This is a genomic window from Citrobacter sp. Cpo061 (genome assembly GCF_030332845.1).
GTDB classification, from domain to species: domain Bacteria; phylum Pseudomonadota; class Gammaproteobacteria; order Enterobacterales; family Enterobacteriaceae; genus Citrobacter; species Citrobacter portucalensis.
Window position 1 is genome coordinate 57,672 of the sequence record NZ_JAOWHB010000013.1, and the last position, 87,924, is coordinate 145,595.

79 protein-coding genes (1 of these 79 cut by a window edge) are annotated in these 87,924 nt (G+C 53.2%); 36 read left to right on the top strand and 43 right to left on the bottom strand.

What is annotated here, in order from left to right; all coding sequences use genetic code 11:
- The 5 genes in view from nrfF to nrfA are tightly spaced (at most 44 nt apart) and all read right to left on the bottom strand, a layout consistent with a single transcriptional unit that may run on beyond the window.
- On the bottom strand, positions 1–822 hold the 5' end (the start) of the coding sequence (nrfF, locus tag OGX97_RS00860) for a heme lyase NrfEFG subunit NrfF (RefSeq protein WP_279851028.1). Its footprint begins 1,392 nt before the window's first position; 822 of the gene's 2,214 nt are visible here — the first part of the coding sequence; the start codon lies at positions 820–822; its stop codon lies beyond the left edge, outside the window.
- A gap of 8 nt (positions 823–830) precedes the next feature.
- Positions 831–1,787, bottom strand: coding sequence for a cytochrome c nitrite reductase subunit NrfD (nrfD, locus tag OGX97_RS00865; protein WP_032942109.1), 957 nt, complete (start codon positions 1,785–1,787; stop codon positions 831–833).
- The gene (nrfC, locus tag OGX97_RS00870; protein ID WP_003031761.1) at positions 1,784–2,455 is read right to left on the bottom strand and encodes a cytochrome c nitrite reductase Fe-S protein; all 672 of its coding nucleotides are present in this window, start codon (positions 2,453–2,455) and stop codon (positions 1,784–1,786) included. The genes nrfD and nrfC overlap by 4 nt, the downstream gene beginning before the upstream one ends.
- Entirely contained in the window at positions 2,452–3,018 is a 567-nt protein-coding gene (gene nrfB / locus OGX97_RS00875; RefSeq protein WP_003826649.1) for a cytochrome c nitrite reductase pentaheme subunit, read from the bottom strand. The genes nrfC and nrfB overlap by 4 nt, the downstream gene beginning before the upstream one ends.
- Positions 3,019–3,062: 44 nt before the next feature.
- The gene (gene nrfA / locus OGX97_RS00880) at positions 3,063–4,499 is read right to left on the bottom strand and encodes an ammonia-forming nitrite reductase cytochrome c552 subunit (RefSeq protein WP_235125814.1); all 1,437 of its coding nucleotides are present in this window, start codon (positions 4,497–4,499) and stop codon (positions 3,063–3,065) included.
- 434 nt (positions 4,500–4,933) lie between these two features.
- On the opposite strand from nrfA, the gene acs reads away from it, so the two are divergent.
- The 3 genes from acs to actP all read left to right on the top strand — a co-directional run bounded on the left by acs (position 4,934) and on the right by actP (position 9,095).
- Positions 4,934–6,892 (top strand): acetate--CoA ligase, encoded by a 1,959-nt coding sequence (acs, locus tag OGX97_RS00885; RefSeq protein WP_003826645.1) that lies wholly within the window; start codon positions 4,934–4,936, stop codon positions 6,890–6,892.
- A 242-nt stretch (positions 6,893–7,134) separates the two neighbouring features.
- The gene (locus OGX97_RS00890; protein ID WP_003031750.1) at positions 7,135–7,449 is read left to right on the top strand and encodes a DUF485 domain-containing protein; all 315 of its coding nucleotides are present in this window, start codon (positions 7,135–7,137) and stop codon (positions 7,447–7,449) included.
- The gene (gene actP, locus OGX97_RS00895) at positions 7,446–9,095 is read left to right on the top strand and encodes a cation/acetate symporter ActP (RefSeq protein ID WP_008786931.1); all 1,650 of its coding nucleotides are present in this window, start codon (positions 7,446–7,448) and stop codon (positions 9,093–9,095) included. The genes OGX97_RS00890 and actP overlap by 4 nt, the downstream gene beginning before the upstream one ends.
- Before the next feature lie 45 nt (positions 9,096–9,140).
- Here actP and OGX97_RS00900 read toward each other — a convergent pair whose 3' ends face one another.
- Together OGX97_RS00900 and OGX97_RS00905 are read right to left on the bottom strand one after the other, a co-directional pair.
- Positions 9,141–9,830 carry an LrgB family protein gene (locus OGX97_RS00900; protein ID WP_235125817.1) on the bottom strand — a complete coding sequence of 230 codons (690 nt, stop codon included), beginning with the start codon at positions 9,828–9,830 and terminating at the stop codon, positions 9,141–9,143.
- On the bottom strand, positions 9,823–10,233 hold the full coding sequence (locus OGX97_RS00905; RefSeq protein WP_003826638.1) for a CidA/LrgA family protein: 411 nt from the start codon (positions 10,231–10,233) through the stop codon (positions 9,823–9,825). The genes OGX97_RS00900 and OGX97_RS00905 overlap by 8 nt, the downstream gene beginning before the upstream one ends.
- A gap of 101 nt (positions 10,234–10,334) precedes the next feature.
- Between OGX97_RS00905 and OGX97_RS00910 the strand changes: the two genes are divergently transcribed.
- The gene (locus tag OGX97_RS00910) at positions 10,335–11,225 is read left to right on the top strand and encodes a LysR family transcriptional regulator (protein WP_032942105.1); all 891 of its coding nucleotides are present in this window, start codon (positions 10,335–10,337) and stop codon (positions 11,223–11,225) included.
- Positions 11,226–11,300: 75 nt separating this feature from the next.
- On the opposite strand, the gene OGX97_RS00915 is transcribed toward OGX97_RS00910, so the two are convergent.
- The 4 genes from OGX97_RS00915 to soxR form a co-directional block, all read right to left on the bottom strand.
- Positions 11,301–11,792, bottom strand: a complete 492-nt coding sequence (locus OGX97_RS00915; RefSeq protein ID WP_235125819.1) for an REP-associated tyrosine transposase — start codon at positions 11,790–11,792, stop codon at positions 11,301–11,303.
- A gap of 383 nt (positions 11,793–12,175) precedes the next feature.
- Positions 12,176–13,822: a Na+/H+ antiporter gene (locus OGX97_RS00920; protein WP_003826634.1), complete on the bottom strand. Its 1,647-nt coding sequence runs from the start codon at positions 13,820–13,822 to the stop codon at positions 12,176–12,178.
- 157 nt (positions 13,823–13,979) lie between these two features.
- Positions 13,980–15,329: a guanine/hypoxanthine transporter GhxP gene (gene ghxP, locus OGX97_RS00925; RefSeq protein WP_003826632.1), complete on the bottom strand. Its 1,350-nt coding sequence runs from the start codon at positions 15,327–15,329 to the stop codon at positions 13,980–13,982.
- A gap of 608 nt (positions 15,330–15,937) precedes the next feature.
- Positions 15,938–16,396, bottom strand: coding sequence for a redox-sensitive transcriptional activator SoxR (soxR, locus tag OGX97_RS00930; protein WP_003826630.1), 459 nt, complete (start codon positions 16,394–16,396; stop codon positions 15,938–15,940).
- An 86-nt stretch (positions 16,397–16,482) separates the two neighbouring features.
- On the opposite strand from soxR, the gene soxS reads away from it, so the two are divergent.
- On the top strand, positions 16,483–16,806 hold the full coding sequence (gene soxS / locus OGX97_RS00935; protein ID WP_003031731.1) for a superoxide response transcriptional regulator SoxS: 324 nt from the start codon (positions 16,483–16,485) through the stop codon (positions 16,804–16,806).
- Between the two features lie 2 nt (positions 16,807–16,808).
- On the opposite strand, the gene OGX97_RS00940 is transcribed toward soxS, so the two are convergent.
- Positions 16,809–18,395, bottom strand: coding sequence for an EAL domain-containing protein (locus OGX97_RS00940; protein WP_008786928.1), 1,587 nt, complete (start codon positions 18,393–18,395; stop codon positions 16,809–16,811).
- A gap of 552 nt (positions 18,396–18,947) precedes the next feature.
- Between OGX97_RS00940 and OGX97_RS00945 the strand changes: the two genes are divergently transcribed.
- The gene (locus OGX97_RS00945; protein ID WP_003826625.1) at positions 18,948–19,229 is read left to right on the top strand and encodes a YjcB family protein; all 282 of its coding nucleotides are present in this window, start codon (positions 18,948–18,950) and stop codon (positions 19,227–19,229) included.
- Positions 19,230–19,295: 66 nt separating this feature from the next.
- Here OGX97_RS00945 and ssb1 read toward each other — a convergent pair whose 3' ends face one another.
- Positions 19,296–19,811: a single-stranded DNA-binding protein SSB1 gene (ssb1, locus tag OGX97_RS00950; protein ID WP_235125821.1), complete on the bottom strand. Its 516-nt coding sequence runs from the start codon at positions 19,809–19,811 to the stop codon at positions 19,296–19,298.
- Between the two features lie 251 nt (positions 19,812–20,062).
- Here ssb1 and uvrA point away from each other — a divergent pair, with 251 nt between their 5' ends.
- Positions 20,063–22,885 (top strand): excinuclease ABC subunit UvrA, encoded by a 2,823-nt coding sequence (gene uvrA, locus OGX97_RS00955; RefSeq protein ID WP_003826619.1) that lies wholly within the window; start codon positions 20,063–20,065, stop codon positions 22,883–22,885.
- 472 nt (positions 22,886–23,357) lie between these two features.
- Here the strand turns inward: uvrA and OGX97_RS00960 are convergent, their stop codons facing one another.
- The 5 genes from OGX97_RS00960 to dnaB form a co-directional block, all read right to left on the bottom strand.
- On the bottom strand, positions 23,358–23,714 hold the full coding sequence (locus tag OGX97_RS00960; protein ID WP_008786927.1) for an MmcQ/YjbR family DNA-binding protein: 357 nt from the start codon (positions 23,712–23,714) through the stop codon (positions 23,358–23,360).
- Positions 23,715–23,841: 127 nt separating this feature from the next.
- On the bottom strand, positions 23,842–24,555 hold the full coding sequence (aphA, locus tag OGX97_RS00965) for an acid phosphatase AphA (protein WP_286591771.1): 714 nt from the start codon (positions 24,553–24,555) through the stop codon (positions 23,842–23,844).
- A gap of 184 nt (positions 24,556–24,739) precedes the next feature.
- On the bottom strand, positions 24,740–25,933 hold the full coding sequence (tyrB, locus tag OGX97_RS00970) for an aromatic amino acid transaminase (protein WP_279851018.1): 1,194 nt from the start codon (positions 25,931–25,933) through the stop codon (positions 24,740–24,742).
- 128 nt (positions 25,934–26,061) lie between these two features.
- Entirely contained in the window at positions 26,062–27,141 is a 1,080-nt protein-coding gene (gene alr / locus OGX97_RS00975) for an alanine racemase (protein ID WP_008786925.1), read from the bottom strand.
- A 214-nt stretch (positions 27,142–27,355) separates the two neighbouring features.
- Complete coding sequence (gene dnaB / locus OGX97_RS00980; protein ID WP_003826610.1) at positions 27,356–28,771, bottom strand: replicative DNA helicase; 1,416 nt, start codon at positions 28,769–28,771, stop codon at positions 27,356–27,358.
- Positions 28,772–28,835: 64 nt separating this feature from the next.
- Here dnaB and OGX97_RS00985 point away from each other — a divergent pair, with 64 nt between their 5' ends.
- Entirely contained in the window at positions 28,836–29,819 is a 984-nt protein-coding gene (locus tag OGX97_RS00985; protein ID WP_008786924.1) for a quinone oxidoreductase, read from the top strand.
- A 179-nt stretch (positions 29,820–29,998) separates the two neighbouring features.
- On the opposite strand, the gene pspG is transcribed toward OGX97_RS00985, so the two are convergent.
- The 3 genes from pspG to OGX97_RS01000 form a co-directional block, all read right to left on the bottom strand.
- Positions 29,999–30,241 (bottom strand): envelope stress response protein PspG, encoded by a 243-nt coding sequence (pspG, locus tag OGX97_RS00990; protein WP_003031713.1) that lies wholly within the window; start codon positions 30,239–30,241, stop codon positions 29,999–30,001.
- A gap of 133 nt (positions 30,242–30,374) precedes the next feature.
- Positions 30,375–31,373, bottom strand: coding sequence for a tRNA dihydrouridine(20/20a) synthase DusA (gene dusA, locus OGX97_RS00995; protein ID WP_235125834.1), 999 nt, complete (start codon positions 31,371–31,373; stop codon positions 30,375–30,377).
- Between the two features lie 107 nt (positions 31,374–31,480).
- Positions 31,481–31,969, bottom strand: coding sequence for a cupin domain-containing protein (locus OGX97_RS01000; protein WP_003031710.1), 489 nt, complete (start codon positions 31,967–31,969; stop codon positions 31,481–31,483).
- A gap of 115 nt (positions 31,970–32,084) precedes the next feature.
- Between OGX97_RS01000 and zur the strand changes: the two genes are divergently transcribed.
- Complete coding sequence (zur, locus tag OGX97_RS01005) at positions 32,085–32,603, top strand: zinc uptake transcriptional repressor Zur (RefSeq protein ID WP_003031709.1); 519 nt, start codon at positions 32,085–32,087, stop codon at positions 32,601–32,603.
- A gap of 48 nt (positions 32,604–32,651) precedes the next feature.
- On the opposite strand, the gene OGX97_RS01010 is transcribed toward zur, so the two are convergent.
- The 4 genes from OGX97_RS01010 to OGX97_RS01025 all read right to left on the bottom strand — a co-directional run bounded on the left by OGX97_RS01010 (position 32,652) and on the right by OGX97_RS01025 (position 35,535).
- The gene (locus OGX97_RS01010; protein ID WP_003031706.1) at positions 32,652–32,861 is read right to left on the bottom strand and encodes a CsbD family protein; all 210 of its coding nucleotides are present in this window, start codon (positions 32,859–32,861) and stop codon (positions 32,652–32,654) included.
- Between the two features lie 136 nt (positions 32,862–32,997).
- Complete coding sequence (dinF, locus tag OGX97_RS01015; protein ID WP_008786920.1) at positions 32,998–34,317, bottom strand: MATE family efflux transporter DinF; 1,320 nt, start codon at positions 34,315–34,317, stop codon at positions 32,998–33,000.
- A gap of 131 nt (positions 34,318–34,448) precedes the next feature.
- Positions 34,449–35,057, bottom strand: coding sequence for a transcriptional repressor LexA (gene lexA, locus OGX97_RS01020; RefSeq protein WP_003826596.1), 609 nt, complete (start codon positions 35,055–35,057; stop codon positions 34,449–34,451).
- 109 nt (positions 35,058–35,166) lie between these two features.
- Positions 35,167–35,535, bottom strand: a complete 369-nt coding sequence (locus OGX97_RS01025; RefSeq protein WP_003826594.1) for a diacylglycerol kinase — start codon at positions 35,533–35,535, stop codon at positions 35,167–35,169.
- Positions 35,536–35,705: 170 nt separating this feature from the next.
- Here OGX97_RS01025 and plsB point away from each other — a divergent pair, with 170 nt between their 5' ends.
- Positions 35,706–38,126, top strand: a complete 2,421-nt coding sequence (plsB, locus tag OGX97_RS01030) for a glycerol-3-phosphate 1-O-acyltransferase PlsB (RefSeq protein WP_008786919.1) — start codon at positions 35,706–35,708, stop codon at positions 38,124–38,126.
- Between the two features lie 56 nt (positions 38,127–38,182).
- Here plsB and ubiA read toward each other — a convergent pair whose 3' ends face one another.
- The 5 genes from ubiA to malK all read right to left on the bottom strand — a co-directional run bounded on the left by ubiA (position 38,183) and on the right by malK (position 43,335).
- Positions 38,183–39,055, bottom strand: coding sequence for a 4-hydroxybenzoate octaprenyltransferase (ubiA, locus tag OGX97_RS01035; RefSeq protein ID WP_003826589.1), 873 nt, complete (start codon positions 39,053–39,055; stop codon positions 38,183–38,185).
- A gap of 13 nt (positions 39,056–39,068) precedes the next feature.
- Positions 39,069–39,566, bottom strand: a complete 498-nt coding sequence (gene ubiC / locus OGX97_RS01040; RefSeq protein WP_003826587.1) for a chorismate lyase — start codon at positions 39,564–39,566, stop codon at positions 39,069–39,071.
- 180 nt (positions 39,567–39,746) lie between these two features.
- Positions 39,747–40,694, bottom strand: a complete 948-nt coding sequence (malM, locus tag OGX97_RS01045; protein ID WP_279851012.1) for a maltose operon protein MalM — start codon at positions 40,692–40,694, stop codon at positions 39,747–39,749.
- Between the two features lie 113 nt (positions 40,695–40,807).
- Positions 40,808–42,148 (bottom strand): maltoporin, encoded by a 1,341-nt coding sequence (locus OGX97_RS01050; protein ID WP_279851011.1) that lies wholly within the window; start codon positions 42,146–42,148, stop codon positions 40,808–40,810.
- Positions 42,149–42,225: 77 nt separating this feature from the next.
- Positions 42,226–43,335, bottom strand: coding sequence for a maltose/maltodextrin ABC transporter ATP-binding protein MalK (malK, locus tag OGX97_RS01055; protein WP_008786916.1), 1,110 nt, complete (start codon positions 43,333–43,335; stop codon positions 42,226–42,228).
- Positions 43,336–43,695: 360 nt separating this feature from the next.
- On the opposite strand from malK, the gene malE reads away from it, so the two are divergent.
- The 4 genes from malE (at position 43,696) to xylE (ending at position 49,266) form a co-directional block, all read left to right on the top strand.
- Positions 43,696–44,886, top strand: coding sequence for a maltose/maltodextrin ABC transporter substrate-binding protein MalE (gene malE / locus OGX97_RS01060; RefSeq protein WP_003031680.1), 1,191 nt, complete (start codon positions 43,696–43,698; stop codon positions 44,884–44,886).
- A gap of 130 nt (positions 44,887–45,016) precedes the next feature.
- Positions 45,017–46,561: a maltose ABC transporter permease MalF gene (malF, locus tag OGX97_RS01065; RefSeq protein WP_003826577.1), complete on the top strand. Its 1,545-nt coding sequence runs from the start codon at positions 45,017–45,019 to the stop codon at positions 46,559–46,561.
- Between the two features lie 14 nt (positions 46,562–46,575).
- Positions 46,576–47,466: a maltose ABC transporter permease MalG gene (gene malG, locus OGX97_RS01070; protein ID WP_003826575.1), complete on the top strand. Its 891-nt coding sequence runs from the start codon at positions 46,576–46,578 to the stop codon at positions 47,464–47,466.
- A gap of 324 nt (positions 47,467–47,790) precedes the next feature.
- Complete coding sequence (gene xylE / locus OGX97_RS01075) at positions 47,791–49,266, top strand: D-xylose transporter XylE (protein WP_032942091.1); 1,476 nt, start codon at positions 47,791–47,793, stop codon at positions 49,264–49,266.
- 45 nt (positions 49,267–49,311) lie between these two features.
- Here xylE and psiE read toward each other — a convergent pair whose 3' ends face one another.
- A complete protein-coding gene (gene psiE / locus OGX97_RS01080; protein ID WP_003031674.1) occupies positions 49,312–49,722 on the bottom strand; it encodes a phosphate-starvation-inducible protein PsiE in 411 nt (136 codons plus the stop codon).
- 138 nt (positions 49,723–49,860) lie between these two features.
- On the opposite strand from psiE, the gene OGX97_RS01085 reads away from it, so the two are divergent.
- Positions 49,861–50,313, top strand: a complete 453-nt coding sequence (locus OGX97_RS01085) for an acyltransferase (RefSeq protein WP_235125838.1) — start codon at positions 49,861–49,863, stop codon at positions 50,311–50,313.
- A gap of 97 nt (positions 50,314–50,410) precedes the next feature.
- On the opposite strand, the gene OGX97_RS01090 is transcribed toward OGX97_RS01085, so the two are convergent.
- The 5 genes from OGX97_RS01090 to pgi all read right to left on the bottom strand — a co-directional run bounded on the left by OGX97_RS01090 (position 50,411) and on the right by pgi (position 56,281).
- Positions 50,411–52,507, bottom strand: coding sequence for a YjbH domain-containing protein (locus tag OGX97_RS01090; protein ID WP_057068682.1), 2,097 nt, complete (start codon positions 52,505–52,507; stop codon positions 50,411–50,413).
- Positions 52,507–53,244 (bottom strand): capsule biosynthesis GfcC family protein, encoded by a 738-nt coding sequence (locus tag OGX97_RS01095; protein WP_235125840.1) that lies wholly within the window; start codon positions 53,242–53,244, stop codon positions 52,507–52,509. Before OGX97_RS01095 ends, OGX97_RS01090 begins: the two co-directional genes overlap by 1 nt.
- Positions 53,241–53,879 (bottom strand): YjbF family lipoprotein, encoded by a 639-nt coding sequence (locus OGX97_RS01100; protein WP_235125842.1) that lies wholly within the window; start codon positions 53,877–53,879, stop codon positions 53,241–53,243. The genes OGX97_RS01095 and OGX97_RS01100 overlap by 4 nt, the downstream gene beginning before the upstream one ends.
- Positions 53,880–53,997: 118 nt before the next feature.
- Positions 53,998–54,240 (bottom strand): exopolysaccharide production protein YjbE, encoded by a 243-nt coding sequence (gene yjbE / locus OGX97_RS01105; protein WP_003826562.1) that lies wholly within the window; start codon positions 54,238–54,240, stop codon positions 53,998–54,000.
- Between the two features lie 391 nt (positions 54,241–54,631).
- Positions 54,632–56,281, bottom strand: coding sequence for a glucose-6-phosphate isomerase (pgi, locus tag OGX97_RS01110; protein ID WP_003826559.1), 1,650 nt, complete (start codon positions 56,279–56,281; stop codon positions 54,632–54,634).
- 314 nt (positions 56,282–56,595) lie between these two features.
- On the opposite strand from pgi, the gene lysC reads away from it, so the two are divergent.
- The 7 genes from lysC (at position 56,596) to OGX97_RS01145 (ending at position 63,641) form a co-directional block, all read left to right on the top strand.
- Positions 56,596–57,945, top strand: coding sequence for a lysine-sensitive aspartokinase 3 (gene lysC / locus OGX97_RS01115; RefSeq protein ID WP_235125845.1), 1,350 nt, complete (start codon positions 56,596–56,598; stop codon positions 57,943–57,945).
- An 87-nt stretch (positions 57,946–58,032) separates the two neighbouring features.
- Positions 58,033–58,971, top strand: coding sequence for a ketopantoate/pantoate/pantothenate transporter PanS (gene panS / locus OGX97_RS01120; protein ID WP_032942083.1), 939 nt, complete (start codon positions 58,033–58,035; stop codon positions 58,969–58,971).
- Between the two features lie 243 nt (positions 58,972–59,214).
- On the top strand, positions 59,215–60,801 hold the full coding sequence (locus tag OGX97_RS01125; protein ID WP_057068619.1) for a hypothetical protein: 1,587 nt from the start codon (positions 59,215–59,217) through the stop codon (positions 60,799–60,801).
- A 27-nt stretch (positions 60,802–60,828) separates the two neighbouring features.
- Complete coding sequence (locus OGX97_RS01130) at positions 60,829–61,668, top strand: histidine biosynthesis protein (RefSeq protein ID WP_032942081.1); 840 nt, start codon at positions 60,829–60,831, stop codon at positions 61,666–61,668.
- Positions 61,669–61,686: 18 nt separating this feature from the next.
- A complete protein-coding gene (locus tag OGX97_RS01135) occupies positions 61,687–62,550 on the top strand; it encodes a Cof-type HAD-IIB family hydrolase (protein WP_071445339.1) in 864 nt (287 codons plus the stop codon).
- Complete coding sequence (locus tag OGX97_RS01140) at positions 62,537–63,295, top strand: DeoR/GlpR family DNA-binding transcription regulator (protein ID WP_153753896.1); 759 nt, start codon at positions 62,537–62,539, stop codon at positions 63,293–63,295. Before OGX97_RS01135 ends, OGX97_RS01140 begins: the two co-directional genes overlap by 14 nt.
- Positions 63,296–63,368: 73 nt before the next feature.
- Complete coding sequence (locus OGX97_RS01145; RefSeq protein WP_003826541.1) at positions 63,369–63,641, top strand: DUF3811 domain-containing protein; 273 nt, start codon at positions 63,369–63,371, stop codon at positions 63,639–63,641.
- On the opposite strand, the gene rluF is transcribed toward OGX97_RS01145, so the two are convergent.
- Positions 63,638–64,513, bottom strand: coding sequence for a 23S rRNA pseudouridine(2604) synthase RluF (rluF, locus tag OGX97_RS01150; protein WP_008786901.1), 876 nt, complete (start codon positions 64,511–64,513; stop codon positions 63,638–63,640). The two genes, OGX97_RS01145 and rluF, sit on opposite strands and share 4 nt — an antisense overlap.
- Positions 64,514–64,982: 469 nt before the next feature.
- Here rluF and OGX97_RS01155 point away from each other — a divergent pair, with 469 nt between their 5' ends.
- From OGX97_RS01155 to pepE, 12 genes are all read left to right on the top strand, one after another.
- Positions 64,983–65,936 carry a sugar-binding transcriptional regulator gene (locus tag OGX97_RS01155; RefSeq protein ID WP_235125861.1) on the top strand — a complete coding sequence of 318 codons (954 nt, stop codon included), beginning with the start codon at positions 64,983–64,985 and terminating at the stop codon, positions 65,934–65,936.
- A gap of 69 nt (positions 65,937–66,005) precedes the next feature.
- A complete protein-coding gene (locus OGX97_RS01160) occupies positions 66,006–66,812 on the top strand; it encodes an SDR family oxidoreductase (protein ID WP_235125869.1) in 807 nt (268 codons plus the stop codon).
- A 9-nt stretch (positions 66,813–66,821) separates the two neighbouring features.
- Complete coding sequence (locus OGX97_RS01165; RefSeq protein WP_118263003.1) at positions 66,822–67,229, top strand: mannose/fructose/sorbose PTS transporter subunit IIA; 408 nt, start codon at positions 66,822–66,824, stop codon at positions 67,227–67,229.
- On the top strand, positions 67,229–67,723 hold the full coding sequence (locus OGX97_RS01170) for a mannose/fructose/sorbose PTS transporter subunit IIB (RefSeq protein ID WP_048236368.1): 495 nt from the start codon (positions 67,229–67,231) through the stop codon (positions 67,721–67,723). The genes OGX97_RS01165 and OGX97_RS01170 overlap by 1 nt, the downstream gene beginning before the upstream one ends.
- A 65-nt stretch (positions 67,724–67,788) precedes the next feature.
- A complete protein-coding gene (locus OGX97_RS01175; protein ID WP_008786896.1) occupies positions 67,789–68,586 on the top strand; it encodes a PTS mannose/fructose/sorbose transporter subunit IIC in 798 nt (265 codons plus the stop codon).
- An 11-nt stretch (positions 68,587–68,597) separates the two neighbouring features.
- The gene (locus tag OGX97_RS01180) at positions 68,598–69,422 is read left to right on the top strand and encodes a PTS system mannose/fructose/sorbose family transporter subunit IID (protein ID WP_003031641.1); all 825 of its coding nucleotides are present in this window, start codon (positions 68,598–68,600) and stop codon (positions 69,420–69,422) included.
- Between the two features lie 68 nt (positions 69,423–69,490).
- Positions 69,491–70,714, top strand: coding sequence for an L-sorbose 1-phosphate reductase (gene sorE / locus OGX97_RS01185; protein ID WP_048236371.1), 1,224 nt, complete (start codon positions 69,491–69,493; stop codon positions 70,712–70,714).
- Position 70,715: 1 nt separating this feature from the next.
- Positions 70,716–71,528: a shikimate 5-dehydrogenase gene (locus tag OGX97_RS01190; protein WP_153753899.1), complete on the top strand. Its 813-nt coding sequence runs from the start codon at positions 70,716–70,718 to the stop codon at positions 71,526–71,528.
- 484 nt (positions 71,529–72,012) lie between these two features.
- Positions 72,013–72,564 carry an AAA family ATPase gene (locus OGX97_RS01195; protein WP_008786891.1) on the top strand — a complete coding sequence of 184 codons (552 nt, stop codon included), beginning with the start codon at positions 72,013–72,015 and terminating at the stop codon, positions 72,562–72,564.
- 263 nt (positions 72,565–72,827) lie between these two features.
- Positions 72,828–73,145: a type II toxin-antitoxin system RelE/ParE family toxin gene (locus tag OGX97_RS01200; protein ID WP_032942059.1), complete on the top strand. Its 318-nt coding sequence runs from the start codon at positions 72,828–72,830 to the stop codon at positions 73,143–73,145.
- A complete protein-coding gene (locus OGX97_RS01205; RefSeq protein WP_032942057.1) occupies positions 73,138–73,416 on the top strand; it encodes an addiction module antidote protein in 279 nt (92 codons plus the stop codon). The genes OGX97_RS01200 and OGX97_RS01205 overlap by 8 nt, the downstream gene beginning before the upstream one ends.
- 110 nt (positions 73,417–73,526) lie before the next feature.
- A complete protein-coding gene (pepE, locus tag OGX97_RS01210; protein ID WP_032942056.1) occupies positions 73,527–74,216 on the top strand; it encodes a dipeptidase PepE in 690 nt (229 codons plus the stop codon).
- Positions 74,217–74,382: 166 nt separating this feature from the next.
- Here pepE and OGX97_RS01215 read toward each other — a convergent pair whose 3' ends face one another.
- Positions 74,383–76,014: a Na/Pi cotransporter family protein gene (locus OGX97_RS01215; RefSeq protein WP_048213962.1), complete on the bottom strand. Its 1,632-nt coding sequence runs from the start codon at positions 76,012–76,014 to the stop codon at positions 74,383–74,385.
- A 220-nt stretch (positions 76,015–76,234) separates the two neighbouring features.
- Positions 76,235–79,918: a methionine synthase gene (gene metH / locus OGX97_RS01220; protein ID WP_100271657.1), complete on the bottom strand. Its 3,684-nt coding sequence runs from the start codon at positions 79,916–79,918 to the stop codon at positions 76,235–76,237.
- Positions 79,919–80,113: 195 nt separating this feature from the next.
- On the opposite strand from metH, the gene iclR reads away from it, so the two are divergent.
- Complete coding sequence (iclR, locus tag OGX97_RS01225; protein ID WP_003826510.1) at positions 80,114–80,938, top strand: glyoxylate bypass operon transcriptional repressor IclR; 825 nt, start codon at positions 80,114–80,116, stop codon at positions 80,936–80,938.
- A gap of 86 nt (positions 80,939–81,024) precedes the next feature.
- Here iclR and aceK read toward each other — a convergent pair whose 3' ends face one another.
- The 4 genes from aceK to metA all read right to left on the bottom strand — a co-directional run bounded on the left by aceK (position 81,025) and on the right by metA (position 87,044).
- Positions 81,025–82,806, bottom strand: coding sequence for a bifunctional isocitrate dehydrogenase kinase/phosphatase (gene aceK / locus OGX97_RS01230; protein WP_279851006.1), 1,782 nt, complete (start codon positions 82,804–82,806; stop codon positions 81,025–81,027).
- A 102-nt stretch (positions 82,807–82,908) separates the two neighbouring features.
- Positions 82,909–84,213: an isocitrate lyase gene (gene aceA, locus OGX97_RS01235; RefSeq protein ID WP_279851004.1), complete on the bottom strand. Its 1,305-nt coding sequence runs from the start codon at positions 84,211–84,213 to the stop codon at positions 82,909–82,911.
- Between the two features lie 31 nt (positions 84,214–84,244).
- On the bottom strand, positions 84,245–85,846 hold the full coding sequence (gene aceB / locus OGX97_RS01240) for a malate synthase A (protein ID WP_279851003.1): 1,602 nt from the start codon (positions 85,844–85,846) through the stop codon (positions 84,245–84,247).
- Between the two features lie 268 nt (positions 85,847–86,114).
- Positions 86,115–87,044: a homoserine O-acetyltransferase MetA gene (gene metA, locus OGX97_RS01245; RefSeq protein WP_003826503.1), complete on the bottom strand. Its 930-nt coding sequence runs from the start codon at positions 87,042–87,044 to the stop codon at positions 86,115–86,117.
- Between the two features lie 158 nt (positions 87,045–87,202).
- Between metA and OGX97_RS01250 the strand changes: the two genes are divergently transcribed.
- A complete protein-coding gene (locus OGX97_RS01250; protein ID WP_003826501.1) occupies positions 87,203–87,640 on the top strand; it encodes an acetyltransferase in 438 nt (145 codons plus the stop codon).
- Positions 87,641–87,924: the final 284 nt, after the last annotated feature.

Below are 87,924 nucleotides of genomic sequence, written 5' to 3' on the forward strand. Positions count from 1 at the left end.
GAAGATTCCGCGCTGGCGCGTGATATACAGGCTATGCAGCAGCGCGCTGGCGGAAAGCCAGGGTAATAAGGAGGCATTTTCAACCGGGTCCCAGAACCACCAGCCGCCCCAGCCCAGCTCGCAGTAGGCCCACCAGGAGCCGAGGATAATCCCCAGCGTCAGCGCGCACCAGCCGGGCAGCGCCCAGCGCCAGCACACCCAGGCGCTCTGCGTATTAAAGTCACCACGTAGCAGCGAGGCCAGCGCCACGCCTGCCGCCACCATCAAACCACCGTAACCCAGATACAGCAGAGGTGGATGGAGGATTAACCCGAGATGTTGCAGCATCGGGTTAAGGTCGCGCCCTTCAATGGCTGGCGGGAAGATACGCACAAACGGATCGGACCATACCACCACAAACAGTAGCAGCAGGGCTGTAATCATTGAGAGGACGCTGAGCGTCATCGGAAACAGCGCGTCGGTATCACGCCGATAGCGTAAAGCGAACAGCGCGCTCCAGCCGGAAAGAAACAGCACCCACAGCAGCAGCGATCCTTCATGACCGCCCCACACCGCCGCCAGTTTTAATCCCCACGGCAGCAGGCTGTAGCTGTGCTGAGCAACGTAGACCACCGAAAAGTCGCTGGTCAAAAAGCAGAATACCAGAATGGCAAAAGCCAGCAGTAGCAGGGTAAATTGCGCCCACACGCCCACCGTTGCAAGCCGCATCACCCCTTGCCAGCGCTGGCGGACACCCACCAGCACGGCAAGCGGGGTCAACACGTTGACCCCAAGGCTTAATAACAGCGCCAGAAAACCGGCTTCAGGAAGGAGAACGTCCAGATATCACCTTACGCAACGGTTAGCTGACCCGCATAGAGTATAAAAAAACGCAGCAGCAGTACGCCGGTCAGGCTGGCGCCGCAGACTGCCAGCACGCCATGAAACGTCGAACTGCGGTTGGCCCAGGGTTTTAGCAGCATCGGCAGTATCAGCCCAAGCCCAGCCACGCCAAGCCAGAACCACCAGGTCCAGAATCCACCGCCCAGTGCCGCCGCCAGCGCGCGCATTTTGCCGTCATCGCCCAGCGCCAGACCGACGAAGAACGCCGCCAGCAGGAAGATCTCCAGCCATACCACCGGGACTTCCATACGATGCACAAAGTGCGCTTCGGTACTGTGCGGATTGCTACGATGGCGTAACGCCATGGCGATCAGCGCCACCGCGGCGCCGGAGGAGATCCCAGAGAACAGGAACAGCACCGGCAGGATCGGGTTATTCAGGAACGGGTAAGATTTCAGCGCCGACAGCAGAAAACCGGTGTACGCCCCGAGCAGGACCGCCAGCACCAGCATTAACGTCTCAAGCGCACGATGGAAAGGCGCGATCAGCGTCAATACTTTCTGCACGATACCTAACCGCGGCAGCCAGCGCTGTTGCAGAGCAATTACCTCTTTTTCAAAGATTTTTGCCAGCCACAGCACTAACACCACCATGTACAACTGGAACAGCATGACCCCCATCGACATCACCGAAGTGAAGCTGTAGTGGAACATCAGTTTCCAGAAGGTCCATGGACGCGTCAGGTGGAACACCAGAATCAACAGACCGAGGATAATCGCCCCCGGCCCTAACACCAGCGTAGTGCGCAGCAGCGTGCTGTCCGAACCGCCCGCCTCCGGATGGAAGCGACGCAGCAGAATCGCCAGCGTGACCAGTCCGGCAGAGATACCTATCAGGAACAGATAGATGGCAATGGGCCAGTCCCACACCAGTGATTCAAAATGAAATGCAGAAGCGGATGTCATTGGCTCACCTCCCCAAATTTAAAGGGAACGCGGTAGACCTTCGGTTTTGTACCCAACGCCAGCTTGTAACGGTAGGTCGTTTTCTGCTGCAACAAACGGGAGATATCACTGTTGGGATCGTCCAGATTACCAAACGTCAGCGCCTTCGTCGGACATGACTCAACGCAGGCGGGCTGTTTGCCCGCTTTCAGGTTGGTTTTCCGGCAGAAATCGCATTTATCCGCCGTTTTGCTCACCGGATGGATAAAGCGCACGCGATAAGGACACGCGGCAATGCAGTACTGGCAGCCAACGCAAAGGTCCGGGTTCACATCCACAATGCCGCTGGCGGCATCACGATACGATGCCCCCGTCGGGCAGACGTCAACGCAGGGAGCGTGGTCGCAGTGCTGGCACGAGTGACGGAAGAAGCGATACTTCACATCAGGAAACGTCCCCTGCGGCTCACTGCGAATAATCGTCAGACGCGATACGCCTTCCGGCACGTTGTTGACTTCGCGACAAGCATCCATACAGGCCGTACAGCCGATGCATAATGACTCATCATGTACCATACCGTAACGCACGCCGTTGATGTTCAGTGTCTTCGCCACAACGCGCCCCGCCGTCCCGCTCACTGCCACCAGCGCGCCGACGCCGGTGATAAACTGGCGACGAGAGCAACTCATGGATGCTCCTTAAGCAACGGAATCGACGCCGGGTTAAAGTTCGGATTGTTACGCTGATCGCTGTGGCAATCGACGCAAATCTTGATCCGTCCTTTATCGCTCAGCGTTTGCATCGTGTCTTGCTTCGGATGCAGTGAGTGACAGCTGGCACACGCCACTTTGGTTACGTGGACATCGTGCGGCCAGAACGCTTTTTGCAGTTGCTCAGGCAGGTGACAGGACATACAGACGCTGTTCTGCTGCTCCACGTTGTACATCGGCTCATTAAAGCGCATCACATCTTTCACCCCTTCACGGTGGTTCGGTGACGGCTGGCCGTGACAGTTGGTGCAGGTGACCGGCAGTTTGTTATTCGGGTTGATGACTTCCGCATGCTTACCATGCATGCCTTCGGTATCCGGCTTGTGACAGTCCAGACAGGCGGCATCCGGATTACGCTGTTGGGTAACCGTCCAGCGTTGATCCGACTCCTGCGGCGTTGGCGTGGCAGTGATTCCACTCAGGCTCCATAACAAGCCTGACGCCAGCACCCCAGCAGTTAATAACGAACGTAATACGCTCATATTCACTCCGTTGAGTTATCCGCCCCTTGCGGGGCGGAATGGGGTTATTGGCTTAACAGACCGTTTTTACGTGCCTGATCTTCCCACTGTGGAATCACCGTTTTGATGAAGTCCTGCTTCTCAGCATTGATTTGCTGCATGTTGAGACCAATCGCCGCCTGGGCTTTCTCTTTGGTCGAGATATCCGGCAACGGAATTTCATGCGTGATGCCTTTGGTCGCCAGCAGACGGACCAGTTTGGTACGCGCGTCGGCGGCTTTATCCATTGCGCTACCCAGCATCCGCAGGCCTTCTTCCGGGGCGTGCATATGAATGCCGTGTGAGGCGATAGACAGGTCCCAACGCCATTGTGCGTGACGGATATCTTCCAGAATCGGCTTCATTTCCGCTTCAGTCGCGCCCGCATCCCATGCGGCTTTCGCTTCGAAGTGCGCACGAACCAGCTGATCTTCAACTTTGATTTTCAGGTCATGAATAGCCTGTTTACGCTCGGCGACCACTTTTTGCAGGGACGCTTTGTCCTGGGTGTGGCAGTTCGCGCAGGTCTGAGGGAAGTTGTCGAACGGGTTACCAATCTTATGGTCGGTATAGATCTTGCCTTCCGCGTTTTGCACTTTCGGCATGTGACAGTCGATACAGGTCACGTTGTTCTTGCCGTGAATGCCCGCGCTCCAGGTTTCATACTCCGGGTGCTGCGCTTTCAGCATCGGCGTTTTAGACAGAGAGTTGGTCCAGTCAGAGAAAGCAATGTTGTCGTAGTATTTCTCCATGTTCTCGACTTTCATGCCGTCGTCCCACGGGAACTTAACGGCTTTGTTTTTACCGTCGAAGTAGTATTCCACGTGGCACTGGCCGCAGACCATGGATTGCTGGTCAAAGCGACCGGCTTTCTCAAACGGTTTACCGATGGCTTCCATCGCGCGTTCTGCATAAGGACGCGACAGGGTCAGTTCTGGCTTGCCTTTGGCGAAGTCTGGTTGTGCGGTATTATGGCAATCCGCACAACCGAGGTTGTTAACAATTTCCGGACCGCCGCGCGCCCATTTACCGTGGAAGTAGCCATCTTCACCGTCTTTCTGGATAAGACGCGCTACGTCCGGGCTTTTACAGCTCCAGCAGGCCATCGGCAACGGACCATCTTCTGCCGTTTTTGGTGCGCCGGTACGTAAGGTTTCACGGACATCGGTCACGGCATACGCGTGTCCCCGCGGTTTGTTGTAATCGCGCGAGAATGGGTATCCCGCCCACAGGATCACCAGACGCGGATCTTCTGCCAGTGCATCTTCACGGGCTGATTGCTCAGACGTGGCTTTCCAGGAGAGATATTGATCGGGATGCTGAGGTGCGAAGGTTTCATTCTTCGCTTCAACGGTGACGGTTTTTGCAGGTACAGAAGTTTGTTCAGCGTGAACAGCAGAAATAAATAATAAAGGTAATAACAGGCTGAAGAAACGGCGTACGCGTGATTTTATCCTTGCCATAGGGGTCTCATCCAGATGACGCCATTATCTGCAATGGCGGTTCTTTTATTGTTTTCCACAACAGCAACCACACGAATACTGTCATGACATTGCTCCACCCTATTTGTAACAAGAAACCACACTGAAAATGTTGTTTTTAATCAATTGTAAGTGTATGTAAAATACCACTTTAGAGTTATAACACCCCTCTAATCTCTCACTCTTTTGTCTAATTCAGAGACAGATCACCTTTTCAACAATCCTTTAGATAACTGCATGTTATCGCGAGATTTAATCAATTTTTGCTAGTTCCCTTCAAAATTCAGTTTGTCGCTAATTTGCACAATTCGTTTATTGCGTGATCTGCCGCGCAAATACTAAACAAAACTCTCAAAGCCCCTACATTTAACGTTTATGAGACATATTATTAACATCCTACAAGGAGAACAAAAGCCATGAGCCAAATACATAAACACGCTATTCCCGCAAACATTGCGGATCGTTGCCTGATAAATCCGGAGCAGTACGCAGAGAAATACCAGCAATCCGTTAACGAACCCGACACATTTTGGGGCGAGCAGGGAAAGATTCTTGATTGGATCAAGCCGTACAGCCAGGTGAAGAACACCTCCTTCGCACCAGGCAACGTGTCTATTAAATGGTACGAAGACGGCACCCTGAACCTGGCCGCAAACTGCCTTGACCGCCATCTGCAGGCAAACGGCGATCGTACCGCCATTATCTGGGAAGGCGATGACGCTACCCAAAGCAAAAACATTACCTATCGCGAGTTGCATCGCGATGTCTGCCGTTTCGCCAATACGCTACTGGATTTAGGCATTAAAAAAGGTGACGTGGTGGCCATTTATATGCCGATGGTGCCAGAAGCTGCGGTTGCCATGCTGGCCTGTGCCCGCATTGGGGCCGTGCATTCTGTCATCTTCGGTGGTTTCTCACCGGAAGCCGTCGCCGGACGTATTATCGACTCCAATTCACGCCTGGTGATCACCGCCGACGAAGGCGTTCGCGCCGGACGCGCTATCCCACTGAAAAAGAACGTGGATGATGCGCTGAAAAATCCAAATGTGAAAACCGTTGAACATGTGGTCGTCCTCAAACGTACCGGTGGCAAAACGGAGTGGCAGGAAGGCCGTGACCTGTGGTGGTCCGATCTTATCGAGAAAGCCAGCTCAGAACACCAACCGGAAGAGATGAACGCGGAAGATCCGCTGTTTATCCTGTATACCTCCGGTTCAACCGGCAAGCCGAAAGGCGTGCTGCACACCACCGGCGGGTATCTGGTCTACGCTGCAACCACCTTTAAGTACGTGTTTGATTACCATCAGGGCGATATCTATTGGTGTACCGCTGACGTGGGTTGGGTAACCGGACACAGCTACCTGCTGTACGGCCCGCTGGCCTGCGGCGCAACCACGCTGATGTTCGAAGGCGTACCAAACTGGCCAACGCCTGCGCGTATGTCGCAGGTTGTGGACAAGCACCAGGTCAATATTCTGTATACCGCACCGACCGCCATTCGCGCACTGATGGCAGAAGGCGACAAAGCGATTGAAGGTACTGACCGTTCGTCGCTGCGTATCCTGGGTTCCGTTGGCGAGCCGATCAACCCGGAAGCGTGGGAGTGGTACTGGAAGAAGATCGGCAACGAAAAATGCCCGGTCGTCGATACCTGGTGGCAGACCGAAACCGGGGGATTCATGATCACCCCACTGCCGGGCGCTACCGAGCTGAAAGCTGGTTCTGCAACCCGTCCATTCTTTGGCGTACAGCCTGCGATTGTCGATAACGAAGGTAATCCACTGGAAGGCGCGACGGAAGGTAACCTGGTGATTACCGACTCGTGGCCAGGCCAGGCGAGAACGCTGTTTGGCGATCACGAACGCTTTGAGCAAACCTACTTCTCTACCTTCAAGAATATGTACTTCAGCGGCGACGGCGCGCGCCGTGACGAAGATGGCTATTACTGGATCACCGGACGTGTGGACGATGTGCTGAACGTCTCTGGCCACCGTCTGGGAACGGCTGAAATCGAATCGGCGCTGGTGTCGCATCCGAAGATTGCCGAAGCCGCGGTGGTGGGAATTCCGCATAATATTAAAGGCCAGGCGATCTACGCCTACGTCACGCTGAATCACGGTGAAGAGCCGTCACCTGAGTTGTACGCCGAAGTTCGCAACTGGGTGCGTAAAGAAATTGGCCCGCTGGCAACGCCAGACGTGCTGCACTGGACCGACTCACTGCCGAAAACCCGCTCCGGCAAAATCATGCGCCGCATCCTGCGCAAAATCGCGGCGGGCGATACCAGCAATCTGGGCGATACCTCGACCCTCGCCGATCCTGGCGTCGTGGAGAAACTGCTCGAAGAGAAGCAGGCCATCGCGATGCCATCATAACAAAGTCCTGAAAATGCCGGATGGCGACGCGAAAGCGTCTTATCCGGCCTACAAATCTGACCCTACCCTCTCTTCACCGGGAGGGAAATATAAAAAACCTCCCCCAAAGGATTTCGTGTTACAGGAAGGCGGCAAGCGAGCACATCCCCAAGAGCATAGTTCACTATGTGACTGGGGTGGGCGAGTGCGGCCAACGAACCTGTAGCACGAAAGACGCAGGGGGACCTCTGGAGAGCTCTGTGATGAATGACCAAATTTATCAGCGGATAGAAGACAGTGCGCGTTTCAGGGAGTTAGTAGAAAAACGGCAACGGTTTGCCACCATTCTGTCCATCATCATGCTGGCAGTTTATATCAGCTTTATATTATTGATTGCCTTTGCGCCGGGCTGGCTGGGTACTCCGCTACACGCGGGAACCAGCGTCACCCGCGGTATTCCGATTGGGGTCGGTGTGATCCTTATCTCCTTCATCCTGACCGGGATCTACATCTGGCGGGCAAACGGTGAATTCGATCGCCTGAACAATGCGGTTTTGCACGAGGTTAAAGCATCATGAAGAGAGTCCTGACGGCGCTTGCCGCCACGCTGCCCTTCGCCGCAAACGCGGCGGATGCTATTAGCGGTGCAGTCCAACGCCAGCCAACCAACTGGCAGGCGATTATCATGTTCCTGATTTTCGTCATCTTTACGCTCGGCATTACCTACTGGGCGTCAAAGCGCGTACGTTCGCGTAATGACTACTACACCGCTGGCGGTAACATCACCGGTTTCCAGAACGGGCTGGCGATTGCGGGCGACTATATGTCGGCGGCATCGTTCCTCGGGATTTCCGCGCTGGTCTTTACCTCCGGTTATGACGGGCTGATCTATTCACTCGGCTTCCTGGTCGGCTGGCCAATTATTCTGTTCCTGATTGCTGAGCGTTTGCGTAACCTGGGTCGTTACACCTTTGCAGACGTTGCGTCTTATCGTCTGAAGCAAGGGCCAATCCGTATTCTGTCCGCCTGTGGTTCCCTGGTGGTGGTTGCGCTGTATCTGATCGCGCAGATGGTTGGTGCAGGTAAGCTGATTGAGCTGCTGTTTGGTCTGAACTATCACATCGCTGTCGTACTGGTTGGCGTGCTGATGATGATGTACGTTTTGTTTGGCGGCATGTTGGCGACCACCTGGGTACAGATCATCAAAGCCGTACTGTTGCTGTTCGGTGCCAGCTTTATGGCCTTTATGGTGATGAAGCACGTCGGCTTTAGCTTCAATAATCTGTTCACCGAAGCGATGGCGGTACACCCGAAAGGTTCAGCCATTATGAGCCCGGGCGGGTTGGTAAAAGACCCAATCTCCGCACTGTCGTTAGGTCTCGGCCTGATGTTTGGTACGGCGGGCTTGCCGCACATCCTGATGCGCTTCTTCACGGTAAGCGATGCCCGTGAAGCACGTAAGAGCGTGTTCTACGCCACCGGTTTTATGGGTTATTTCTATATCCTGACCTTTATCATCGGCTTTGGCGCAATCATGCTGGTAGGTGCTAATCCGGCGTACAAAGATGCTGCGGGCGCGCTGATTGGCGGTAATAACATGGCGGCGGTTCACCTGGCGAATGCGGTGGGCGGTAACCTGTTCCTCGGCTTCATCTCAGCCGTGGCGTTTGCCACCATTCTGGCGGTGGTTGCCGGTCTGACGCTGGCGGGCGCATCGGCAGTGTCTCACGACCTGTACGCCAACGTGTTCCGCAAAGGCGCCACCGAACGTGAAGAGCTGCGGGTTTCGAAAATCACCGTGCTGGTGCTGGGCGTGATTGCCATCGTGCTCGGCGTGCTGTTCGAAAACCAGAACATCGCCTTCATGGTCGGCCTGGCGTTCGCCATCGCGGCCAGCTGTAACTTCCCCATCATTCTGCTCTCTATGTACTGGTCGAAACTGACCACGCGTGGCGCAATGTTGGGTGGCTGGTTAGGCCTGCTGACGGCAGTCGTGCTGATGATTCTTGGTCCAACGATTTGGGTCCAGATCCTCGGTCACGAAAAAGCCATTTTCCCGTATGAGTATCCGGCGCTGTTCTCCATCAGCGTAGCATTCCTCGGGATCTGGTTCTTCTCTGCCACCGACAACTCAGAAGAAGGCAACCGCGAACGCGAGCAGTTCCGTGCTCAGTTCATCCGTTCCCAGACCGGGTACGGCGTAGAACAAGGTCGCGCGCACTAACTTCCCTTCTCCTCCGGCTTTCGGGCCGGAGGATTACATCCTTTCTCAGAACATCAGCCTCGCCACCAGCGGTGCCACCAGCACCATTACCACGCCGGAAAGCATCATCACCAGGCTGGCAACGACCCCTTCCTGCTGACCGAGTTCATAAGAGCGTGCCGTGCCTGCGCCGTGCGATGCTGCGCCAAATCCTGCGCCTTTCGCCATCCCTTCACGAATGGAAAGCCGTAAAAACAGCACATCGCCGACCGCCATACCAAATACGCCGGTCACCACCACGAACAATGCCACCAGGTCCGGCTGCCCGCCCAACGGTTCTGCCGCCGCCAGCGCAAACGGTGTGGTGACGGAGCGCACCGCCAGACTGCGTTGGATCTCATCAGGCAACATAAACAGGCGCGCCAGCCATACAGAACTGGTGACGGCCACCAGCGTTGCCGTTACCACGCCCGCCGTCAGCGACATCCAGTGACACCTAATCACGGCAAGGTTGTCATACACCGGAACGGCAAACGCGATGGTCGCTGGGCCTAACAACCACAGCAACCAGTGCGATTCACCGATATAGTTTTGCCAGGAGATATGGCCGAAAACCAGCATCAGCACCAGCAGGGCCGGGGTGAGAACTAATGGCATTAGGGGTAATTTACGAAAACGGCGATACAGGCGCTTATTGGCAAAGTAGATACCCAGCGTAATCACCAGACACAACACGCTTAACTGGAAATTACTCACGGTTTAGCCTGCGCATTTCATAGCGATACACTTTATCCACCACCCACGCCGTTGCGCCGAGCACCATCAGCGTACTGATCGCAATCACGGCAAATATACGCCAGCCATCAACCAGCAACAGCTGCGTGTAGTTCACAACGGCGACCACCGCCGGAACAAAAAACAGCAGCATTTCAGCCAGTAACCAGCGAGCACCTGCGCGAATCCAGTTCAGCGGGATAACCCGACAGACAATTAACGCCAGCATCAGCACCATCCCAACCAGGTTGGCAGGAAGCGGCAGATGCAGCCAGGAGACAAGATATTGAGCAAATACAAAGAGACCTGCATACAACAGAACCTGAACGGGAATCTGGAGTCGATGAATAACAGCAGGCGTCACGCGGCTTATCGCCACAGCCATGAGGGTATGTCCTTAAAAAATAGAGAGCGCCAGTATAGAGAGCCCCCGTCCAGGACTGAAATGAATTAAACTCATTGCAGGCATAGTCTTAAGGAATAATCATGGATATCAGAACGCTGCGATATTTTGTTGAGGTGGTTCGTCAGCAGAGCTTTACCCGCGCAGCGGAGAAGCTTTTTGTCACCCAGCCCACCATCAGCAAGATGTTGAAGAACCTTGAAGACGAGCTTAACTGCACGCTGTTAATCCGCGACGGTCGGCGACTGCTGTTAACCGACACCGGGCAGGTCGTTTTCGAACGCGGCCTGGCGATCCTTGCCGAGTTTCGCCAGCTTGAAGCGGAACTCAGTGACATAAATCACCTCAACAAGGGCGTGCTGCGCCTCGGTATCCCGCCCATGGTGGGGATGTTAATGGCTGGGCCGATCGGCCTGTTTCGCCAGCGCTATCCCGGCGTTGAGCTGAAGGTCTCTGAATTTGGCGGCTTAACCGTTCAGCAGGCGGTAATGAACGGTGACCTGGATGTCGCGATGACCGCGCTGCCAGTTGAAGAAGAGAGCGGTCTGGCAACCTTACCGCTTTTTAGCCATCCACTCTGCGTGTTGGTTCCTCGCTCCGGTCAGTGGACAACGTGCGAATCCATTTCCCCCGAGGCGCTGGCGGAACATCCGCTGCTTATCTACAACGAAGATTTCGCGTTGAGCCGCCAATTGCTTGAGCTGTTTAGCCAACACAACGTCAAACCCCGCATCGCGGTGCGCAGCGGGCAGTGGGATTTTCTGGCGGCAATGGTACAAGCCGGGGTCGGGATTGCCATTTTACCGGAGCCGATTTGCCAGCGGCTGGATAAGCAAACGTTGCGCTGGATCCCTCTGGAGAGTGACTTACGCTGGCAGTTGGGCATGATTTGGCGCGAAGGCGTGTATCTGTCGCACAGCGCCCAGGCGTGGCTCAAATGCTGTGAAGGGTTTTGGCTACCGCAAGCGTCGTAAAATGCCGGATGCGGCTAACGCCTTATCCGGCCTACATCGGTATGCCGGTGTTGTAGGCCTGATAAGCGTAGCGCATCAGGCACGTTCACCCGCATTAAAATCCATGATTTCACCTGCCCAATCTTGCGGGTACAAACCGTGCCTCACATCACGATGAAATGTTGAAAAAGGCCAGTCCTGTACCTGTTTTACCCAGCCGTGCTTCACAGGGTTAATGTAAATATAATCAACATGCTGGCGATAATCATGTTCATCACGGATGGTGTGCTCCCAAAAGCGAGATTGCCAGATATGTCGGGAAGACAATGAGTGGGTGAAATGCTTCTTAATTTCCCGCCAGCGAGAGGAATAATCCGCATCATTGCCAGGTAACGTCCACATGCAATGCATATGCTCGGGTAAAACGACCCACGCATTGATGCGAAAAGGCCTAACCTTTTTGACCGCAGCGATTGCACACCGAAGCGCGTGAATGTTGTCTGTCAGAAGGTGGCTTCGACGGTCCTGCAGATTTACCGTAAAAAACCAGGTTCCCCCATTGATGTAATTTCGTCGATAGTTGGACATGTTTCCCCCTTTCCTCAACCGTATGGAGAAAAGAGGGAATCGACAAGAGGGATGGATTCGTTCAGGAATGTCGCTCGCAAATTACACGATGAATAATTTCTTGCAGCCAGTTGCGCGGCATTTGGCCCACCCTTCGCCGGATGCGGCTAACGCCTTATCCGGCCTACATCGGTATGCCGGTCTTGTAGGCCTGATAAGCGTAGCGCATCAGGCACACCCTTCGCCGGATGCAGCTGACGCCCTATCCGGCCTACATCACTATTCCCGATCTTGTAGGCCTGATAAGCGTAGCGCATCAGGCACACCCTTCGCCGGATGCGGCTAACGCCTTATCCGGCCTGCATCGGTATGCCGGTCTTGTAGACCGCATCAGGCACTACCGTTTACTGATTCTCAATCAACAGCGCTTCCAGCAAATCCAGGTCGTGCAGTAGTTTTTGCAGCGTTTCATTGCTGATTTCACGCGTGGCGCGCAGGTGATAAAGCTCCGCGCGTTCTGAACGCAGCGCTGCCAGGCGGAAACGTCGTTCGAGGTTTTCTTCCTGCATCGAGCTTTCCACATCGTTGCGCCCGTCGGCGCGTCGGCGCAGGTTACCAATCACGCGTGAACTCACCTCGGTGAGCAACTGGTTATCGATGTTCTCTTCGGTGTCCGCGGCCAGTCGCTCCTCCATTTTCTGGATAGCGACAATCGCCACTTCTGCCGTGGCGGCGCGGGCGATACGTTCCTCTTTCTGCTGCTGCGAGTGGTCTGCCACTTCCAGATGTTGTAGCAGAATCGGCAGCATCACCACGCCGACAAACAGCGAGAACAGGATCACGCCTGCGGCAAGGAAGATCAGCTCATATCGCGCGGGGAAGCCGCTACCGTCCGGTAACAACAGTGGAATGGAGAGCACACCGGCGAGGGTAATGGCCCCGCGTACACCGGCAAAAGAGGCGATCATGATTTCACGCGTCGTCCAGGATCCAAACTCCATCGGTTTTTTCTTCAGGAAGCGCAGACTGAACTTTTTCATGGTCCACAGCCAGCCAAAACGCACCAGCATTAGCGCCACGTAAATCAGCACGACATCGGTAAACAGCATCCAGATTTCAACATTCGGATCGGCCTCGGCCGCCGCCAAAGAAGACTCCAGAATTCCCGGTAACTGTAGCCCTAACAGCAAGAAGACCATGCCGTTAAACACAAACTCCAGCATCGCCCAGGTACTGTTAGCACGTAAACGCATCGCCAGCGGCGCGCGGCGCATCACCCCGGAACGGGTGATCGTCATCCCGGCAGCGACCGCTGCGAGGATACCGGAAACGCCGATATGTTCCGCAATCAGGTAAGACGCAAACGGCAGCAGGAACAGCAGGACGATTTGCGTTGCCGGCTCGTCACCGCCCCAGCGGCTGAGGAAGCGCAGGGAGCGGCCGTACAGCCAACTGACGACAAAACCAGCCAGGATGCCGCCAATCGCCACTTTGAAGAACTCAAGCGTTGCGCCACCAACGGTGAATACCATTGTGCCCATCGCCACGGCGACGGCAAACTTCAGAGAGACCAGACCGGAGGCGTCGTTCATCAACGCTTCGCCCTGCAGGATACCCATGATTTTCTTCGGTATACGTCCCTCTCCCACAATGCCGGAAAGTGCGACGGCATCGGTTGGCGATAGCACAGCAGCCAGCGCAAAGGCTGGGATGAGAGGGATCCCCGGCACCAGCCAGTAAATCATAAATCCAATGCCGACCACCGTGACCAGCACCAGCGCCAACGCCAGGCCGAAAATCTCTCGCCCGTGCTCGAGAAACTCACGCGTTGGCGTCTTCCAGCCATCGGCAAAGAGCAGCGGCGGGATGAACAGAACCAGGAACAGCTCAGGATCGAATTCCACATGCAAACCAAACGTCGGCCACGCCAGCAAGGCGCCGATGGCGATCTGCATAAGGGGTAAAGGAAGTTGGAAGGGCAATACGCGAGTAAATACCCCCGACAGCGAGACCACAAGGGTCATGATGAGTATGGTGAAAAAGATTTCCATGCGTTCCCTGTTTGCGATGTTTCTTATGATTGCTAATGAGAGGCGTCGTGCCCCAATTCTATCTAATTGAGAGTAACGCAAAAGACAACGAGTGTGTTCTGAAAATGAAAACGGGCGGCCAAAGCCACCCGTTTTTAGGATCGTCAGGAAATCAGAATCAGATAGCCCAACCGCCGGCGTAGAAGGCCACCAGCGCGATGGCGATCACCACGGTGCCGATATTCAGTTTGCGCCATTCACCAGAAACGATGCGGCCAATTACCAGGGTAGCAAAGCCAATCATGATGCCGGTAACGATGTTACAGGTCAGCACGATAAATACGGCCGTAACCAGTCCAGCCATTGCGTCGACAAAGTCAGCGAAATCGATTTTCGCGACGTTGCTCAGCATCAACAGACCCACATACATCAGCGCAGGTGCCGTTGCGTACACAGGAACAAGATAAGAGAGCGGAGAGAGGAACAGGATCAGCAGGAACAGTACGCCAACGGTGATCGCTGTCAGGCCAGTTTTACCGCCTGCCGCCGTACCCGCTGCAGATTCAATGTAAACCGCCGCCGGAGCTGCACCCACCAGACCAGAGAACACGCTGCTCAGGGAGTCAGTGGTCAGCGCTTTGCCACCGTCGATAATCTGTCCGTCTTTATCCAGCAGATTCGCCTGTCCGGCTACCGCGCGGATGGTTCCGGTTGCATCGAAGACAGCGGTCATGACCAGCGCCAGCACGCTCGGCAGGACAATCGGGTTCAGTGCACCCATGATATCCAGGCTGCCGATCAGCGAGTTGCCGTTTTCATCACTCAGAGACGGCATGGCAAAAATGCCGGAGAAATGCACGGCCGGGTCGAAAATCAGACCAACCACGGAAATACCGATAATGGTCAGCAGAATGCCACCCGGTACTTTCAGTTTTTCGAGGCCAATAATCACCGCCAGACCAATTAACGACATAATGACCGGGAAGGTATCGAAGTCACCCAGCGCAACCGGCAGGCCGTCCAGCGGGTTCTTAATTACCAGACCGACACCGTTTGCCGCAATCAGCAGCAGGAACAGGCCGATACCAATCCCCGTACCATGCGCAACGCCCTGCGGCAGATTGCGCAGGATCCAGCTACGGATACCGGTCGCGGAAATGATGGTAAACAGGACACCCATCAGGAACACCGCACCCAGCGCAACGGGCACGCTAATATGTTGGCCCAGCACCAGGCTGAATGCGGTAAATGCGGTCAGAGAAATGGCGCAACCAATTGCCAGCGGCAGGTTTGCCCACAGGCCCATCACAATAGAACCGACGCCCGCGACCAGACAGGTCGCCACAAATACAGCAGCAGGTGGGAACCCGGCTTTACCCAGCATCCCCGGAACCACGATAACGGAGTAGACCATGGCCAGGAAGGTCGTTAATCCGGCAACGACTTCCTGACGAACGGTACTGCCGCGGAGCGAAATTTTAAACCAGGCGTCGAGTGAACCGCCGGTACGCGCTGAAGGCGTAGACATAGAAAACATCCCCTGAGAGTTTATTTTTTCGTCATTATGCGTGCTGGACAATCCACTGCCTGCTAAACGTTTTCTCCATGTGCCAGGTTTGCGTCAATAGGGGTGTCGCAAAAAAGCAAACGTTTAGCTCCGCGCATAAAAAACGGGTGGTAAAAAAAAGCAAACGATTATCCAGCGATCATACGCTGGTTTTCAACTGAACTTTGCCGCTTTTTACTCATTTCTTCTTATAACGCGCAAGAAATAACCAGTCGATGCGCAAACGTTATCGTCAATGCGCAATTTGGCAACAAATTTCGCGGAGTTATTACAACATCGGCGTGTTTATTTCGCGCAACTCGCGCAAGAAAACAGGTGAAGATGCGTAAAATTTTTTGGCTAAAAAATCACCATTTCACTGGCAAATGGAGGGAGGTGGCTTACACTTACATTATCAACACAGGCCGGAACCTCCCCTAATGTGCTCGACTGAGGGGTGTTGATGTCGGGGGAAACCCTCCCGTGAACCAGCGGGATAGAGTGAAAGACAAAGACCGGAACCAAACTAAAGCGCCCTCTGTGGCGCTTTAGTTTTATACCCTTCATACCCGTCACATATTTTAAACCAATTAATCATCTTCCAGCAGGCGCGCTCCGGTCCCCTGCTCGCCAAGCTGATCGCCTGGGTTACGCAACGGGCAATCGCTGCGTGACAAGCATCCGCAACCAATACACCCATCCAGCTCATCGCGTAGCGCCACCAAAGTATGGATGCGTCGGTCCAGTTCTTCACGCCATTGCGAAGAGAGCTGCTTCCACTCTTTGGCACTAAGCGAATGCCCCTCAGGTAATACACCTAACGCGTCACCGATCGTGGCCAGCGGGATCCCGATGCGTTGAGCAATCTTAATTATCGCGACGTAACGCAACACATCACGTTTGTATCGCCGCTGATTGCCGCTGTTGCGCATGCTACTGATTAACCCTTTGCTTTCATAGAAATGCAGGGTCGATACCGCCACGCCGCTACGTTTGGCGACTTCACCTGGTGTGAGCAGCGCTTTTATCCGGGGTAATTTCTTTTCCATAAATCGCTTTACCTCAAGTTAACTTGAGGAATTATACTCGCCCACAGACAAAACGACGAATCGAATACTGAGAAAGAGGCAGCCCTATGTCCCATCAGCAGATTATTCAGACCCTTATTGAATGGATTGATGAACATATCGATCAACCGCTGAACATTGAGGCGGTGGCGAAAAAATCAGGTTACTCGAAGTGGTATTTACAAAGAATGTTCCGCACGGTGACGCGCCAGACCTTGGGTGACTACATCCGCCAGCGTCGACTTTTGCTGGCCGCCGTTGAACTACGGACAACTGAGCGACCTATTTTTGATATCGCGATGGATCTTGGTTATGTGTCGCAACAAACCTTCTCGCGTGTGTTTCGCCGCGAATTTGATCGTACTCCCAGCGACTACCGCCATCGTCTGTAATATTATTGCCCGCTCTGCGTCAGTATGGCGGGCGACCGTTGTATCCAGTGCATGAACTCCTGCGGCGGCAGCGCCTTCGCAAAATACCAGCCCTGACAATACTGTACGCCGCGTTCAAGCAGCCATTCGATTTGCTCCTTCGTTTCCACACCTTCCGCAATCGTCTTCAGGTGTAAGCTTTGTGCCATCTCAATAATATGTTCGGCAATCAAGTGACTGGTGCTGTTAGTGGATAACGTGCTAATAAACGATTTGTCGATCTTCAGGATATCGACATTCAGCGCTGACAAATTATGCAGATTGGAATATCCCGTGCCAAAATCATCAAATGCCACTTCATAACCCGCCTTGCGGAACGCCTGGATTACGGGGGTCATTTTATGTACATCTATGAACCCACGCTCGGTCACTTCGACTTTAATTTGCTGGGCCGCCACGGAGTACTCACGATTTTTGTCGTTAATCAGAGCAATCAATCGGGATGAATGAAAGTCAGAAGCGGAAAGGTTAATCGATATAGAAAGCTGAGGATGCGCCGAAAGAAAATACCCCAAATCGTTGAACACCTCTTCAACGACATAATCCGTGATCCGCTCAATCATTCCCTCTTTTTCAGCCAGCGGAATAAACTCCGTCGGGCTCATCACCTCACCTTTACAGCCCGGCCAGCGCAGCAGAGCTTCAGCACCAACACATTGCCCATTCTTAATATCAATAATCGGCTGGTAATGCAGGCAAAGCTGACGTTTTTTGATCGCGCGTTTTAGCAAACGCCGAGGGGATAAGTATTCCTGGCGCGTGCGCCACCACATTAGCAATATCAGGATGCTGCAGATAATCCCGAAGGGGATGGTTAATACCGCCTCGTGATAGAAAATCTGACTTACGCGGTTGTCTGAGGTCGACACAATAATCGCAATTGGACGTTTTTCTGAATGCACGATGGTGTAGAAGCGATCGTCTTGTTGAAAGGTCGAGGCTTCACCGCGTATGAGCGGCGCGAATTGCGCAATATTTGCCGCTTCGCTGGCAGAGAAAAACGTATCTGTTACTGTGTCATACACGCCCCAGGAGAGATCCGGATCATCTGACATGACTTCGCTGTAGGACAATGGATTGATGACTGCGACGTAGTTCCCGCGTTGCATGTACGTCATTCTGTAGCCAGCGAAAAAAGGGGTATCGCGGTAGTAATAGATGGCGATATCCGGCGTACGTTTATAATCGGCTGTCGGCATAATATAAGTAACAGGCGGCGCCATCGACGTAGAGCACAAAAAGTGATCGCCCTGCGCATAAATTAGCTCACTGATATATAAACGACCGCGAATAATATTTAGCATACTTTTCTGATGTGCCGGGGTACACATCTTACCCTGATACAACTGGGCCATATCACGCGCCAAATCAGCTTGTAGGATCACCAATTCTGTTTTATTTAACACCAGTTGAGCAAAAGAGCGGAGTTGGCTATGGGTTTCGGTCATCGCCCGGATGTGCGCAAACCATATCGCCAGCACCACGGGGAACAATACCACCATGAATGTTCCTAGGAACTTCAGCATCTTGCGTCGCGCACTGTGATTCATGTCAGCCCTATTTCCCTGTTTCGTATATGCCAGAACCCATCAAGGCAGGATGCTATAAACACCGACTGATTAAGTTGCATGAATCTATCAGTATTAGCAACAGACTTCTCTATGTAAAAGTCTGATAATAGTTGATGATGATATTATTTTTCCGTAAGGCAAACTTAAAGTTATGCTTATTTCATAACGTTATTATCCCCACGGAGTAATTTTTTATGAGCATTATCCTGGCTGCATTTAAGAAATTCATTAATTTTTTTTAACGTTTAATTTAGGATAAATATAACAAGCAGACTAAATGCATGTTTAAAACATGGTTATTTATTATCAACTCTTCATTAAACAAAACCACACACTTGAAGTGGTTATAAGCCTACAAAAATAACGGCCAATACTGGTGAACAAACGACCAGATGTGATATAGTTCACAAAAATCATGTAACAGAAACAATATTTCATTCATGTTATTGCCCGTCGATAGCCAGAGTATCACACCCTCGGTGAACACCCCCGCGCTGTCCTGGGCATCCAGACTTTCTGAGGACGTTTTTCATGGCGACAATAACAACTGGCGTGGTTCTTCTGCGGTGGCAACTACTCAGCGCGGTGCTGATGTTTTTAGCCAGTACGCTCAATATCCGTTTTCGTAAATCAGATTATATTGGCCTGGCCGTCATTAGCAGCGGTTTAGGGCTGGTTTTTGCCTGCTGGTTTGCGACTGGATTGCTCGGCATAACCCTGGTGGATATGTCCGCTATCTGGAAGAACATTGAAACCGTAATGGTTGACGTGATGAGCCACACACCGCCAGATTGGCCGATGGTGTTGAACTGATAACAAAATTGCATATGGCTACCCCAGTCTTGAGGTAGCCATTATTTTCAGCGTAACGCAGTGGGATTAGAACGGAATATCGTCGTCGAAATCCATCGGCGGCTCGTTAGACGGCGCTGACTGTTGCGGACGAGACTGCGCGCCGCCGCTGAACTGGTTGCCACCCTGCGGCTGCTGAGGTTGACCCCAACCGCCCTGCTGCTGACCGCCACCTGCCGGAGCACCACCACCCTGACGACCACCCAGCATTTGCATGGTGCCGCCAACGTTAACCACAACTTCTGTGGTGTACTTTTCTACACCGGACTGATCGGTCCATTTGCGGGTACGCAGCTGACCTTCGATATAGACCTGAGAACCTTTACGCAGATATTCGCTGGCCACTTCCGCCAGTTTGCCAAACAACACAACACGGTGCCATTCAGTCTGCTCTTTCATTTCACCGGTCGCTTTATCACGCCAGGATTCGGAAGTAGCCAGCGTAATGTTGGCAACTGCGCCACCATTCGGCATATAGCGTACTTCCGGGTCCTGGCCCAGATTACCGACGAGAATCACCTTGTTTACGCCTCTGCTGGCCATGATCGTGTCTCCTGAAAAACGTTACTGAATAAGTGTAAGCGCGGGATTGTAGCATTTCCAATAGCGCTTTTACTACGTTGCGAAGTTGATTCCAGTAAACAACTCCAGCCAGACATTGTTGCACAGACGTCTGCGTTTTGCATTCCAATACTGTATATCCATTCAGGTCAGGTTGTGTCATAATTAACCGTTTGTGATCGCCGGTAGCACCATGCAGCCAGGCAAAAAAGCGTTTAATCCGGGAAAGATGAATGGATAAGATCGAAGTTCGGGGCGCCCGCACCCATAATCTCAAAAACATCAACCTCGTCATCCCGCGCGACAAGCTGATTGTCGTCACCGGGCTTTCGGGCTCAGGCAAATCTTCGCTCGCTTTCGACACCTTATATGCCGAAGGGCAGCGTCGTTACGTTGAATCCCTTTCCGCGTACGCGCGTCAATTTCTGTCGCTGATGGAAAAACCGGACGTCGACCACATTGAGGGGCTCTCTCCTGCCATCTCAATTGAACAAAAATCGACGTCCCATAACCCGCGATCCACGGTAGGTACAATTACCGAAATTCACGACTATCTGCGTCTGCTGTTTGCCCGCGTTGGCGAGCCGCGCTGTCCGGATCACGACGTCCCCCTGGCAGCGCAGACCGTAAGCCAGATGGTGGATAACGTCCTGTCGCAGCCGGAAGGTAAGCGTCTGATGCTGCTGGCGCCGGTGATCAAAGAGCGTAAAGGCGAGCACACCAAAACGCTGGAAAACCTGGCAGGCCAGGGCTATATCCGCGCCCGTATCGACGGTGAAGTCTGTGACCTTTCCGATCCGCCCAAGCTTGAGCTGCAAAAGAAACACACCATTGAAGTGGTGATTGACCGCTTTAAAGTCCGTGACGATCTCACCCAACGACTGGCGGAATCCTTTGAAACCGCGCTGGAACTGTCCGGCGGTACGGCGGTCGTTGCCGATATGGACGACCCGAAAGCGGAGGAGCTGCTGTTCTCCGCCAACTTCGCCTGCCCTATCTGCGGCTATAGCATGCGCGAACTGGAACCGCGGCTGTTCTCGTTTAACAACCCGGCGGGCGCGTGTCCAACCTGTGACGGTCTCGGCGTGCAGCAATATTTCGATCCTGATCGGGTGATCCAAAACCCGGAACTGTCGCTGGCCGGTGGTGCTATCCGCGGTTGGGATCGCCGTAACTTCTATTACTTCCAGATGCTTAAGTCTCTGGCGGAACACTATAAATTCGACGTTGAAGCCCCGTGGGCCAGCCTGAACCCTGCTGTGCATAAAGTGGTACTGTACGGTTCCGGTAAAGAGAATATCGAATTTAAATACATGAACGATCGCGGTGATACGTCCGTACGTCGCCATCCGTTCGAAGGCGTATTGCACAATATGGAGCGCCGCTATAAAGAGACGGAATCCAGCGCTGTACGTGAAGAATTAGCCAAGTTCATCAGTAACCGTCCTTGCGCCAGCTGTGAAGGGACGCGTTTACGCCGGGAAGCCCGTCACGTATTTGTTGAAAATACGCCGCTGCCTGCGATTTCTGACATGAGCATCGGTCATGCAATGGATTTCTTCAACAATCTGAAGCTTGCGGGTCAGCGGGCGAAGATTGCCGAGAAAATTCTTAAAGAGATTGGCGATCGTCTGAAGTTCCTGGTCAACGTCGGCCTCAACTACCTGACGCTATCGCGTTCAGCAGAAACACTCTCCGGTGGTGAGGCCCAGCGTATTCGCCTGGCAAGCCAGATCGGCGCGGGTCTGGTCGGTGTAATGTACGTACTGGATGAGCCGTCTATTGGCCTGCACCAGCGCGATAACGAACGTCTGCTGGGTACGCTTATCCACCTGCGTAATCTGGGTAATACCGTTATTGTGGTCGAGCACGATGAAGACGCGATTCGCGCCGCTGACCACGTTATCGATATCGGCCCGGGCGCGGGTGTTCACGGCGGTCAGGTCGTCGCCGAAGGGACGCTCGACGACATCATGGCAGTGCCTGAGTCGCTGACCGGCCAGTACATGAGCGGTAAACGCAAGATTGAAGTGCCTAAACAGCGCGTTGCGGCTGACCCAGAGAAAGTGCTGAAGCTCACCGGCGCACGCGGTAACAACCTGAAAGATGTCACCCTGACGCTGCCGGTAGGTTTATTTACCTGCATTACCGGTGTTTCCGGTTCGGGTAAATCGACGCTGATTAACGACACACTGTTCCCGATTGCACAGACGGCGCTAAACGGTGCGACGCTGGCTGAACCTGCGCCGTATCGCGACGTTCAAGGCCTGGAGCATTTCGACAAAGTGATCGACATTGACCAAAGCCCGATTGGCCGTACGCCGCGCTCTAACCCGGCAACCTACACCGGGGTGTTTACGCCAGTGCGCGAACTGTTTGCCGGTGTACCGGAGTCACGAGCACGCGGTTACACGCCGGGGCGTTTCAGCTTTAACGTCCGTGGCGGACGCTGTGAAGCCTGTCAGGGCGACGGCGTGATCAAAGTCGAAATGCACTTCCTGCCGGATATCTACGTGCCGTGCGATCAGTGCAAAGGCAAGCGCTATAACCGCGAAACGTTAGAAATTAAGTACAAAGGCAAGACTATCCACGAAGTGCTGGATATGACGATTGAAGAAGCACGTGAGTTCTTCGATGCCGTTCCGGCGCTGGCACGTAAGCTGCAAACGCTGATGGACGTTGGCCTGACGTACATTCGACTGGGTCAGTCCGCTACCACGCTCTCGGGCGGTGAAGCACAGCGCGTGAAGCTGGCGCGCGAACTGTCCAAACGCGGTACCGGGCAAACGCTGTATATTCTCGATGAGCCGACCACCGGTCTGCATTTTGCGGATATTCAGCAACTGTTGGACGTGCTGCATCAACTCCGGGATCAGGGCAACACCATCGTGGTGATTGAGCACAATCTGGACGTGATTAAGACCGCAGACTGGATTGTCGATCTCGGTCCGGAAGGCGGTAGCGGCGGCGGCGAAATCCTTGTCTCCGGCACACCAGAAACGGTCGCTGAGTGTGAAGCCTCACACACGGCCCGCTTCCTCAAACCGCTGTTGTAATTACGCAACACTTGTCTGGCCTACAGAATATGCATAAAGCTTGTAGGCCGGATAAGACGCATTCGGCAACCGTTGTGCCTGATAGCGCTGCGCTTATCAGGCCTACGAAACTACAGACCAGGCATAAAGCCTGTAGGGCGGATAAGGCACTTGCGCCGCATCCGGCTACCGTTGTGCCTGATGGCGCTGCGCTTATCAGGCCTACGAAACTACAGACCAGATATAAAGCCTGTAGGCCGGATAAGGCGCTTGCGCCGCATCCGGCAACCGTTGTGCCTGATGGCGCTGCGCTTATCAGCGCCTACGAAACTACAGACCAGGCATAAAGCCTGTAGGGCGGATAAGGCACTTGCGCCGCATCCGGCAACCGTTGTGCCTGATGGCGCTGCGCTTATCAGGCCTACGAAACTACAGATCAGGTATAAAGCCTGTAGGCCGGATAAGGCGCTTGCGCCGCATCCGGCGAACCGGATCAGGGCTGCGTCAGTATCCGGCGTTTATCTTCCGGCAACGTGTTCACAGCCTGCTGATAAGAGGCGTCGACCAGATAATAAATCTGTGAATCCGGCAGCGAGCCGTCCAGATACACCGTACTCCAGTGCGCCTTATTGAGATGCCTGCTTGGCCGAACATCGCTATGCTGCTGGCGCAACAGTTCTGCCAGTTCAGGGCTGGTTTTCAGAGACACCGCCGGGCGTTCTTCCACCTCTTTTACCATGGCAAAAAGCACATCTTCGACTTTGATTTGCGTGGCCTTCCAGTCACTGTGAACGCTCTGCTCCGCGCCCGTTTTTGCCATGCAGTATTGCAGCAACTCCGAATTCGTCATCTTTATTCCCCTTACCAGCATATTGCCTCATGAGAACATCTTTTATTCAGTGTGCAGCAAGTCCGCAAAAGGTAAAAGCCAGCAATGTAAATTTGTTTAAAAAAACAGCAATCCTCAGCCAGAGTCCTCAATATTCCGAGTTGACAATCACCTCTTCACCAAACGCACCGGCCTGTGGCAGCGGCTTATAAGTGGAGTTAGAGGCGCGCAAAATGCGAATACCGCGAATACCCACGTCGCGAGCGGCGGTAATGTCATTATCGGAGTCACCGTAGAACATGCGGATATTTTTATCCTGCAGCCACTGCGTTTTGGTGTTCTGACCCGGCTTGTCGCCGGCAAAAATGACCGGATTCATATTTCCAGCTGGGATGTGAAAGTTATCAGACAACGTTTTCGACACCGTTTCAGTCTTCGTCTGGCTACGCCCGGTCACGAAAAAGATGCTGTCACCGCGACGCACGTGCATATCAATCAGTTGGCGCGCGACTTCTTTTGGAATACTAAACTCGTCCCAGCCATTGTTCATTTTTTCCCAGAAGGCCGGAATCTTCAGGTAATCCTCACTGTCAGGAGAATACGTTTTTTTACCGCGCCAGAAGCCAGGGCTGGAAAAGAGGACGGTGTCATCAATATCAAACCCGACGGCCATCGGTGGACGTCCGGTCAGACTGTTTTCAATTTGTGCCACGGAGACCCAGTGAATGGGTGCCTGCTCAGCGAGTTTTGCAACGTTAGTGCCTGGATTGAGCTGAGAGGGAGAAGAAACGAGTGCCTGGGCTGGCTGATTTAGCGTGAACAATAAACAAACGGCACTCAGTGCCAACGTAAACTTGCGCATATTTTTCCCTAAGTAGTCAGTTAGTTATCATTTTTTTATTAACAACTGGTCAAAAAACTATCTGACCTTACCCCTTAGGGGAAGGGAAAGGAAGGATTTTCTCTGGTTTTGTCCTGGAAAAGGAGCACGATCACATTGGAAAACAGGCCTGATGGCGCGACGCTTATCAGGCCTGCAAAGTCGATTACATGACGGCGGCAAATGCCTTCGCCACGCGCTGCACGTTACCGTGATTCAACCCGGCCACGCACATGCGACCGCTGGCGATCAGGTATACACCGAACTCATCGCGCAGACGATCAACCTGGGCTGCGCTAAGCCCGGTATAGCTGAACATCCCGCGCTGTTGCAGCAGGTAGTCAAAGTTACGGCCTGAGATCTCCGTATTCAATACGTTAACCAACTCCTGGCGCATCGCCAGAATGCGGGTACGCATCTCTTCAACTTCCGCCAGCCAACTGGCTTTCAGCGCGTCATCACCCAGTACCGCGGCAACTACCTGCGCACCAAAGTTTGGCGGGCTGGAGTAGTTCCGACGCACCGTCGCTTTTAGCTGCCCCAGAACGCGACTGGCGGCTTCAGCATCTTCACATACCACTGACAGTCCACCGACACGCTCGCCGTATAAGGAGAAAATCTTCGAGAATGAGTTACTGACCAGAGCAGGCAATCCGGCGCTGGCAATGGCGCGAATCGCATAGGCATCGTCTTCCATTCCGCCGCCGAAACCCTGGTAAGCAATATCCAGGAACGGGATCAGATCGCGTGCTTTCAGGATCTCAATAACGCTATCCCACTGCGTAGGCCTTAAATCCGCCCCTGTCGGGTTATGGCAGCACGGATGTAGCAGCACGATGCTGCGCGCCGGTAGGGTATTCAGCGTTGCCAGCAGGTCGTTGAAACGCACACCGTTGGTCGTGTCGTCATACCATGGGTAAGTGCTTACTTCGAATCCGGCACCTTCAAAAATCGCGATATGGTTTTCCCAGGTCGGATCGCTGACCCACACGCCAGAATCAGGGAAATAACGTTTCAGGAAGTCTGCGCCAACCTTTAACGCACCAGAGCCGCCCAGCGTCTGAATGGTTGCGACGCGCTGCTGCTGGAGAACCGGATGTTCTGCGCCAAATAGCAGCGGCGCAATAGTATGACGATACGTGTTCAGACCTTCCATCGGCAGATACAGCGAAGCGCCATGCGGTTTGGCATTGAGGCGGGCTTCCGCTTCCGCCACAGCTTTAAGCTGAGGAATAATGCCGTCTTCGTTGTAATACAGGCCGATGCTGAGATTCACTTTGTCGCTACGTGAATCTTCTTTGAAGCGCTCCATGAGCGATAAGATCGGGTCGCCGGCGTGGGCGTCAACTTTTTGAAACACGTGTGGTTCTCCGGGTTTACAGGCAGGGGTTACGAACACAATAAACCGGAAGTGGGAGAAGATCGAGAGGATGTTGAGAGGAATATTGCCGGAAGGCGGCGTAACCACCTGTCCGGCACATCATGCTGCTAATCGATATACTTCATCGCTACCCTTGAGGTCAGGCGCGTAATAAGTTCGTAAGCACTTACTTTCGTCATTTCAGCAATGCGTTCAACGGGCAAGCCCTCGCCCCACAGAATCACCGAATCGCCGGCTTTATCCTGCGCTTCGGGGCCTAAATCGACGCAGATCATATCCATCGCAACGCGACCGACGATTGGCACTTCACGGCCATTGACCAGCACCGGTGTTCCAGACGGCGCCGCACGCGGGTAACCATCACCATACCCCATCGCCACCACGCCTAAACGCGTGTCGCGCTCGCTCTGCCAGGTACCGCCATAGCCGACCGGTTCGCCCGCTTTGTGCTCACGCACCGCAATCAGGCTGGAGGTTAGCGACATTACCGGCTGGCAGCCAAAATCAGCGCCGATAGAGTGGTTTTCCAGCGGTGATACACCGTACAGAATCAGCCCCGGACGCGCCCAGTCGAAGTGAGACTGCGGCCACAGCAAAATACCACCCGACGCGGCAATCGAACGCTGCCCCGGTTTGCCTTCACAAAAACTGTTGAAGATATCGAGCTGTTTTTCGGTCGCGCCACACTCAGGCTCATCCGCACGAGCAAAGTGGCTGACGATATTGACCGGCTGGCGCACGTTTTCACACTGTGTTAAGCGCTGATAAAACGCCTCGGCCTGCTCAGGGCGTACGCCCAGGCGATGCATACCGGTATCGAGCTTCATCCAGACGGTAACGGGTTCAGCCAGTTTAGCGGCTTCCAGAGCTTCGAGCTGCTCCTGGTTGTGGACGGCAGTATGCAGGCGCTGCGCGGAAATAGTCGGCAGATCGGAGGCATCAAAAAATCCCTCCAGCAGCAGGATGGGCTGCGTGATCCCTCCCGCTCGCAAGCGCAGGGCTTCTTCAAGACGAGCGACACCAAAAGCGTCCGCATCGGGGAGCGTTCGCGCGGTCTCTAACAGACCATGGCCGTAGGCGTTCGCTTTCACGACCGCAACCAGTTTGCTGGCTGGAGCCAGTTCACGCAGACGTTGCAGGTTGTGTCGCAGAGCGCGGCGGTTAATGACTACAGTTGCCGCTTGCATTTGTATTCCTTAATAAAAGAATTTCCTAAATCATTCGTGTTGCAGGACAAAAACGCTTTGGCGTTTTTGAACAGCGCCTGCGCTGGCCCCGAAGGGGCGAGGACGCAGTCCGAGTCACGCGACAAGCCAGAGAATCCCCGGGAGCTTAGTAAACTAAGTGACTGGGGTGAACGGGCGTAGTCAACGCATCTGCAGCATGAAGGATGACGGAGATTTATTCGTCGTCGTATTGTGGGCCCGCATAGTTATCGAAGCGCGACCACTGACCGTTAAACGTCAGGCGCACCGTACCGATCGGGCCGTTACGTTGCTTACCAATAATGATTTCTGCGATCCCTTTCAGGTCGCTGTTTTCGTGATAAACCTCATCACGATAGATAAACATGATTAAGTCGGCATCCTGCTCGATGGAGCCAGACTCACGCAGATCCGAGTTGACCGGACGCTTGTCGGCACGTTGTTCCAGAGAGCGGTTAAGCTGCGACAGCGCCACCACCGGTACATGCAGTTCTTTCGCTAACGCTTTCAGCGAGCGGGAAATTTCAGCAATTTCCAGCGTACGGTTGTCGGAAAGCGACGGCACGCGCATCAGCTGCAGGTAGTCGATCATGATAAGTCCGATACCGCCGTGTTCACGGGCGATACGACGGGCACGCGAACGCACTTCCGTTGGCGTCAGGCCGGAAGAGTCATCAATATAGATGTTTCGTTTCTCCAGCAAAATACCCATTGTTCCGGAAATTCGCGCCCAGTCCTCATCATCCAGTTGACCGGTACGGATTTTAGTTTGGTCTACGCGTGAGAGCGAGGCCAGGGAACGCATCATGATCTGTTCTGAGGGCATTTCAAGACTAAAGATAAGAACCGGCTTATCTTGCAACATCGCCGCATTTTCGACGAGGTTCATTGCAAATGTCGTTTTACCCATCGACGGACGCGCGGCGACGATAATTAAGTCTGACGGCTGCAAGCCAGCCGTCTTTTTATTGAGGTCGTCATAACCGGTGTTCACCCCGGTGACGCCGTCGTGCGGTTGCTGGAACAGCTGCTCGATACGCGCGACGGTGGCGTCGAGCACATCCGTAATATTTTTCGGGCCTTCGTCTTTATTAGCGCGGCTTTCCGCGATTTTAAAGACACGGGATTCTGCAAGGTCCAACAGATCTTCACTGGAGCGCCCTTGCGGATCAAAACCGGCTTCCGCGATTTCGTTCGCAACTGAAATCATGTCACGAACAACGGCGCGTTCGCGGACGATATCCGCATAAGCGCTAATGTTCGCCGCACTTGGCGTGTTTTTAGACAACTCAGCCAGGTAAGCAAAACCGCCGACGCTGTCCAGTTGTCCCTGAACTTCCAGCGACTCTGCCAGTGTGATCAGATCGATGGGTTTTCCCATCTCCTGCAGGCGATGCATTTCCGTGAAGATATGCCGGTGCGGACGGGTATAAAAATCTTCCGCCACCACACGCTCGGCGACATCGTCCCAGCGTTCGTTATCCAGCATTAAACCGCCCAACACCGACTGTTCCGCTTCAATCGAGTGCGGCGGTACTTTCAGCCCGGCGACCTGGGGATCGCGCTCACGAGCATCAGTCTGTTGTTTGTTGAAGGGTTTATTTCCTGCCATAGTGAATGGAGTTACCGAGATAATGATTGGGTCGAAAGATTACCACATTTCTTTTGGAGGAAGCATGGCAACACGTATTGAATTTCACAAGCATGGTGGCCCTGATGTACTCAAGGCGGTGGAGTTTACGCCCGTAGACCCGGCGGAAAACGAAATCCAGGTCGAGAACAAAGCGATTGGGATCAACTATATCGACACCTACATCCGCAGTGGTCTTTATCCACCGCCTTCCCTGCCCAGCGGGCTGGGTACCGAAGCCGCCGGCGTAGTCAGCAAAGTTGGCAGCAAAGTGACACACATTAAAGCTGGCGATCGCGTGGTGTACGCCCAGTCTGCTCTTGGCGCCTACAGCTCAGTGCATAACGTTCCGGCCGATAAAGCCGCCATCCTGCCTAACGCTATCTCGTTTGAACAAGCTGCCGCCTCGTTTCTTAAAGGGCTAACCGTTTTTTATCTGTTACGTAAAACCTATGAAATTCAACCTGATGAGCCGTTTTTGTTCCATGCGGCTGCGGGCGGCGTCGGCATGATTGCCTGCCAGTGGGCAAAAGCATTGGGTGCGAAGCTGATTGGTACCGTCGGCAGTGCGCAAAAAGCGCAAATTGCGCTGCAGGCTGGCGCATGGCAGGTCATTAACTATCGTGAAGAGAGCATTGTTGAGCGAGTGAAAGAGGTAACTGGCGGTAAAAAAGTGCGGGTGGTGTATGACTCAGTGGGGAAAGATACCTGGGAAGCCTCGCTGGATTGTTTGCAGCGCCGGGGACTAATGGTCAGCTTTGGTAATGCTTCCGGGCCGGTTACTGGCGTGAACTTAGGCATTCTGAACCAGAAAGGTTCGCTATACGTGACCCGTCCTTCTCTACAGGGTTACATCACCAATCACCGCGAATTAACCGAAGCCAGCAATGAGCTTTTCTCGCTGATTGCCAGCGGAGTGATCAAAGTGGATGTCGCGCCTGGTCAAACGTTCGCACTGCACGATGCACAGCGTGCTCATGAAGTACTGGAAAGCCGCGCCACGCAGGGATCGAGTTTGCTAATTCCTTAAGATGACGGGGAAAGAAAGAATTAGGGCTTCCCGCAGGAAGCCCTTTCTTTTTTTAGTTCGGCTGTATGTAGGGTACAGCTCGATGAATTCGTTAACCTGGCAATAGTGACAGATTTGATAATCAATTCCTATTTGGTTCTAAAGGCAATGTTGCAGGTTGTGACGTACCGCTCAATACCTTAGTAAAACCGGCGGTTATTGCGCTGATACTGTGGGACTTTTGGCGCTTTTATCGCCTTGATCACCCACACCACGGCAACAGCCAGTAGCAGCCAGGGCAACAGTTTAATCATCAAGGCAAATAGTCCGCCCAGAAACATCACGGCGGTGGCTACGACCAATGCAGCCAGAACGCCCAGCAAAGATACGCCGGTGACCATCAGCATGATAAAAAATCCAATCACAAAAAGTAGTTCCAGCATGGCTCTCTCCCGAAATGAAATTCTCTCCATTGCTTTACAAGAAACATGCCAAAAATAATGCGTTGATTTATAAAGAAAACGCCCCGCGACAAAGCGCAGGGCGTGGTGAAATTAACTAACTTTTGGTGAAAACTTAACGCTTGTCTGCCACTAGCTTCAGCGCATGCTCCAGAACGTTAATATCTGCCCCGGCTTTATGTGCATTCTCGCTCAGATAGCGACGCCACTGACGGGCACCAGGGATGCCCTGAAACAGCCCCAACATATGGCGTGTCACATGTCCCAAATAGGTTCCCTTACTCAGTTCACGCTCAATATACGGGTACATGGCACGCACCACGGCGACTGGATCGGTATCTTCGGTGGTAGCTGCAAAAATCTCGCGGTCAACGGACGCCAGAATGCCTGGGTTTTGATACGCCTCACGCCCCACCATCACGCCATCCATATGTTGCAGATGAATTTTCCCTTCTTCCAACGATTTAATGCCGCCGTTGATCGACATCGTCAGATGCGGAAAATCACGCTTTAACTGATAAACACGGTCATAATCCAGCGGTGGAATTTCGCGGTTTTCTTTCGGGCTTAACCCGGACAGCCAGGCCTTGCGGGCGTGAATGATAAACATCTCACATTCGCCTTTGCCAGATACCGTGTTGATGAAATCGCAGAGGAATTCGTAGCTGTCCTGGTCATCAATGCCGATACGAGTTTTCACCGTTACCGGAATCGACACCACGTCGCGCATTGCTTTGACGCAATCGGCGACCAGTTGCGCATTCCCCATCAGGCAGGCGCCAAACATGCCATTCTGTACGCGGTCGGAAGGACAACCCACGTTGAGATTGATTTCGTCATAGCCCCGCTGTTCAGCGAGCTTTGCGCACTGCGCCAGCGCCGCAGGATCGCTCCCACCCAGTTGTAATGCGACCGGATGTTCTTCTTCGCTATACGCCAGATAATCGCCTTTACCATGAATGATTGCCCCAGTGGTTACCATCTCCGTATAGAGCAGCGTCTGGCTGGACAGTAAGCGCAAAAAGTAGCGGCAGTGTCTGTCCGTCCAGTCGAGCATCGGCGCGATAGAAAAACGATGAGCGGGAAAAGCGGTAGACTGAGATTCAGGCAGCATGGCGAATATTCAAGCATCCGGTTAAAAAAGGGGCGCTACTATAGCATAGACCGTTACGATAGTGAGCCACATCCTCGCGGCTCACTCCCCCTGACCCTAAACAAAAGCTATTTACGCCCCGGTTTTCCGTCGTGAGATCCAAAAAACTGCGGCGGATGGTCGACCCAGCGATCCTCACGTGTAGCGGCATAGACCGGGTTAAGCGGATAATAAATGCGGTTGTATTTTTTGTTCGCCTCACCCACGACTAACAGGCGCACCTCTTCACTGGTGTTATTGATAAAGGTATGGCACACGCCTGTACCTGCCGGGAAACCGACGCTGTCGCCCGGTTCCAGCTTCCATAAATACCCGTTAATCCAGGCCTCAGGATAACCTTCCAGCACGTAGATAAATTCTTCCTCATCGCTTTCGGCGTGCGGGTACGAGGTACGCCGACCCGGCGGCAGGCGTTCATGATGAATGCCGAGTCGTCCTAACCCCAACTTGCGGGCAAGCGGCGCGCCAATAGCAAATAGCTCATCGCTGTCAGGATAAGTGGAGTCATCAGCCCCCTCAACCTCACGCCAGTGGCGAATACAATCGGGTCTTTTCATGGTTATTTTCCAGTATTGCGATGCGTCAGGTATAGCACACCACGGTGGATCTCGGCGTTTTAAGCAGAACATGTTAAAGTAAGGGATTAACCTTCCACGCAAATCGAGGCGCCAAATGGACAAAACCACTACGCAAGAGTTATTGGCTCAAGCTGAAAAACTCTGCGCGCAACGCAACGTGCGGCTTACGCCACAACGCCTCGAAGTACTGCGCCTGATGAGCCTGCAGGAAGGTGCGATCAGCGCCTATGACCTGCTCGACCTGTTGCGGGAAACTGAGCCACAGGCTAAACCACCTACCGTCTATCGTGCGCTCGATTTTCTGCTGGAACAAGGTTTCGTGCACAAGGTGGAATCCACCAACAGCTATGTGCTTTGTCATCTGTTCGATCAGCCAACCCACAGTTCTGCAATGTTCATTTGCGACCGCTGTGGCGTGGTAAAAGAAGAGTGTGCGGAAGGCGTGGAAGACATTATGCATACGCTGGCGGCAAAAATGGGCTTTGCACTGCGGCATAACGTTATTGAAGCCCACGGGCTGTGTCCGGCCTGTGTAGAAGTTGAATCTTGCCGCCATCCTGGCGAGTGCCAGCATGACCATACGATTCAGGTGAAGAAGAAAGTTGGGCGCTAGGTAAGCGGGAGAGCGTACATCCTTGTACTCTCAGGAGGGAAGGATTAATTACCAGCGGTAATCATTACGTTTTTCCCAATCGTTAACTTCTTTCTCCGCCTGATCTTTCGCGTAACCGTAACGCTCCTGGACTTTACCGACCAGTTGGTCACGTTTACCTTCAATGACCGTCATATCATCATCGGTCAGTTTGCCCCATTGCTCTTTCACTTTACCTTTAAACTGCTTCCAGTTGCCGCCGACTTCGTCTTTATTCATCATCAAGTCCTCATCGTTAGGTTGTGAATAGCGAGAGTGCCATGCCCAGACACATGCTGTTTTTGCTGGACGTGAGAATAAGTGTAGTCAGTGATTCTGGATTTTATTTACTATTCGGAATTTTTAACCATCCCGCTCAGGCAAACCAGGTTCCATTACGCCAGTGACGTCGCCAGATAAAGGCCAGTGAAAGCCCGCGCAACGCCAGGAAAACGGTTAACGCCAACCACAAGCCATGGTTTCCCAGCCACGGCAAAGTCAGCAGCGTTAATGCGAATCCTGTGGCAGCAACGGCCATACTGTTGCGCATTTCTGCCGCGCGCGTCGCGCCAATAAACATTCCGTCGAGCAGATAACACCAGACACCCACCAGCGGTAACACCACCTGCCAGAAAAGATAGCGATCGGCCAGCTGTTGGATCTGCGACAGCGAGGTCAGCAGCGCAACAATCTGCTCGCCAAACAGGGCATAAACCAGCGAAAACAAAATAGCCACAATACCGGACTGTCGGCAGGCCGCCCGCCAGACGTCCAGCAACTGGCTACCGTCTCGCGCCCCATAGGCCTGGCCCGAATGCGCTTCCACGGCATAGGCAAATCCATCCAGCGCGTAGGCGGTAAAGGTTAACAGGGTCATCAGAACGGCATTAACCGCAATGATATCGCCTCCCAGACGCGCACCCAGCACCGTGATTGCGCCAAAACAGAGCTGCAGCAGTAGCGAGCGCAACATGATGTCACGGTTAAGCGCCAGCAAACGGCGGAAATTGCCACGCCACGCCTGCTTCAGCATTGCCAGCGAAATTCCGCGCATATGCAGGACTTTGCGCACCATCATCAGGCCGATCAGCAAGGTGGCATATTCAGCAATCACCGTTGCCAGTGCCGCACCTTGCACGTTCATATGCAGGCCCATCACCAGCCATATATCGAGCACAATGTTGAGAATATTACCGACAATCAACAAGATAACCGGCGCACGCGCATACTGAACGCCAAGCAGCCAGCCGAGCAGCACCAGATTCGCCAGCGAGGCGGGTGCGCTTAACCAACGAATTTCGAGGAAACGTCGGGCCTGCTCCAGTACCGCTTCACTTCCGCCAACAATGTGCAGAGCCAGATCGATAATCGGCGTACGAAACAGTGCGATAAGCAACCCCGCTCCCAGCGCCAGCATGAGCGGCTGCACCAGTGCGCGCGCCAGCGCCTGCGGATTTTTCGCACCAAATGCCTGGGCGGTAAGACCGGTGGTGCTCATGCGCAAAAAAAGCAGCAGCATAAAAAGAAAACTGGTTGCCGTAGCACCAACCGCAACACCGCCAAGATAGACCGGACTATCCAGATGACCAATCACCGCGGTATCCACCAGTCCCAGCAGGGGAACAGTGATATTGGAGAAGATCATCGGTAAGGCGAGGTGCCAGAGTGCTTTATCAGAAGAGGTAAAGAAAGGCATACAGGAGGGCCTGAGAAGAAGTTAGACGTACTGGATAATGTGATGCAGGCCCGGCAAGCGCAGCGCTACCGGGCACGTTGCCGGATGGCGACGTCATCGTCTTATCCGGCCTACAGGGATTCAACAGAAAATTACAGCCATTCACCGTTACGGATGACGCCTACTGCCAGCCCTTCAATAGTGAAGTTTTGTTCGCGCAGGTCGACAACGATAGGTTTGAATTCGCTGTTTTCTGGCAGGAGTTCAACCTTGTTTCCCTGCTTTTTCAGACGCTTAACCGTAACTTCGTCATCAATACGGGCAACAACAACCTGGCCGTTACGCACGTCCTGGGTTTTATGCACAGCGAGTAAGTCACCGTCCATAATCCCGATATCTTTCATCGACATACCGCTAACGCGCAGCAGAAAATCGGCGTTCGGTTTGAACAGTGAAGGATCGACCTGATAGTGGCCTTCAATGTGCTGCTGCGCCAGAAGTGGCTCACCGGCTGCCACGCGACCAACAAGCGGTAACCCTTCTTCTTCTTCCTGCAACAGTCGAATACCGCGCGATGCACCGGATACAATTTCCAGCACACCTTTACGCGCCAGCGCTTTCAGGTGTTCTTCAGCTGCGTTTGGGGAACGGAACCCCAAACGCTGCGCGATCTCCGCACGCGTCGGTGGCATACCTGTCTGGCTGATGTGATCTCTAATGAGATCAAACACCTCTTGTTGCCTGGCCGTTAACGCTTTCATTCCGCCCCCTGGGTGTATATACAGTTATGCTGTGAGTATATACAGCTAAAGGCGAATTTGGAACCGCAAACTGCACAAAAAACAGGAGATTTATGCAGTTGTGGAAGCCTTATCGCAAATGCGACCACAACAGGATGCCCCAGGTGATTAGAGCGACAAAAATAGACAGCAATACCGCAGCCGACCCCATATCTTTCGCCCGACCGGAAAGTTCGTGGTACTCAGAACCAATACGATCAACTACCGCTTCAATCGCACTGTTGAGGATTTCAACGATCATCACCAGCATCACAGAACCGATCAACAACACGCGGGTAATTGCATCAACATCCAGCCAGCAGGCGATGGCGACGCCCAGCAGGACGGCAACACTTTCCTGACGGAATGCCGCCTCATTAATCCATGCGGCGCGAAAACCTTTCCAGGAATAACCTGCAGCTTTGATAATTCGGGTGAATCCAGTGGTATTATTGGCCATCAAAAAGAACCTTTTTACATTATTAGCGTCAATGTCATTGTAACGTTACCCCGTTTGTTCAGGGTGTGGCAAAGCAGCGCGAAGTATGACCGGATACCACAGAAATTCACTAAACTTTCTGATATCCTTGCAGCGCATTTGCATTATTAACCAGAGGCTTTACATCGTTTATGTCCGGCTGGCCACGAATTTACTACAAATTACTGAATTTACCATTAAGCGTCCTGGTAAAAAGCAAGTCTATTCCAGCAGAACCTGCTCCGGAATTGGGACTCGATACTTCGCGTCCCATTATGTACGTCCTACCGTACAATTCGAAAGCAGACTTGCTGACGCTGCGTGCCCAATGTCTGGTGCACGACCTCCCCGATCCCCTGGAACCACTAGAGATAGACGGAACGCTGTTACCGCGCTACGTGTTTATTCACGGCGGTCCGCGTGTATTCACCTATTACACGCCGAAAGAAGAGTCCATCAAGCTGTTCCACAACTATCTCGACTTGCATCGCAGCAATCCGGATCTGGATGTGCAGATGGTGCCGGTTTCGGTGATGTTTGGCCGTGCGCCAGGGCGTGAGAAAGGCGAGGTCAATCCGCCGTTACGTATGCTAAACGGCGTACAGAAATTCTTTGCGGTGTCCTGGCTGGGTCGCGACAGTTTTGTCCGCTTCTCCCCGTCAGTTTCTCTGCGTCGTATGGCGGATGAACACGGTACGGATAAGATCATCGCCCAGAAGCTGGCTCGCGTGGCGCGTATGCACTTTGCTCGCCAGCGCCTGGCCGCTGTCGGCCCGCGCCTCCCTGCCCGCCAGGATCTGTTTAATAAGCTGTTAGCTTCAAAAGCGATCGCTCGTGCGGTAGAAGATGAAGCGCGCAGTAAAAAAATCTCCCACGAAAAAGCGCAGCAAAATGCCATTGCGCTGATGGAAGAGATTGCCGCCAACTTCTCCTACGAAATGATTCGTCTGACGGACCGTATTCTGGGCTTTACCTGGAACCGTCTGTATCAGGGGATTAACGTTCACAATGCTGAACGTGTACGCCAGTTGGCGCATGATGGGCATGAAATCGTGTACGTTCCGTGCCACCGCAGCCATATGGACTATATGCTGCTGTCGTACGTTCTGTACCATCAGGGTCTGGTGCCGCCGCACATCGCAGCCGGTATCAACCTGAACTTCTGGCCCGCGGGTCCGATTTTCCGCCGTCTGGGCGCGTTCTTTATTCGTCGTACCTTCAAGGGCAACAAGCTCTATTCCACCGTATTCCGTGAATACCTGGGCGAGCTGTTCAGCCGTGGTTACTCGGTTGAGTACTTTGTCGAAGGGGGCCGTTCACGTACCGGTCGTCTGCTCGACCCGAAAACCGGCACGCTGTCGATGACTATTCAGGCGATGCTGCGCGGCGGTACACGTCCGATTACCCTCGTTCCTATTTACATCGGCTATGAGCACGTAATGGAAGTGGGCACCTACGCAAAAGAGCTGCGTGGCGCGACGAAAGAGAAAGAAAGTCTGCCGCAAATGCTGCGTGGCTTAAGCAAGCTGCGTAATCTGGGTCAGGGCTACGTCAACTTTGGTGAACCAATGCCATTGATGACTTACCTCAACCAGCATGTGCCGGAGTGGCGTGAATCTATTGACCCTATCGAGTCTATCCGCCCGGCCTGGCTGACGCCGACGGTGAATAACATTGCCGCCGATTTGATGGTGCGCATTAACAACGCAGGCGCGGCCAATGCCATGAACCTGTGCTGTACTGCTTTACTGGCCTCCCGCCAGCGCTCTCTGACCCGTGAACAGCTGACCGAACAACTCGACTGCTACCTGAGCCTGCTGCGCAATGTGCCGTATGCTGCGGATTCGACTGTGCCGGCACAGAGCGCCAGTGAACTGATCGACCACGCCTTGCAGATGAACAAGTTTGAGGTCGAGAAAGACACCATCGGTGACATCATTATTCTGCCGCGCGAGCAGGCGGTATTGATGACCTACTACCGCAATAACATTGCGCATATGCTGGTTCTGCCTTCGTTGATGGCAGCCATTGTGACTCAGCATCGTCGTATTTCACGCGCCGCGTTGCAGCAGCATATTGATGCGCTGTACCCGATGCTGAAAGCGGAGCTGTTCTTACGCTGGGAGCGTGATGAGCTTGCCGGAGTGATTGACGAACTGGCCAGCGAAATGCAGCGCCAGGGACTCATCACCCTGACCGATGACGAACTGCATATCAATCCAGCCCGCTCCCGCACGCTACAGCTGCTGGCCGCAGGTGCTCGCGAGACGTTGCAGCGCTACGCCATTACCTTCTGGCTGCTGAGCGCGAACCCGTCCATCAACCGTGGCACGCTGGAGAAAGAGAGCCGCACCGTGGCGCAACGCCTCTCAGTGCTGCACGGCATTAACGCGCCGGAATTCTTCGATAAAGCCGTGTTCAGCTCTCTGGTGCTGACGCTGCGTGACGAGGGATTCATCAGCGATACCGGAGATGCCGAACCGGAAGAGACGATGAAGATCTATCAGATGCTGGCCGAACTGGTCACGTCGGATGTGCGTCTGACCATCGAGAGCGCCACTCAGGGCGAGTAAGCATAAAAAAACCGGTCGAAATGACCGGTTTTTTTATTTTGCAGGCTACGCCAAAATCAAAAATGCCAGTAGCTCATTGCCAGACCTAAGAACAGCACCAGACCGACGTAGTTATTGTTCATAAACGCTTTAAAGCAAGCATCACGTTCACGGTTGACGATCAGTTTCTGCTGATAGACAAACAGCGCGCCCGCCACCAACAGAGACCAGTAATAGCCCAGTCCTAACCCGTTTAACCAGCCCACCAGCGCCATCAGCACCAGCACACCTACCTGCAAAATACCAATAATCAGCTTGTCGTTCTGACCGAACAGGATCGCGGTCGATTTAATGCCGATCTTCAGGTCATCATCCCGGTCAACCATGGCGTACTGCGTATCATAGGCCACCGCCCAGAGAATATTCGCAAGGAACATCAGCCAGCAGCTCAGCGGTACGGATTCACTCACGGCAGCGAACGCCATCGGGATCGACCAGCCAAACGCCGCCCCCAGCACCACCTGCGGCAGATGCGTATAGCGCTTCATAAACGGGTAAACCCACGCTAATGCTAATGCCGCAACGGACAACAAAATGGTCATCGTGTTGAGGGTCAAAACCAGCAGGAAGGCCAGCAGCACCAGTACCACAAACAGCGTTCGGGCTTCTTTCTCGGTGACAGCCCCGCTCGGCAGCGGTCGATTCGCGGTGCGTTTGACGTGCCCGTCAAATTTCCTGTCGGCATAATCATTCACCACGCATCCGGCGGCGCGCATTAACCAAACGCCAGCGACAAAAACCGCCAGGATCCACAGTTGCGGCATGCCTGGGGTCGCCACCCACAGAGCCCACAGCGTAGGCCAGAGCAGCAGTAAGGCGCCGATTGGCTTATCCGTACGCATCAAGCGGTGAAACGCCAGCAGCTTATTCTGCGTCAGACTCCACTCCATCTTTATCTTCCTCTCAGTACAACGGCGACGCAGGCAGAAAAAGCTCGGTAAGCATCAGTGGCTTACCGCTCAGCCGCAGGCGGGAACGACGCCCCCACAGCGCTGCATCGCGGCCAATCTCAATAAAATCTCGGGTCAATGTCGATGACGTAAACAGGTAGCGTCCGAGCGGGGTTTTCCCCAGGTTCTGTAAGGCCAGTTCAGGGCCGCACAAGGTTGATTCAGGCACTACAGTCCGTCCGGCAAGCCAGGGTTCACCATCCGCGCATAACAGGATTTCACGTAACCAATAACGAGACTCTTTAGGCAGCAGCGTCAGTTCTTCAGCCACCTCATTTTGCCCAACGAATTCTTCGCGAATCAACGTTACGGTGACCTTTTTCCCCTGCTGCTCAAAACGTTTGGTCATGGAATCTTCCAATAACAACCAGTCGAGCAGTTGGGCGTCCAGCGCCGGGATCGCATCAAAATAACGTAGCGCACGCAGTTGCGTTAACGCAGGGTGTGGCATGCCTTACTCTCCGATTTATAACCTGAAGGCATTGTATCGCAGAAAAGGCATTACGGGGTGAGCAAACACGATTAAGTGATCGGTAGGGCAACATAAGTGTAACAATTAGCACCGAAGGATAAAAAAAGGTGCGCCAGGAGACGCACCAGTTGTTGCAAAATCAACAATGTGGGGAGATGTTTACCCCTTGCCTTTTACACTGCTGATAAAGGTGGATCGGGCAGATTTGGATCCCAGACGTTCCGCTTCATCAAGCAGCTTCAGCGCTTTATCAACATCGCCTTTCGCCACGGCATCCTTAATCGCCTGATTAAAATAGCTTTCCGTGTCGTTCAGCATTGGCTCGCTTTTCTTCACGGGTTGTGGTGCCGGAGCAGCAACGGCTGCCGCCGGAGCCGCGTAAGCCACTGCAGGCGCGGCGGTATTACCAACCGTAACAGGGCCAGGGCCGGAAGACCCAAACAGCGGCCCGACCAGCACGCTGGAGGAGGAGCTGGTTTTAACTTTCAGTTTCAGCAGGCCATCGGTGGTATGACGCGCGATCGGGTCAGGGATATCAGGAACAGCGTTACCTACCCCCTTGGCATAGGCTTTTGCCGGGTCGAGCAGGGTCGTGGTCTGCTGGAGATCTTTATCTGTGGTAAAGACCAGAACATACAGTTTTTGCTGGCCCAGCGCTGGCGTCAGACGCATTACGCCTTCCAGACGATCGGCACTCATCACGCCGGGCTCCTGGTAGGTGAAATAGCTGCTGGGGAAGAACGCAGATGGCGTCATGTTTTGGTCAAGAATTAAGACGTTTGGCGCAAATACGCTGGTTTGTTTGTTGACTTCACTGGACAGCGTCAGGGTCAGTTCGCCAATGTTCGCCGGTACGCTATAGGCCGCTACAGGGCCAGTAATACCAGCAACATCTAAACGCTGACCTGCATTGGCAAGCTGTGTGGACTGAGTTTTAGATTGATCAACCGGCTTCCAGGTTAACTGTTGCAGCGCAGCAGTGGGGATTGTTGGGGCCGCGGTGGTGTTCTGCGGAACAATATTTACATCGGCCAGGCTGATGCCAGGCGCACTGGCAAATAACCCTGCAGATAAACAAAGGGCAACGAGACTTTTCTTCATTTTCATTGTTTTCACCTCAGATAGCATGGGTTCAGCGGTGGCCAGGCAATAGCGCGCTAAACCGTAATCAAGAGGGGCTTGCGCCCCTCTTTCGGTCTTTACGTCAGGTTAGTGCTGAATTACCACCAGATTTCCATCTGAGCACCGAAGGACCACTCATCGCTGTCGCCACGGCTGGTGGTGCTGATACCAGAGTTTGTTGCAGCTGCGTATTTAGATACGTTGTTACCATTTTTAACGTAGCCCCACTCTTCATCCCATTTTGCATAGGTTGCAAAGACGCGGATTGCCGGACGAGACCAGATGCTGTCGCCTGCCTGCCACTGTTGCGCCAGGGTGATTTTGTATTGGCTGTTGCGATCGCCAGTCTGTTGAGATTTGACGTTGTCGTAGCCGACTTCCATCAGGGTGCTCATGATCGGCGTCCATTTGTACATCGGACGAATACCCACGGTGTACCATTCGGTCCCCAGGTCGTTATCCATATCGACATTCTGATACATACCGACGTACATCAGGTCCCACTTGTCGCCCAGAGAGATAGCACCGTGGTCAAGTACGCGCACCAGGCTACCGTTGTTATTCACAACATTGTTGGCATAGTTCACGCCATCAATAGTAATGCTAGATGAGCCGTAGGAACCTTGAGACAGGCCTTTGCCCTGAGTGGTCATAGAATCTGTCGCGTACTGAACCACAAACTTGTTGTAGCCCTTCAGCATGCTCTGGGTATGTTCAGCGGTGAACATCCAACCGTCTTTAGATGCGCCGTCTGCCAGGCTGTAGTCGTCGGTGGTGTTAGCACGACCGTAGTCGACGCCCAGCTCCAACATACCATCCGGGTTAGTAGCCATCTGCGCTAAACGAACGTCAAATACATCGTTCGCGGTGTCTTTGGTACGGTCATAGATATTCTGGCTGCTGAACGCGTATGAACCGCCCGCTTCCTGAGAACGGGTTGCTGCCAGAGATAGTTTACCGAAGCCCAGATCGATGTTTTCAATACCAGCACCAGGACCTGAAATATCCCAGTAGTAGAAGTCGATCATGTGGACGTCATGACGTTGGTAGAAGCGCTTACCGGCCCAGATAGTAGAGCCTGGCAGCCATTCAATCAGGTTTTTACCCTGCACGTTGGCTTCACGGAAGGCTGGGTCAGTCCCTTCCCAGTCATTCTGCTGTGCTACGGAGTAAGCGACGTTGGTGTCGAAGTAGAAGCTCTTATCGCCCTCTTTCCACACTTCCTGACCTAATTTAATTTCCGCATAGGTTTCACATTCGTTACCAAGACGGTATTTACTTTGTGCACCTGTTGCCTGGAAACATTGTTGTTCACCGCCGCTACCTGTCCAGCCAATGCCGGAACGAGCATAACCATGGAAATCCACAGCCATTGCCTGAACAGACATAATGCCTGCTGCTACAGCAACCGCCAGAGGGAGTTTGCGCAGAGTAATCATCGTTCTATCTCCTGAGATCATTGCTTTTCTTTGAACGCTTCACCTTGACGGATTTGCGTTTTTTTTAATGGGACACCTTAAACGCCCGGCTCCTGGTGCAACCGACGACATGCAGTGCCATCCTCACGGAACAGATGGCAACGCTCTGGCGGCAGGCCGATAGCGAAAGTGGCACCCTCTTCTACCAACACCACGTCGTTCTGGCGGTAAACCAGGTTTTGACGGATGGCGGGGATCTGGATATGAATTTGTGTTTCGTGACCAAGCTGCTCGACCACCTGCACTTCACCTTCAAGGGTGACATCGGCGATATCGCTGGGCAGCAGATGTTCCGGGCGGATACCTAAAGACATGTTGGCGCCAACCTGTACCGCATGGCTGTCTACCGGGAGCCAGACTTGCTGGCGGTTTGGTAATTCAACCTGCACCTGATCAATCGCCGTTGCCGTGACTTTCACCGGCAGGAAGTTCATCTTCGGTGAACCAATGAAGCCCGCCACAAAGCGGTCAGCCGGGTAGTGATACAGTTCCAGAGGCTTACCAACCTGCGCTACGCGACCGGCATCCAGCACCACAATTTTGTCGGCCAGCGTCATCGCTTCGACCTGATCATGGGTGACGTAAATCATCGTGCGGCCAAGACGTTTATGCAGGCGGGAGATTTCAATACGCATCTGCACGCGCAGAGCGGCGTCGAGGTTCGACAGTGGTTCGTCCAGCAGGAATACGCGCGGTTCGGCGACCAGCGTACGGCCAATCGCCACACGCTGACGTTGTCCACCGGAAAGCGCTTTCGGTTTACGCTCCAGCAGGTGCGCCAGTTGCAGAACTTCCGCAACCTGATTCACCCGCTGGTTCATCACCTCTTTTTTCGCTCCGGCCAGTTTGAGGCCGAACGACATGTTCTCCGCGACGGACAAATGGGGATACAACGCGTAGGACTGAAAGACCATGCCCACACCGCGTTCGGCGGGCGGAATGTCGTTCATTCGGGTCTCTCCGATAAACAGGTCGCCACTGGTGATGGTTTCAAGTCCAGCGATCATACGCAGCAAGGTCGACTTACCGCAGCCTGACGGTCCGACAAACACCACGAATTCCCCTTCGTGAATGTCGAGATTGATATCTTTCGATACCACCACGTCACCCCAGGCTTTCGTTACATTTCGTAGCTGTACGCTCGCCATGCCCTTCTCCCTTCGTTACAACCTGTCATCGACAGCAACATTCATGATGGGCTGACTATGCGCGATCCCTTGACTGCGTGAATCCTCCACCCCCCGGCTTTTTTATGGGGGAGGAGGCGGGAGGATGAGAGAGCAGCGTCTGAGACCCGGGCCACCAGCCTCAGAGGAATTTCGTGATGCAGCCTGCAAAAATCGGTGGGTTTTTATGTGCGCCAGTACGCAATACTCACATTTATGTAACACAGATCACATAAAGAGCGGGTGGGGCGTAGGGGTAAGGAGGATGGAAAGAGGTTGTCGTATAAAGAAACTAGTAACCGTTAAGCCACCTCTGCAAAATCACCAAACAGGATGGGAACTATGAAAATCAAAACTGGCGCACGCATCCTCGCATTGTCTGCATTAACGACGATGATGTTTTCCGCCTCGGCTCTCGCCAAGATTGAAGAAGGTAAGCTGGTTATCTGGATTAACGGCGACAAAGGCTATAACGGCCTCGCTGAAGTGGGCAAAAAATTCGAGAAAGACACCGGGATCAAAGTCACTATTGAGCACCCTGACAAACTGGAAGAGAAATTCCCGCAGGTTGCCGCGACTGGCGACGGTCCGGACATCATCTTCTGGGCACATGACCGTTTTGGCGGCTACGCTCAGTCTGGCCTGCTGGCTGAAATCACGCCTGACAAAGCGTTCCAGGACAAGCTCTATCCGTTCACCTGGGATGCCGTACGCTATAACGGCAAACTGATTGCCTACCCGATCGCGGTTGAAGCGCTGTCGCTGATTTACAACAAAGACCTCGTTCCAAATCCACCGAAAACCTGGGAAGAAATTCCTGCACTGGATAAAGAGCTGAAGGCAAAAGGTAAATCCGCGCTGATGTTTAACCTGCAAGAACCGTACTTCACCTGGCCGCTGATTGCCGCCGACGGCGGTTACGCGTTCAAGTTTGAGAACGGTAAGTACGATGTGAAAGATGTTGGCGTGGATAACGCTGGCGCGAAAGCGGGTCTGACCTTCCTGGTTGATCTGATCAAGAACAAACACATGAACGCGGATACCGATTACTCCATCGCCGAAGCGGCCTTTAACAAAGGCGATACCGCGATGACCATCAACGGTCCGTGGGCGTGGTCCAACATCGATAAGAGCAAAATCAACTACGGCGTCACGCTGCTGCCAACCTTCAAAGGCAAAGCGTCTAAACCGTTTGTTGGCGTTCTGAGCGCCGGTATCAACGCCGCCAGCCCGAACAAAGAACTGGCGAAAGAGTTCCTCGAAAACTACCTGCTGACCGATCAGGGTCTGGATGAAGTGAACAAGGACAAACCGCTGGGCGCCGTTGCGCTGAAATCCTTCCAGGATCAGTTAGCGAAAGACCCACGTATCGCCGCCACCATGGATAACGCCCAGAAAGGCGAAATCATGCCGAACATCCCACAGATGTCCGCATTCTGGTATGCCGTTCGTACCGCAGTGATCAACGCAGCCAGCGGCCGTCAGACCGTCGATGCCGCACTGAAAGACGCGCAGGGTCGTATCACCAAGTAATGCAGTTGTGAACGTGCCGGATGGCGGCATAAATGCCTTATCCGGCCTACATACCCTGTAGGCCTGATAAGCGCAGCGCCATCAGGCACGCTGACCAACAGGTTTTCATTGTTGTTGAGGATTGAACCCCATGGATGTCATTAAAAAGAAACACTGGTGGCAAAGCGACACGCTGAAATGGTCAGTGATGGGTCTGCTTGGGCTGCTGGTCGGTTACCTTGTTGTTTTGATGTACGCTCAGGGGGAGTACCTGTTTGCCATCATGACGCTGATTTTAAGCTCTGCTGGCCTGTATATTTTCGCTAACCGTAAAGCCTATGCCTGGCGCTATGTTTACCCGGGCGTTGCCGGTATGGGGCTGTTTGTCCTGTTTCCACTGATTTGTACAATCGCCATTGCTTTTACCAACTACAGCAGTACCAATCAGCTGACATTTGAACGTGCTCAGGAAGTCCTGATGGATCGTTCGTACCAGGCTGGGAAAACCTACAACTTTGGCCTGTATCCGGCGGGTGATGAGTGGCAACTGGCCCTCACCGACGGTGAAACCGGCAAGAATTACCTTTCTGACGCCTTTAAATTTGGCGGCGAGCAGAAACTGCAACTGAAAGAAGCCGAGGCGCTGCCGGCAGGCGAACGTGCAACGCTGCGTATCATCACGCAGAATCGCCAGGCGCTTACCCAATTGACCGCCATCCTGCCGGATGAAAGCAAAGTTACCATGAGTTCGCTGCGCCAGTTTTCCGGCACGCAGCCACTCTATACGCTAGCTGAAGACGGTACGCTCACCAACAGCCAGAGCGGCGTAAAATACCGCGCCAACAACGATATTGGTTATTATCAGGCGATTAACGCTGACGGTAGCTGGGGTAGCGAAAAACTCAGCCCGGGCTACACCGTTGCCATCGGCTGGGATAACTTCACCCGCGTATTTACCGACGAGGGCATCCAGAAACCGTTCTTCGCCATCTTCGTCTGGACGGTGGTCTTCTCGGTACTGACCGTTATTTTGACCGTTGCCGTGGGCATGGTGCTGGCCTGTCTCGTACAGTGGGAGTCTCTCAAAGGCAAAGCGATTTACCGCGTCCTGCTGATTCTTCCGTATGCCGTACCGTCGTTTATCTCGATTCTGATTTTCAAGGGCTTATTCAACCAGAGCTTTGGTGAAATCAACATGATGCTGAGCGCGCTGTTTGGCATCAAACCGGCCTGGTTCAGCGACCCAACCACCGCGCGTTCGATGATTATTATCGTCAACACCTGGCTCGGTTATCCATACATGATGATCCTGTGCATGGGTCTGCTGAAAGCGATTCCTGACGACCTGTATGAAGCCTCGGCGATGGATGGCGCAGGTCCGTTCCAGAACTTCTTTAAGATTACGCTACCGCTGCTGATTAAGCCGCTGACGCCGCTGATGATCGCCAGCTTCGCCTTTAACTTTAACAACTTCGTGCTGATTCAGCTGTTGACCAACGGTGGTCCGGACCGTCTTGGTACCACCACACCAGCCGGTTATACCGACCTGCTCGTGAGCTACACCTACCGTATCGCCTTTGAAGGCGGCGGTGGTCAGGACTTCGGTCTGGCGGCGGCGATTGCCACGCTGATCTTCCTGCTGGTTGGTGCGCTGGCGATTGTGAACCTGAAAGCCACACGTATGAAGTTTGATTAAGGGAGATAACGACAATGGCTATGGTCCAACCGAAATCACAAAAGTTACGTTTATTCGCAACGCACTTAGGGCTGCTGATTTTTATCGCGGCGATCATGTTCCCGCTGCTGATGGTTATCGCTATCTCGCTGCGCGAAGGTAACTTTGCCACCGGCAGCCTGATCCCGGAAAACATCTCCTGGGAACACTGGAAACTGGCGCTGGGCTTTAGCGTTGAACACGCGGATGGCCGTGTGACGCCACCGCCGTTCCCGGTACTGTTATGGCTGTGGAACTCGGTGAAAGTGGCCAGCATTACCGCGATCGGTATCGTGACGCTTTCCACCACCTGTGCTTACGCCTTTGCCCGTATGCGTTTCCCGGGCAAAGCAACCCTGCTGAAAGGGATGCTGATTTTCCAGATGTTCCCGGCGGTGCTGTCTCTGGTCGCGTTGTATGCTTTGTTTGATCGCCTGGGCCAGTACATTCCGTTTATCGGCCTGAACACGCACGGCGGGGTGATCTTCGCCTACCTCGGCGGTATTGCGCTGCATGTATGGACGATTAAGGGCTATTTCGAAACTATCGACGGTTCACTGGAAGAAGCGGCCGCGCTGGATGGCGCTACGCCGTGGCAGGCATTCCGCCTGGTGCTGCTGCCGCTTTCCGTTCCGATTCTGGCGGTCGTGTTTATTCTGTCTTTCATTGCCGCTATTACCGAAGTACCGGTCGCGTCACTGCTGCTGCGTGATGTGAACAGCTATACCCTTGCGGTAGGTATGCAGCAGTACCTCAACCCACAGAACTATTTGTGGGGCGACTTTGCCGCCGCGGCTGTACTTTCAGCCATTCCGATCACTCTGGTGTTCTTGCTGGCACAGCGCTGGCTAGTCAACGGTCTGACCGCGGGTGGTGTGAAAGGTTAAGTTTTACCGAAGTACCTGCCCGGCAACGGGCAATGCCACTGCAACCCTCAACTTATGTTATCCCAACCTGTGACTGTTATTCGGCGCTCTACGGAGCGCCCTTTTTTTATGTTATTTTGCATCACTGTTACGATTATTTCCTTTCGTGCTCCCCATCACTGCAATTCTATTTTCCGTCTGAATATAGATAAATTAAACAGAATTAAGATCACAGAAAAGACAAAACGTAATTGCAATGTAAAAAATGATAATTGTCTTCCCTGCCTGTTAAATTCAACATCACGGCACTGATCAAAAGAGCTGTATCCTCTAAGGCAGGTCTGAATGAACTCTCAATATAATTCCAGTTATATTTTTTCGATTACATTAGTGGCAACGTTAGGAGGGCTATTATTCGGCTACGACACTGCGGTCATATCCGGAACGGTAGAATCCCTGAATACCGTGTTTGTCGCGCCACAACATTTAAGTGAATCCGCCGCCAACTCGCTGTTGGGCTTTTGCGTCGCCAGTGCGTTGATAGGCTGCATCATCGGCGGTGCACTGGGCGGCTATTGCAGTAACCGGTTTGGCCGCCGGGACTCGCTGAAAATCGCGGCTCTGCTGTTCTTTATTTCCGGTATTGGTTCCGCCTGGCCGGAATTAGGCTTTACGACGATTAATCCTGATAATTCCGTACCTGTTTATTTGGCCGGATACGTTCCCGAATTTGTTATTTATCGTATCATTGGTGGTATTGGCGTAGGTTTAGCCTCAATGCTCTCACCAATGTATATTGCTGAACTGGCACCCGCACATATTCGTGGAAAACTGGTGTCATTTAACCAATTCGCCATTATTTTTGGTCAATTGTTGGTGTATTGCGTTAACTATTTTATCGCCCGTTCTGGCGACGCTAACTGGTTGAATACCGATGGCTGGCGCTATATGTTTGCGTCCGAAAGTATTCCCGCCCTGCTGTTTTTACTGCTGCTGTACACCGTACCAGAAAGCCCGCGCTGGCTGATGGCGCGTGGCAGACACGAGCAGGCGGAAGGTATTCTGCGCAAAATTATGGGCAGCACCCTCGCCACCCAGGCCATGCAGGAGATCAATCAGTCTCTGGACCATGGTCGTAAAACCGGTGGTCGCCTGCTGATGTTTGGCGCAGGCGTTATCGTCATCGGCGTAATGCTGTCTATCTTCCAGCAATTCGTCGGTATTAACGTCGTACTCTACTACGCCCCAGAGGTGTTTAAAACGCTGGGAGCCAGCACCGATGTGGCACTGTTACAGACCATCATTGTTGGCGTGATCAACCTGAGCTTTACCGTGCTGGCAATCATGACGGTGGATAAATTTGGTCGCAAACCGCTGCAGATTATTGGCGCTCTGGGCATGGCCATTGGTATGTTCAGCCTCGGTACCGCGTTTTATACCCAGGCTTCCGGGCTGGTTGCACTGCTGTCGATGCTGTTTTACGTCGCCGCATTCGCCATGTCCTGGGGACCGGTTTGCTGGGTACTGCTGGCAGAAATCTTCCCCAATGCGATTCGCGGCAAAGCGCTCGCCATTGCGGTGGCCGCACAATGGCTGGCGAACTATTTCGTCTCCTGGACCTTCCCGATGATGGACAAAAATTCGTGGCTGGTTTCCCATTTCCACAACGGTTTCTCCTACTGGATTTACGGTTGTATGGGTATTCTGGCGGCGCTGTTTATGTGGAAGTTTGTACCGGAAACCAAAGGCAAAACGCTGGAAGAACTTGAAGAACTGTGGGAACCCGCCGCAGAGAAAACCCAGCCTGCCTCTGCGCAGTAACCCTGACCTGCAACACGCCGCAGCCCGATTGCGGCGTGTTGTCTGTTACTCTCGCTTCAGCCGTTTTGAATTACACAGCCACAAGGTGATCACCAGCAGCAGGATCGCCGCGGAATAGATCAGCACATCCATCGGTGCTTTATGATCGACAATGATCAACCGCACAATCGCGGTGATCCCGATATAAACAAAATAGCGCAACGGAAAGTGAAACCCCGACTGAAAGTACTTCACAATCAGCGCGATAAATTCAAAATAGAGGAAGTAAACCACCAGCCCTTCCACCAGCTCATACTTGCTGGTTTGTTCCGGCGCGAACAGCACATCCGCCAGATGCAGCGTTTCTTTCCCGAGGAATACAACCAGGATCAGGCCCAGACTCAGCAGTCCCAGATTCAACACGGTCTGTAAGATGGTGGAGATAAACTCCACTCGCGGACGAGATAGCGACGTCATAACAGCACCTCTTACTCAGTGGCGAGGTTCATGTATAACGCAAAAATGTGACAGAGATCTACATTTTTTGTTTATGTTTTGTGCAAGAAAGGTCAGCGGGGAATGATGAATGTCACGACACATTTCACAGGATGAAGTATGCAGCTAAGACAATCCGCTGTCCGCAACGTTACCTGCGGTGAGAACGTGGTGATTTATGAACCCGCAAATCTCTACAATTGCACATTGGGTGACAACGTTTTTGTCGGGCCATTTGTTGAAATCCAGGGTAATACGCAAATTGGCGCAGACAGCAAAATTCAGTCGCACACTTTCATCTGCGAATATGTCACCCTGGGCGCCCGCTGTTTTATCGGTCATAGCGTGATGTTCGCCAACGATATGTTTCGCGAAGGAAAACCCAACGCCGACCGCAACAGTTGGGGAAGAATTTCGATTGGCAACGATGTCTCAATCGGCAGTGGAGCGACCATTCTGGCGGTCACCATCTGCGATGGCGCGGTCATCGGTGCGGGGAGCGTGGTGACCAAATCGATCACCGAGAAAGGCGTGTATGCAGGAAACCCGGCAAAATTATTGCGTCGCCTGTAACTTGCCTGCTGACGGCGCAAATGCCTTATCCGGCCTGCAGTACAGGCAGTTTGTAGGCCGGATAAGCGTAGCGCCATCCGGCTGGCAAACGGCTCGATTAACGGAAGTTTTCACTTCTGTCGCTGGTCATGTCGTACAAACCAAACTTACGTCCAAGCTGCTGGCCGCCATCACGCGTTAACGGCGTCCAGCCAATCGCCGCACGGCTGCGGGTCGGGCCTGACGAGAACAGATCCAGCGGCACGGATACGTACACCCCTTTGGTAAAATCACCCTCTCCGTACTCATCCGGCGAGGCGTCGGTGATGGTCGCATAGCCGCCTACCACAACGCCACTGTCAAAGCGCTTCGCCACTTCCAGCGTTCCGCCCTTATCTCCCGCCAGATACTGACCCACGCTGGCTTTCACCAGTACATCCTGAGCGAATGACGGATTCCAGTACGCCGTCAAATGCCCGGTCTTCACGCTGTAGTCGGTGAATTTCATCATGTCCTGCGCGCTACGCCAGTCACGCTGTTTCACGTAGTTGGCATCAACACCAAACGCCCAGTTGCTGTCCAGTGGACGATACAGCACTTCTGCCCCCGCTCCGCCGTACATGGTTTCCAGATAGCCACCGTAAACCTGTCCGTAGAACCCGTTTCCGAGTGACTGGAAGTAGTTGGCCTGCAGGTTATTCACGTAGACATCGTTTTGCACATACTCGCGCACATGGGTACGCACTCGTGGCAAATGCGAATCCTGCGGCGGGTTGGTGTAGTTAAATTTGTCATAGTTATTGGCGAGGTTGGCGAACAAACTCCCAGTGGTCAGCAGGTGATCGGTAACCCACCAATCCGCCGTTCCCATCACGCCCAACTGATACATATAGAAGTTTTCCGGGCCGCCCACCGACTGGTTAAGCACCGGATCGATGTGGAAATCGAAGCGTGACTTATCGATATACCAGCCCTGCTCGGTCGTTTTCGGCACCACGGGCTCAACGCGTTTTTGCGCCAGCTGGGTTTCGTGGCCCAACGGTTCGCCTTCCAGATGACGCTTGAGGCTGGAAACCTCCGTTTCGGTCGTCACCTGCGGCAAGTTAAGACGATTTTCCGTAATACGGATCGTGCGGATCCCATCGGGAAGATCGTTCATCACGATCCGGTTGGCACGTTCGATCCCTTCGCGCGAATCACGGTATTTCACCTGTTCACCGGTCACATACAGCGTATCGCCCTGCACCTGAATTTTAGGATCGGCCAGTCCGGCGTTATATTTCAGCAGCGTTAGCTGATTCGCCACCACCGAGTGTTGCAGGATGGCATCCTGCGGCTGTGGCTGATATTTCGGGCGGGCGTTGTCGTTATAGTTTGGCCGCAGATCGTTGAAGTTAGTCCGCAGCGTGACCCCAAACATAAAGGTGTTCCCGCGCTCATAGCTGAGGTTAACGTCGGCCCAATCGGTGACGCGATAAATAGCGCCGACGTTAAACTTGCTCTTCTGATCCAGCTTGCCCGCAAAATCCTGCTGGTAATTGTTTCCCTCATACTCCAGTTTCAGACGCAACGGCTGCCAGGGCGTCTGATACTCGACGCCGCCAAACAGCGATGCCGGGCCGTGGAACATCTGGCTGCCGTCAATAGAACCGGCCTGCTTGTAGCTGTTATCGCGATAGCAGAATTTATCGCTGTATGAGCAAAACGGATTGCTGACGTTACCGCTGGTCCCGAGATATCCCCAGCCCAGGCCAAGCGAGAAATCAAACGGCCCCCAGGCTTTATTCGCCACAATATACTCCGCATCGAACAGGCCAGTTCCGCCAATATCTCGCGCGCCAACCGCCACCTGCGGCATCCAGTAGCTCTCTTCCCACAGCCGTAGTTTGAGATCAAAAGCTTTATCCTTGTAAGTCTGATCGCCAGAAAACGACTCCACGCTACTGTATTTTTTGGTACGCACATCGGTGTAGCGCAGCGTGGTTTCCAACCACGGGAAGAGCTGCACCGACGCAGAGTAGTAGCGGTACTGATCGTTATCGCGGTAATTGAGGCTCATTTCGCCCTCACGTGCCATGCGTGCGGTTGGGGTTTGCAGCAGCCCCACGCCGCCAAAATCGGACTGCGAAGGTCCAATGGGCGCGGGCCAGGTTTCACCGTGGCAGGCAACGCTTACGCCCAGCGCCAGTAAGCTGAGCAGGTAAGTTTTTCTCATTATTCGGGTATCCGCTGGGTCAGGGTGCGAAGAATGTCGGCATTAATTTCATCCGGGGTGCTGCTCCAGACAGCATCAGAGAGTCCGACATAAATGATGCTGCCGGGCATCGGCTCAACGTGACGTTTGTTCCAGTAAGCGACCGGTACTTTTTGCGTGCGCCCGTCAGGATAGATAACCCAGGCGAAGCTACGATCCGCGCCGCTGAGCCGACTTTGCCCATCGAGATAACTGGCAACATCACGCCCGGGCATAAACGGTTGTTTACCCGGATGGCTTAGCATGCCAAACAGCGTGATATGCGTTGGCTGCGCTCCGACCCACAGCGTGTAATTGCCCTGCAGCGGCGGGTTGCCTCGCTCGCTGACGCGCACAACATCCGGGTCAAGATTAATCATCTGCCTGCCGGTCACCTTCAGCGCCTGAATTTGCTGGCGTAATGTGTTGATAGCGGCAGCATCGTCACCGCTTTCTTCAGCGCCCAGCGCTGCCAGACGAGCCAGTAATGTCTGCTGTTGGCGTCCCGCCTCCATCGTTGCCCGCTCTTCGCTGATAACCGCGCCTGGCCACCAGCTATTGCTCAACCGCGGCTGTCCAACCAGGTCGAGCAGATGTTCGGCCCCGGTCAGCGTTTTTGGCTCTTCGCTGGCGGAGGTAAAGACCTTAACGCTGCCCGCAGCAAAAACAGACGCTGCGCTCAGGCTCAACAGCAGCACCATAACGGCTCGTTTGATCATGATTTTGCCGCCTTAATCAGCGTGGTTTTCACCGGGAAGTAATGCGCGCCAAGATACTGTTCCGACTGGCGAATCTGCCCTTCACTGTCTATCCAGTAGCGGTTATGCCAGCGCGTTTGATCGGTCGTTATCTCTTCATCGAGGATCCGTACCGGCGTGTCATCGCTGCCGACCTTGATGGTGTCTGCGCCATCCCATTTGAAAACCGAGCGCGCGGTGGCATAGCGTACCTGCTGATGTTCAGTCCAGCCCATTGTGCGGGTCCACGTTGCGCCATCGACTATCTGATTGGGTTTGATGAGTGGGTCTGCCGCCAGATTATTCACCTCAATTAGGTTGTCCCCGCCGAGATGCGTTTTCACAATGCGCCCATGCTGCGTGACGAGAATAGCCCGATCCTGAGTCACCCATTTTTGCTGTCCGTTTTCTGCGAACGCGAGTACCACAAACAACTGGGGACCGCCGTTGAGTTGCATGTACTGGCTGGCGTAGGGCATGTTTTGGATTTCATCGTCCGTCATCTGTACGCCGGGAGTACCAAACACGCTCTCCCATAGCGAATGACCCAACCCTTCGGTGGTGGCTGAGCACGCCTGCAGTAACAGGCAAACCATTATGAGCGCTGGTCGCTTCACGACGTTTCTCCGCATTATTGCCGGGTGGCGCAACGCTTATCCGGCCTACAAATCCCACATACTTTTGGCAATTCAAAATAACCACACCGAAGTGTGGTTAGAATTAAACGTACCTTTATTACTGGGTACTGGTGGTTGTGGTGGTTGTGGTTCCGGTATTAGAACCATCGCCGCCACCGGTCGCCGCCAGGGCGACCCCCACTGCAGAACTTACGGTGCTCACGCTGGTTGCGGAGGAACTTCCTGCCGAAACCGACGCGGCAGCCGACCCTGCTGCCTCACCCACCTGAACGGGGGCGGCATAGACAGAAGTCGCCGCAAGCGCAGATATAGCCCACAGGCCATACAGAACTTTTTTCATCACAAATTCCCTTCATTGTATGAATGGAGATTTACCCAAAAGAATTTCGGGCGAGATCGAGTATACACAAGCCAAAGTGTGCAAATTACGCCACGCGGGAATTTAGGATAATTAGATAACGAAAGGAAAAATGATTAAAAAATACAACAAAGACAAATAAATCAATAAATTAAAATATAAAAATTAAAATGCAATATCCGGTAAATCCGAAAACATCAGAAATTGAATAACATTAATAAAATTATTTTAGGATTAAGCTCAATTAAGGTATGAAGTTAGAACGTAGATATCCTGGAGCATTCTTATAAAAAAGCCGATATTAATATCGGCTTTTTATTTCATTAATGCCGGATGCGGCTAAACGCCTTATCCGGCCTACAAGTGTGTGCTATCAGGCACGCCAGGACTTATAACGGTTAATCAAACCGTTGGTAGAACTGTCGTGGCTGCTCACTTCGGAACCATCTTTCAGCTCTGGCAGAATGCGGTTCGCCAGCTGTTTGCCCAGCTCAACGCCCCACTGGTCAAAGGTGAAGATGTTCAGGATAGCGCCCTGAGTGAAGATTTTGTGTTCGTACAGTGCAATCAGCGCACCCAGGCTGAACGGCGTGATTTCGCGCAGCAGGATGGAGTTCGTTGGGCGGTTACCTTCGAACACTTTGAACGGTACAACGTGGTCCAACGTTGCCGGATCTTTACCCTGGTCGCGGTATTCCTGCTCAACCACTTCACGAGATTTACCGAATGCCAGCGCTTCGGTTTGCGCGAAGAAGTTAGACAGCAGTTTCGGATGGTGATCCGACAGCGGGTTGTGGGTGATGGCCGGCGCGATGAAATCGCATGGAACCATTTTGGTGCCCTGGTGGATCAGCTGGTAGAACGCATGCTGGCCGTTAGTACCCGGCTCACCCCAGATGATTGGGCCAGTCTGGTAATCCACCGCATTGCCGTTACGGTCAACGTATTTACCGTTGGATTCCATGTTGCCCTGCTGGAAGTAAGCCGCGAAACGGTGCATATACTGGTCATACGGCAGAATCGCTTCGGTTTCGGCACCGAAGAAGTTGTTGTACCAGATACCGATCAGCGCCAGCAGCACCGGCAGGTTTTTCTCAGCCGGAGTGGTGGAGAAGTGTTTGTCCATCGCATGCGCGCCGGAGAGCAGCTCAACAAAGTTGTCGAAGCCTACGGACAGGATGATGGACAGACCGATTGCAGACCACAGGGAGTAACGACCGCCAACCCAGTCCCAGAACTCGAACATATTGGCAGTATCAATACCAAACTCGCCAACCGCTTTACCGTTAGTGGAGAGCGCTGCGAAGTGTTTGGCAACGTGCTTGTTGTCGCCTGCGGTCGCCAGGAACCAGTCGCGCGCGCTGTGGGCGTTGGTCATGGTTTCCTGGGTGGTGAAGGTTTTGGAAGCGACCAGGAACAGCGTGGTTTCCGGGTTCACTTTCTTCAGCACTTCGGCAATGTGCGTACCATCGACGTTAGACACAAAGTGCATGTTCAGGTGATTTTTGTACGGACGCAGCGCTTCGGTCACCATGAACGGGCCGAGATCAGAACCGCCGATACCGATGTTTACTACATCAGTGATGGCTTTACCGGTATAGCCTTTCCAGCTTCCGGAGATGATCGCTTCAGAGAAGGATTTCATCTTCTCCAGCACAGCATTCACTTCCGGCATGACATCTTTGCCGTCAACGATGATAGGCGTATTGCTACGGTTGCGTAGCGCCACGTGCAGCACGGCACGGTCTTCAGTGCGGTTGATTTTCTCACCGGAGAACATGGACTTGATGGCGCCCGCCAAATCGGTTTCTTTCGCCAGATCCTGCAGTTTAGCCAGCGTCTCTTCAGTGATGCGGTTTTTGGAGAAATCCACCAGCATCAAATCGTCAAACGTCGCGGAAAACTTAGTGAAACGATCGCTATCTTTCGCGAAAAGATCCGCGATAGTAACGTCTTTCATTTCTTCAAAGTGTTTTTGTAGTGCCTGCCAGGCTGAGGTCTGCGTTGGATTGATGTTTTTCATTAGCAATACTCTTCTGATTTTGAGAATTGTGACTGAGATCGATTGTAACGCCAGTCACAGAAAAGTGTGATTGTTTTAATGCCATTGCCAGGGCATCCGCCAAACGTGGCTAAAAAGTATAGCGGTTATTAGCGTTGTTATTAGTACCGTTACTCAACGCAGTTGCAGCATGAAAAATCCGCATAATCCCAGCGTTGACAGTGCAAGCTACACATTTTATTTATAAATACGGTATTTGCATTTGCGCCTGCACCGGTTTCTGTTCTGCCTTATGTGCCATGGTCGCTCTATTCATTCCCTGACACGAGGTAGTTATGACTGATGTAGTTGTCTCCAAATTTGGCGGTACCAGCGTGGCGGATTTTGATGCCATGAATCGCAGCGCTGATGTAGTACTTTCTGATGCTAACGTCCGTGTAGTGGTACTTTCCGCTTCAGCGGGAATCACCAACCTGCTGGTCGCACTGGCGGAAGGGCTGGAGCCAACCGCGCGCTTCGAAAAACTCGATGCCATTCGTCAAATTCAGTTCAATATTCTGGAACGCCTGCGTTATCCAAACGTGATCCGTGAAGAGATCGACCGTCTGCTGGAAAACATCACCACGCTGGCTGAAGCGGCGTCACTGGCGACTTCAACCGCGCTGACCGACGAACTGGTCAGCCACGGCGAACTGATGTCTACCCTGCTGTTCGTCGAGATCCTGCGTGAGCGCAACGTGCAGGCGCAGTGGTTTGACGTACGTAAAGTGATGCGTACCAACGATCGTTTTGGCCGCGCAGAACCTGACGTTGCGGCGCTGGCCGAACTGGCAACGCTCCAGTTGGCCCCGCGTCTGAGCGAAGGTCTGGTGATTACTCAGGGCTTTATCGGCAGTGAAGGTAAAGGCCGCACCACCACGTTGGGGCGCGGCGGGAGCGATTATACGGCTGCCCTGCTGGCCGAAGCGCTGCACGCCACGCGCGTCGATATCTGGACCGATGTTCCTGGCATTTACACGACCGATCCGCGCGTTGTTCCGGCGGCGCAGCGTATTGATGAAATCGCCTTTGAAGAGGCCGCAGAAATGGCGACCTTTGGCGCGAAAGTGCTACACCCGGCAACGTTGTTACCTGCCGTACGTAGCGATATCCCGGTGTTTGTTGGCTCCAGTAAGGATCCAAAAGCAGGCGGTACGCTGGTATGCAATAAAACCGCGAATCCACCGCTGTTCCGGGCGCTGGCACTGCGCCGTAAGCAAACGCTGCTAACGCTGCATAGCCTGAATATGCTGCACTCTCGCGGCTTTTTGGCGGAAGTGTTCGGCATCCTCGCACGCCATAACATTTCGGTCGATTTAATTACCACATCCGAAGTCAGCGTGGCGCTGACGCTGGATACCACCGGTTCGACCTCCACCGGCGATACACTGTTAACACAGTCCCTGCTGATGGAACTGTCTACCCTGTGTCGGGTTGAAGTGGAAGAAGGCCTGGCGCTGGTGGCACTGATTGGCAACGACCTGTCCAAAGCCTGTGGAGTGGGTAAAGAGGTGTTCGGCGTACTGGAGCCATTCAACATCCGCATGATTTGCTACGGCGCGTCCAGTCATAACCTGTGCTTCCTGGTGCCCGGTACTGAAGCCGAACAGGTGGTACAGAAGCTGCACCATAATTTGTTTGAATAAAATTTCATCACGCAATAAACAATAACGATAGCCGGGCTCGAACCCGGCTTTTTTATAACAACACATTTCAATCGCAAGGAATATAACATGCTCGCTACTCTCACGCGGCTGTTCCCGTTATGGGCACTGCTGCTCTCTGTTGTTGCGTATTACACGCCCACCACCTTTACGCCTGTCGGGCCATTCGTGCCGTCGTTACTGATGCTGATCATGTTCGGTATGGGCGTTCACCTGAAGGTAGACGACTTTAAACGCGTACTCTCACGTCCTGCACCAGTCGCGGCGGGTATTTTCCTGCACTATCTGGTAATGCCGCTCGCCGCATGGATTTTAGCGCTGGCATTTAATATGCCGCCGGAATTGTCCGCAGGGATGGTGCTGGTCGGTAGCGTCGCCAGCGGAACAGCATCAAACGTAATGATCTATCTGGCAAAAGGCGATGTGGCGCTCTCTGTGACTATTTCATCGGTTTCAACGTTGGTCGGCGTTGTCGCCACACCGCTGCTGACACGGCTGTATGTCGACGCGCATATCCAGGTGGATGTGATGGGTATGCTGCTGAGTATCCTGCAGATCGTGGTCATTCCAATTGCGTTGGGGTTGGTCATTCACCACCTGTTCCCACGCGTCGTAAAAGTCGTGGAACCGTATCTGCCCGCATTTTCAATGGTGTGCATTCTGGCAATCATCAGCGCCGTCGTGGCGGGTTCTGCCTCGCACATTGCATCCGTCGGCTTTGTGGTGATTATCGCCGTAATCCTACATAACACCATTGGCCTGCTCAGCGGCTACTGGGGCGGAAAATTGTTTGGTTTCGACGAGTCAACCTGCCGTACGTTGGCAATTGAAGTGGGCATGCAGAATTCAGGACTTGCCGCTGCGCTGGGCAAGATCTACTTTGGCCCGCTCGCCGCCCTGCCCGGCGCGTTGTTCTCCGTCTGGCACAACCTTTCCGGTTCGCTGTTGGCAGGCTACTGGTCCGGTAAGTCGATTGAAGAGAAACCACACTCAGTAAAACAACACTAATCTTCATAAATGGAGGAGGCATCCTCCATTTCTCCCTACCCGCATTTGAACCCCATCACAAAACAACAAACATCAACATAAAACAAAACAATTATTTAGTTGTTATTTTTCAATAAAATACACAAACAAACCTGTTTTTAATTCAAATTAAATCATTTTTCTAATGTTGATTTAGTTTGTTTTAATTGGGAATATGATTTCACTACAACACAGATAAACCCTTACCCTATCTTCGAGGCCGCTATGAAAAAAATTGCGATTATTGGAAGCAGTGGAGGCAACCTCTACAATCTGGGTGGTGCTGAACCAGAAAAGCTACTCCAGGAAATTTACCAGCAGTGCGAAGCCGCAGGAGTGGAAGTTGCCGCTGTGCAGTTCATTGCGGCAGAAGCCTCAATGGACGTTGCCAAAGCTCACACGCCAGCGTCGGTATTTGCACTAACCACAGAAAACCAACAAAAACCACAAAGGATATTTCAGGGCAAACTTTCAGATGTGAACGACTCGGTAGTTGAGAGCGATTGCAGGATTGCTGAAATGATCCGTAACGGTGAGATCGACGGGATCATCGTGATGAGCGCCGATCCGGTGAAGGCCAACCAGGCGGTCTTTGCCGCAGCTGTTGAAATGAAAACACCGATTGTTGGCACCGGCGGAACCTCAATGGCGCTAGTGGCGGCAAAAGGGGCAAATGTCGTCGCAACCTCGGGCACGACGGGTACCACCAGCCGAACCCGCGCAGTCTCCTTCATCGCATCACTGTGTAAGCACTGGGGCGTTAAATACAAACCACAGTTGGGCAGTGCCTCTCCTTCACAGGGCGGTTCTGGAAAAAGTCTGCTTAAGCGCTTCAATATTCGCAGCATAATGATCCCTGCGCTGCCGGGCTTTATTGCCATGGCAATCGTGCTCGCACTCAGTCACATTCCGGGCCTGGAAAAACTCAACGATATCTTTGAAATTCTACTGAAGGGCCTACCGGTTTTAGTTGCGGTTCTCGCAGCAAAACAGATTTCGGAACTGGATGAAGTCTCAATTGTTGCCGGGGTGGTCGCCGGAGTACTTTCCGTCGAAGGCGGTCTGATTGGAGGGATCATCGGTGGTTTGATGGCCGGGATTTTCGTTCGTTGGCTGTTCGAATTATGCCTGAATTGGCGCTTTCCGATGACCACCGTCAACATTGTAGCGGGTGGGATCTCAGGCCTGGCCGCTGGGTTAATCATGCACTATCTGCTGAGTCCGCTGGCGCTGTCAGCAGGTAATTACATCAAACTGGCTATCGAAAGCACGCTGGCCTTCAGCCCTATTCTTGCCGGCCTGCTGGCTGGGTTGGTTATCTGGCCAGCTATTCTGGGGGGAGTCTATCACGCAGTCATTCTGCCGCTGGTGCTCCTGGAAATGGAAAAATCCGGAGTCAGCTTCCTCGGCGCTGTCGATATGGTAGGCCTGGTGATGGTTGCTGCAGGAATCAACCTGGCTAACGTCATCGCACCACGAGAAAAAAGCGAAGCAGCCGTCGCGACGCCCGGCCTGCTTATCAACCTCGGCTTTGGGACCTTCGTTGAATCGGCCTATCCGTTCATGTTTGCCAACAAAATTGTCTTTGGTTCAGCGATCGTTTGGGCCGGTCTGGGCGGCATGATGCTGGGTTTCTTTAACGTCAAAGGCGTGGCTTATGTCCCCGCATTTGCCTCTCCGTTCTTATCCAGCAATGCGCTGCAAATGGCGATTGTGATGGTTACCGTCATGGGCCTGACCTGTATTTCCACCATTATTGCCAACCGTTTTAAGGCTGTCGCACAGAAAGAATCTACCGCGTCAGCCCATTAATTAATGCACCAACACCAGAGGTACACCATGTTTAAAGGCGATATGAATAAAAAACGCGCTAAAGCGTTACAGAAAGTGAAAGATGCCATCACGCTGCACGGCGGGCAGACCATCCTCAGTACAGGGATAACCGGCGACGATGCGCGTCTGGCAAAAGCAGTATGTGAGGCGGGCGTTAAGCTGCTCGAACCGAACCATCCCGCACTGGCGCTGGCGCGTGGGCATAAGGGGGTGAGTAACATGCACGCGGCAGAACAAATCCGCCACGAAATCACCAACAGCCAGATGGCCGAAGCAGTACATGGCGTACGTAATGTGGTTCCTGACGATATCTTCATTACCGTCGGTATCGCAGGTGGCTTTACCGAAACGTTACCGGTCCCGCTCACGGAAACAGAGATACTGGAGATTGCTCGTGCTGGTGCCGATGGCTTACACACTCATAAATCCGACTGGGACGATCTACAGGACATCGTTAATCTCGCCCATCAGTATGGCCTGACCGTTGATGCTTATATTGGTCACCCGGATGACCTGCATACCTTCGGTATTCCTGCGCGCACTCCAGAAGAGGTCGCCAGCGTAGCAAAACGGATGCAGGAGATTGGCGTCGACATGATTGGTTTAATGACCGGTATGAGCTACGAAGGCGTAGCCGCAGGTGATATTCCGCAAGCCATTAAAGATCGCCTGTGGGCGCTGGTCGGCGCGGTAAGCGTGCCGACGCTGGCGGAAGGCGGAATTAACCTCGCCAATGCCAAAGCGTTTAAGGATACCGGGGTCAATATTCTGGTCGTCGGTACGGCAATCGACAATATGGTCTGCAACGCCGCCAAAGAGGCTGTCACACCGTTTATTGCGCATTGATATTAAGGGAAAAAAAGCATGTTACTGGTCACCGATCTGGATGGAACACTACTGACTTCGCAAAAGACAATCAGTCCACGCACTCGTCAAGCACTCGTAGAATTCCACCAGCGCGGTGGCCTGTTGGCCGCCTGTTCCGCCAGACCGGTCTCCTCTATGATGCGCCTGCTACAGCAGCAGCAGGTTAATGCGCTGTTTGGCTGGTGCGCAGGCTTTAACGGAGGTCAGATCCTCGAGATGGCGCAGCAGCGCAATATTCATACTGCAGCGCTCTCCTGTATGAATCTTCGGGATATTGACCGACATATTGCACTTTCCCTCTGCCCTCATCACTTTTTTAGCGCCGATGCTATTTATCATCGTTGCGACCTACAGGTAGCGCCATGGACAACTTATGAAGCCCGTTTATTTGAATTACCACTTATTCCTGCAGCACCCGGTAATATTTTAAACCGACAAGATATTTATAAAATCACACTCGTTACTGAGCAGTTAAAAATAAATGCGTTGTGTGCAGACGTGAATAATAAATTGCCTTATGGTTATACAGCGACTATCACTGGGGAGAATTACATTGATATCCAACGTAGCGAAATAAATAAAGGTTATGCTATTAGCATGTTAATGCACCAGCTAAATATAACAGCCGATAAAGTTGCGGCGATTGGCGACCAGCAAAACGATATCAGTATGTTTTCCGCCGCCGGCATTGGTATTGCAATGGGGAATGCGCCTGAGGTAGTAAAACGACAAGCCAGCTATGTGACGGCCTCTAATGATGATGAGGGTATTGTCTGTGCGCTGGAGTGGTTGCGTTGCTCTGCACATCCAGTTACCATGCGCCAAAGCACGACGTTGGCGGAAAATAATGAACCCGATTAAAAGAAGAAAACATATCCTCGATGAATTAAATAAATTCGGTGAAGTGACGGTTATCAAATTATCGGAAACGCTAAAAGTCACATCAGAGACCATTCGCCGCGATCTCTCCATCCTGGAGTCTGAAGGGCAAATTACCAAGATTCACGGCGGAGCCGTCAAAAAGCAGGTTGTTCAGGAAGATGAATTTGGCGCGCGGATTGATATACACCGCGAAGAAAAAATGGCAATTGGTAAACTTGCCGCCGGGATGGTCAGCGAGCACGACACTCTATTCATTGACTCCTGTACAACAAATCTTATTCTGGCCGAACAATTACCTCCTCTGGCCTACTCCGTTATTACTAACTCAGCCTTAATTGCCGATAAAATAAAAGAACATAATCTTAAAGCGCGCGTTTATGTATTAGGTGGTGAATATGACTACCATTTCCGTGCCAATCTCGGCGTCTCCGTTTGTCAGCAAATAAACACTATTCACGCAGATATCTGCTTCATCGGCGCGGGTGGTATTTCACCTCAACATGGTGTGCTGGTGAAAAGCTTCGATGAAGCCTATGTTGCCAAATCAATGATTGCTATGAGTAAAAAGTCGGTAATTCTTGCCGACCATACAAAATTTGGCCAGGACGGAGTGATGTGTATCGCCACATTAAAAGAGATCGATAACATCATCACAGACAAACGATTCGGAACAACGGGCTATACACAGCAGGACTTCGCCGGAAAATTACGTATTGCTGAATAATACAATACATGACGCTATCAGCAGGTTCTGGATTACCGTACACTGAGGATATCGGCTAACAGAGGGCACCCTTATGGCACTCCCCCGCATTACCCAAAAAGAGATGACCGAGCGCGAACAGCGTGAACTGAAAACGCTGCTCGACCGCGCGCGCATTGCGCATGGTCGTCTGCTGACCAACGCAGAGACCAACAGCATCAAGAAAGAGTACATCGATAAACTGATGGCCTTGCGCGAAGCAGAAGCTAAAAAAGCCCGCCAGTTGAAGAAAAAGCAGGCCTATAAACCGGATGCTGAAGCATCGTTTTCCTGGTCAGCAAATACGCCGACGCGCGGCAGACGTTAACGTCCCTTCTTCTTACGTCCCGGCGAAGTAAAACGCTTACCGTTTGCCGCCGGGCGCGATTTCTCTTTCTCCGCTGATTTTTCGATTTTCACCACCGGACGCTTAATGCCTGCGGTTTTTGGCTTCGCTTTCGCCTTCGGTTTGGCTTCTGAGGACGAGTTCTCAATCAGCTTGAACAGATCGATCAGTTCGTCATCTGTCAGGTCGCGCCATTCACCAAGCGGCAGACCAGACAAACCAACGTTCATGATACGCGTACGCTCAAGCTTGGTAACTTCATAGCCAAAGTGTTCGCACATACGACGGATCTGACGGTTAAGCCCCTGAATCAGCGTAATGCGAAACACAAACGGCGCTTCTTTCTTCACCTTACATTTTTTGGTGACGGTACCGAGAATGGGCACACCGGCCCCCATACCACGGATAAAGTCATCAGTGACCGGCTTATCGACCGTCACCAGATACTCTTTTTCGTGATCGTTACCGGCACGCAGGATTTTATTCACCAGGTCGCCGTGGTTGGTCAGAAAGATAAGTCCCTGAGAATCTTTGTCCAGACGACCAATTGGAAACACGCGCTTGCTGTGATTCACGAAATCAACAATGTTGTCGCGTTCGCTGTCTTCGGTGGTGCTGACAATCCCTACCGGCTTATTCAGCGCGATAAAAACCAGATCTTCCGCTTCACGCGGCTCAATCAACCGACCATTTACTTTTACGACGTCGCCAGGCATCACCTGATCGCCGATGGTGGCGCGTTTACCATTCAGGAAGACATTCCCTTGTTCGATAAAGCGATCCGCCTCGCGGCGCGAGCAGATTCCGCTTTCACTGATGTATTTATTTAATCGGATGGATGAGTCGGGCAGCATAGTTTCTCCTGTATACACTTCATCCTTCAAGCTGTCTCTGCGTTGGCTGCCCTCACTCACCCAGGTCACATAGCAATCTATGCTCCCGGGGATTCGCTCCCTTGCCGCCTTGATACAACTTGAATGACTTTGTGTATTAAAAGCGAAATATACCCTACCTTGCGGACGATAAAAAATAATCGTGTTCGACTGTCCACGCGCTATTTGTGATCCGTCACACCTTTTGACACAAAAGTGTCAGCGATCCATCCCTGCAATTTTGTTGAGTGAAAACAAGCAGAATCAATACATTAGAGAGGTATGCACATCTGTGCCGACAACGCGCCATCACCACATCAAATGTGCAACACAATCGGTCATTTCAGGGCGCTGAAATAAGTGAAAATAGCTTTGAGATGGAGAACAGATGAGGTTATATCAGATCAAGAAGGCAATTTCGTGATTTGCACAAATGTGCAGGAGTCCAAAAATGGCGACGGAAAACAGCGATGATATCCGCCTGATCGTAAAAATAGCGCAGTTGTATTACGAACAGGATATGACACAAGCGCAAATCGCCCGCGAGCTGGGTATTTATCGCACCACGATCAGCCGGTTACTAAAACGTGGACGCGAGCAGGGTATCGTCACCATCGCCATTAATTACGACTACAACGAAAATCTGTGGCTGGAACAGCAGCTAAAACAGAAATTTGGCCTGAAAGAGGCGGTCGTAGTCTCCTGCGACAGCGAGCAGGAAGATGAACAACTTAATATGATGGGCGTACATGGCGCGCAGTTGCTGGAACGCTTACTGGAACCTGGGGACATTATCGGGTTCTCATGGGGCCGCGCGGTACGGGGACTGGTGGAAGGATTATCTCCTGCCAGCCAGTCGCGCCAGCTGATCTGTGTGCCGATTATCGGCGGACCATCCGGCAAGCTTGAAAGCCGCTACCACGTCAATACGCTGACCTACGGCGCTGCGGCAAAGCTCAAAGGGGAATCACACCTGGCAGATTTCCCGGCACTGCTGGAAAACCCGCTGATCCGTAACGGGATCATGCAGTCACGACATTTTAAATCGATTTCTGCGTACTGGGATAATCTGGACATCGCGCTGGTCGGGATTGGATCTCCGGCGATACGTGATGGCGCCAACTGGCACGCCTTTTACGGCAGTGAAGAGAGTGATGACCTGCATGCCCGCCAGGTCGCCGGAGACATTTGCTCGCGCTTTTACGATATCAACGGTGTAACCGTAGAGACCAGGATGAGTGAAAAGACGCTCTCCATCGAAACCAATAAATTAAAACAGGCGCGTTACTCCATTGGCATTGCAATGGGTGAAGAAAAATACAGTGGGATATTAGGCGCATTACGTGGGAATTATATTAACTGTTTAGTTACCAACAGCCATACCGCTGAATTATTGTTGAAGTAAATAAATTCTAATTGGTCCTGCCATAATTAATTTTATGTGGGATCCCCTTATCTGAATCGGGAGTTTATTATGCAAACGTGGTTAAACTTGCAGGGCAAAGTCATTATTGTTACCGGTGGCGCATCCGGAATTGGTCTGGCGATTGTCGAGGAGTTATTAGCGCAAGGCGCTAATGTACAAATGGCAGATATTCATGGCGGAGAAGGTAAATACGATAACCATGACGGGTATCATTTCTGGCCAACGGATATTTCCAGTGCCAAAGAGGTTAATCATACTGTCGCTGAAATTATCCGACGCTACGGACGTATTGATGGGCTGGTAAATAATGCTGGCGTTAATTTCCCACGTCTGCTGGTCGATGAAAAAGCACCCGCCGGGCAATACGAACTCAACGAAGCTGCTTTCGAAAAAATGGTTAATATCAACCAGAAAGGTGTGTTCTTAATGTCGCAGGCAGCGGCACGCCAAATGGTAAAACAGCGTAACGGCGTGATTGTGAATGTCTCTTCCGAAAGCGGACTGGAAGGTTCTGAAGGTCAAAGCTGTTACGCCGCGACCAAAGCCGCATTGAATAGTTTTACCCGTTCCTGGTCGAAAGAGTTGGGCAAACACGGCATCCGCGTGGTTGGTATTGCACCTGGCATTCTGGAAAAAACCGGACTGCGGACCCCCGAGTATGAAGAAGCGCTGGCCTGGACCCGCAACATCACCGTCGAACAGCTGCGCGAGGGCTACACCAAGAACGCGATCCCGATTGGTCGTTCAGGGCGCTTAAGTGAAGTCGCTGATTTTGTTTGTTATCTTTTATCTGAGCGCGCCAGTTACATAACCGGAGTAACCACTAACATTGCGGGCGGAAAAACGCGCGGCTAAGGAGGTTTTATGGTCAATGCAATCTTCTGTGCTCACGGCAAACTGGCCTGCGCCATGCTGGAATCGGTACAGATGGTCTACGGTGATGCCAACGTTGAAGCCGTGGCATTTGTCCCCGGAGAGAACGCCAGCGACATTGTGGAAAAGCTAAAAAAGTTAGTAAGTATTCACACTGGCGATGAATGGCTGATTGCCGTCGATTTGCAGTGTGGCAGTCCCTGGAATGCCGCTGCGACGCTGGCGATGCACAATCCGGCGATACGGGTCATTAGCGGGTTATCACTGCCGTTGGCGCTGGAGCTGGTAGACAACCAAAACAATATGAATGTGGATGAACTGTGCGAACACCTGACGACCATTGCTCAACAAACCTGTGTCGTCTGGAAGCATCTGGAAACGGCCGAAGAGGATTTCTGATGAACATTACCCTTGCTCGTATTGATGACCGTCTGATCCACGGTCAGGTCACCACCGTCTGGTCGAAGGTGGCGAATGCTCAACGGATTATTATCTGTAATGACGACGTTTATAACGATGAAGTACGTCGCACATTATTACGTCAGGCCGCCCCACCGGGAATGAAAGTGAACGTCGTTAATATCGAAAAGGCGGTCGCGGTGTACCATAATCCGCAATACCAGAACGAAACCGTTTTTTATCTATTTACCCGCCCACAGGATGCCTTAGCAATGGTCAAGCAAGGCGTGAAAATCGCTACGTTAAATATTGGTGGCATGGCCTGGCGGCCTGGTAAAAAACAATTAACCAAAGCCGTTTCTTTAGATAACGACGATATTCATGCGTTTCGTGAGTTAGATAAACTGGGTGTTACGTTGGATTTACGCGTTGTCGCATCCGATCCATCTATTAATATTCTCGAAAAAATAGAAGAACAATCGTTCGCTGAATAAATAAAAATGCCTGTGTACTTATGCTTTAACAGGCAGGGATGATCACATTCACAAGGTGACATATTATGGAAATAAGTACCCTACAAATTATCGCCATATTCCTATTTTCCTGTATTGCCGGAATAGGCAGCGTGCTGGATGAGTTCCAGACCCACCGTCCGCTAATTGCTTGTACCGTTATCGGCCTGATCCTCGGTGATTTAAAAACCGGGATTATGCTCGGCGGCACGCTGGAGTTAATCGCCCTTGGCTGGATGAACGTCGGCGCAGCGCAGTCTCCCGATTCGGCGCTCGCCAGTATTATCTCCGCCATTCTGGTTATCGTCGGTCAGCAAAGCATTGCTACCGGTATCGCCATCGCCCTGCCAGTCGCGGCGGCAGGTCAGGTGCTGACGGTATTCGCCCGTACCATCACCGTGGTGTTCCAGCACGCGGCGGATAAAGCAGCCGAAGACGCCCGCTTTCGCACCATCGACATGCTGCACGTTTCCGCTCTCGGCGTACAGGCGCTGCGCGTTGCCATCCCTGCATTAATCGTCTCGCTGTTTGTCAGCGCCGATATGGTCAGCAATATGCTCAACGCCATTCCGGAATTCGTCACCCGCGGATTGCAGATTGCCGGTGGCTTTATCGTGGTGGTCGGCTACGCCATGGTGCTGCGCATGATGGGCGTGAAGTACCTGATGCCCTTCTTCTTCCTCGGGTTTATCGCTGGGGGTTATCTCGATTTGAGCCTGCTGGCTTTCGGTGGGGTTGGCGTGATTATCGCGCTGGTCTACATCCAGTTGAACCCACAGTGGCGTAAAGCCGAACCGCAGGCGCAACCCGCCTCTTCTCAAGCTCTCGATCAGCTTGATGACTAATGGAGCCAGCCATGGAACAGAAAAAACTGACCAAATCCGACCTTTTTAGCATGTTTGTTCGCTCCAACCTGCAACAGGCGTCATTCAACTTTGAACGCATTCATGGGCTGGGCTTTTGCTACGACATGATCCCTGCCATCAAGCGCCTGTATCCGCTGAAAGAGGACCAGGTTGCAGCACTCAAACGCCACCTGGTGTTTTTCAACACCACGCCTGCCGTGTGCGGCCCGGTGATTGGCGTGACCGCCGCGATGGAAGAAGCTCGCGCCAATGGTGCGGAAATTGACGACGGCGCCATCAACGGCATCAAAGTTGGGCTGATGGGCCCGCTGGCCGGTGTTGGCGACCCGTTGGTCTGGGGAACATTGCGCCCGATTACCGCCGCGCTCGGCGCATCGCTGGCGCTGTCCGGAAACATTCTCGGCCCACTATTGTTCTTCTTTATTTTCAATGCAGTACGTCTTGCCATGAAGTGGTACGGCTTACAGCTTGGCTTTCGTAAAGGGGTCAATATCGTCAGCGACATGGGCGGCAACCTGCTGCAGAAACTGACCGAAGGCGCATCGATTCTCGGCCTGTTTGTCATGGGGGTACTGGTCACCAAATGGACCAGCATCAACGTGCCGCTGGTGGTATCGCAAACGCCTGGCGCAGACGGCACCACCGTCACCATGACCGTGCAGAACATTCTCGACCAACTCTGCCCCGGCCTGCTGGCGCTGGGTCTGACGCTGCTGATGGTGCGTCTGCTCAACAAGAAAATTAACCCGGTATGGCTGATCTTCGCCCTGTTTGCGCTGGGAATTATCGGTAACGCGCTGGGCTTCCTGTCCTGATTTTTTCGCCCCGGCGATGCCGGGGCAACTTCAACAAATAGTCCTCGAAAGAGGAAGAGGTGGTAACAATGCAAACAACAACAGCTTTACGCCTTTATGGTAAACGCGATCTGCGCCTGGAAACCTTCGATCTTCCTGAAATGCAGGACGATGAAATTCTGGCCTCAGTCGTAACCGACAGCCTGTGCCTTTCTTCCTGGAAAGAGGCTAACCAGGGCGAGAACCACAAAAAGGTGCCGGACGATGTGGCTACAAACCCGATCATCATCGGCCATGAGTTTTGCGGCGATATCATTGCCGTAGGCAAAAAATGGCAGCATAAGTTTCAGCCCGGCCAGCGCTATGTCATTCAGGCTAACCTGCAACTGCCGGATCGCCCGGACTGCCCCGGCTACTCCTTCCCGTGGGTGGGCGGTGAAGCCACGCACGTCATCATTCCTGATGAAGTCATGGAGCAGGACTGCCTGTTAGCCTACGAAGGTGAAACCTATTTTGAAGGCTCGTTGGTTGAGCCGCTGTCCTGCGTGATTGGCGCATTCAACGCCAACTATCACCTACAGGAAGGCACTTATAACCACAATATGGGCATTCGTCCGCAGGGGCGTACACTGATACTCGGCGGCACCGGGCCGATGGGACTACTGGCGATCGACTACGCGCTGCATGGTCCGGTTAACCCGGCGCTGCTGGTGGTGACCGACACCAATAACGACAAGCTGAGCTACGCCCGCAAGCACTATCCATCAGAACCACAAACGTTGATCCATTATCTCCACGCCCAGGATGCAGGTTATGACACCTTGATGGCGCTGAGCGGCGGGCACGGGTTTGATGACATCTTTGTGTTTGTGCCCAACGAACAGTTGGTTACGCTGGCCTCTTCTTTGCTGGCTGCCGATGGTTGCATGAACTTCTTTGCCGGTCCGCAGGATAAGCAGTTTAGCGCGCCGATTAACTTCTACGACGTGCACTATGCCTTCACCCATTATGTTGGGACATCTGGCGGCAATACCGACGACATGCGCACGGCGGTAAAACTGATCGAAGAGAAGAAAGTTCAGGCGGCAAAAGTGGTGACGCACATTCTGGGATTGAATGCGGCAGGTGAAACAACGCTGGAACTGCCGCAGGTCGGTGGAGGTAAAAAACTGGTTTACACCGGAAAAGCATTGCCGTTAACTGCGCTCACCCAGATTGACGATCCGGCCTTGCGCGCTATCCTGGAGCGTCATCAGGGGATCTGGTCGCAGGAAGCCGAACAGTACATATTGTCTCACGCCGAGGAAATTTAACATGATTAACCGCGACACCCAGTTGTGCATGTCGCTTGCCGGTCGCCCCGGCAACTTTGGCACACGCTTTCATAACTATCTGTATGAAAAGTTAGGGTTAAATTTTATCTACAAAGCCTTTACTACGCAGGATATTGAGGCCGCAGTGAAAGGCGTTCGCGCACTCGGTATTCGCGGCTGTGCGGTCTCTATGCCGTTTAAAGAGAGCTGCATGCCGTTTCTGGATGCCATCGATCCTTCCGCAAAAGTCATTGATTCCGTCAACACCATCGTCAATGACAACGGTACGCTGACAGGATTTAACACCGACTACATTGCGGTAAAAAGCCTGATTGCCAGCCACCAGCTTGATAACCACGCGCGCGTCATGATCCGCGGCAGCGGTGGAATGGGTAAAGCGGTTATCGCCGCATTTCGCGATGCCGGTTTTCGCGATGTGATCGTCGCCGCCCGTAACCGGGAGAGCGGCCCGGCGCTGGCAAAACAGTACGGTTTCCAGTGGCAGCCGCAGCCGGAAGGAATTACCTGCGATATTCTGGTCAACGTGACGCCCGTCGGCATGGCTGGCGGTAAAGAGAGCGATGAGCTGGCCTACAGCGAAGCGATGGTCGCTGCCGCCAGCGTGGTGTTTGACGTCGTCGCCCTGCCGCCGGAAACACCGGTAATCAAACTGGCACAGCAATTAGGTAAAAAGACCATCAGCGGTGCAGAGGTGATTGCCTTACAGGCCGTGGAGCAGTTCGCCATGTACACCGGCGTACGCCCGGATGACGCGCTAATCGCCGAAGCGGCAGAATTTGCGCGGGCGGGGTAAGAGAGCAGGAACAGAGCGCCAGGGGTGGGCGCTCTGTCTATTTTAGGTACTATGCAACAGCGAACAGTTGCTGGTCAGCTTTCGCTTCCAACTGCGCCAGCGCGGGAATCAATTGGCTGATGTTGACCAGACTGTGTCCTAACTGGCATATGCTCTCATACGCAAAATGTTCCTGACCTTCCCCCCATGGTCAGCAGGCTTTCGCCCATAAAATTCAGCGTCTGGTACAACCCTGCCAGCGCCTCTTCACAGCCAAACGATAGCGCCAGATTTTCTTCAGTAGTGAGATGGCTACAATCAAGATGGCGGAACGCCTCGGCGAGTGAGAAATAAAGTAGATCGGCCTGTGAAATGAGAGAATAGCGGACATTAAAATGGGGATAAAACGTAGTTAGTCATGCCATCAGCAGGTAATATGACGATACGCAAAAAGTACGCCATCAATTGCTAAATCATCGCGTCTAAGAAGGTTTGGGAGAGTTCAATGTCTTCAGCGTTTCAGCATCGATTCATTCTGACTGGTGGCCCAGGGTCAGGCAAAAGCACGATAATTGATACGATTATAAAACGAGGGTTTTGGTGTTCTAAAGAAGCTGGAAGAGGTGTGATCCAAGACCAGGTTAACATCGGCGGCGATGCATTACCGTGGGCCAACCAGACTGCATTTGCAGAGCTGATGCTATCCTGGGAAATGCGTTCGTGGCATGAAGCGGAAGGGCATACACAACCCTGCTTCTTTGATCGTGGTGTTCCTGATGTTGTAGGTTATTTACGTCTTTCTGAACTTACCATACCGAGGCATCTGGAAAACGCCATCGAGAAATTTCGCTATAACCGAATCGTATTTATTGCACCACCCTGGCGTGAAATATATGTACAGGACACAGAGCGCAAACAATCTTTCGATGTTGCCATCGCGACATATCACGCAATGGTAAAAACATACCGTATGTATGACTATCAGTTGATTGAATTACCATGTGTTTCTGTAGAAGAGCGAGTGGATTTTATTCTTTCCAGGATAAAACCCTGCTAAGACGGCAACTACGTGTAGTGGTGAATCACCATGCATGAATCTGTCATATTCTAGTGGACATATAGCTTCCGCCCCTGGCACAAAGCCCTCCCAATCCCCTATCATCGATTCTCGTATCAACCGCAGCATCCTGAAAAACTACGTATTATTGCGAGACACTTTCCTGTTTCCTCCAGCAAGCATTTCCCCTTACTCCCCATTTTTTTACTCTCTAGTCTCAACTTGTCAATTCATAATGTAGTTTATAAAATACATGGAACGTCATCATGGAAATTCTTCAGACAATGGTTTTCCGGCGTTGGGAGCAAAACCTACGGGACAGGAGAGCTAAAACGCTCATTGCCACACGCCTTTTTCGTCTGGCTAATGGTTTAGCTGGTGATGTTAAACCTGTTGGGGAAGGCGTCAGCGAAATGCGCATTTCTTACGGTCCTGGCTACAGGATTTACTTTAAACAGCAAGGTTGCCGCATCATCATTTTGTTATGTGGGGGCGATAAAAGCTCACAAGCCAACGATATTACTCTTGCAAAAATGCTCGCCCGTACACTGGATTCACAGGAGATCTTCTGCCATGAATAAACTTACTCACTACGATCCCGCGACTGCGCTGGTTGATGATGAAGAAATTGCCGTGTTTATGGCCGATGCCCTCGAAACAGGCGATGCAGCATACATTGCAAAAGCACTGGGCGTGGTAGCTCGCGCTAAGGGAATGGCGAACATTGCGGCAGAAACGGGATTATCCCGCGAGCAGCTTTATCGCTCTTTTAGTGAGAAAGGTAACCCGACGCTGAAAACCACCCTTGCAGTGATGAAGGTACTCGGCATTGAATTGACACTTAAAAAATAGCCTCAGCTTCTGTCTCCCCCTTCCAACATCGTGAGCCATATCAGTAAGGCGTTTGGCTGATAGTGGTAGCATTAGCGCGGTTTGTAATTTTCTGATTACATGGAGAAATGATGGAACTGCTTTTATTGAGTAACTCGACGCTGCCGGGCAAAGGCTGGATGGAACATGCGCTGCCGCTGATTGCTGAACAACTGAATGGTCGCCGTACGGCGGTGTTTATTCCGTTCGCTGGCGTGACGCAAACCTGGGATGAGTACACGGCGAAAACGGCAGCCATCTTTGCGCCAATGGGCGTCAACGTTACGGGTATTCATACCGTTGCCGATCCGATTGCCGCTATTGAAAACGCAGAGCTGGTGATTGTCGGCGGGGGTAATACCTTCCAGTTACTGAAAGAAAGCCGCGAACGCGGACTGCTGGCGCCGATTGTGGATGTCGTCAAACGCGGTGCGCTGTACATCGGCTGGAGCGCAGGTTCCAACCTTGCCTGCCAGACCATCCGCACTACCAACGACATGCCGATTGTCGATCCAAAAGGTTTTGATGCGCTGGGTCTGTTCCCGCTGCAGATTAACCCACACTTCACCAACGCGCTGCCGGAAGGCCATAAAGGCGAAACGCGTGAACAGCGTATCCGCGAGCTGCTGGTTGTGGCACCGGAGCTGACGGTGATTGGCCTGCCGGAAGGGAACTGGATTAAGGTAAGTAACGGTCAATCCGTGCTCGGCGGCCCGAACACCACGTATATCTTTAAAGCGGGTGAAGAAGCGGTTGCCGTTGAAGCAGGCCACTGCTTTTAGTTGATTTGTTGTCTGATGCCGGATGGCGGCTTCGCTTTATCCGGGCTACAACTGTAGGCCTGATAAGCGCAGCGCCATCAGGCAGTTCAGCGCACATTGCCGGATGCGGCTTCGCCTTATCCGGCCTACCGGACTGCGCCATCGGGCAATATTTCACCTGTCCTCATTAGTAATCATCCCGCTCATCGTCTTCATCCGGCTGTTCCAGCACGCTGTAAGCCACGGAACAAAACAGCGAGTTCAGACGCTGCATATCGCCCAACAGCGCCAGGTGCAAGGAGCTGGTCTCGATGCTCTGCACGTTCTGCTGATGCAGACGGTCAACGTGCGCATGCGAATAACGACGATTGAGAATACGGAAGCGGTGCTTGCTGCGACGCAGACGACGGGCACTGGTCACATCTCCTGAGAAGAACACTGACATCGCCAGCTGCAGATTGCTGAGCAACTGATCGTAGAGCGCATCCAGTTCTTTCAGCCCTTCGACAGAGAATGCCCGGCGAGCGGCCAGCGACTTATCGGCTATCTCGCTGCCCATACGTTCGACAATATCGGAAGCCTGCTCAAGGTTGAGCGACATTTCGATAATCTCCGCCCAACGGCGCGATTCCTCTTCCGCCAGCTCATCCTTTGGCATCCGCGCCAGATAGAGCTTAATTGCCGTGTACAGCACGTTAATATCATCCGCCATCCTGCGCAGCTCTTTCTCTTCACGCGGTTCGCCGTGCATTACTTTCTTCAGCCCGTCCATCATCTGCTCCATCGCGTCACCGATACGCAGGGCTTCACGGGCGGCATTGGCCAGCGCGAGCGTCGGCGTATCCAGCGCGCTAACGTCCAGATGCTTGGGCTTCAGATGTGCATCCAGCTCCGGCTCATCGCGGATGATGCGCTTACAAAAACGCGCCATCGGTTCGGCGAACGGCACCATCGCCACACAGCGCACCAGGTTGTAGAAGACGTGGAAGTAGATAACCAGTTCAGATTTCGGCAGCGGCAGTTCATCCATCAGATTGGCCAGCGGATGAACAAATGGCAGGATAATCAGGCTCCCCACCAGCTTAAACAGCAGGCTGCCGAGCGCCACGCGACGGGCAGCAGCATTCGCAGCACTGTTGTTGAGCATCGCCAACAGGCCGGAGCCGAGGTTGGCACCAATCACCAGACACAACGCCACCGGGAACGAGATAATACCTGCCGCGGTCAGCGTGGCCGTCAGCAGCACCGCCGCCAGACTGGAGTAACTGATAATCGCAAACATGGCGCCAATCAGCGCATCGAGCATAATATCGCCGGTGAGCGAGGCAAAAATAACCTGTACACCATTAGCCTGGGTGATCGGCGTTACCGCCTGCACAATCAGCTCCAGCGCCAGCAAAATCAACCCCAGCCCAATACCGACCCGCCCCAGTTGCCCCACGCGGGACTGCTTACGCCCGAGAAAGAAGATCACGCCGATAAAAATCAGCAGTGGTGACAGCCAGGAGAGATCGAAGGTCAGGATACGCGCCATCAGCGCGGTCCCCACGTCGGCACCCAGCACAATGACCAGCGCCGGGGTAAGCGCCACGAGATCTTGGGCGACAAACGAGGTCACCAGCATGGTGGTGGCGTTGCTGCTTTGCACCAGCGCCGTCACGCCGATACCCGCACAAAAGGCGAGCGGCTTCTTTTCAACACTACGGCTGAGCACGGTACGCAAGCGGGCGCCAAAGACACGCATCACGCCGGTACGCACAATATGCGTACCCCAAACCAGCATAGATACAGCAGAAAGCAGGTGTAACAGAGTTAACACGGAATCAGGTTCTCCTTATTTTTATGGTTTTTTGAGGCTCATTTGCCTGATGGCGCTGCGCTTATCAGGCCTACAAATCATCCCTATGTAGGCCGGATAAGGCGTTTACGCCGCCATCCGGCAACGGCCCCCTTTCAGTATAAGGGTTTAAACGTAATAAAGAGACAGGGCACTCATTGAGCGCCCTGTTTGTTGTAAAGAAAGATGACAGTTTTGTGAATCAGTCGGCGTCATAGCCGAGGTTCGGCGCTAACCAGCGCTCCACTTCCGCCACGCTCATCCCTTTACGGAAGGCATAATCTTCAACCTGATCGCGCTGGATTTGCGCCACGGCGTAGTACTTGCTGTCCGGATGACTGAAATACCAGCCGGAAACCGACGCGCCTGGCCACATGGCGAAGGATTCGGTGAGCTTCATCCCGGTGTGCGCTTCCACATCCAGCAGTTCCCAGATGGTGGCCTTTTCAGTGTGTTCCGGGCACGCCGGATAGCCCGGCGCCGGGCGAATCCCCTGGTAGTTTTCGCGGATCAGCTCCTCGTTACTGAGGTTCTCATTCGCCGCATAGCCCCAGTAGACTTTACGCACGCGCTCGTGCAGATATTCTGCGAACGCTTCCGCCAGACGGTCAGCGATCGCTTTCACCATGATCTTGTTGTAGTCGTCGTGCTGGGCTTCGAAGGCATCCGCCAGCGCATCTTCCTCAAGACCACCGGTCACCGCGAAAGCACCGATGTAATCCGCTTTGCCGCTCAGTTTCGGCGCAACAAAGTCAGACAGGCAGTAGTTGGCGAAACCGACTTTTTCCGTCTGCTGGCGCAGATGATGACTCACGTTGATGACGTGCGTACGCGTCTCGTCACGGTAAATCTCGATGTCGTCACCCACGCGGTTTGCCGGGAATAACCCCACTACGCCGCGCGGATTCAGGGTCTTCTCGGTGCTGAGTTTATCCAGCATGTCGTTAGCGTCTTTGAACAGGCGCTTCGCCTCTTCTCCTACTACCTCATCTTCGAGAATGCGCGGGTATTTCCCGGCCAGCGACCAGGTCATAAAGAACGGCGTCCAGTCGATGTAATTGCGCAGAGTTTCGATGCTGGCTTCCACTTCCTGCACGCCCAGACGGTGCGCCACCGGCGGGGTGTAGTTTTCCCAGTCGAAGGCCAGATCGTTGTCGCGGGCAGCCTGTAACGTTACTGGCGGGGTACGCGGTTTCTTACGCGCATGCTGGATACGCACGGTTTCGTACTCTTTACGCGTACGGGCGACAAAGTCATCGCGCTGGGTGTCAGAGAGCAGCGCAGCCACCACGCCAACAGTACGCGAGGCGTTCTGCACGTACACCGTCGGGCCGCTGTAGTTCTGCTCAATTTTCACCGCCGTGTGCGCTTTTGAGGTGGTCGCGCCGCCAATCAGCAGCGGAATAGTGAATCCCTGACGCTCCATCTCTTTCGCCACGTTGACCATTTCGTCCAGCGATGGGGTAATCAGCCCGGAAAGGCCAATCAGATCGGCATTCACTTCACGCGCCGTTCTGAGGATTTTCTCCGCGGGCACCATCACGCCAAGATCGACGATTTCGTAGTTGTTACATTGCAGCACCACGCCGACAATGTTTTTGCCGATATCGTGCACATCGCCCTTCACGGTCGCGATGACCATTTTGCCGTTGCTGGAGCCTTTCTCTTTGCTGGCCTCAATGTACGGTTCGAGGTACGCCACCGCCTGCTTCATCACGCGGGCGGATTTCACCACCTGCGGCAGGAACATTTTGCCCTCGCCGAACAGATCGCCAACGACGTTCATGCCGTCCATCAGCGGTCCTTCAATAACTTCGATCGGACGCGCAGCCTGCTGGCGCGCTTCCTCGGTATCCAGCTCAATAAACTCGGTAATGCCTTTCACCAGCGAATATTCGAGGCGCTTTTTCACGTCCCAGGTGCGCCATTCCGCCATCTGGGCATTCGCCGTGTCGTCGGTTTTACTGCCGCGATATTTCTCTGCCAGCTCCAGCAGTCGTTCGGTGCCATCGTCACGACGGTTGAGGATCACATCTTCAACAGCATCGCGCAGCTCGGCGGGCAAGTCGTCGTAAATAGCCAGCTGTCCGGCGTTGACGATCCCCATGTCCATGCCGTTGCGAATGGCGTAGTAGAGGAATACCGCGTGAATGGCTTCACGTACCGGGTCGTTGCCACGGAACGAGAATGAAACGTTAGAAACGCCGCCGGAGATCAGCGCGTGCGGCAGTTCGCGTTTGATGTCTTCACACGCGCCGATAAAGTCCTGCGCGTAGTTGTTGTGCTCATCAATACCGGTCGCGACAGCAAAGATGTTCGGGTCGAAGATGATATCTTCCGGCGGGAAGCCCACCTCTTCGGTAAGAATTTTGTACGCCCGACGGCAGATTTCGATTTTACGTGCGCGGGTGTCGGCCTGCCCTTGCTCGTCAAAGGCCATCACCACCACCGCGGCACCGTAGCGACGCAGCAGCTTCGCGTGATGGATAAAGGTCTCAACCCCCTCTTTCATCGAGATGGAGTTAACGATGCCTTTACCCTGAATGCACTTCAGCCCTTTCTCGATAACGTCCCATTTCGAGGAGTCGATCATAATCGGCACGCGGGCGATATCCGGCTCACCGGCGATCAGGTTGAGAAAACGCACCATTGCCGCTTCGGCGTCGAGCATCCCCTCATCCATGTTGATATCGATGATCTGCGCGCCGCTTTCCACCTGCTGACGGGCGACGTCCAGCGCTTCGCTGTATTTCTCTTCTTTGATCAGGCGTTTAAACTTCGCCGAACCGGTGACGTTGGTACGCTCGCCGACGTTCACAAACAGGCTGTCGTCGCCGATGTTCAGCGGCTCAAGGCCGGAAAGGCGGCAGGCAACCGGGATTTCCGGCAAGCGGCGCGGCGGTAAGCCATTCACTGCGCGGCTCATGGCGGCGATATGTTCCGGCGTGGTGCCGCAGCAGCCGCCGACGATATTCAGGAAACCGGCCTCAGCCCACTCGCGAATCTGCGCCGCCATTGTGTCGGCGTCGAGATCGTATTCACCAAAGGCGTTCGGCAGACCGGCGTTCGGGTGCGCGGTGACGTAGCATTCAGCAATGCGCGACAGTTCCTGCACGTACTGGCGCAATTCGTCCGGACCTAAGGCACAGTTCAGACCGAAGGTCAGCGCATCGGCGTGGCGCAGGGAGTTGTAGAATGCTTCGGTAGTCTGGCCGGAGAGCGTACGCCCGGAAGCATCGGTGATGGTGCCGGAGAGCATAATCGGCAGCTCAACGCCCAGCGCTTCAAATTCGGTTTTAACCGCGAAAATAGCGGCTTTGGCGTTCAGAGTATCGAAGACGGTTTCAATCAGGATCAGGTCACTGCCGCCTTCCACCAGCGCTTTGGTGGATTCACGGTAGGCGGCCACCAGCTGATCAAAGGTAATGTTGCGGTAAGCCGGGTCGTTAACATCAGGCGAGATAGACGCCGTACGGTTCGTTGGGCCGAGCACGCCTGCGACGTAGCGCGGTTTTTCCGGCGTGCGCGCCGTCCATTCGTCAGCCGCCGCACGCGCCAGTTTGGCTGCCGCAAAGTTGATTTCCGCCGACAGGGATTCCATCTGGTAATCCGCCATGGCGATAGTCGTCGAGTTAAAGGTGTTGGTTTCGATGATATCCGCGCCCGCCTCAAAGTAGGCGTTATGGATGGCGGCGATGACCTCCGGTTTGCTGAGCACCAACAAGTCGTTGTTGCCTTTCAGATCGCACGGCCAGTCGGCAAAGCGTTCGCCGCGGAAATCCTCTTCGCTCAGACGATATCCCTGGATCATGGTGCCCATACCGCCGTCCAGCACCAGAATACGTTCATTTAACTGCTGACGTAATTGTTCTACTTTGCTGCTCACACTCGCTCCCGACAACGCTCAACCAGACCGAAAAAAACTCAACAGGTCATACTGGCACAAACCTGAGAGGCGGAAAAGAGAACAACGGCCAACATGAGACATGTTCAGCTTCACTCATCCGATCAGTACAGGAATTCTTGCATTATAATTGAATAAAACGAAAATGATTTCCACGATACAGAAAAGGAGTCTGCCATGGTAGCCACTGTCCCCGCGAAACGCGGTAGAAAACCCGCCGCCGCTACTGCGCCTGCAACCGGGCAGGTTCAGTCTCTGACCCGCGGTCTGAAGCTGCTGGAGTGGATTGCGGAATCCAACGGCAGCGTGGCGTTGACCGAGCTGGCGCAGCAGGCTGGCCTGCCAAACTCCACGACTCACCGTTTGCTGACCACCATGCAGCAGCAGGGTTTTGTCCGTCAGGTGGGTGAATTAGGCCACTGGGCCGTAGGTGCGCATGCGTTCATCGTCGGCAGCAGCTTTTTGCAAAGCCGTAATCTGCTGGCGATTGTCCATCCGATCCTGCGCAAGCTGATGGAAGATTCCGGTGAGACGGTAAACCTGGCCGTGCTGGATCAAAGCGATCATCAGGCCATTATTATCGACCAGGTGCAGTGCACCCAACTGATGCGCATGTCCGCGCCTATCGGCGGCAAGCTGCCGATGCACGCCTCCGGTGCGGGTAAGGCGTTTTTATCCCAACTGAGCGAAGAACAAGTGACTGGCCTGCTGCACCGTAAAGGCCTGCATGCTTATACACACGCCACGCTGGTGTCGCCAGTGCATCTGAAAGAGGATTTGGCCCAGACGCGCAAGCGCGGCTATTCCTTTGATGATGAGGAACATGCGCTGGGTCTGCGCTGCGTGGCGTCGTGCATTTATGACGAGCACCGCGAGCCGTTCGCTGCGATTTCCATTTCCGGACCCATTTCGCGTATTACCGACGATCGCGTGACCGAGTTTGGCGCCATGGCGATCAAAGCGGCGAAAGAAGTAACGCTGGCGTACGGCGGATTTCGCTAAGATGGGGTTGCCGGGTGGCAGCTACGCCTTACCCGGCCTGCTATCTAAGGTTAGGGCAGATTTGTAGGCCTGATAAGCGTAGCGCATCAGGCACGGCGCACATTGCCGGATGGCGGCGCAAGTGCCTTATCCGGCCTACGGTCGGTTTCATAACGCACACTGAACCGCTGCCGACGCCGGTAGGCGTAAACATCTTCCACGTGACCGTTTTTGATGCGCGTCTGTAGGCCGCGCCAGTAGTCAGCGCTGAACAGGTCAGCGTGCATCTCTTCAAATAGCGGCCCTATACGCGGGTCGGCACATAGCCAGTGACGAAATTCTTCCGGGAAGACATCTCCCGGCGATACGCTGTACCACGGCTCAGCGCTCATCTCATCTTCCGGGTAGCGTGGCGGCGGGATATGGCGGAAATTCACCTCCGTCATGTAGCAGATTTCATCGTAATCGTAGAACACCACACGCCCGTGACGGGTCACGCCGAAGTTCTTAAACAGCATATCGCCGGGGAAAATATTGGCGGCGGCCAGCTGACGAATGGCGTTGCCGTACTCTTCAATGGCATCGCGCAGTTGCTGACCTTCGACCTGCTCCAGCCAGATATTCAGCGGCACCATCCGTCGTTCGATATACAGATGGCGAATGACAATCTGATCGCCGAGATCGGTAATTTTTTCCGGGGCTTCCTGCAATAACAGCGCCATCAGCGCCGGATCGATTTGCCGTTTCTCCAGCACAAAATTCTCGAATTCCTGGGTGTCAGCCATCCGCCCAACACGATCGTGTTCTTTGACCAGTTGATAGCAGGCGCGGACGTGGGCGGCAGACATCTCTTTTTGCGGGGCAAATTTGTCTTTGATGATTTTAAACACCCGGTCAAAACCCGGCAGGGTAAACACCAGCATCACCATGCCGCGGATCCCCGGCGCTTCAATAAACTGCTCATCGCAATGGGCAAGATAGAGCAGATATTCGCGGTAACTTTCGGTCTTCGCGTGTTTCTGACAGCCAATCGCCATGTACAGTTCGGCGGTGGTTTTACCGGGCAGGATCTCGCGCAGCCACTCCACCAGCGCCGCGGGCAAAGGGGCGTAAACCATAAAATATGAGCGGGCGAAGCCAAACACAATGCTTGCCTCCGCCGTCGTGGTCAGACAGGTATCGACAAACAATTCGCCTTCATCAGTCCGGTGGATTGGCAGTAAAAACGGTAGCGTCCCAGAAGGAGTAATCAATTTACCGACCAGCCAGGCGGCCTTGTTGCGATAAAACAGTTCGTTCGCCACCTGTAAATGGCAACCTGACAACACATCCGCTCCCAGGGTTTCGGTCAGGTGTTCGATGATGTAGTGGATATCACGATGTTTGTTCTGCCACGGCAGACGCAGGGGCAGATCGCTAAGGACGCGTGTCAGCAGCCACTCCCAGCCGGTATCAGGAAAAATGTCTTTCGCCAGCGGGCGGGGGATCGTGCGAAAACGGCGCTCTGGCTGAGAACTGAAAATAAACAGCCGCTCGGGAGTCAGCGAGCGGTGGTCAAATAACCGACAGTAAACGGAGTTAAAGAAACTCTCCGCAATCTCGAAGCGCGGGTAATCCGGCAGTAGCCGGGTGTAATGCTCTTTCACGCGAAGTAAAAAATCCGCGTCGGTACTTTTGCCGTCAGTAATGCAGCGCAACTGCTCCACCACCAGACCTACGTGATGATCGTAAAGGTGAATACGGCTTTTCATCGCCTGCTGAACCGCATGCCAGTCGGCATGTTCAAAACGCTGCTGCGCGCCGGAGGTGACTTCCAGAAAACGCCCGTACTGGGCGTCGAAACCTTGCAAGATAGTCTGAGCAATCAGTAATTCCAGGCCACGCGTCATCAATGTCTCCCATCCGGCACAACGTCATGCCGGATGGCGCGTTCGCTTATCCGGCCTACATCCCTTCGTAGGCCCGGTAAGCGCAGCGCCACCGGGCATTGATCAAAACTGCGATTCTTCGGTCGAGCCGGTCAGCGCGGTCACCGAGGAAGCTCCGCCCTGAATGATGGTGGTGACTTTGTCGAAGTAACCTGTGCCCACTTCCTGCTGATGGGAGACGAAGGTGTAACCGTCTTTAGCTGCCGCAAATTCTGGCTGCTGAACCTTCTCAACATAGTGGCGCATGCCTTCACCCTGCGCATAGGAGTGCGCGAGGTCGAACATGTTGAACCACATGCTGTGGATACCCGCCAGGGTAATGAACTGGTATTTGTAACCCATATCCGACAGCTGCTGCTGGAAGCTGGCGATAGTTTTGTCATCCAGGTTTTTCTGCCAGTTAAACGACGGCGAACAGTTGTAAGCCAGCAGTTTGCCAGGGTATTTCGCGTGGATCGCATCGGCAAAGCGCTTCGCCAGCTCAAGGTCCGGCGTGGAGGTTTCACACCACACCAGATCCGCATACGGTGCGTAGGCCAGACCACGGCTGATCGCCTGCTCAATACCCGCATGCGTACGGTAGAACCCTTCGCTGGTACGTTCGCCAGTGATGAACGCGCTGTCGTATGGGTCGCAATCAGACGTAATCAGATCGGCTGCGTCGGCATCGGTACGTGCAATCACCAGCGTCGGCACACCCATGACGTCGGCTGCCAGACGGGCGGCCACCAGTTTCTGGATAGCTTCCTGCGTCGGAACCAGCACTTTGCCGCCCATGTGACCACATTTTTTCACCGATGCGAGCTGATCTTCGAAGTGAACGGCCGCTGCACCAGTCTCAATCATCGATTTCATTAGTTCAAACGCGTTCAGTACGCCGCCAAACCCTGCTTCCGCATCGGCAACGATCGGCAGGAAGTAATCGACATAGCGAGGATCGTTCGGCTCAATACCGGTTGACCATTGGATCTGATCGGCGCGACGGAATGTGTTGTTGATCCGATCAACCACCGCCGGGACGGAGTTCGCCGGATACAGCGATTGGTCCGGGTACATGCTGGATGCCAGGTTGGCATCTGCCGCCACCTGCCAGCCTGAAAGGTAGACCGCTTCAATACCGGCTTTCGCCTGCTGCAGCGCCTGACCGCCGGTCAGCGCGCCGAGGCTGTTGATATAACCTTTCTTCGATTCGCCGTGCAGCAGACGCCACATCTTCGCCGCGCCAAGCTGCGCCAGCGTGCATTCCGGGTTGACCGAGCCACGTAATTTCACCACTTCCTCCGCGCTATATGGACGGGTGATGCCTTCCCAGCGCGGTTGAGTCCATTCTTTCTGTAATTCTTCGATTTGTTGAGTACGGGTTTTCATGTGCAGATGCTCCATATTGTTATGTGGTGAATTACGCCAGCAGGCGGTAGCCTGGCAGGGTCAAGAAATCGATCAGTTCATCAGAGGTAGTGATTTGCTCCATCAGGCGCGCGGCATCGTCAAAACGCCCGCTGCTGTAGCGGTGTTCGCCCAGCTCGTCCTGAATCACCAGCATCTCTTCGGCCAGCATCTGACGGAACAGCGGTTTGGTAACCGGCTTGCCGTTGCTGAGCGTCTTCTCGTGGTGGATCCACTGCCAGATGGAGGTACGGGAGATTTCAGCGGTAGCCGCGTCTTCCATCAGACCGTAAATCGGTACGCAGCCGTTACCGGAGATCCACGCTTCGATGTACTGCACCGCGACACGGATATTGGCGCGCATGCCTTCTTCAGTACGCTCACCTTCACAAGGTGCCAGCAGTTGCTCTGCGGTAATCGGGGCATCTTCTCCACGGGTCACGAACAGCTGATTTTTGTTTTCACCGAGTACGTCGTTGAACACCGCCATGGCGGTATCTGCCAGTCCCGGATGGGCAATCCATGTGCCGTCATGACCGTTATTTGCTTCCAGTGCTTTGTCCGCTTTTACCTTGGTCAAAACCTGGTTGTTACGTTCCGCATCTTTGCTGGGAATGAACGCTGCCATGCCGCCCATCGCGAATGCGCCACGTTTATGACAGGTTTTAATCAGCAGACGCGAATAGGCGCTGAGGAATGGTTTATCCATCGTCACCACCTGACGGTCCGGCAGCACGCGATCCGGATGGTTCTTCAGCGTTTTGATATAGCTAAAAATGTAGTCCCAACGACCGCAGTTCAGACCCACAATGTGGTCACGCAGGGCGTGCAGAATTTCGTCCATCTGGAAGACGGCAGGCAGCGTTTCAATCAGCAGGGTCGCTTTAATGGTGCCGCGCGGCAGGTTAAAGCGGTCCTCTGCATAGCTGAACACTTCGCTCCACCATGCCGCTTCTTGCCAGGCCTGCGTTTTTGGCAGATAGAAATAAGGGCCGCTGCCTTTCGCCAGCAACGTTTTGTAGTTGTGGAAGAAATAGAGGGCAAAGTCGAACAGGCTGCCCGGGATAGATTCGCCACGCCAGGTGACGTGTTTTTCCGGCAGATGCAGACCACGAACGCGACATACCAACAGAGCCGGATTAGGCTTGAGCTGATAAATTTTACCCGCTTCGTTGGTGTAGCTAATGGTGCCATTGACCGCATCGCGCAGGTTGATCTGCCCGTCGATAACTTTGCTCCACTCAGGAGCCAGTGAATCTTCGAAGTCAGCCATAAAGACTTTGACGTTCGCGTTCAGCGCGTTGATGACCATCTTGCGCTCAACGGGTCCGGTGATCTCTACGCGGCGATCCAGTAAATCATCAGGAATTCCGCGAATTTTCCAGTTACCTTCACGAATGGAAGCTGTTTCCGAAATAAAATCAGGCAACTTACCGTCATCAATATCCTGCTGCTGCTGGATACGTGCAGCCAGAAGTTTATTCCGCTTTGGCGTAAATCTTGTCACCAGTTCAGTCAGAAACTCCACTGCTTCAGCGGTCAGAATTTGCTGTTCCTGTTCGCCACGCGGCCTGGTGAAGACCAGTTCATCGGTTGTCGTTGCCTGTTGATTCATTGCGTAGTTCCTCGTCATTGATCCAAACACATCCCCAATGCGAACGAAGGATCGTTGTGCGCTTTTCGTTCAGCACAACTAAGACTACTCATTTAAATTTCAAAATCAAAAACAATTTCCATTTTTAATTTAATTATCAATTAACCTATTGATAACAATATAAATAAAATTTAATTACACGATGAGGTGCGTTTCGGAAATAAAAAAGGCACCCGAAGGTGCCTGATTCAATATGCTGAAACGCTTAAGGATCGTCTGCTACAGAAGATTAATCCAGCGTTGGATTCATGTGACGCAGATCATATGGCGTGATCTGGTAGACGTAATAGTTGAGCCAGTTGGTAAACAACAAATTACCGTGGCTACGCCAGGTTGCCCGCGGTTTGTTTTGCGGGTCATCTTTCGGGAAATAGTTATAGGGTACTTCCGGCGATAAGCCCGCTTCGACGTCACGAAAATATTCGCTGCCGAGTGTATGGTCGTCATACTCAGGATGACCCGTCACGAAGGCGATACGTTTGTCTTTGCTGGCAAACAGGTAGGCATCTCCCTCTTCGGTTTCAGCAAAGATCTCGAGATCGGTGTAGTCGCGGATAAGCGCTGCAGGGAAATCAGCATAGCGCGAATGCGGGGCCAGGAACGCATCATCGAATCCACGCGTCAGCAACGCATGAGGGTGCAGAATATGGTGCTCATAGACGCCTGAGAGTTTGTCCGTGCGGGTTTGCTTGGGAATTCCGTACAGGATATTCAACGCGGCCTGCACCGCCCAACAGACAAATAACGTCGAGGTAACGTGATCTTTGGCCCATTCAAGCACTTGCTTAATCTGCGGCCAGTAAGCCACATCATTAAATTCAACCAGGCCCAACGGTGCGCCGGTCACGATCAATCCGTCAAAGTTCTGATCGCAGATATCCTCGAAATTACAGTAGAAGTTATTCAGATGCTCCGTTGGGGTGTTGCGTGACTCGCGGGCATCGATGCGCAATAGCTGAACATCTACCTGCAGCGGTGAGTTAGACAGTAAGCGCAGGAACTGGTTTTCCGTTTCAATCTTCTTGGGCATCAGGTTAAGGATGAGCACCTTCAGTGGACGAATTTCCTGACCGGAAGCGCGGGATGTCGTCATCACGAAGACGTTTTCCTCACGCAAAAAATTGACGGCGGGTAGCTCGTCCTGCACGCGAATTGGCATAACCTGATAACCTCACAACATACGTTTAAACGTTTAGACATCCAGATAGCTGAAGATACCCAGGAATCATGCGAATGTCGAGCCTGCATCCTCAAGTTGAGAAAGTTTCACGGCTCCTTGCTGTAGAATAGTGCAGTAAAGAAAAAAAGGAGAATGCTATGAACCTTACCATTCGTCGTTCGCGTCAGGACGAAGGAGATAAGTTAGTTTCTATTTGGTGTCGCTCAGTAGATGCCACGCACCATTTCCTCTCTGCGGATTATCGGATTGAGCTGGAGGAGCTGGTACGTTCATTTTTACCAGAAGCCCCTCTGTGGGTTGCAGTGACAGAACAGGATGAGCCCGTCGCTTTTATGCTCCTGACCGACCAGCATATTGATGCTTTGTTTGTCGATCCGGATGTGCGTGGTAGTGGTGTTGGTAAACTGCTGATTGAACATGCTTTATCAATGAGTTCAACGCTAACAACCAATGTTAACGAGCAGAATGAGCAGGCGGTTGGATTCTATAAGAAGATGGGATTTAGCGTGACGGGACGTACAGAGGTGGACGATCTCGGACGACCGTACCCGTTACTCAACCTCGTACGCGGGTAGCAGGACTAGCTTTTGTAGGCCGGATAAGGCGATACGCCGCATCCGGCAGTGTGCAGACGTGTTGCCTGATGCGCTGCGCTTATCAGGCCTACAAAATACATTCAGCCCGGCCCCTGTAGGCCGGATAAGGCGGCACGCCGCATCCGACGGTTTTCATCCCGCACAGACGCAAAGAAGCCCATCCGTCAGGATGGGCTTCTTCACTTTATTTGATGCCTGGCAGTTCCCTACTCTCGCATGGGGAGACCCCACACTACCATCGGCGCTACGGCGTTTCACTTCTG

Bases quoted from the DNA above. Each gene is read 5' to 3' on its own strand.
- nrfD (WP_032942109.1), bottom strand. From the start codon at position 1,787: ATGACATCCGCTTCTGCATTTCATTTTGAATCACTGGTGTGGGACTGG.
- nrfC (WP_003031761.1), bottom strand. From the start codon at position 2,455: ATGAGTTGCTCTCGTCGCCAGTTTATCACCGGCGTCGGCGCGCTGGTG.
- nrfB (WP_003826649.1), bottom strand. From the start codon at position 3,018: ATGAGCGTATTACGTTCGTTATTAACTGCTGGGGTGCTGGCGTCAGGC.
- nrfA (WP_235125814.1), bottom strand. From the start codon at position 4,499: ATGGCAAGGATAAAATCACGCGTACGCCGTTTCTTCAGCCTGTTATTA.
- acs (WP_003826645.1), top strand. From the start codon at position 4,934: ATGAGCCAAATACATAAACACGCTATTCCCGCAAACATTGCGGATCGT.
- OGX97_RS00890 (WP_003031750.1), top strand. From the start codon at position 7,135: ATGAATGACCAAATTTATCAGCGGATAGAAGACAGTGCGCGTTTCAGG.
- actP (WP_008786931.1), top strand. From the start codon at position 7,446: ATGAAGAGAGTCCTGACGGCGCTTGCCGCCACGCTGCCCTTCGCCGCA.
- OGX97_RS00905 (WP_003826638.1), bottom strand. From the start codon at position 10,233: ATGGCTGTGGCGATAAGCCGCGTGACGCCTGCTGTTATTCATCGACTC.
- OGX97_RS00910 (WP_032942105.1), top strand. From the start codon at position 10,335: ATGGATATCAGAACGCTGCGATATTTTGTTGAGGTGGTTCGTCAGCAG.
- OGX97_RS00915 (WP_235125819.1), bottom strand. From the start codon at position 11,792: ATGTCCAACTATCGACGAAATTACATCAATGGGGGAACCTGGTTTTTT.
- OGX97_RS00920 (WP_003826634.1), bottom strand. From the start codon at position 13,822: ATGGAAATCTTTTTCACCATACTCATCATGACCCTTGTGGTCTCGCTG.
- ghxP (WP_003826632.1), bottom strand. From the start codon at position 15,329: ATGTCTACGCCTTCAGCGCGTACCGGCGGTTCACTCGACGCCTGGTTT.
- soxR (WP_003826630.1), bottom strand. From the start codon at position 16,396: ATGGAAAAGAAATTACCCCGGATAAAAGCGCTGCTCACACCAGGTGAA.
- soxS (WP_003031731.1), top strand. From the start codon at position 16,483: ATGTCCCATCAGCAGATTATTCAGACCCTTATTGAATGGATTGATGAA.
- OGX97_RS00940 (WP_008786928.1), bottom strand. From the start codon at position 18,395: ATGAATCACAGTGCGCGACGCAAGATGCTGAAGTTCCTAGGAACATTC.
- OGX97_RS00945 (WP_003826625.1), top strand. From the start codon at position 18,948: ATGGCGACAATAACAACTGGCGTGGTTCTTCTGCGGTGGCAACTACTC.
- ssb1 (WP_235125821.1), bottom strand. From the start codon at position 19,811: ATGGCCAGCAGAGGCGTAAACAAGGTGATTCTCGTCGGTAATCTGGGC.
- uvrA (WP_003826619.1), top strand. From the start codon at position 20,063: ATGGATAAGATCGAAGTTCGGGGCGCCCGCACCCATAATCTCAAAAAC.
- OGX97_RS00960 (WP_008786927.1), bottom strand. From the start codon at position 23,714: ATGACGAATTCGGAGTTGCTGCAATACTGCATGGCAAAAACGGGCGCG.
- aphA (WP_286591771.1), bottom strand. From the start codon at position 24,555: ATGCGCAAGTTTACGTTGGCACTGAGTGCCGTTTGTTTATTGTTCACG.
- alr (WP_008786925.1), bottom strand. From the start codon at position 27,141: ATGCAAGCGGCAACTGTAGTCATTAACCGCCGCGCTCTGCGACACAAC.
- dnaB (WP_003826610.1), bottom strand. From the start codon at position 28,771: ATGGCAGGAAATAAACCCTTCAACAAACAACAGACTGATGCTCGTGAG.
- OGX97_RS00985 (WP_008786924.1), top strand. From the start codon at position 28,836: ATGGCAACACGTATTGAATTTCACAAGCATGGTGGCCCTGATGTACTC.
- pspG (WP_003031713.1), bottom strand. From the start codon at position 30,241: ATGCTGGAACTACTTTTTGTGATTGGATTTTTTATCATGCTGATGGTC.
- dusA (WP_235125834.1), bottom strand. From the start codon at position 31,373: ATGCTGCCTGAATCTCAGTCTACCGCTTTTCCCGCTCATCGTTTTTCT.
- OGX97_RS01000 (WP_003031710.1), bottom strand. From the start codon at position 31,969: ATGAAAAGACCCGATTGTATTCGCCACTGGCGTGAGGTTGAGGGGGCT.
- zur (WP_003031709.1), top strand. From the start codon at position 32,085: ATGGACAAAACCACTACGCAAGAGTTATTGGCTCAAGCTGAAAAACTC.
- OGX97_RS01010 (WP_003031706.1), bottom strand. From the start codon at position 32,861: ATGAATAAAGACGAAGTCGGCGGCAACTGGAAGCAGTTTAAAGGTAAA.
- dinF (WP_008786920.1), bottom strand. From the start codon at position 34,317: ATGCCTTTCTTTACCTCTTCTGATAAAGCACTCTGGCACCTCGCCTTA.
- lexA (WP_003826596.1), bottom strand. From the start codon at position 35,057: ATGAAAGCGTTAACGGCCAGGCAACAAGAGGTGTTTGATCTCATTAGA.
- OGX97_RS01025 (WP_003826594.1), bottom strand. From the start codon at position 35,535: ATGGCCAATAATACCACTGGATTCACCCGAATTATCAAAGCTGCAGGT.
- plsB (WP_008786919.1), top strand. From the start codon at position 35,706: ATGTCCGGCTGGCCACGAATTTACTACAAATTACTGAATTTACCATTA.
- ubiA (WP_003826589.1), bottom strand. From the start codon at position 39,055: ATGGAGTGGAGTCTGACGCAGAATAAGCTGCTGGCGTTTCACCGCTTG.
- ubiC (WP_003826587.1), bottom strand. From the start codon at position 39,566: ATGCCACACCCTGCGTTAACGCAACTGCGTGCGCTACGTTATTTTGAT.
- malM (WP_279851012.1), bottom strand. From the start codon at position 40,694: ATGAAAATGAAGAAAAGTCTCGTTGCCCTTTGTTTATCTGCAGGGTTA.
- OGX97_RS01050 (WP_279851011.1), bottom strand. From the start codon at position 42,148: ATGATTACTCTGCGCAAACTCCCTCTGGCGGTTGCTGTAGCAGCAGGC.
- malK (WP_008786916.1), bottom strand. From the start codon at position 43,335: ATGGCGAGCGTACAGCTACGAAATGTAACGAAAGCCTGGGGTGACGTG.
- malE (WP_003031680.1), top strand. From the start codon at position 43,696: ATGAAAATCAAAACTGGCGCACGCATCCTCGCATTGTCTGCATTAACG.
- malF (WP_003826577.1), top strand. From the start codon at position 45,017: ATGGATGTCATTAAAAAGAAACACTGGTGGCAAAGCGACACGCTGAAA.
- malG (WP_003826575.1), top strand. From the start codon at position 46,576: ATGGCTATGGTCCAACCGAAATCACAAAAGTTACGTTTATTCGCAACG.
- xylE (WP_032942091.1), top strand. From the start codon at position 47,791: ATGAACTCTCAATATAATTCCAGTTATATTTTTTCGATTACATTAGTG.
- psiE (WP_003031674.1), bottom strand. From the start codon at position 49,722: ATGACGTCGCTATCTCGTCCGCGAGTGGAGTTTATCTCCACCATCTTA.
- OGX97_RS01085 (WP_235125838.1), top strand. From the start codon at position 49,861: ATGCAGCTAAGACAATCCGCTGTCCGCAACGTTACCTGCGGTGAGAAC.
- OGX97_RS01090 (WP_057068682.1), bottom strand. From the start codon at position 52,507: ATGAGAAAAACTTACCTGCTCAGCTTACTGGCGCTGGGCGTAAGCGTT.
- OGX97_RS01095 (WP_235125840.1), bottom strand. From the start codon at position 53,244: ATGATCAAACGAGCCGTTATGGTGCTGCTGTTGAGCCTGAGCGCAGCG.
- yjbE (WP_003826562.1), bottom strand. From the start codon at position 54,240: ATGAAAAAAGTTCTGTATGGCCTGTGGGCTATATCTGCGCTTGCGGCG.
- pgi (WP_003826559.1), bottom strand. From the start codon at position 56,281: ATGAAAAACATCAATCCAACGCAGACCTCAGCCTGGCAGGCACTACAA.
- lysC (WP_235125845.1), top strand. From the start codon at position 56,596: ATGACTGATGTAGTTGTCTCCAAATTTGGCGGTACCAGCGTGGCGGAT.
- panS (WP_032942083.1), top strand. From the start codon at position 58,033: ATGCTCGCTACTCTCACGCGGCTGTTCCCGTTATGGGCACTGCTGCTC.
- OGX97_RS01125 (WP_057068619.1), top strand. From the start codon at position 59,215: ATGAAAAAAATTGCGATTATTGGAAGCAGTGGAGGCAACCTCTACAAT.
- OGX97_RS01130 (WP_032942081.1), top strand. From the start codon at position 60,829: ATGTTTAAAGGCGATATGAATAAAAAACGCGCTAAAGCGTTACAGAAA.
- OGX97_RS01135 (WP_071445339.1), top strand. From the start codon at position 61,687: ATGTTACTGGTCACCGATCTGGATGGAACACTACTGACTTCGCAAAAG.
- OGX97_RS01140 (WP_153753896.1), top strand. From the start codon at position 62,537: ATGAACCCGATTAAAAGAAGAAAACATATCCTCGATGAATTAAATAAA.
- OGX97_RS01145 (WP_003826541.1), top strand. From the start codon at position 63,369: ATGGCACTCCCCCGCATTACCCAAAAAGAGATGACCGAGCGCGAACAG.
- rluF (WP_008786901.1), bottom strand. From the start codon at position 64,513: ATGCTGCCCGACTCATCCATCCGATTAAATAAATACATCAGTGAAAGC.
- OGX97_RS01155 (WP_235125861.1), top strand. From the start codon at position 64,983: ATGGCGACGGAAAACAGCGATGATATCCGCCTGATCGTAAAAATAGCG.
- OGX97_RS01160 (WP_235125869.1), top strand. From the start codon at position 66,006: ATGCAAACGTGGTTAAACTTGCAGGGCAAAGTCATTATTGTTACCGGT.
- OGX97_RS01165 (WP_118263003.1), top strand. From the start codon at position 66,822: ATGGTCAATGCAATCTTCTGTGCTCACGGCAAACTGGCCTGCGCCATG.
- OGX97_RS01170 (WP_048236368.1), top strand. From the start codon at position 67,229: ATGAACATTACCCTTGCTCGTATTGATGACCGTCTGATCCACGGTCAG.
- OGX97_RS01175 (WP_008786896.1), top strand. From the start codon at position 67,789: ATGGAAATAAGTACCCTACAAATTATCGCCATATTCCTATTTTCCTGT.
- OGX97_RS01180 (WP_003031641.1), top strand. From the start codon at position 68,598: ATGGAACAGAAAAAACTGACCAAATCCGACCTTTTTAGCATGTTTGTT.
- sorE (WP_048236371.1), top strand. From the start codon at position 69,491: ATGCAAACAACAACAGCTTTACGCCTTTATGGTAAACGCGATCTGCGC.
- OGX97_RS01190 (WP_153753899.1), top strand. From the start codon at position 70,716: ATGATTAACCGCGACACCCAGTTGTGCATGTCGCTTGCCGGTCGCCCC.
- OGX97_RS01195 (WP_008786891.1), top strand. From the start codon at position 72,013: ATGTCTTCAGCGTTTCAGCATCGATTCATTCTGACTGGTGGCCCAGGG.
- OGX97_RS01205 (WP_032942057.1), top strand. From the start codon at position 73,138: ATGAATAAACTTACTCACTACGATCCCGCGACTGCGCTGGTTGATGAT.
- pepE (WP_032942056.1), top strand. From the start codon at position 73,527: ATGGAACTGCTTTTATTGAGTAACTCGACGCTGCCGGGCAAAGGCTGG.
- iclR (WP_003826510.1), top strand. From the start codon at position 80,114: ATGGTAGCCACTGTCCCCGCGAAACGCGGTAGAAAACCCGCCGCCGCT.
- aceK (WP_279851006.1), bottom strand. From the start codon at position 82,806: ATGACGCGTGGCCTGGAATTACTGATTGCTCAGACTATCTTGCAAGGT.
- aceA (WP_279851004.1), bottom strand. From the start codon at position 84,213: ATGAAAACCCGTACTCAACAAATCGAAGAATTACAGAAAGAATGGACT.
- aceB (WP_279851003.1), bottom strand. From the start codon at position 85,846: ATGAATCAACAGGCAACGACAACCGATGAACTGGTCTTCACCAGGCCG.
- metA (WP_003826503.1), bottom strand. From the start codon at position 87,044: ATGCCAATTCGCGTGCAGGACGAGCTACCCGCCGTCAATTTTTTGCGT.
- OGX97_RS01250 (WP_003826501.1), top strand. From the start codon at position 87,203: ATGAACCTTACCATTCGTCGTTCGCGTCAGGACGAAGGAGATAAGTTA.